Here is a 98,778-nt window from a genome sequence, read left to right as displayed (position 1 = left end):
ACCCCCCCAGACGACGAACCCCCACCCTTCTGATTGGTTCAGACGGATTTGGTGACGCCGACGTAGGACAGCACCACGTCGGATTCGTCGGTCACTTGGGTCAGCGTTGCGTAGGACCGGATGAACGACTGACCCACGCACCCATCGATTTTGACGTGGAATCCGGTGACGATGACCCGCGGATTCGGGCCCGTGAACTCTTTCTTGGCCACCGGTACTTCGACTACGACACCGGGCTTGAGGCCCACGGTGATCAAGCCGCCCATCGGGGTGGTGACCAACGGCACCGGTGTCGGCGTACCGGCAAACACGCCCGCCAAGCCCAAGCCCGGGGTGACGCCGGCGTTGCCCCCGAGGGTGACGCCGTTGGACGTGCTCATGTCGATTCCACAGCCGATCTCGTAACCCACCTCGAGGACGCCGCGAGGGTGTTCGAGCCCGTCCAGTGACGCGGCGAACGTTCCGCGGGCGAGGTATTCGCGAGACGAGATTGCGGTGGTCAACGGTGCTATGGGAACTTGCGACTCGTCCTTCGCCCCGAGAGTCAGGGTCCAGCCTTCGGGCGTCGTGTAGGTCACCGGTTCGGACGAGGGCACCCGCCCGTCGTCCGGCGTGACCGCGGCGGCGTTTTCAGCGTCGGGGTCGGCGGCCGTTGGAGGCGCCGTCACCGCTGACATGACGACGCACAACGCGACCATCGCAGCGCGACGAACGACCACGGCTATCGGCCACACATGCGACACCGTATGTACGGCCCGATTCCGCTCGCGAAATTTGCCGGTCGACTCGCCAAAGTCGTTGTGCGTTCGTAACCGTTATGGGATATGGCCGCGGAAGTTTGGGGTGGAATGCCGTTCTGGGACGACCGAGAGACGATTCGGACGGTGTTCTGCCGCCGTGGCCCGACGGGAAAAAGTTAACGACGCGCGTCGCCATCGCGCTGGACGCCCCGGACGGCGGCGGTGCCCGACCGGTGTCGAAGGTACCCCCGCGCAACCGCAACGGCTGGCCGCAGTCGGGTAAATCGCCTGGCCAGGACCACCGAGCCCGCGGGTGTGCCATGATGTCGGAGCTGTCAAGACATTAGGGAGCGGCCGTGGATCTCAACTTGTCGATTGTCACGCGACCGGTCGAGCGCCTGATAGCTACGGCGCAGAACGGGCTCGAGGTCTTGCGATTGGGGGGCTTGGAAACCGGCACCGTGCCGTCGCCGTCTCAGATCGTCGAGAGCGTGCCGATGTACAAGCTCCGACGTTATTTCCCGCCCGACAGCCGGCCAGACAAGCCGCGGGTCGGCCCTCCGGTGCTGATGGTGCACCCGATGATGATGTCGGCGGACATGTGGGACGTCACGCGCGAGGACGGCGCGGTCGGCATCCTGCACGCCAACGGGCTGGATCCCTGGGTCATCGACTTCGGCGAACCCGACAAGGTCGAAGGCGGCATGCGCCGCACCTTGGCCGACCACATCGTCGCGCTCAGCCAGGCGATCGACACCGTCAGGGACGTCACCGGCAGCGATATCCATCTGGTCGGGTATTCGCAGGGTGGCATGTGGTGCTACCAGGTCGCCGCGTACCGGCGTTCGAAAAGCCTGGCCAGCATCGTCACCTTCGGTTCGCCGGTGGACACCCTGGCCGCCCTGCCGATGGGCATCCCGGCGAACTTCGCCGCGCCCGCCGCCAACTTCATGGCCGACCACGTCTTCAGCCGGCTGGACATCCCCAGCTGGATGGCGCGCACCGGGTTTCAGATGCTCGACCCGCTCAAGACGGCCAAGGCACGGGTGGACTTCGTGCGCCAGTTGCACGACCGCGAGGCGCTACTGCCGCGCGAACAGCAGCGCCGGTTCCTCGAGCGCGAAGGCTGGATTGCCTGGTCCGGTCCGGCGATCTCCGAACTGCTCAAACAATTCATCGCCCACAACCGGATGATGACCGGCGGCTTCGCCGTCAACGGGCAGATGGTCACGCTCACCGACATCACCTGCCCGGTGCTGGCCTTCGTCGGCGAGGTCGACGACATCGGTCAGCCGGCGTCGGTGCGGGGCATCCGGCGGGCCGCCCCGGACGCCGAGGTCTACGAAAGCACCATCCGCACAGGGCATTTCGGCCTGGTCGTCGGGTCCAAGGCGGCGCAGCAGAGCTGGCCGACCGTCGCCGAATGGGTGCAATGGATCTCCACCGGCGGCGACAAGCCGGACGGCATCGACCTGATGGCCGACCAGCCCGAGGAGCACACGGACAGCGGCGTCGCCCTGAGCTCCCGGCTCGTGCACGGCATCGGGGAGGTCTCCGAGGCGGCGCTGGGCATGGTGCGCGGCGCCGCCAACACCGTGGTCGCGGCCAACAAGTCGATGCGCACCCTCGCCGTCGAAACGGCCCGCACGCTGCCGCGGCTGGTCCGGCTGGGACAGATCAACGACCACACCCGAATCTCTCTGGGCCGCATCATCGATGAGCAGGCGCACGACGCCCCGCAGGGTGAGTTCCTGCTGTTCGACGGGCGCGTGCATACCTACGAGGCCGTCAACCGGCGCATCACCAATGTCGTCCGCGGCCTGATCGAGGTCGGGGTGCGGCAGGGCGACCGGGTCGGCGTGCTGATGGAGACGCGACCCAGCGCGCTGGTCGCCATCGCCGCGCTGTCCCGGCTGGGCGCGGTCGCCGTCGTGATGCGACCGGATGCCGACCTGGCGGCGTCGGTCCGGCTCGGGGGAGTGACCGAGCTGCTGACCGACCCCACCAACCTGGAGGCGGTGCTGGCGTCGGATCGCCAAGGGCTGCGGCAGGTGCTGGTGCTCGGCGGCGGCGAGTCGCGGGACCTGCACCTGCCCGACGACAGCGACGTCATCGACATGGAACGGATCGACCCGGACGCCGTCGAGCTGCCCGGCTGGTACCGGCCCAACCCGGGGCTGGCGCGGGACCTGGCGTTCATCGCGTTCAGCACGGCCGGCGGCGAGCTGGTCGCCAAGCAGATCACCAACTACCGGTGGGCGGTGTCGGCTTTCGGGACCGCCTCGACGGCCGCGCTGGACCGCCGGGACACCGTGTACTGCCTGACCCCGCTGCACCACGAGTCGGCGCTGCTGGTCAGCCTGGGCGGCGCGGTGGTCGGCGGAACCCGCATCGCACTGTCCCGCGGCCTGGACCGCGACAGGTTCGTTCAAGAGGTGCGGCAGTACGGCGTCACGGTGGTGTCCTACACCTGGGCCATGCTCCGCGAGATCGTCGACGACCCCGCGTTCGTGCTGCACGGCAACCACCCGGTGCGGCTGTTCATCGGGTCCGGCATGCCGACGGGCCTGTGGGGCCGGGTCGTCGACGCGTTTGCGCCCGCCCATGTCGTCGAGTTCTTCGCGACCACCGACGGACAGGCGGTGCTGGCCAACGTGTCCGGCGCCAAGGTCGGCAGCAAGGGTCGCCCGCTGCCGGGCGCCGGGCGCATCGAGCTGGCAGCCTACGACGCCGAGCAGGACCTGATCCTGGAGAACGACCGTGGCTTCGTCCAGGTCGCCGAGCCGAAACAGGTCGGGGTGCTGCTCGCCGCCTCCAACGGCCCGATCGATCCCACGGCGTCGGTCAAACGGGGAGTCTTCGCCGCCGGGGACACCTGGATCTCGACCGAGTACCTGTTCTACCGCGACGACGATGGCGACTACTGGTTGGCGGGCAGGCGCGGCTCGGTGGTCCACACCGCGCGCGGCCTGGTGTATCCCGAGCGGGTCACCGACGCGCTGGGGTGCATCAACGGCGTCGACCTCGCGGTCACCTACAACGTGCCGGTGGGTGACCGGGAGGTGGCGGTCGCGGCGGTTACGCTGCTTCCGGGGGCCACGATCACCGCGGCCGACCTGACCGACGCCGTGGCCAAGATCCCCCTCGGCGTGGGTCCCGACATCGTCCAAGTGTGTCCGGAGATGATATTGAGCGCGACATATCGTCCGACGGTCAGCGCCCTGCGCGCGGCGGGAATTCCCAAGCCGGGGCGCCACGTGTGGTACTTCGACGCCGACGGCAACTTCTTCCGAAAGCTGACCCCGAGCGTGCGGGCCGAGCTGAGCGGGCGTTCCGATGGTTGACGATTCACTGCTGGAAATCCTGGTCTGCCCGGCTGACCGGGGACCGCTACTGCTCGTGGACGACGAGTTGCTGTACAACCCACGGTTGCGGCGCGCCTACCGCATCGAGGACGGCATCCCGGTGCTGCTCATCGACGAGGCCCGCGACGTCGACGACGACGAACACGCCCGACTCATGGCACAAGGCCGTCCGGCAGATCCCCGGTGAGGTAGCGCTGCAGGTTCGGCGCGATGGTGTGCGCGACCTGCTCGGCCGGTAACGACGCGAACGGCTCCAATCGCAGGATGTAGCGCGCCATCACGACGCCGACCAGTTGCGACGCGACGAATTGGACGCGGATCAATCCGCTGCCGGGCGGATTGTCAACGCGCGGACCCACTTCCACCCCGATCACGTCCTCGATGAACGTGCGGAACAGGTTGACCTCCGAGCCGGCCAGGATGGACCGCAGCGTGGCGATGAAGCCCGTGCCCAGGTCGGAATCCCACAGCGGCAACAACATCGACGGCAGCCGGTAGCCGACTTCCTCGATCGGCACGTCGCGCAGGGGGCCGATGATGTCCATCGGGTCGATCGGGATGTGGACGGCGGCGGCGAACAGCTTCTCCTTGGTGCCGAAGTAGTGATGCACCAGTGCCGAGTCCACACCCGCCGCGGCCGCCACCGCGCGGATCGACGTATTGCTAATGCCGTTGGTGGCGAACAACTCTCGAGCGCTGGCCAGGATGCGGTTGCGGGCGTCGGAGCCGCCGGCCGGCCGCCCGGGCCGCCGGCGCCCGGTGTTGGCGATCGCCACTAGGACCCCCCGTGGCGACCCGCTGCGGCCGGCTCAGCTGCGCCCGGCTTCGCCGCGCTTGCGATCGCCACTAGCGACCCTCCGTGGCGACCCGTTGCGCCCGGCTTCGCCGCGCTTGCGATCGCCACTAGCGACCCTCCGTGGCGACCCGCTGCGCCCGGCTTCGCCGCGCTTGCGATCGCCACTAGGCGGTCCGCCGACGCAGCGTCGCCGCGGCCAGGCACAGCGCGATGAGCGCGGAGCCGAACACGACGACGATGTCGCGCCCCGCGATGTATGTCAGCTGCGGGTGCGCACCCACCTGCTGCAGCGCCTCCAGGGCGTAGCTGGCCGGCATCACGTTGCTGACCCACTGCAGCCAGTGCGGCATGAGTGCACGCGGCACGATGATGCCGGCCAGTAACAGCTGCGGCACCATCACCAGCGGGATGAACTGCACGGCCTGAAACTCGGTGCGCGCGAACGCGCTACAAAGCAGACCCAACCCCACACCGAGCACAGCGTTGACGATCGCGATCACAAACACCCACGCCGGGCTGCCGGCGGTGTCGAAGCCGAGCAGCCAAAACGACACGATGCACGCCACTATGGCCTGTGCCGCAGCGGCCACCGAGAAGGCGCTGCCATAGGCGATCAGCAGGTCGAACCGGCGCAGGGGAGTGGTCAGGATGCGCTCCAGCGTCCCCGACGCCCGTTCCCGCTGCATCGTGATCGCCGTGATGATGAACATCACGAACAGCGGGAAAAGGCCGAGCAAAATCAGGCAGGCGTTGTTGAACGGCGCCGGCGTGCCCGGGCGATGCGGCGCGTTCTGAAACATGAAGTACATCAACGTGATAACCAAGACCGGCACGAACAGGATCATCGCGACGCTGCGGTGGTCGGCCGCCAGCTGGCGCAGAATCCTGGCCGTGGTGGCGGTGTATCCCTTGAGCCCTAACCGGCTTGGCGCATGGTGTTGCGCTTGATGATGGACAGAAATGCGTCCTCCAGTGACGTGCATCCGGTGTCCTCTCGTAGTCGGTCCGGGGTGGTATGCGCGAGCAGGTGACCGTCGCGCATCAGCATTAAGTCGCCGCAGTGGTCGGCTTCGTCCATGACGTGGCTGGATACCAGCAGCGTGGTGCCGGTGCGGGCGAGATCGGCGAACTGGTCCCAGAGATCCGCGCGCAGTACGGGATCCAGGCCCACCGTGGGCTCGTCGAGCACGAGCAGGTCAGGCTGGCAGACCAACGCGCACGCCAGCGATACTCGGGTGCGCTGACCGCCGGAAAGGTTGCCGCAGAAGGCGGTTCGGTGATCATCCAACCCGACCCGCTCGATCGCGGCATCGGCGGCCTGGCGGTCGAAACCGTACAGCGAGGCGAAGTAGCGAACGTTGTCGACGACCCGCAGGTCGTTGTAGATGGTCGGGTCCTGCGGCAGGTATCCGACCCGTCGGTGCAGCGAGGCCGACCCGGCCGGGTGGCCGAGCACGGTGACGGTTCCCGAGGTGACGATCTGGGTGCCGACGATGCACCGCATCAGCGTGGTCTTGCCGCAGCCGGACGGGCCGAGCAGGCCGGTGATGCTGCCGCGCCCGATCTGCACCGAGAGATCGTGCAGGGCGGGGCGCTTGCCACGTATCACCCGCAGGTGATCGATCCGGACGGCCTGTTCCGCGATTAATTCATCACGTGATGAAGTCATCATATGATGAATATCGTCCTCTACCGAGGCGCTGTCAAGGGTCTACGGGGAGCGTTCGGGCGAACCCGGGCGGCGCTGGGGCAGGTGCCCGTGCACGCCCTCGGCGTAGGCGGTCTCGGCATGCTGGGTGAGGTCCACGCCGGTGGTCTCGTCCTCCGCGCTGACCCGGAAACCCATCACCCGGTCGATCACCTTCGCGAGCACCAAGGACACCGCGAACGCGTACAGCGCGACGACGACGATCGCCAGCGCCTGCTTGCCCAGCTGGGTGAAGCCGCCCCCATAGAAGAGGCCGCGCGGGCCCGACGTCATGACCGCCGTGGCGAGGAGCCCGATCAACGACACCCCGACGACGCCGCCGACGAAGTGCACGCCGACCACGTCCAGCGAATCGTCGTAGTTGAGACGGAATTTCGCGCTGACCGCGAAGGAGCACACGATGCCCGCCGCGAGGCCCACGACCGCGGCGCCGAGCGTGTTGACGGTTCCGCACGACGGCGTGATGGCGACGAGCCCCGCGACCACCCCGGACGCCGCGCCGAACGTCGTGGGCCGGCCGTCGCGGACCTGTTCGACCGAAAGCCAGCCGAGCATGCCGAGGCAACCGGCGACGAGGGTGTTGAGGAAGATGGCCGCCGCGGTCCCGTTGGCGGCCAGCGCGGACCCGGCGTTGAACCCGAACCAGCCGAACCACAGCAGGCCGACACCGAGCAGCACGAGCGGCAGGTTGTGCGGCCGCATGGCTTCCTTCTTGAAGCCGATGCGGGGCCCCAGCACCAGCGCCAGGGCCAGCGCCGAGCAGCCGGACACGATCTCGACGACGAGTCCGCCCGCGTAGTCCAGCACGCCCAACTTGGCCAGCCAGCCGCCGGGCCCCCACACCCAATGCGCCACAACCGAATACACGACGACCGTCCAGACCGGCACGAACACCATCCACGCGGCGAACTTCGCGCGGTCGGCGATGGCGCCGCTGACCAGGGCGGCCGTGATGATCGCGAACGTGACCTGGAACGTGGCGTACAGGAGTTCTGGAACCGTGCCGTGCGCGGTGTCCGGGGCGATGCCCAGCATCCCGACATGCCTGAGATTGCCGAGGAACCCGCTCGCCCCGTCTTCGGAGAACGCGACGGTGTAGCCGAGCAACAGCCACGCCACCGTGACCAGCGGGATGGAGATGAAGCTCATCATGATCATGTTGAGCACGCCGGTGGTGCGGACCATGCCGCCGTAGAAGATCGCCAGGCCGGGCGTCATCAGGAGGACCAGCGCCGTGCTGGCCAGCAGCCACGCGGTGGCGGCGGGGTCGATCGGATGCATGATGCGTGCTCCTTCACAGGTCCCAAGACACCGGGATACTGCCATGGAAGCGCTGCCGGTAGGTTCGGTGGGTGGCCGCAAGCGAGCTGCTCGTCGACCCCGTCGCGGCCGCGCATCGGCTACTCGGCGCCACCCTCACCGGGCGGGGCGTCGGCGCCGTCATCGTGGAAGTCGAGGCGTACGGCGGCGTTCCCGACGGTCCATGGCCGGACGCCGCGGCCCACTCCTATCGCGGCATCAGCGGGCGCAACGCGGTGATGTTCGGACCCCCCGGCCGGCTCTACACCTACCGCAGTCACGGGATCCACGTCTGCGCCAACGTTGCCTGCGGGCCGGACGGGACCGCCGCGGCCGTCCTGTTGCGGGCCGCCGCCCTCGAGGACGGCACCGACACGGCGCGCGCCCGGCGCGGCGAGCTGGTTCACGCGGCCGCGCTGGCGCGCGGTCCCGGCAATCTGTGTTCGGCCCTGGGAATCACCATGGACGACAACGGGATCGACCTGTTCGACCCCGCCAACCCCGTGACCCTGAGACTCAACGAGCCGCTGACCCCCGTGTCGGGCCCGCGCGTCGGGGTCAGCCAGGCCGCCGACCGGCCGTGGCGATTCTGGCTCCCCGGCCGCCCGGAAGTGTCGGCATACCGGCGCAGTCCGCGGGCGCCCGCCCCCGGAACCAGCGACTAGACGGTTTGGGTGGCGGGGGCGACCGCGCGAAAGGCGGGGTCCACCCGCCGCGCCAGGAACACGAACGCCACGGCCAGCAGCGGCGCGACGGCACTGTAAATCGCGGCCGGCGTGGCCATCTCGACGCTGTTCAGTAGCTGCGGACTCAACGCGACGCCCATCGCCACCACGGCGTTGTGCATACCGACCTCCAGGCTCACCGCAACGGCCTGTCGGGGAGCCAGCCGCATCAGGCGCGGCGCCAGATAGCCGACCGTCAGGCTCACCGCGCAGAAGGCCACGACGGCCGCGCTCAGCAGGCCGAGGTTGTGCCACAGCGTCGTTCTTCCCCCGGCGATGGCCCCGAGCACGGCGAGGACGAGCAGCGTGAGCGCCACGATTCGCACCGGTTTCTGCAGTCGCCGGGCCAGGTCGGGGAAGCGGTGGCGGACTGCCACCCCGATCGCAATGGGAACGATCACCAGGCCGATCACCGCGAAGAACTTGCCCGGCTGGAGCGGGAGAAACCGCCCTTCGCCGAGGAACCACGTCATCGACACCGCCAGAATCGCGGGCAACGCAACGATGGACAGCACGGCGTTGATCGCGGTCAGCGTGAGGTTGAGCGCCAGGTCGCCGTTGAAGAGGTGGCTGAGGATGCTGGACATCGTCCCGCCGGGGGTCGCGGCCATCAGCATCAACCCGACGGCCAGGTGGGGCTCGAGGTGGAAGCCCTCGGCGATGGCCAGGCACAGCGTGGGGAGCAGCAGCGACTGGCAGACGAGCGCGACAACCAGTGGTTTGCGAAGCGTGGCGGCCCGCTTGAAGTCGTCGACCGTGAGCGTCAGCCCGAGCGCGAGCATGATGATCACGACCACCAACGGCCAATATCGGTTGTCCATGACGCTCCGCGTTGTTTGGTTCGCTGAGTGGAAGGCGATGGCGCGACGATGCGCCGCGCCGTTAGCTTGCCTTATCAAGCAACGCAGGAGCGAATCGCGGCCGCGGGACCGACTAAAGTCGGCGGCGATGTCTTCCGGGATCCTTGACGAGCTGGACTGGCGTGGGCTGATCGCGCAGTCCACCGACCTCGACGCGTTGGCCGCCGAGGCGCGGCGCGGGCCGTTGACGGTGTACGCCGGCTTCGACCCAACCGCGGCCAGCCTGCACGCGGGGCACCTGGTGCCGCTGCTGGCCCTGCGGCGTTTCCAGCGCGCCGGCCACCGGCCGATCGTGCTCGCCGGCGGCGCCACCGGCATGATCGGTGACCCGCGCGACGTCGGGGAGCGCACCCTGAACGAGGCGGACGTCGTCGCCGACTGGACCGAGCGCATTCGCGGGCAGCTGGAGCGCTTCGTCGACTTCGACGAATCCCCGACGGGCGCGGTCGTCGTGAACAACCTGGACTGGACGGCCCCGCTGTCGGCCATCGAGTTCCTGCGTGACCTCGGCAAGCACTTCTCGGTCAACGTCATGCTGGATCGCGACACCGTCCGGCGGCGGCTGGAGGGCGAGGGCATCTCCTACACGGAGTTCAGCTACATGCTGTTGCAGGCCAATGACTACGTCGAACTGCACCGCCGGTACGACTGCGCGCTGCAGATCGGCGGCTCCGACCAGTGGGGCAACATCATCGCCGGCGTGCGGCTGGTCCGCCAGAAGCTGGGCGCGACGGTGCACGCGCTCACCGTCCCGCTGGTGACCGCGGCCGACGGCACCAAGTTCGGCAAGTCCACCGGTGGCGGCAGCCTGTGGCTGGACCCGGCGATGACCACCCCCTACGCCTGGTACCAGTACTTCTTCAACACCGCCGACGCCGACGTCATCCGGTATCTGCGCTGGTTCACCTTCCTGTCGGCCGACGAGCTGGCCGAACTGGAACAGGCCACCCAAGAGCGTCCACAGCAGCGCGCGGCCCAGCGCCGGCTGGCCCGGGAACTGACCGTGCTGGTGCACGGCGAGGCCGCCACCGAGGCGGTCGAGCACGCCAGCCGGGCGCTGTTCGGGCAGGGCGAACTGGACCGGCTGGACGAGGCGACGCTGTCGGCGGCATTGCGTGAGGCCTCGGTCGCCGAGCTCAAGCCCGGTGGCCCCGACGGGATCGTCGACCTGCTGGTGGCCAGCGGCCTGTCCGAGAGCAGGAAGGCGGCGCGGCGCACCATCGGCGAGGGCGGGGTGTCGGTCAACAACATCCGGATCGACAGCGAGGAGTGGGCGCCGCAGCCCTCGGACTTCCTGCACGGCCGGTGGCTGGTGCTGCGCCGCGGCAAACGCACCGTCGCCGGGATCGAAAAGGTCTAGAAACCGCACCCGCAAAACGCGTTGCTGCGCAAACCTTTACCGCACCGTGTTGCGGTTGTGACCCGTACAGGCCAGGGTGGTCACGATGACGGCTTCCCGGCGTGTGGAACGGTCCCTGCTGCGCGTGCTGTTCCTGACCGCCTGCGTGGCGGCCCTGGCCGCCCCGCTGGCCGCGCCCGTCAGCGCCGACATGCGGGGCAACGCGTTCCTGATGGCCCTGACCAACGCCGGCATCACCTACCCGCACCCGGCCGGCGCCCTGGCGCTGGGCCAGTCGGTCTGCCCGATGATCGTCACGCCGGGCCAGTCCTTCGACTCGGTCGCTGCCGAAATGTCCGAGCGCAGCGGCCTGGGCTACGAGTCGGCCGGCCTGTTCACCATCGTCGCCGTCGCCAACTACTGCCCGGCGGTGATAGCGCCGCTGCTGCAGAACCGGCTCACGGCGTACTAGCGCGCGGGGCCCCCGTATCCTCGGCTGCGTGGTCGACGACAGGCAGCGGGGTGAACGGCGCCCGCGCACATCGGGCGGCTGGTCGGGGGCCGGCCGCGCGCGGCCGGCTCAGCCGCAGCAGCCCGACGGCCACCGCACGCCGGAACCCGGGCCGCCGATACCGCCTGGCGTGGAGGCCCGGCAGCTGGCGCCCGAAATCCGGGGCGAACTCAGCACCTTGGACCGGGCCACGGCCGACGCGGTGGCGCGCCACCTGGTCGCCGCGGGTGAGTTGCTCGACGAGGACCCGGAGGCCGCGCTCGGCCACGCCCGCGCGGCGCGCGCCCGGTCCAGCAGGATCGCCGCGATTCGTGAGGCGGTCGGCATCGCCGCCTATCACTGCGGCGACTGGGCCCAGGCGCTGGCCGAATTGCGCGCCGCCCGCAGGATGGGCAGCAAGTCCAACCTGCTCGCCCTGATCGCGGATTGCGAACGCGGGCTTGGCCGCCCGGAGCGGGCGATCGAACTCGCCCGCGGACCGGAGGCGGCCCAGCTCCAGGGCGACGAGGCCGACGAGCTGCGCATCGTCGCGGCCGGCGCGCGTGCGGACCTCGGCCAGCTGGAGCAGGCGCTGACCCTCTTGTCCACGCCGCAATTGGATCCCGGTCGCCGCGGCTCGACGGCGGCGCGGTTGTTCTACGCCTACGCGGACACGCTGCTGGCGCTCGGTCGCAATGATGAAGCGCTGCAATGGTTCCTGCGCTCAGCCGCCGCCGATGTCGAAGGCGTCACCGACGCCGAAGACCGGGTCAGCGAGCTGGGCTGAGATGACCAGCGTTGCGCGCCAATACGATTGCCTGCTGCTCGACCTGGATGGGACGTTGTTTCGCGGCCGCCGGCCCACCGAGGGTGCCGTGCAGGCGCTGGCCGAGGTGCGCAGCCGCGCGTTCTTCGTCACCAACAACGCGTCTCGCAGCGCCGCCGAGGTCGCGGCGCACCTGACCGAACTCGGCTTCACCGCCACCGCCGACGACGTCGCCACCAGCGCGCAGAGCGCGGCCCGGTTGCTGGCCGACCGGCTGCCTGCGGGGTCACCGGTGCTGATCGTGGGCACCGACGCACTGGCCGACGAGGTCAAGGCGGCCGGGCTGCTACCGGTGCGCCGGTATGACGACGACCCGGTCGCCGTCGTCCAGGGCCTGTCGATGACCATCGGCTGGCCGGACCTCGCCGAGGCCGCGCTCGCCATCCGGTCTGGCGCGCTATGGGTGGCGGCCAACGTCGATCCGACGCTGCCCACTGAGCGCGGCCTGCTGCCCGGGAACGGATCCATGGTCGCCGCGCTGCGCGCGGCCACCGGCGCCGAACCCCAGGTCGCCGGAAAGCCGGCGCCCGGGTTGCTCACCGACGCGGCGGCCCGGGGCGACTTCCGCGCGCCCCTGGTGGTCGGCGACCGGCTGGACACCGACATCGAGGGCGCCAATGCGGCCAAGCTGCCCAGCCTGATGGTGCTCACCGGCGTCAGTACGGCCCGGGACGCCGTGTACGCCGATCCCGTGCACCGGCCCACCTACATCGGCCACGACTTGCGCGCCCTGCACTCCGACGGCGAGCAGCTCGCGGTCGGGCCCCAGCCGGGCTGGCGCATCGACGTCGGCGAGCGGGCGGTCATCGTCAGCAGTGACGGGCCCGACGACGGCGACGGGCTCTCGATCGTGCGGGCGGTCGCCAGCGCGGTCTGGGGTGCGCAGTCGGACGGGCGGCCGATCAGCATCGAGGCCGCCGACGACCGGGCCCGCGCCGCGTTGCAACGCTGGTCTTTGGTGCGCAGCGACTGACGGATGACTAGCGTAAGAGCGCAATGACTACCGATCCTGAACAGATTCGCGCCGAAATCGACGCCCTGCTGGCCCGGCTGCCCGAGCCCGGGGGCCCGGAAAGCCCCGAGGACCCGTCGCTCCCGGAGCTCGAAGAAATAGCCCGCCGCCTCTCCGAGGCGCACGACGTGCTGCTTGCCGCGCTGGAGTCGGCGGAGAAGGGCTGAGTGCGCGCATGTCTCGCCGCGCCCGCGTCGACGCCGAGCTGGTTCGGCGCGGACTCGCGCGATCGCGCCAGCAGGCCGCCGAGTTGATCGGCGCCGGACGGGTCAGCATCGACGGCCTGCCGGCCCGCAAGCCGGGCACGGCCGTCGCCGTCACCGCGGCCCTGACCGTCGCAGACGATGGCGAACGGGGCTGGGTGTCCCGCGGTGCGCACAAGCTGATCGGCGCCCTGGACGCCTTCGGAATTGCGGTGGCGGGCCGCCGCTGCCTGGACGCGGGCGCGTCGACGGGTGGGTTCACCGAGGTCCTATTGGATCGTGGGGCCGCCGAGGTGGTCGCGGTGGACGTCGGATACGGGCAGCTGGCGTGGTCGCTGCGCTGCGACCCGCGGGTCGTCGTCGTCGAGCGAACGAACGCCCGTGACCTGTCCCTCGAGGCGATCGGCGGGCCCGTCGACCTGATCGTGGCCGACCTGTCGTTCATTTCGCTGGCCACCGTGTTGCCCGCGCTGGCTGGATGTGCTTCCCCCACTGCGGATATCGTTCCCATGGTGAAGCCGCAGTTTGAGGTGGGCCGTGGCCTGGTGGGCGCCGGCGGAGTGGTGCACGACCCCGCCCTGCGTGCCGATGCCGTGCTGGCGGTGGCACGGCGGGCCCCGCAACTGGGCTGGCACCCCGTCGGGGTCACCGCGAGCCCGCTGCCCGGCCCGTCGGGCAATGTCGAATACTTCCTGTGGCTGCGCGGCCAGACGGGATTGGCGGATGACGCGTTCGTGGCAGCGGTGCAGCGAGCAGTGAGTGAGGGGCCGCAATGAACGAGCATCGCACCGTGCTACTGGTGGTCCACACCGGCCGCGAAGAAGCCACCGACACGGCGGCCCGTGTGCAGAAAGTGTTGGGGGACAACGATATCGGTCTTCGCGTTCTGTCCGCCGAGGCGGTCGACCGCGGGTCGCTGCAGGTGGCTCCCGACGACATCCGCGCGATGGGCGTCGAAATTCAGGTGGTCGACGCGGACCCGCAGGCCGCCGAAGGCTGCGAACTGGTGCTGGTGCTCGGTGGGGACGGCACGTTCCTGCGGGCGGCCGAACTGGCCCGCAACGCCGGGATCCCCGTGCTGGGCGTCAACCTGGGCCGCATCGGCTTTCTGGCCGAGGCCGAGGCGGAGGCCATCGACCAGGTGCTGGATCACGTTGTCGCCAAGGACTACCGGGTCGAGAACCGCCTGACGCTGGACGTGATCGTGCGCGCTGGCGGCCGCGAGATCGAGCACGGATGGGCGCTCAACGAAGTCAGCCTGGAGAAGGGCCCGCGACTGGGCGTATTGGGGGTGGTCGTCGAGATCGACGGACGGCCGGTGTCGGCGTTCGGGTGCGACGGGGTGCTGGTGTCGACGCCCACCGGGTCAACCGCCTACGCGTTCTCCGCGGGCGGCCCGGTGTTATGGCCGGACCTCGAGGCAATCCTGGTGGTGCCCAACAACGCTCACGCGCTGTTCGGCCGGCCGATGGTCACCAGCCCCGACGCCACGATCGCGATCGAGATCGAGGCGGACGGTCACGACGCCCTGGTGTTCTGCGACGGCCGCCGCGAAATGCTGATCCCGGCCGGCAGCCGGATTGAGGTAAGGCGTTGCGACACACCGGTGAAATGGGCGCGACTGGACAGCGCGCCGTTCACCGACCGGTTGGTGCGCAAGTTCCGCTTGCCGGTCACCGGGTGGCGTGGAAAGTAGATGCTGACTGAAATCCGGATCGAGTCGCTGGGCGCCATCAGCGCGGCGGTCGGGGAGTTCGACCGGGGCCTGACGGTGCTGACCGGCGAGACCGGCACCGGCAAGACCATGGTGGTGACCGGTTTGCACCTGCTCGGGGGCGCCCGCGCCGACGCGACCCGAGTGCGGTCGGGAGCCGACCGCGCGGTCGTCGAAGGCCGTTTCATCACAACGGATCTCGAGGACGCCGCGGTCGCGCAGCTGGACGAGATGCTGGACGCGTCCGGAGCGGAGCGCGACGAGGACGGCAGCGTGATCGCGCTGCGCTCGGTCAGCCGCGACGGGCCTTCGCGGGCCTATCTCGGCGGTCGCAGCGTGCCCGCCAAGTCGCTGGGCGACTTCACCGCCGAGCTGCTCACCCTGCACGGGCAGAACGATCAGCTGCGGCTGATGCGGCCCGAGGAGCAGCGCGGCGCGCTGGACCGGTTCGCGAAGGCCGGCCCCGTGCTCGAGCGTTACCGCAAACTGCGCGACGCCTGGCTGACCGCGCGGCACGACCTCGTCGACCGCCGGAACCGCATGCGCGAACTCACCCTCGAGTCGGATCGACTCGCTTTCGCGCTCAACGAGATTGACACCGTCGACCCGCAGCCGGGCGAGGACGATGCGCTGGTTGCCGACATCGTGCGGCTCTCCGAACTGGACACGCTGCGCGAGGCCGCGATCACCGCGCACGCGGCGCTCTTCGGGGCGCCCGACGACGCGGAAGCCTCCGGCCACAGCGCCGCCGACAGCCTGGGGCGGGCCCGCACCGCCCTGGAATCGACCGATGACGCGAAGCTGCGTGCGCTGGCCGGGCAGGTCGGCGAGGCGCTCACGGTGGTCGCCGACGCGGCCGGGGAACTGAGCGGCTTCCTGGACGAGCTGCCGGTCGACGCCAGCGCGCTGGAAGCCAAGCTGGCCCGGCAGGCCGAACTGCGCACGCTGACGCGCAAGTACGCCGCGGACGTCGACGGGGTGCTCCGCTGGGCCGAGGAGTCACGCCAACGACTGGCCCAGCTCGACGTCTCCGAGGAAGGTCTGACGGCGCTGGCCGCTCGCGTCGACGAGCTCGCGCGTGAGTTAGCCCAAGCCGCAGTCGATCTCAGCGGCATCCGGCGCAAAGCCGCCAAGCGGCTCGCCAAGGAGATCACCGCCGAGCTGTCCGGGCTGGCGATGGCCGACGCGCAATTCACCATCGACGTGAGCAATGATGTGGCCACCGACAAGGACGACCCGGCCGCGCTCGTGCTGCCGTCGGGTGAGCTGGCCCGGGCCGGCGCCGACGGCGTCGATCAGGTCGAGTTCGGTTTCGCGGCGCACCGCGGGATGGACCAGCTGCCGCTGGCCAAGAGCGCTTCCGGCGGCGAGCTGTCCCGGGTGATGCTGGCGCTGGAAGTGGTGCTGGCCGCTTCGGCCGCGGGCACCACCATGGTGTTCGACGAGGTCGACGCCGGCGTCGGCGGCCGGGCCGCGGTGCAGATCGGGCGGCGGTTGGCGCGGCTGGCGCGCACCCATCAGGTCATCGTGGTGACGCATCTGCCGCAGGTCGCCGCGTACGCCGACGTGCACCTGGTCGTGCACAGCGCCGGGCCCAAGGGGACCAGCGTGGTGCGGCGGGTCGCCGGCGACGAGCGGGTCGGCGAACTGGCGCGGATGATGGCCGGGCTGGGCGAGTCCGACAGCGGCCGTGCCCACGCCCGCGAACTTCTCGATGCGGCACAGAAGGATGAGATCTAACCGTCGGGAACACTTAATACAGATGTGACTAATGGGACTCTAGATAACTTCTGAGGCTGGTGTTACGGCGCGCCTCCACGCGTCCTCCTTGCATCACCGACAGAATCGCCCCCATGAAGATGTCAGGCCTGCTAACCCGTAACACCGCCCGGCCGGGCCTTGTCGGCACCGCCCGGGTGGACCGGAATATCGACCGATTGCTGCGCAGGGTGTGCCCCGGCGACATCGTGGTGCTCGACGTCCTCGATTTGGACCGCATCACGGCGGACGCCCTGGTGGAGGCCGATATCGCCGCGGTCGTCAACGCTTCGCCGTCGGTCTCGGGCCGCTATCCCAACATGGGACCTGAGGTGCTGGTCAACAACGGGGTCACCCTGATCGACGAGACCGGGCCGGACATCTTCAAGAAGGTGAAGGACGGCGCCAAGATCCGGCTGCACGAAGGCGGGGTCTACTCCGGCGACCGCAGGCTGGTCCGCGGCACCGAGCGCACCGACCACGACATCGCCGACCTGATGCGGGAGGCCAAGAGCGGCCTGTCCGCCCACCTGGAGGCGTTCGCGGGCAACACAATCGAGTTCATCAAGAGCGAAAGCCCGCTGTTGATCGACGGCATCGGCATTCCCGACATCGACGTGGACCTGCGCCGCCGGCACGTGGTGATCGTCGCCGACGAGCCCAGCGCCGAGGAGGACCTGAAGTCCCTCAAGCCGTTCATCAAGGAGTACCAGCCGGTGCTCTTCGGGGTGGGCAGCGGCGCGGATGTGTTGCGCAAGGCGGGTTATCGCCCCCAGGTTATCGTCGGCGACCCCGACCAGATCAGTACCGACGCCCTCAAGTGCGGCGCCCAGGTCGTCCTGCCCGCCGACGCCGACGGCCACGCGCCCGGCCTGGAGCGCATCCAGGACCTCGGTGTCGGGGCGATGACCTTCCCGGCCGCGGGCTCGGCGATCGACCTGGCCCTGCTGCTGGCCGATCATCACGGCGCCGCGCTGCTCGTGACCGCCGGCCACACCGCCAACATCGAGACGTTCTTCGACCGGACCCGTGCGCACAGCAACCCCTCGACGTTCCTGACCAGGCTTCGGGTGGGGGAGAAGGTGGTGGACGCCAAGGCCGTGGCCACGCTGTACCGCAACCACATCTCGGCGGGCGCCATCGCACTGCTGGCGCTGACGATGCTGATCGCGGTCATCGTCGCGCTGTGGGTGTCCCGCACCGACGGCGTGGTGGTGCACTGGGTCACCGCCTACTGGAACCACTTCTCCCTCTGGGTTCAGCACTTGGTGAGCTAGGGGGAGAAGATGATCTCGCTACGTCAACACGCTTTATCGCTGGCCGCCGTGTTTCTGGCGTTGGCCGTGGGAGTCGTGCTCGGTTCCGGCTTCCTGTCCGACACCCTGCTGTCCAGCCTGCGTGACGAGAAGCGGGACCTGCACACCCAGATCAACGGGCTCAACGACCAGAAGAACGTGCTGAACGAAAAGCTCAGCGCGGCAAACAATTTCGACACCCAGCTGGTCGGCCGGATCGTGCACGACGCGCTCGGCGGCAAGTCGGTCGTGGTGTTCCGCACCCCGGACGCCAAAGACGACGACGTGGCCGCGGTGTCGAAGTTCATCGGCCAGGCCGGCGGCGCGGTGACCGGAACCGTGTCGTTGACGAGCGAGTTCGTCGAGGCCAATTCCGCGGAGAAGCTGCAGACCGTGGTGAACTCGTCGATCCTGCCCGCCGGTCAGCAGCTGAGCACCAAGCTCGTCGACCAGGGCTCGCAGGCCGGCGACCTGATGGGCATCGCGCTACTGATCAATGCCAACCCGGCGGTCCCGCCGGTCGACGAGCCCCAGCGCGACACCGTGCTGGCGGCGCTGCGCGACACGGGTTTCATCACCTATCAGCCGAGCGATCACCTGGGCGCCGCGAATGCCGCGCTGATCGTCACCGGCGGCGCGCTTCCCCAGGACGCCGGTAATCAGGGCGTCAGCGTCGCCCGGTTCGCCGCCGCGCTGGCGCCGCACGGCTCGGGCACGCTGCTGGCCGGGCGGGACGGCTCGGCGACCGGCGGCGCGGCCGTTGCCGTGACGCGCGCCGATGCGGGGATGAACTCGGCGGTCAGCACCGTCGACGACGTCGACGCAGCCCCCGGCCGCATCACCGCGGTGCTGGGCCTGCACGACCTGATGAACGGCGGCCACGCCGGTCAGTACGGCACCGGTCACGGCGCGACATCGATCACGGTGCCTCAGTAGCGGGCGTGTTCGCCGCGACACTTCGGTCGTGGATGTTAGGGTGGGTTTCCGTGGGTCGGCAGGCCCAACTAGTCATTCGCTAGAAAATTCGACGCCCTGCCCGTCTTCACGGAGGCCGCCTGTGCGAAAGCACCCGCAAACCGCCACAAAGCACCTCTTCGTCAGCGGGGGCGTCGCGTCCTCTCTGGGTAAAGGTCTTACCGCTAGCAGCCTCGGTCAGCTACTGACGGCCCGCGGGTTGTACGTGACGATGCAAAAGCTCGATCCGTACCTCAACGTGGACCCGGGCACCATGAACCCGTTTCAGCATGGCGAGGTGTTCGTCACCGAGGACGGCGCCGAGACCGACCTCGATGTCGGCCACTACGAGCGGTTTCTGGATCGCGACCTGTCCGGCTCGGCGAATGTCACGACGGGCCAAGTGTATTCGACGGTCATCGCCAAGGAGCGCCGCGGCGAATACCTCGGTGACACCGTGCAGGTGATCCCGCACATCACCGACGAGATCAAGAGCCGGATCATGGCGATGGCCCAGCCGGACGCCCAGGGCAACCGCCCGGACGTGGTCATCACCGAAATCGGCGGCACCGTCGGCGATATCGAATCGCAGCCGTTCCTGGAGGCGGCGCGCCAGGTCCGCCACGACCTGGGCCGGGAGAACGTGTTCTTCCTGCACGTCTCGCTGGTGCCGTACCTGGCTCCGTCGGGCGAACTCAAGACCAAGCCGACCCAGCACTCGGTGGCTGCGCTGCGCAGCATCGGTATCACCCCGGACGCGCTGATCCTGCGCTGCGACCGGGACGTGCCCGAAGCGCTGAAGAACAAGATCGCGCTGATGTGTGACGTCGACATCGACGGCGTCATCTCCACCCCGGACGCACCGTCGATCTATGACATCCCGAAGCGGCTGCATCGCGAGGAGCTCGACGCGTACGTGGTGCGCCGGCTCAACCTGCCGTTCCGCGACGTCGACTGGACCGAGTGGGACGACCTGCTGCGCAGGGTGCACGAGCCGCACGAGACCGTGCGAATCGCCTTGGTGGGCAAGTACGTTGAACTCTCCGACGCCTACCTGTCGGTCACCGAGGCGCTGCGCGCCGGCGGGTTCAAGCACCACGCCAAGGTGGAGATGCAATGGGTGGCCTCCGACAACTGCGATACCCCGGCGGGCGCCGCGGCGGCGCTGGGCGACGTGCACGGCGTGCTGATCCCGGGCGGCTTCGGCATCCGCGGGATCGAGGGCAAAATCGGCGCCATCCGCTACGCACGGTCGCGTGGACTCCCGGTGCTGGGCCTGTGCCTCGGCCTGCAATGCATCGTGATCGAGGCCGCGCGCACGGCGGGGCTAGACCAGGCCAACTCTGCCGAATTCGACCCCGAGACACCGGATCCCGTCATCTCCACGATGGCCGACCAGGTCGACGCCGTGGCCGGCCAGGCGGATCTGGGTGGCACGATGCGGCTGGGCGCCTATCCCGCCGTCCTGCAGCCGGATTCGATCGTCGCCCAGGCGTACGGCACCACGCAGGTGTCGGAGCGGCACCGGCACCGCTACGAGGTCAACAACTCCTACCGCGACAAGATCGCCGAGAGCGGCCTGCGGTTCTCGGGAACCTCGCCCGACGGGCATCTGGTGGAGTTCGTCGAATACCCGCCCGAGGTGCATCCGTTCATCGTCGGGACCCAGGCCCACCCGGAGCTCAAGAGCCGGCCCACCCGGCCGCACCCGTTGTTCGCCGCGTTCGTCGGGGCGGCCCTCGACTACCAGTCAGGCGAGCTGCTGCCGGTGGAGTTCCCCGAGCACGGCTCGAACGGCAACCAGCAGCGGGACGGCGTCAGCCAGTCGTTACCTGAGCCCGCGACCCGTGGCTGAACACGATTTCGAGACGGCGTCGTCGAAAACGCTGTACACGGGAAAGATTTTCGCGCTACGCAGTGACCAGGTCCGGATGCCGGGCGGTACCACCGCGATTCGTGAAGTCGTCGAGCACTACGGGGCCGTCGCCATCGTGGCGTTGAACGAGGACGACGACATCGCGATGGTCTACCAATACCGCCACGCGTTCGGCCGGCGATTGTGGGAGCTTCCGGCCGGGTTGCTGGATGTGGTGGGGGAGCCGCCGCAGCAGACGGCGGTCCGTGAACTCCAGGAGGAGGTCGGGCTGCGGGCCGGCACGTGGCAGGTGCTGGTCGACCTGAATTCCGCACCGGGCTTCAGCGACGAATCGGTGCGCGTGTATCTGGCCACCGAGCTGACCGAAGTGGCGCGGCCGGAAGCGCATCACGAGGAAGCCGACATGACGATGCGCTGGGTGCCCGTCGGCGAGGCGGTCCGCCAGGTGTTCAGCGGTGAGATCGTGAATTCCATTGCGATTGCCGGGATTTTGGCCGCCCACGTGGTAACCGAGGGTGTCGCCGAACCACGGCCGGTGGACAGCCCGTGGACCGACAAGCCCACGGCGTTCGTCGCGCGGAAGGCCACGCAATGACAACGGTGGCCCTGGACACCCAAGTCCAGGGTTACCTCGACCACCTCACGATCGAACGGGGCGTCGCGGCGAACACCCTCAGCTCCTACCGTCGCGACCTGCGCCGCTACACCAAGCATCTGTCGGATCGCGGAATTCACGACATCGCCAAGGTGGGCGAGGACGACGTGAGCGACTTCCTGGTGGCGTTGCGTCGCGGCGACCCCGACTCGGGCAGCCCGGCGCTGTCCGCGGTGTCGGCGGCGCGGGCCCTGATCGCGGTGCGCGGCCTACACCGGTTCGCCGCGGCGGAAGGCCTGGCCGAGCTGGACGTCGCGCGCGCGGTCCGCCCGCCCACCCCGGGCCGTCGGCTCCCCAAGAGCCTGACCATCGACCAGGTGCTGGCGCTGCTGGACGGTGCGGGCGGCGACAGCGCTTCCGACGGCCCGCTCACGCTGCGCAACCGGACGCTGCTGGAACTCCTGTATTCGACCGGCGCGCGCATCTCCGAGGCCGTCGGCCTCGACGTCGACGACATCGACACCCGGGCCAGGTCGGTGCTGCTGCGCGGCAAGGGCGGCAAGCAGCGGCTGGTGCCGATCGGGCGGCCCGCCGTGCACGCGCTGGACGCCTATCTGGTGCGCGGCCGGCCGGACCTGGCCCGTCGCGGCCGCGGCATACCGGCCATCTTCCTCAATGTGCGCGGCGGGCGGCTGTCGCGGCAAAGCGCCTGGCAGGTCCTGCAGGACGCCGCCGAGCGCGCCGGGATCAAGTCGGGCGTGTCCCCGCACATGCTGCGGCACTCGTTCGCGACCCACCTGCTCGAGGGCGGCGCCGACGTGCGCGTCGTGCAGGAGTTGCTGGGACACGCCTCGGTGACGACGACGCAGATCTACACGATGGTCACCGTGCACGCGCTGCGCGAGGTGTGGGCGGAAGCGCATCCGCGAGCGCGGTAATCGGGATGCCCGCCGATCGCATTCGTGTGCCCGTGAAGCCGGGCCGACCTAACCCAGGTACTCGGACTCCAGCACCAGGTCGGACACCAGCGACTGGTATTCCAGGTGCGCCTTGTGCTCGACGGTGTTCCATTGCTTGCCCTGCTGCTGGCGCATGTACTCGCGGTACTTCGGCGCGCCCGGCACCCGGACATTGTCGGCGACCACGATCGCACCCGGGCGCAGCCACCCCCGCGCCATGATGCTGTGCAGGTCGTCCAGGTAGGCGTCCTTGTCGTGGTCGAGGAAGGCGAAGTCGAGGGCGCTCGACGCGAACCCGTGCTCGCTGGCCAGCGCGTCCAGGGTGCGCCCGCCGTCACCGATGGTGCCGACGACACACGTCACCCGGTCGGCGACGCCGGCGTGGGCCCAGATGCGCCGGGCGTTGGCGGCGTTGGCCTCGGCGAGTTCGACGGAGTACACCGTCGCGTTCGGGGCGGCGCGGGCGATGCGCAGCGCGCCGTATCCGACGTAGGTGCCCAATTCCAGCGCCACCGCCGGGTCGGCGCGGCGCACCGCGGCGTCGAGGAGTTGGCCCTTCTCGTCGCCGACGTTGATCAGCATCGACTTCTCGTAGGCGAACTTGTCGATGGTGGCCAGCACGTCGTCGATGTCGCCGGCCTTGGCGTTGCGCAGGACGTAGTCCACCGCGGCGGCCTCGCGTCCGTCGCCGATCTGGCCCGTCGTGGTGATGTTGCGCGCGCCCGTCGCCATCCGCCAGACCGACCATCGCAGCAGAGGGATTCGTCGCTTGAGGTCCATGAAGCCACAGTAGTGCGGAAGGCCGCCGGGTAACGGGCGCCCAGATTGCCGTCAAGGTCGTCGCGGCACCGGAATCACAACCCGCACGATGATCTCGGCGCCACTCCCACCGCCGCGCGATATCGCCCGCGATATCAAGTTGGAAATCCGCCCACCACCGCCCCAGTGGTGCTGGTGTGACTGCTGTTAACGATTACCGTCGCCAGGCGCACTACCAGCGCAAATCCGGTGAGATTCGCTGGTGAAACGCCCTGCGGGTCGCCCGGCTGCGGCGCTCGAACCCGTTAGACTTTCGATCGATGTTCACCTCCCGAACACCCCCGCCATGACTGAGCAGCCGGACAGCGGCGTCGAGCTCGGTCTGACCGGGCGGCCGCCGCGGGCGATCCCGGAACCGCAGCCGCGCACCACGCACGGCCCGGCCAAAGTCGTCGCGATGTGCAACCAGAAGGGTGGCGTCGGGAAGACCACGTCGACGATCAATCTGGGCGCCGCGCTCGCCGAATACGGCCGGCGGGTGCTGCTGGTGGACATGGACCCGCAGGGTGCGCTGTCCGCCGGGCTCGGCGTGCCGCACTACGAGCTGGAGAAGACCATCCACAACGTCCTGGTCGAGCCGCGCGTGTCGCTCGACGACGTGCTGATGCAAACCCGGATCAGGTATTTGGACCTGGTGCCCAGCAACATCGACCTGTCCGCCGCCGAGATCCAGCTGGTCAACGAGGTGGGCCGCGAGCAGACGCTGGGCCGGGCGCTGCATCCGGTGCTGGACCGCTACGACTACGTCCTGATCGACTGCCAGCCGTCGCTGGGGTTGCTGACGGTGAACGGTCTGGCCTGCTCGGACGGCGTGGTGATCCCCACCGAATGCGAGTTCTTCTCACTGCGCGGCCTGGCGCTGCTGACGGACACCGTCGACAAGGTGCGCGACCGGCTCAACCCCAAGCTGGAAATCAGCGGGATCCTGCTGACCCGGTATGACCCGCGCACCGTCAACTCGCGTGAGGTGATGGCCCGGGTGGTGGAGCGGTTCGGCGACCTGGTGTTCGACACCGTCATCACCCGGACGGTCCGATTTCCGGAGACCAGCGTGGCTGGCGAGCCGATCACGACCTGGGCCCCGCGCTCGACGGGTGCCGTCGCCTACCGCGCCCTGGCCCGCGAGTTCATCGACCGATTCGGCGCGTGACGGCCAGCGCGAACGGTGAGGCGCCACCCAAGAACGGTTTTCAAGTCCGCCTGACCAACTTCGAGGGGCCGTTCGATCTGCTGCTGCAGCTGATCTTCGCCCACCGGCTCGACGTCACCGAGGTGGCGCTGCATCAGGTCACCGACGACTTCATCGCCTACACCCGCGCGATCGGCTCCCAGCTCGACCTGGAGGAGACGACCGCGTTCCTGGTGGTCGCCGCGACCCTGCTCGACCTCAAGGCCGCCCGGCTGCTGCCGGCCGGCCAGATCGACGACGAAGAGGACCTGGCGCTGCTGGAGGTGCGCGACCTGCTGTTCGCCCGGCTGCTGCAGTACCGCGCGTTCAAGCACGTCGCGGAGATGTTCGCCGAGCTGGAGGCCACGGCGCTGCGCAGCTACCCGCGCGCGGTGGCGCTGGAGGACCGGTTCACCGAGCTGCTGCCCGAGGTGATGCTGGGCGTCGACGCCGAACGGTTCGCCCAGATCGCCGCGATCGCGTTCAGCCCGCGCCCCGTTCCCACTGTGGCCGTCGGGCACCTGCACGAGGTGGCGGTCTCGGTGCCCGAGCAGGCCAAGAAGTTGCTGGCGATCCTGGAGTCTCGCGGCAGCGGCCACTGGGCGACGTTTTCCGAGCTGGTCGCCGACTGCGAGGCGCCGATGGAGGTCGTCGGGCGCTTCCTGGCGCTGCTCGAGTTGTATCGGAGCCGGACGGTAGCATTCGACCAGTCGGAGCCCCTTGGCGTGCTCCAGATTTCTTGGACCGGGGAACGTCCGGCCAGCGAAGCCTTGGTAGAAGTGCGGGACGAATAGATGACTGAGTACGAGCCCGACGTCGATCTCGACGCGGGTATCCCGGAGATCGCCGAGGCGGCGCCGATGGACGCCGAGGAACTCGGCTCCGTGCTGGAGGCGCTGCTCCTGGTGGTCGACACTCCGGTCAGCGCCGAGGCACTGGGTTCGGCCACGCAGCAACCCGTCTACCGGGTCGCCGCGCGGCTGCAACAGATGGCCGACGAACTCACCGAACGCGGCAGCGGCATCGATTTGCGCCAAACCGGCGAGGGCTGGCGGATGTACACCCGCTCCCGGTTCGCGCCATACGTGGAGAAGCTGCTGCTGGACGGCGCGCGGTCCAAGCTCACCCGGGCCGCGCTGGAAACCCTGGCCGTGGTGGCCTACCGCCAGCCGGTGACCCGGGCGCGCGTCAGCGCGGTCCGCGGAGTCAACGTGGACGCCGTCATGCGCACGCTGTTGGCGCGCGGCCTGATCACCGAGGCCGGGGTCGACGACGACACCGGCGCGGTGACGTTCGCGACCACCGACCTGTTCCTGGAGCGGTTGGGGTTGACGTCGCTCGCCGACCTTCCCGACATCGCCCCGCTGCTGCCCGACGTCGACACGATCGAAGACCTGAGCGAATCCCTGGACAGTGAGCCGCGTTTCATCAAGCTGTCGGGCGGTCAGGCGCCCGAGCAGGCGCTGACGTTCGACGTGGACCACGATTGATGGTCGAGACTGAGGGGATCCGCCTGCAAAAGGTGTTGTCCCAAGCCGGAATTGCGTCGCGCCGGGCCGCCGAGAAGTTGATCATCGACGGCCGTGTCGAGGTCGACGGGCAGGTGGTGACCGAATTGGGCACCCGGGTGGACCCCGACACCTCGGTGATCCGCGTTGACGGCGCGAGGGTGGTTCTCGACGAGTCGCTGGTGTACCTGGCGCTGAACAAGCCGCGGGGCATGCATTCCACCATGTCCGACGACCGCGGCCGGCCGTGCATCGGCGACCTGGTGGAGCGCAAGGTGCGCGGCAACAAGAACCTCTTTCACGTCGGGCGGTTGGACGCCGACACCGAGGGGCTGATCCTGCTGACCAACGACGGCGAGCTGGCGCACCGGCTGATGCATCCCTCCCACGAGGTGCCCAAGACGTACCTGGCCACGGTGACCGGGTCGGTGCCGCGGGGGCTGGGCAAAAGGCTGAAGGCGGGAATCGAACTGGACGACGGCCCCGTGCGCGTCGACGAATTCGCGGTGGTGGACGCCATTCCGGGCAAGACGCTGGTGCGCGTGGTGTTGCACGAGGGGCGGAATCGGATCGTGCGCCGGCTGCTGGCCGCGGTCGGCTTCCCGGTCGAAGCGCTGGTGCGCACCGACATCGGACCGGTGTCGCTGGGCAAGCAGCGGCCGGGCAGCTTCCGGGCGCTGAACCAGGGCGAGGTCGGCCAACTGTACAAGGCGGTCGGCCTGTGAATCCTGTGGTGGTGGCCATCGATGGGCCCGCCGGAACCGGAAAATCCTCGGTGTCAAGGGGATTGGCGCGCGCGCTGGGCGCCCGCTACCTGGACACCGGGGCGATGTACCGGATGGTGACCCTGGCGGTACTGCGCGCCGGCATCGACCCGGCGGATGCCGAAGCCGTCGGCCGCATCGGGTCGACGGCACAGCTGTCGGTGGACTACCACCCCGAGGGTGACCGATACTTCCTTGCGGGAGAGGATGTTTCGGTTGAGATCCGCGGCGACGAGGTTACCCGGGCGGTGTCGGCGGTGTCGTCCGTCCCCGCCGTGCGCGCCCGCCTCGTCGGGCTGCAGCGCGAAATGGCCGCGGGCTCGGGCAGCGTCGTCGTCGAGGGGCGAGACATCGGAACCGTCGTCCTGCCAGACGCCCCCGTGAAGATCTTTCTGACCGCGTCGGCCGAAACCCGCGCGCGGCGCCGCAACGATCAGAACGTCGCGGCCGGGCTGACCGGCGACTACGACGCGGTGCTGGCCGACGTCCGGCGGCGCGACCATCTGGATTCCACCCGGGCGGTGTCGCCGCTGCGCGCCGCGCCCGACGCGGTGGTGGTCGACACCAGCGAGATGACGGAAGCGCAGGTCATCGACCACCTGCTGGAGTTGGTCGAGCAGCGAAGCGGAGCGGTGCGGTGACTTCTGACGGTACCTGGGCCGACGAAAGCGATTGGGAATCAGTCGAATTCGGGCTCGAAGAGCTGGCCGAAGCCGGGCCCGCGCCCGTCGTGGCGGTGGTCGGACGGCCCAACGTCGGCAAGTCGACGTTGGTCAACCGGATCCTGGGCCGGCGCGAGGCGGTGGTGCAGGACATTCCCGGGGTGACCCGCGACCGGGTGTCCTACGACGCGCTCTGGACCGGCCGCCGTTTCGTCGTGCAGGACACCGGAGGGTGGGAGCCTGACGCCAAGGGCCTGCAGCAGTTGGTGGCCGAGCAGGCATCGGTGGCCATGCGCACCGCCGATGCGGTCATCCTGGTGGTCGACGCCACGGTCGGCGCGACCGCCGCCGACGAGGCCGCGGCCCGCATCCTGTTGCGCTCGGGCAAGCCAGTGTTCCTGGCCGCCAACAAGGTTGACAGTGAGAAGGGTGAAGCCGACGCGGCGGCGTTGTGGTCGCTGGGGCTCGGCGAGCCGCATGCCGTCAGCGCGATCCACGGTCGCGGCGTCGCCGACCTGCTCGACCAGGTGCTGGCGGCGCTGCCGGAGGTGTCCGAGGCGACGCCCGCACCGGGCGGGCCTCGACGCGTCGCGCTGGTCGGCAAGCCCAATGTGGGGAAGAGCTCGCTGCTGAACAAGCTGGCCGGGGACGAGCGTTCGGTGGTGCACGACGTCGCCGGGACGACCGTGGACCCGGTGGACTCGCTGATCGAATTGGGCGGCAAGGTATGGCGATTCGTCGACACCGCGGGTCTGCGACGCAAGGTCGGCCAGGCCAGCGGGCACGAGTTCTACGCCTCGGTGCGCACCCACTCGGCGATCGACTCCGCCGAGGTGGTGGTCGTGCTCATCGATGCCTCGCAGCCCCTCACCGAGCAGGATCAGCGCGTGCTGTCCATGGTCATCGAGGCCGGCCGGGCACTGGTGCTGGCCTTCAACAAGTGGGATCTGGTGGACGAGGACCGGCGCGAATTGCTGGAGCGCGAGATCGACCGCGAGCTGGTGCAGCTGCGCTGGGCGCAGCGCGTCAACATCTCCGCCAGGACGGGCCGCGCGGTGCAGAAGCTGGTGCCCGCGATGGAGACGGCGTTGGCGTCGTGGGATATGCGCATTCCGACGGGTCCGTTGAATGCGTGGCTCAAGGAGGTGGTGGCTGCGACGCCGCCTCCCGTGCGCGGAGGCAAGCAGCCGCGGATCCTGTTCGCCACCCAGGCCACCGCCCGCCCACCGACGTTCGTGCTGTTCGCCACGGGGTTCTTGGAGGCCGGTTACCGGCGCTTCCTGGAGCGGCGGCTGCGCGAGGCCTTCGGTTTCGAGGGCAGCCCGATCCGGATCAACGTCCGGGTACGCGAAAAGCGGGGCACCAAGCGGCGCTGACCTCTGGTTCTGGCGGTGGCTCTCCCGGACCAATCGGAGGTCCCGAACTCGATAGCATCGGCGATATCACATTCGCGAATCACCTCGTGGTCGCCGACCCGGATCGTGCGCGCGGCAGTGGTTCTAGGGCCGCGAGCCCGGACCTCATTGCTGGGGTAGCGGGTTCTCTACGGTAGGCTTTCGACCTGCTGCCAGTGATCGAGGCGGCACCGGGCTGTGGCGCAGTTTGGTAGCGCACTTGACTGGGGGTCAAGTGGTCGCAGGTTCAAATCCTGTCAGCCCGACACAGTTCAGAGGCGGTTTTGGTCCCGAGCCCCCCGGCGCAATTAAGCGCAGCCCCGTGGACTGACCGGGCTTACGACGGTGGGGGCGGCACTACCGGTTCGCAGGCATTGGGACCTGGGTTCCACCAGTTGCCTGGGCCGCAGTCCGGCGGTGGCGGGGGTGTGACGGGTTGGCAGGCGTTGGCTCCTGGGTTCCACCAGTTGCCTGGGCCGCAGTCCGGCGGTGGCGGGGGTGTGACGGGTTGGCAGGCGTTGGCTCCCGGGTTCCACCAGTTGCCAGGACCACAATCCGGGGGCTGAGCCGAGCTCATTCCCGGAGACACCGCTGCCATGTAGGTCATGGGCGCTAACGCCACCGCGACGGCGCCCGCCACGCGGCGAACACGAATTCTCATCGAAGGCCCTCCCATCAAAGAATGTGAGACCTCAAGCATTGACCTTGACCCGGAGTTTTAAACTGCCCGGGAAGCATCAGCGCCGCCCTCACCGAGAGCGGGCAAATCTCAGCAAACGACCGTCCGCCGGTGTTCGCTACCGCGGTGTGTCCATTCAGGGACTCTTCCTGAGCCGTGCTCGAACGGGCGATGCCGGCGTATTCCGGTCCCAATGTGACGAATCCCAACTGGTAAGAGTGACGTGCGTCATAGCTTGACCAGCGTTAATTAGTCCATCCTAACCATTCGTTCGGGTATCTAACGGCTGGGAGCGCGATGGCCAACTTTGACTTCGCTTATGACCTGACCCTCGATGAGGCGCGCCGACGCAGCGCAGTTCTCGAAGCGATTGGTGCGGACTGGGATCCTGTCGCCGTGCTTGCCGAGGAACAGCGGGCCTACGACATGCTGTACTCGGATCTGGACGGCGAGCAGCAGCGGGTCTACGACGAGTTGGTCCGCGCCGGCGTCCTGCCCTCACGGACGGCCGATCGTGTTACCGATTGATCCGACGGCCGACCGTAGCCGCCGCGCATGGCTGCCTTGCCCGCGCTGCGACCACCGCGCCAAGTGTGGTGATTGCCGGGGCCGGCGAAACTGCGATACGCACTGGCAGTACCTGCTGAGCAACAGGGGGACGCTGGTGCACCTGCAGTGCTCGGATTGCGGTCATCTCTGGTCGACCGACACGCATAACCGCGCGCGCGGGCGCACCGCCTGACCCCACGGCGATCACACCCCGAACCAAGCGATGCGCTCGGGCCGAGGGGATGATGAGCCCATGGACGCTGAACTGCAACGCTGGCTGGCGGCCGGGGAGCACTTCGACTACCTCGGCTTCGACATCTTCTACCGCGTCGAGGGCAGCGGGCCGCCGCTGCTGCTGATCCACGGTTATCCATTCAATTCCTTTGACTGGGCGCGGATTTGGCCGGAGCTGTCGCAACGGTTCACCGTCATCGCACCGGACATGATCGGCATGGGGTTCTCCGAAAAGCCGGTGGCCTACGAGTACTCCGTGGGGGACCACGCCGACATGCACGAAGCATTGCTGGCCCACCTGAACATCCGCAACGTGCACATCCTGGCCCACGACATCGGCGATTCGGTGGGCCAGGAGATGTTGGCTCGCCATGAGTTCGGTCAGCAAGCCTATGGCGCCCTGCGCATCGACTCCATCACCTGGCTCAACGGCGGAATGTTCATCGAGGCATACAAGCCCAGAACGGCGCAGAAGCTGATGTCTGGCACCCCGTTGGGTGACGTATTCAGTCACGTACAGGGCAGCCCGGTGTCCCGCCGGCTGCTGGAGCCCACGCTGCGCGAGATGTTCGGCCCGAACACCAAGCCGACCCGGCACATGATGGATGTGTTCAACCAGATCCTGGACTACAACGATGGCCGCCGGGTGCTGCACAAAGTCGGCCGTTTCATCAACGATCGCTACACCCACCGAAACCGGTGGGTGCGTGCCATGCGGCAGACCGCGGTTCCCATGCGATTGATCGATGGGCCGGTCGACCCCAACTCCGGTGCTCACATGGCGCGCCGCTACGCCGAGGTGATACCCGAACCGAATGTCGTGATGCTCGCCGACGACATCGGGCACTGGCCACAACTCGAGGCCCCCGATGCGGTGTTGACGCACTTCCTCGCCCACATCGACCGCATCGCCGCCGACTGAACGGCTCGTCGTCGGGAAAGCGGTGGGCTATCCGTGATGCGGCGGTCGCTCGTCGCGGAGCCGGCGCTCGTCCGACGCCGCGCGCATCTGCTCCTCGTCGCCGTACCTGTCCAAATCCTCCGGCGGGGTGCGAACCCGCGGGGGCTTCGGTTCGGCCGGTGGTCGCTTTGGGGGTTCGGTGGACACGAGGCGATTATCCGCGCACCGGTCTACGGCTGAAAGGCCGGAAGAATGGTGCCGGAATCGCGTATCTCCCAGATGCTGGCTTTGGTGATGCCGTCGAAGTTGATCTTGTTCAGCGTTGCTCGCGAATACGTGAGGTCGATGGCGACCTGAGTCGAGGTGTTGCCGTACGGGTCGGTCATCGGAAAGGTGCCTTGCACGTTCACCGCGGAAGCGTCGGGATACGTCGCTCTCGCGTATTTGAGGATGTCGATGGTGTCCGTCCGGGCACCGTCTTTGATCAGCTGCTCGGTGTAGTTGTCACGAATGGCGAATCGGGCGTTGACCACGTCGCCGTTCGGGCCTGGAGCAGTCGTGAAGGTGACCCCGTCCGGCTTCTTGGGTCCGGCCGGCGTCGACGGCGCCACCTCGGTCGGCGGTCCCGCGGTGGCCGAACTGCTCGGGGTCGATTGGGCGTCCTTCTTCGGGTCGAAAACCCAGGTTTTGCCGACGACGATGAGGAGGACGAGGAAGCCCAGAGCCGCCAGGGCCAAGGCCGCCTTCCCCGGAGTGTCTTTCTTCGGCGGTTCTGCGGCGAACGCCCACTCGCTGGTCCAGCTGGTGCCGTCGAAGTACCGTTGCAGCCCGTGGCCTACCCCTGCGGGATCGGGGTACCAGCCCGGCGCCGATTGGGGCGGGGGCGGCGCCTGTTCGAATGGCATCTATCCATTTTCGTCGTGAGTGAGGCTTCTCGGCTACCCGCCGCGTCGGCCGCTCGAAACGGATCCCGTTTGGTGAGCTCGCCCTTCAGTCCTCGCCGTCCGGCTCGGTGAGTTCCGGCGCGTTCTCACGCGTCGCCATTCCACCTTCGCCCCCGTGATCCTCGGGACCGGGGCGGCCACCCTTGGGCTCGTCGTCGTCCTTCTTCGAATGCTTGCCCATCGCAACCTCCTTCGTCGGCCTAAGGACTACCCGCCGCGGCACGATCTGAAGACCCGAGGCCGGATATGAACTCGAGATGGCCCAGGCGTGACGGTTCGGCATGACGTCCGACGTTCGACGCGCCGGTGTGGCCGGTCCAGGCTATGAATCTAGGAGTGAGCAACCAGGTGAACCTGACCCAGCAGGAAAGCTCGTTGATCGGCGAGAGTGATCCCGAGGCTCTCATTCGCATGGACGAGAAGTCGCTGAAGGATTTGCAGAGCCGGCTCAGGCAAGCGCGCGACAAGAACTTCAGCTTGTTGCGGCGGCGGGGTGCGGCTCGGGTTGAGGCTGAAGGCGCCCGCGGCTCCGCCCAGCCCGCCAACGAAAAGCGCGGCGAGAAGGTGGAGATATTCGACCAGGCGCTGGCTCGGGTGGGCGAGCGCCTTAGCGCCATCGGTGGGCCCGAGTAGCAGCTGAGTGTCCGCCCGGGTCCTACCGGGTAGGACTACGAATGTGATGAACACCCAGCAGTTGGCCGAGGAGCTCGCCCTCGCCGGGGCACAGAAGCTGCTCTCCGGCTCCATGGCCCGGCTTGCCTACAACGGGCACGATGGTTTCCCGCGAGTCGTCCCGGTCGGTTTTTACTGGACCGGCGAACGCATCGTCGTCTCCACCGCATCCACCGCCCCGAAAGCGCGAGCGCTATCGGCACGTCCGCAAGTGGCACTGACGATCGACACCGGCTCCGCACCGGAAGAGGCGCAGGCCCTCCTGGTACGCGGGCTAGCCACACTGCAAACCGTCGACGGCGTCACCGAGGAATATCTCGCGGCGGCGAAAAGCTCGATGGACGAACCGCAACTCGCCGACTTCGAACGCAACGTGCGGTCGACGTACAAGCAGATGGTGCGCATCTCGATCGAGCCGCTCTGGGCGCGGTTCTATGACTTTGGCGCCGGGCGGTTACCCGCGTTCCTCGCAGAGCTCGTCGAGGATGGCTAGCCGGCAATACAATTCGACGACGCTGGTCAGCGCACGAAAACTCGTGGTTTAGAAACCGCATGTGTTGGGCACACACGGCCATGACCGCACGTCACGTAGTCCACTTCCTTGCTCCCGCGGTCGTCGCGGCGGCGGGCGTCAGCGCTCCGATCCTCGCTTCTGCAATTCCGTTCGCTTCCGCCGAGCCATGCCCGGACGTGCAAGTGCTGTTCGCCCGCGGCACGGATGACCCGCCGGGTCTTGGCCCGACCGGACAGGCGTTCATCGACACCCTGCGCCCGCGCGTCGGCGCAGAATCGCTAGACGTCTATCCCATCAACTACCCCGCCACCCACGACTGGACGAACGCTGGCGAGGAAGGGATCAGAGACGCGGGGGCGCATGTCGTTTCGACGGCGCACGACTGCCCCAATACCAAGATGGTGCTCGGCGGCTATTCCCAAGGCGCTGCCGTGATGGGCTTCGTCACCTCGGCCGCCGTACCGGCTGGAATCGATCCGGCGGCCGTGCCCAAACCGCTGGACCCCGAAGTGGCCAACCACGTCTCGTCGGTCGTGCTCTTCGCACTGCCAAGCGAAAAGGCGATGAACTTTTTCGGCGAGCCGCCGGTCGTCATCGGTCCGCTCTATCAGGCCAAGACCATTCAGGTATGCGCCCAGGGCGACCCGATCTGCTCCGACGGGATGAACTTCGCCGCACACGACACGTACTCGACCAACGCGGCCATGATTGACCAGGGTGCGGCGTTTGCCGCCAGTCGTCTCGGGCCGGCGGGCGCCGCTCCTGGCGCACCGACGACCGCCGTCGGCTTCCCGGGCGTTCCCGGTTAATCGCGGCTCCGCCTCGTTTGAATACCAAGGCGCACAGGCTATTTCGCGTCTAGGGTGCACCGGACGGCGGCGTGGCGAGTTCACTTCGGCGCGAGCATAATCGGGTGGTGGACTCATACGGCGACCTCCGCGCCCGTTTTCGCCGGCTACATCAACAGGGGTGTTTTCTCATCCCGAATCCGTGGGACGCCGGTTCGGCAATCGCGCTCGCAAAGCTCGGCTTCCCGGCACTGGCCACTACGAGCGCCGGACTATGTTTCGCGCGGGGTCTGCCAGACACGGTGACCGCGCTCTCCGTCGACGAGGCACTGAACAACATCGCCGAAATAGTGGCCGCGGTCGGTGTGCCCGTCAACGCCGATTTCCAGGCCGGTTATGCCCAAGATGCGGGCGAGCTCGCGCACAATGTGGCGCGCTGCGTGGCCACTGGCGTAGCCGGCCTCTCCGTCGAAGACGGCACCGGCATCGCCGGCTCGCCGCTCTTCGAGCTGGCCGAGGCGGCCGATCGCGTTCGCGCTGCGCGTTCGGCGATCGACGACTCGGGAGTCGACGTCATGCTGACCGGCCGCGCGGAATGCTTCCTCTACGGCCACCCCGACCCCCTCGCCGAGGCCATCAGGCGGCTGCAGGCTTACGCCGAGGCGGGAGCCGAGGTGCTCTTCGCGCCGGGGATCCGGACCAAAGCGGACATCGCCAGTCTCGTCGACGCGGTGGCTCCGTATCCGGTCAACGTCCTGGTGTCTTCCGACGCGGGGCTGACGGTGACGGACCTCGCGGAGCTGGGGGTGCGACGGATCAGCGTCGGCTCCGCTTTCAGTCGGGTCGCGTGGGGTGCGTTCCTGGCCGCCGCGCGGAAGCTGATTGAGGGCGGGTCCTTCGAGGGACTAACCGGAGCCGCGAGCTTCGACGAGCTCAATACGCTATTCGCCGAATAGTCTCCGGGCGGCGAGCTACCGCACTTTCCGGAGATCGGCGAGCGAGTTCTTCAGCCCACCATCCAGTCGAATCTGCACGGCCGCCACGGCGACCATCACCCCCGCGGTCACCAAGTGCACCACCGCGTCGGTGGTGTTGTTGGGGAAGGTGAAGACATAAGCCACTTGATGCGAGAAGAAAGCCCAAATGCCCGGCAGCGCACCGGCTATCGCGGCGAGCAGCAGATACAGCACGGCCCAGGACTTGCGCAGCGCCAACACCAAACCGGGAGCGAACAACGCGAGACCGGCGACGGCATGCCAGCCGTTGTAGTCCATCCCGAGTAGCTGGACGGTCGGCGCGGCGGGGCCGGTCGCGAAGCTGGGATTGACGATGAGGCCGATCACCGCCTGAACGACATGAAAAACGCAAATGATCAGCAGCCCGATCTGGGCGAAACTCCACCTCACGCTGCACCCCCTTGTGCCGGCGGGATACCCGGATACTACGCACGGTAGTAGATCCTGGTCAATCCTGCTCAGCGGGGGCGGCGGGCGCGCCGTCGGCCCCGGCCGGAAAACGCCGCCACCGTCCGCACCGTCGCCCAGCACCGACCTTCGTCGTGGAGTGTGCGGAAGGTTAAGGGGCGGAACGAGATTGAAAACACGTCGGAAAGGCTTTGGGCGCTTCTTGCGCAGTGGCTACGCGGTGGTGTTCCGTTCGACCCACTGATTAAGCGCGTCCTCAACTGCGGTCACTACGTCCACACCCGCGCTGTTGGCGGTTTGCTCAAACCGCTCGACCAACTCGGTGCGGACTGAGACGTCCAACCTCGTGCGCGCTGGTTTTGGCTTCGGCGGCAGCTCTACCGGCACGTGTCGCGCCACGGATGTGTCGATGATTTCGCGAAGTGCCGGTATCTCGTCGAGCATTCTGGCGAGATCAGCGCGTTCGATACGCAAGACCTCGGCCGGCCCCATCGTCGTCACGGTCGCAGAACGCAGTTTCCCACGGTGGAGTGCGGATTCGCCGATCACCTCGCCCGGACCCAGGACGGCGACGCGGTCCCGCCCGATGTACACACCCACCTCCCCGCTGAGCAGGATGTAGCAGGAGTCCGAGGGCGTCTGTTCATGAATCAGGGGCAATGGGGCCGACGTCGCAGTGCGATGCGCTGCTCGGGCGAGGCTCAGCAGGTCAGCATCGGAGAAGTTGTCGAAGGTGGCGTACTGGCGTAACCGACGAGCGTCTTCCTCATATTGCTTCGCATCGGCCTTCATGGCGGGCTCCTGACGTGCGATGTGACGCTATATCGAGGAGCGTAACGCGGATTTGCCATACCGATGGCAGAAGACCGCGAAGTAATCCAAAACGGCCCGCCGACAGGACTGAATGCGGTAGTTGCGAACGTGAAAGCCGGAAGTCAGTTCCGCCCGGGAAGCCTCATCATCGCGCGCACGACGGGGACTAGCGACTTCTGCCACAGCGTTCCCGGAATGCCAAGCGGCGGATCGAGATTGAACACGCGCGCGGTCGCGATCGTCTGCGACTCGGTGTACTTCAGCAGGCCCTCGGCACCGTGTCGGCGGCCGACGCCGGACTGCCCCATCCCGCCCATCGGGGCACCCAAGCTGCCCCATGCGAACGCGTAACCCTCGTTCACATTCACCGTTCCCGACCGCAGCCGGGCGGCGATTTGCTCGCCCTCCGCGGAGGAGCCGGCCCACACGCTGGCGTTGAGCCCGTACTCGGTGGCGTTGGCCTTTTCGACGGCTTCATCCACGTCGGCGACGGGGTAGATCGACACGACCGGCCCGAACGTCTCGTTGGCCGCACACTCCATTTCCGGCGTGACGTCGGCGAGCACCGTGGGCTCGTAGAACAGCGGCCCGATGTCGGGCCGCGCGTTGCCGCCCGCAATCACTTTGGCGCCCTTGGCTTTCGCGTCGTCGACGTGGTCGGTCACGGTGTCAAGCTGACCCGCGGAGATCAGGCTCCCCATGTCGACCGAGAAGTCGTACGCGGTGCCCAATTTCATGTTGCGCACCGCGGCGCCGAACTTGCCGACGAAGTCGTCGGCGATGTCCTTCTCGACGTAAATCCGTTCGATGGAGATGCACAACTGGCCGGCGTTCGAGAAGCACGCGCGGGTGGCCGCCTTGGCGGCCTTGTCGAGGTTGGCGCCCCGGGTGACGATCATCGCGTTCTTGCCCCCGAGTTCGGCCGAGAAGCCGATCAGCCGACGGCCCGCGTGTTCGGCGAGCTGCCTGCCGGTGGCGGTCGAGCCGGTGAACATCAAGTAGTCACAGTTGTCGATGATGGCAGTGCCGACCACCGAGCCCGGCCCGGGCACGATCGCGTAGAGGGCTCGCGGCAGGCCGGCCTCGTACAAGAGCTCGGCACACGCCAGCGCGCAATATGGGGTCTGGCTGTCCGGCTTGAGCACCACCGCGTTGCCCGCCAGCAGCGCCGGCACCGAGTCGGACGCCGTCAGCGTCATGGGGTAGTTCCACGGCGAGATCACCCCGACCACGCCCTTGGGCTGGTAGACCACCGTGGTCTTGCCGATCGCCGGGAGCAGCGCCTGCACCTTGCGCGGTTTCAAAAGGTCGGCGGCGACGCGCACGTAGTAGTTCGCATTCGCCATCAGATCGACGATTTCCTCCTGTGCCGCCCAGCGGGCCTTTCCGGCCTCGGCTTGCAGGAGATCCATCAGGAACTCGCGGTTCTCGACGACCAGGTCGCGATACCGGCTGATGACATCGATGCGCTCGGAGACCGGGCGGTTCGCCCAGTCGGTCTGAGCCGCCCGCGCCTCAGCGAATGCCGCCTCGACGTCTTCGGCCGTGCCGATGGGGATCGTGGTCAGCGGCTTGCCGGTGAAGACCTCGTCGATGGTCCGCCTCTGGCGTGCGGCGGGGTCTTTGATCGCGGCGAGCTGACGCAGGCGGTCGAATACCTCGGCTGGCGGTGCGGGCATGTTGTTACCTCCCCTGTGAGCACAGCGTTCAGGCCACCAGCCTATCCGGATGAATTGCCGGGGCGTCGGCGTCGTCGAGGACGGCGGCAAGCTTGCGTTCGACCGTCGCCCGCTGCCGGAGGTCTACGCGCCATCGTGTTGCGGGAATCTTGTCGGTAGGTCTACGGTCAGCAGTCACGGCGTAGAGCCGAAAAGACAGGTGCTTAAGCAGATGGCTCAGCCTTCCGCCGGACCTCTGGGTTCCGGACAGGTCGCCGCACCGCCCAACTCCGGTGGTGAGGGCGGCGACGACGGTGGCTCGTTGCCGCCGTTCTGCTGTGCCAATTGAGAGCTCACCTTGCGGCAATCCCCGTGTTCCCCCAACAAGATCGGACGTGACCCAGAATGCTGCGGTTCGCAAACCTCTCCTGGCTGCGCGTCGTTGCGCGGCCGTCGCATGCCGCCGGGCGCGAATCGTGCCCCGCCTAGATGGCCATCACTGAAGTCTCCGAATACGCCCACCTGAGCGGCACGGACCTCGAGGAGCTCGCAGCCGCGCTGGAAGCGATACGCCGCGATATCGAGGCTTCGCGCGGCGCCAGGGATCGCGCATACATCAAGCGCGCCATTGCCTTTCACCGCGCCCTCGAGATCGCGGCGAGGCTGGCCATCGCCGGCAGTAAAGGCAAGTTTGGCTGGAGCGTCGGAACCGCCACCCTGGCCGCGGCCAAGTGCATCGAGAACATGGAACTCGGCCATAACATCAGCCACGGTCAATGGGATTGGATGAACGACCCCGAAATCCATTCCAGTACCTGGGAGTGGGACATGGCCGGTCTGATGTCGCAGTGGCAGTACTCCCACAACTACCGGCACCACGTTTTCGCGAACGTGGTGGGTGTCGACGACGACCTCGGATTCGGAGTCATGCGGGTCACTCGAGACGAGCCATGGCGGCCGCACGCGTTGGCGCAGCCGTTCCGCGCGGTGCTGTTGGCGCTCTTGTTCGAGTGGGGTGTCGCACTGCACGGCTTGTATTCAGTGCAGGATCGTGATGAGACGGACGCCCGAAGGTCGGCCCACAAGGCAGCACTCCTGCGCAAGGTTGCTCGCCAGGCCGGCAAGGATTACGTCCTCTTCCCCGCGTTGAGCCGCCGGCGGTGGGGGAGCACGCTCACCGCCAACGTGGTTGCCAACGGGCTGCGCAACGTGTGGGCATGCGTCGTCATCTTCTGCGGTCACTTCGCCGACGGTGCGGAGAAATTCACGCCGGCAGTTCTCGACGATGAGACCAAGCCCGAATGGTATCTGCGACAAATGTTGGGCACGGCCAACTTCCGGGCCGGGCGGGTGCTGGCGTTCATGACTGGAAATCTCTGCTATCAAATCGAACATCACCTCTATCCCGACCTGCCCAGCAACCGCTACCCGGAGATCGCCGAGCAGGTGCGCGCCCTGTGCGTCACCTACGACTTGCCGTACACGACCGGCTCGTTGCTGCGCCAGAACCTGCTCACCGCGCGCACCATCTGTAAGTTGGCGCTTCCGGACTGGTGCTTGTCCGCTACCGCCGATGACGCGCCGGAGACGGCGTCCGAGGACAGATTCCGGAAGGTCGCGAGACGAGCGCGCTTGTCGGGTACCGGGCACGATGTACGGCACCGGGGATTAGCGACGGCAATACTCGGTGCTAAGCGCGATCGAAGGAGATGGCGCTAGTAGGCGGTGAGCACCAAGGCGCCGCGCTCAGCGCTTCTTGTCGTGAAGTACCGAATCGGTGGACGCGGCACTGGCCGACTTCCCCCGCTTGTCGGCGCGCTTCTCCTTCAATGATTTTCCGGACTTCTTGGTCATGGATTGTCGAGGAGACTTGTCGGACATCACTGGCCCTTCGTATGGGGGCCTGATTGGGTCCCGGTTTGGCCGACTTTACCCCACGGCGGAGCTAGTCCGGGATGACTCAGCCGCTGGCCTCGCCGGTGCCATGGCGGCCGCGATGGCCTGGCCGGTGGTCGCGGGTGCGTATACGAGGCTGGCGCGTGGGAGCCTGGCGCAGCGCGGGGCGCGGGTATGGAACCGTCACATTCGCCCATAAGCAAGCGCCATGATCAGAAAAAGCGCTGCCAACAGAAGGAACATCATCACCAGCGGGTCGACTACCTCGAATAGCATGCCAGCACAACCGATTGCGATCCACAAGCACTAGGCATTGCGGGCTTCGTGGCCGGCATCAGTTCGTGCCGGCGAGGTGGATGCCGTATGGCACTGCGTCCAGCAGCGTGACGGTGAGTCCGTCACCGCTGGGCAGCACGTACCTGCGCTGCTCACCGGGACGCGCCCCCGTGATGGCCGCTCCCAGCGGGGAATTAACCGAATAGACCTCCACGTCGCCGTACTCGGCGCCGCGCGCGCCCAGCAGGAAGGTCTCGACGTCACCGGTGTCGTCGTAGCGGACGGTCAAGACCATGCCGGGTTCGGCGACCCCGTCGTCGGGCGGATCCTCGCCGACGACGGCGTTGACCAACAGGTCATGGATCCGTTGAATCCGCAGCCGCCATGCGCACTGGACAGCCGTCGCGCCCTCGTCAGCGTCTTCGCCAAACGCGTTGCTGCCACGCGACTCCCGCAGGGTGGCTAACTCCCGCTGGAGCCGCACGTAGGCCTGCGGCGTGAGCCACACGGGCTGCACGCTAGTCATGTTCGTTCCCCTTTCCCTCAATGGTGGTCAATGGCTGCCGGTCCGAGACTCCGTTCCCGAACGTATGACGACCGAAATCGTTGCGGGTTTGCGCATCTGGTGATGCAGCCCGATACGGAACGACCCTGAGCAGGGTCACGGGCCGCCCGGTGTCATGCGGAATCGCATAGATGCGCTGCTCGCCGGGGCGAGCGCCGGCGATACACCGGCCCAGCGGCGACGCCATCGAATACACCTTGATGTCGGCGCCTTCTGCGCCCCGCCGGCCGAGCAGCAGCGTTTCTGTTTCACCGTTGGCGTCGTATCGGATGGTCACCACCATGCCCGGGCCCGCGCTCCGCTCGCGTGCGGGATCGTCACGCACTACGGCCGTGGCGAGCAGGTCCTCGATCTCGCGGATGCGTTTTGCCCGTGCCGCGGGGCGCGCGCCGCGGTGCCCGCCGTAATCCATGGCGTCGTCCGGGACTTCGATGCTCCGCCGGGAGCGCAGCGCGGCGAGTTCGTCCTGCAGGCGGCGCCGGTGCTGCGGCGTTATAGAGACAGGTGCACATCTGGTCATCGCGTTGTTTCCTTTACTGAGTAGGGATGTCGTCAGGGACGGGCCGGCGTGTGGCAGCCGTCCCTGACGACGCGGAGCCCGTGAGGGGCAAGCGTGCGTCGGAATCACCATGCGGCGCCGCGACGTCCGGTTTGCCGCGCTATGGAGGAGATACGTTGTCCGCCAAAGCGATACGTCGCGTCCGTCGCTCACCGCACACCTCTGCTTCTGGATTCCGAACCGGTACCTCCATGGTGGCCTGCTTGGACTCCAAGGCGCTTGCATCAAATGAACAACCGCGGCATACGCCATTGTTCGGACCCGACAACGCGATTTGCCGGGAGAACCTGCGCCGAACAGCCCCAATCCCCGCAGGCGCTACTGCGGGGACTGGGTGTCCGATGGCTGGTCGCCTTCCTCAGCTCACCGTTGCCCGACCAATCGGTCGAAGTCGTGCTGCCAGCGGGTGTAACGGGCTTGGTCGAGGGCGTGCCGGGCGCCGGCGAACGAAGCGGCTACCGCGGCGCTTACGGCACCCCAGATCGCGACCGCGATCGTGACCGCCTCGGTGCGCGGCGACAGATTCGGCCGGGTCAGCGGCGAACCGTGAGCATCGACCCAGATCTCGACCTCGTCACCGACTTTGGCCGCGGGGGGTGCGGCAATGTCTCCAGTGCGCGCTGCCCCGGCGAAATCCCATTGGGCAGGCATCTGGACCGTCCGGCTGTCGAATTTCCTCGGGGCGTGGCTGTCCGCTACGACCGTCGCGGTCACCCGGCTGCGAGTTTGGACCTGCTCCGCGTAAATGCGGCTCCGCGAGTCATAGACCGCGGTGCCGACGGCGGCGGCGATCGGTACGGCGAACAGTGACACCGCGACGGCCAGCACCAGGAGCAGCGCCTCGACCCGGTCGCTTGCCCGTAGCAGCGGGTTGCGACCGAACAGCCGAGAGAACAGCCTTCGCGGCAACGGCACGGTGAACGTCTCCAGCACGGCGTGGTCGCCCGGCCCGCGCGGGCACGGCGGTCGATCGTCGTGACGCGGGGTAGTCATCGGATGTCCTATCGACGGATCGGGTAAAGGCCGTGGGTTGTTCACCTCGATGGTGGCGCGGGTGGACGCCGCACGGATTGCCGAGGTCCGACAATGGCGCCGCCGCTCATTGTCGGATTACGACAGGGTTCGCTCAATCGATATCGGTGGCCGCGAGTTCGATCATCATGGCCAGCCGCTTCCTGGCGTCATCCAATGGGAGATTGGTGATTTCGGCCATCTTGCGGAGCCGGTAACGCACCGTGTTTTCGTGTACTCCCAGTCGCTCACCGGCTTCGGCCGGGTCGCCGAGCGCCCCTAGCCACGCCCGCAGCGTGGCGAGGTAGTCGGTTCCGTGAGCGCGGTCGTGGCGGCCCAGCTCGGCCACGGGTCCACGAGTCGGAGACCGGCCGGCTCGCGCCGCGGTCCGCAACCGCTGCAGCAGGATGTCATCCCACGATTCGTCGTAGGCGGGGGGCGCGGATCCAGGCGATGCCTCGTGCAACGCCAGGCATTCGTCGGCCTCCTGACGCGCAGCGGCCAGATCGGTCACCGCGGCCGGCCCGCTGACGCCGGCCAACAAAGCCACCCCTTCGGGTAGGGCCGCTCCGAGACCGACGACCCAGTGGCGCGCCACCGAGGCCTGCTCTCCGGGCAGCACGGTGTAGATGGTGTTGCCTGCCAAGGCGCTGCGACCGGGACGCGACCAGCCGAAGCCGGCGGTGGCGCGCTCGAACGCCAACAGCAGGGCGGCGTCGCGTTTGGCCCCGACGGACGCCTGCAGGGCGATCACCCGCAAACCGCTCTGCGGCAGGCCGAGCTTGCTTGCCGCCGTGGCGGAGTCAGCGCTGCCTTCCAGTAACCGGATCACCAGTTCGGATTCGACCTGACGCTCGAGGTCGGCGCTGGCCTGGGACCGCAGTAGGTGCAGGGCCACCGTCTGCGCGCCCTCGGCCAAGGCGTCCCTCCGCGTTTCCTCCAGCGGATTGGAGCAGGCTACCCAGACCGACCCCATCAGTTCTCGGCCGGAGCGCACCGCCGCGACCATGCGCCCGGTCATGCCGGACTCCGCATCGCCCTCGACGAACAACGGCTCGTCCGAGTTCGTCAGATGGGCGAATACGCCACGGGCATCGAACAGGGCGCGCAGCCGGTCCGGAGTCTGTCGGCCCAGAATGATCTCGGCCTGAGCCGGGTCGGCGTGTTGCTGGAGCCGTGAATACGCGAGCACGCGCAACAGTGCATCGTGAATGACAACGGGGCTGCCGACGGCGTCCGCCAGGCTATCCGCCAGGGCGAACAGATCCGTCGGGCCTCGACCGGCGGCGGTTTCGCGGCCCTCCAACACCAGCCCGTAGATGACCGCGGCCACCTCGCTCCACGAGAGCGACTCGTCGACCAGCATCACCGCACCGACCCGGGTGTCCTCGTCCAACGTCATCGGCTCGGCATTGTCGCGCGTCAACACCACAACTGCATGTGCCGAGCTCGCCCAGCAGACCGCTTCATCGAGCGAGCCGGCGTCGATTGCCAGCAGTACGTCGCCCAGCACGGCCCGCTTGGTAGCCACCTCGTGGATGACCACGCTGCGCAGCTCGGTCGACCTGGGCACTGACGACCAACGCAGCCGGACCCCATAACCGCCCAGGACATTCACCAAGCGGTCCAAAGTGATCACAAGCGACTCCCCGGCTGCGAAGAAATCAGAGGATTTTCTTTGTATCTTCCCCTCACGGGCAACATGCGATTGTCGAATTCCCGGGGCCCCGAAACAGCCCGTTGATGCACGTCGATTGACGATGTTCTCTTCGCCGGTTATCCCGAACACGGCCTATTCGATGGTCATGTTCGACGTGCATTTCCGCTCAACGTTAACCCCATTGCGCGGGTGAGCGGGTTTCGTTACTCCCGAACCTGGCGATTGACGAGGCCCGTGACATACCGCGCATCGATCTCTTCGCCGCCGTCGCCGTAATAGACGCGATGGGGCCCGCTGGCGGTGTCATCGGCCGTGCGCGTCACCTTGATCCACCTGCCCGTCGTGGGATCTTGCAGCATGTCACCCTCGCGGATCTCCGACAGCGGCACTTTCTCTATCGCATGTTCAGAACTCATTGCTCTCCCGAATCGTCGTGGTTTTGACCTGTGGCCACCTCGTGGGATCGTCCCGGCGATCACGTTGACGATTCTCTTGCGGACGCCGATGGTCAATCGCGAATCTGATCGTGGCTCGTCAGGCGTCGCGATTAGTGGAAGGGTGGGCAAATGACATCCTCGCCGGGATCCGCGGGCGCTTCTGCGGCCGGCCGGCCTCCGTTCGGCTGAATGTGGCGATCCACGAGCAGCTCCTCGCCGCCGTCGATGGCCGGCGGGGGGTAGACGCGGCTGACCGCTTGTGCGATGCCTGCGTAAATCTGTTCGACGTTGCCGCAGCGGCGATTTCGCTCGTTTTCGACGGCGCGAGCAGCGGAACCCTGGGCGCCAGCGACAAGGCGGCACGCGAGTACGACGAACTCCAGTTCGTACTCGGGGAGGGACCGTGCCTGGACGCTGTCAACCGGAGAATTCCGATTCTGGTCGTCGATCTCGCCGATCCCGCAGAGACTCGCTGGTCCGCGTATGGGCCCGCCATGCTGGCCAACGAGATCAGGGGCGTCCACGCGATACCCGTCGTCGTGGCCGGCGAATTCGTCGGCGCGCTCGACCTGTTCCGGACGGAACCGGGCCCGCTGCCTGACGAGGCCTTAGTCGGTGCGGTTGCCGCCGCGGAGCTCGCCGCCATCCCGCTGTTGGATTTGTTGGAAGGCGACTTGCAGGCCGCCGTTAGCGATCCCGACAGCAATGCGTGGGCCGAACTCAACGTGTTGAGCCGCGCGGAGGTCAGCCAGGCCACCGGCGTGCTGGTCGCCCAGCTGGAGCTTGAGCCTGCCGAGGCATTGGTCCGGCTGAGGGCCCACGCCTACGCGACCGGTCGCAGCGCTACCGACGTCGCCCGCGACATTCTCGACGGCCGCGTGAGGCTCGAGCCGGACTAGTGCGCGTTTGGCGGACTCAAAATTTTTGAAAGGAGGCACGTCGTGACTGATACCCCCCGGGAAACCCGCGTGCTGAACGCCGTCGTTTCGCTGGTCGATAGCCTGCTCGACGACTTCGACGTGGTCGAATTGCTGACGGGGCTCACGGAGCGTTGCGCCGAGCTGCTCGACATCGAGGCCGCCGGGTTCCTGCTCGCCGATCCGCTCCGTCAGCTTCGCTTGTTGGCCGCCACCTCGCGACAGGCCCGCGAGATAGAACTCTTCGAGCTGCAAGCCGACCAAGGTCCGTGCGTGGACTGCTACGCCACCGGCGAACCGGTCTCCATCGCCGACATTCAACTGGCGACGGAGCGGTGGCCACGATTTGTTCCGGCCGCACTCGATGCGGGCTTCGCCTCGGTGCACGCGGTCCCGATGCGGGCAGCCGGACTCGTGTTGGGCGCGCTCGGTCTATTCGGCACCCGCAGCGGCGAGCTCAACGGCGCCGATCTGCTCGTTGGCCAAACGCTGACCCACATCGCGTGCGTCGCGATTCTGCAGGAGCATCCACCGACCCCGGCCACCGTGGTGCCGCGGCTGCGATCCGCGCTGACCAGCCGCGTCATCATCGAGCAAGCCAAGGGGTTCCTGCACGAAACGCTGGATGTGCCGGTCGAGGAGGCGTTCCACCTGTTGCGCACCTATGCGCGGGCCGAACGCCAACGCCTGACCGACGTTGCGAGCCGATTGATGACCGATCGGGATTCCCGCCCTATCCTGCTGGCCGCCCTGGCCGAACTAGCCGCCGGGCCAGCGCATTAAGCGGTTCAGTGGTGCCGCGACCGGGCTCGCCGCACGGCCTCGTCGACCAACCGCTCGGCGACTGCGTGCAGCTTGATGTTCTCAACCTGGCTGATGCGGGAGAGGCGTTGGAAGGCCTCCTCGGCGTTGGCGCCCGACCGGCTACGGATGATGCCGATCGCCTGATCGATCACTGCGCGGCTGTTCAGCGCGCGCTGCAGTCGCGTTGACCGTTCCTGTGCGCTGGCCAACAACTGCGCGTTGTAAACCGAGACCGCCGCGGGCTTGGCGAACTGGGCTCCCAACCGGACGGCGTGCTCGGCAAAGGCGTCCCGGCGGGTCGCATAGGCGTTGATCGAGCCGATCAGCTCATCGCCGACGACGAGCGGCAGCGCCAGCGCGGAGTGGATGCGCATCCGGGCCACGCGTCCACCGAAATGCGGCCAACGACTGTCGCTGCCCAGCGAGCCGCTGACCGTGGGTCGCCGGGACTGCATGCAGGTGATGCACGGCCCCTCGTTCAGCTCTTCGTACTGAATGGTGTCGATCTCCTGGACCAGTAACTGGGTCGCTGCCCAGGTCTGGGCGCTGGGAATGCCGAGACGTTGATCGATCAATGCGACGCCCGCACCGTCGACGCCGGGGATCGCTTGCGCGGCGAACTCCGCGACGTCTCGCAGCAGGTCCATCACCCCCTGCGCGCCGGCCACGAGTGCGGCCACTCGGTTGAGCCCGGCATGCAAATCGGCCTCGTCAGCCTCGCGTTCGGTGGGGGAGAGGTCGGGCTTTGGTGGCGTTTTGCGACCGGGTTGGGCATCGAACTCGGTCACGTGCCCTCCTCCCGTGCCGCGGATGAACGACAAATCTACTCTTCGCCGCGCCCGGAGGACTTCAGCCGACGAGCGCCAACGCGTGGGCGCGCCGGAGCTTGCCCGATGGCGTCTTGGGGATCGTTCCCGGTTCGAGCACGACCACGTTGCGGGGTCGGACATCGACCTCCGCGACCACTTCGTGTGCCACCTGCTGCTCGATGCGGCGCACCTCGGCCGGGGTCTGCCAATTCTCGCATTCCACGGCCACGGCGAACGTCTCGCGCGAATGACCTGCCTCCAGTCGTACCGCCACGGCGCCTCCTGGCCGGACCCCGCAAACTCGCGTGGCGGCGCGTTCGATGTCGGCCGGGTAAATGTTTCGCCCGGCCATGATGATGACGTCCTTGACACGGCCGCAGACTACAAGGCGGCCCGTCTCGGTGAAGTAGCCCAGATCGCCGGTGTCGTACCAGCCTTGTTCGTCTTGTGCCGCGACGAATCCGGCGATCGTTTCGTAACCGAGCGTCACCGGCTCACCACGCACCTCTATGACGCCGACAGCCCGGGCGGGCAGGATGGCGCCGTCTTCGTCGACGATGCGCGCCTCGAGCCCCTCGAGCAGACGTCCAAGCGTGGCCAGTCGCCGGGTTTTGCCCTTGGTGGCAGGGACCGCTCGGTGCAGCACGGCGAGCAGGTCGGCGTCGACCTCGTCGATCAATAGGCCTGCGCCGCAATCGGAGAACGACACGGCCACGGTGGTTTCGGCCATGCCGTATGCGGGCAGGATCGCGTCCGGACGTAAGCCGAACGGCTTGCCAGCTTCACAGAGCTCCTCGACGTCGGCGGGCTCGACCTGTTCGGCACCCGAGAGGGCCCATCTCAGGGTCGACAGATCGAACTGGCCGGGCCGGGCCAGCTTGCGAAGGCGTTTGGCGAACAGCGTGTAAGCGAAGTTCGGCGCCGCGGTCATCGTGCCCCTGTACTTGTCGATGAGCCTGGCCCACAACAACGTGTCGCGAAGGAAGTCCATCGGCGTGACCTTGACCAGTTCTGCGCCGAAATACATTGGCACGGTTAAGAACCCGGTCATGCCCATGTCGTGGAACAGAGGCAGCCAGCTCACGATCACGTCGGTATCGATGTCGACGTTTGCGCCGAGGAACATCGCCTCGGCGTTGGAAACGACATTGCGGTGTGAGATCCGTACCGCCTTGGGCGACCCGGTGGAGCCCGAGGTCAACTGCAGCAGCGCAACGTCGTCTTCGGCGGTCTCGACCGGACCGATTGGTCGGCTGTCGAGCAGCCCCTCGATCTGGAGTACTCGCATTCCCAGCTGGGACAGCAGTGGGGCCGCGGCCATGAATGGGTCGGAGATGACGACCGTTGTGGCACCGATCATTTTGATGACGGCGATGGTCTCATCGGCCCAACGGCGAAGGTCGGTCCGGGGAGTGGGTTGGTGAAGCATGGTGAGGCTGGCGCCGCGCATCCAGACGCCCTGCCCGGTGGGTGCGATCTCGGCAGGGGCACCGGCCAGGACCGGGACGGCATCACCGGGGCCGACGCCGGCGGCGGCCAAGCCACCCGCGATCCGGCGGGCACGCCCGTGCACCTCGCCCCAGGTATGCCGGACCGGGCAGTTCGGCTCGCCGGTGACCAGACCTTTCGAGCTGGATTGGGCGGTGTCATACATGGTCTCGGTGAATCTACTCAAGGCCATTCCTTTGGCTTCGGTGCCGCGTCGACCTTCCACTTCGAGGTGAAGCGTTCGGCAGCGCGCACGCGTGATGACTCCAGCGTCGAAGTATTGAGCCGGCCGCAATCACTTGAGCGCCGGCACACGGATGGATGCCGCGGAAGCCCGTCCCTTTCAAGGCTCCTCCCCAAGGGCCGTCGTTGCGGTCGAAGCGAGTCAAAGGATTCAGGCCAACTAAAGGTATAAGCATACGGGGAAATGGGTGAGGCATGCGGCATCACTACCAGGTGCGGCGTGTTGTCTGCGAGGCGCAGAGAAATGGGCCTCCGCCATTATCGATCCGGACGCACAAACTCCGTTTACCGTCGGATCAGCCGGGCAATGCAGACCCGTTGCAGCGGGGACCTCTAAGAGATCGCCGCCGGACGGTTCCGAGCGGCTGGGGAGTCAACCGTGATAACCACCATAGCGCAGGTTGCGCAGTGCGAGGGTCATTATGTGACCCACCATGCCGAACGGCCGTATTGTTTGTGCCTTCGCCGCCATTCCGCGGGTGGCTGGTGAAGCCGGGCGGCGACTTGTCATCGCGCCGGTTCCTCGAAAAAGTCGGTGCCGGAATAGCATTGGCGCGTAAGTTGCCGCATCCGTCCCGCATTCATCGGTTGTGCGCAAGAGGAGACCTCGCCGAGCACACGTTGCGCCTCCTCGGAATTCGAAGGCGCCAACACGAACAACACCGCGTCGCGCGAATGCGTACCCATGAGGTAGATGGTGTCGCTGAAAACCAGCCGATATGCATGCAACGAGACCATTTCGCTATGGCGAATAAGCCGCGCCGGCGCGGGCAACCATGCGCTCGAGTCGTAAATGACTCGGTGCACCGCGCCGATCCATAAACCGAAAACCGCAAGCAGGTCGGGTAGCTCTAGCCTCAGGTCGAGGCTCTTTGGCCACCACGCCCCGTCCACCGCAGCGGGGGTGGCGTCACGTTCGCAGAGAACCAATCGGGTGGCGCTGGAAGGGCTGGAAGTAACAAGCGCCACCGCGACGCTCCCGTCGTCTAGCGTGCTATCGCAGACGGCTACCGAAGAGGGCGGTACTCGACAAACCCACGATAGTGGAAGCATAACCCCACGGGCAGCGAGACGGCCGATGAATCGCGGTGCACGTTGCTCATCGTGGCTTTTCAATCGGCAAGTGACAGTTTGTGGTTGACCGCGGACCGCGCGGGCGGGCCGAGCGCAGCCGTCCAGCCGGCGACACCGGAGCAGATAGTGGCGTAACGTCGGTAACGAGCTGTTTCGTTGTCGGCGGTAGTCTCGGAAGTGATTACCTTTGGAAGTAATTACCCATCGAGATCACGGGCAATGCAATTCCTCCGTCGGCCCCGTTTCGCGGGTTGATCGTTTCAAGCTGCGAAGGATTGCCCGTGAAGCCCACAACGCCGTTTACCAATCATATTGGGGCCCAGCTGGATCGAACAATAGGCCGCAGCAGTGAGGCCGTGGAGAAATCGCGCGACGGGACGACGCTCTCGGTTGAAGACCCGACTCCCCGCACGATCAATTCGGGTGGGGAACGGCGGTCCGCGAGCCCGGTACGCCTCACCCTGGCCGGCCGACTCGGGAACAAGATCGATGGAGCATGGTGGCCCCGTACCGGCCTGATCTCGCGAGAGCTGACCGAATTGGTGTCTATCTTGGACGTGCCATTAGGGCAGGTCCTCGACATCAATGTCAATTGGTCATCTTTGCAACGCCAGCACGACCTGAATTGGGATTGGGGACTGGGCGCACGCCCGCACGTCATGACCGTCGATGGCCGTGATGCGCGGGCGAAGCTGCTGATCGTCCCCCACCGGACCGGTACCGCCCTCGCGGTAATGGTCTTGCGCCGCGCCGCCGGCCTGCCAGTGTATGCGGCACACCGCGATTCGCACGCTTTCCACACAGCCGACTGCATTGTCCGCACGGCCCGCGGCGAGCAGATGTTCGAAGTGCGCCGCTCGCGGCGCGCTGGCGTGGCGCCGTTACCTCAGGGCCCGCAGGATTGACACCGTCCGGGCCCGGCATGAAGCCGTCCTGCGGCCGGATTCACTGATTGCCAAGGATCTTTAAGTGACGACCCTATTCGCGGGTTTCCGTTTTCTCGCTGCCGATCATGAGGCCCTCGACGGTCGAAGCATCGCTTGGGTGGGCCGCGGTCATCATGATGGCATGCGCCCGGTCTGGGTCGGCATCCGGTGAAACGACCAACAAGACGGTTTTGGGACCGTTGAGGCCGAGGACTCCGACGGTATTGACCGGCTGACGGCGATATCCGTCGAGTCGCACCGTTCGCCCTCCGGTGAGGAATTTCGCGGGTGGCCTTGTCCATTCGTTCACGTTGTAGACCACGCGGCCAATCGGTCCGAGTCGAACGGACAGCACCGACAGCAGGTCTGGCAGCTCTGCGGCGAGGTCGTCACTGTGTGGCCACCACGCACCATCGACGTACCCGCTCGCCGGCGCCTTTGGCTTGAGCCGCAAGCGCGGGGTGTGCTCCGGTGGTACGTGTCGGCGCTGCGCATCGAGATGGTCGATTTTCGGCGTCATTGCGACGCTCCCGCCTTGACCGCGAAACGGCCAAATCATTCGAATCGGCGACGAGATGACTTTGACTAGTCAGGTACGAAGTATCGCCGACAATTCGTACCCTACTCGGGCGGTCGACAACGGGCCACACCAAGACGGTTGTGTGGTCCGCCGTTCGGGGCCGTTCTCAGCGGATCGAAACAAGTTGGTCGATGGAATCCACGGGCAACTCGCCATCGACGACCGCGGTCACCAGCATCTGGTTGAGCGTGATCGCGCCTTTGTGATTGTCGAGGAACGCGGTGTCGGCGGCGTCACGACCGGTAGCGATGCGAACCAGGGTTTGCCGCGGCGCAAGCAGCGTCGCGTCGACAACCCGCCACTGCCCCTCCACGAAGGCCTCCGCCACCGCATGAAAGTCCATTGGGTACACGCCCGGCGCATAGACGGACACCAAGCGGGCCGGTACGTAAACCGCCCGTAGCAGTGCCACCACCAGATGCGCGTAGTCGCGGCACACACCTTCACCGGCGAGCAGTGTGTCCACCGCCCCGTCGATCGGATCGCTGGAGCCGGGAACATAATTCAGTCTGGTGCCGACCCATGAGCTCACGTGCTCCAGCAGCGTGGCCGAATCGCGGTCGTTACCGAATTCCGTTGCGGCGAAACCATAGAATTTATCGGACTCGGCGTAGCGGCTGGGCCGCAGATACATCGACAGGTCATATTCGGTCACCGGAGCCGGGTCGGTTCGACCCACGACGGTGGCGGAGTAGTCGACTTTGAGGGTGCCGACCGGTGCGTCGAACTTGTGGATGCGGTTGCCATGCACTCCGCCGACTTCCAGAGGCTGGATGGGCTGTCCGTTCAAGACGAAACTCAGCGACTCGGAGACCTCCAGGCGCGGATGCTGAGCGACAGCAATCTGAAATTCGAGTGTCGTGGACGCGGTGATTTCAACGTCCATCTCGGCGCTCACCACTCGTCTCATGGCGCGATGATGCGCCAATATCTTCCGATTCGCCAGCGAGGTCGCGTGTGCTGGCGCGGCGGCCGAGGTCCAAGTCTTCTGTCTTTGCCGCAGATGGCATACCCTGAAAGTCAGTGGCGAATCGGGCAGGTTGCGTTCTGGGTTTGCTGCTAGACGGCCGTTGGTGCGCAACTGTGGTGTTAAGCAGTCAGCACCAGGCCGGCCGCCGTCGAAATTTCGCTGTGTGAACAAACGCAGCACCACTCTCCGAATTGTCGGTATTCAGCGGCTACCACCGGTCTTGGCGCCCCGGCAGCGGAAACTCAGCGTTCCCGGGATGTGGCTCGACCCGTGGTCCGGCCCGTGCTGTGCGTCGCCAGGCCTTGTGGTGGACTGACCGCGCCGGGCGGCGCCTTGGTTGCTGGCTCTCGTTGTTGTCGAGCAGTTCGGAGTAGGGTTGGAAGCGAATCATCGGTTTTCCGTTTGTGATCGTTCTGGTTCAGGTGGGCGTCGATTCGAATCATTGGCCGTCTCGCGGTCAAGACGGGAGCGTCCCGATGACACCAGGAGACGCCCGCATCAGCCCGACGTGGGACACGTGCGGTATTCGCACACCGCGATTTCGGTTGAAGACCACGGGACACGGCAGCGGGCATGTGGATGGTGCATGGTGGCCGCACAGCGACGACTTCACGGAGGAGTTGCCAGGTCTGATCGCGGCTCTGTCGATTCGCCTGGGCGCGGTCAGTTGTGTGCTGTTCAACCAGAATGACTGGAGAGTGGCGGGCGCCGAGCTCGGGTGCGGTGGTCGCGTGATCCACCTTGACGCGCACCGCGGTCAGCCACACAACACGGTCGAAGTCATTGGCGTGCAAGGAAATACGATTGTATTGCTGGTTGTTCCGTTCTGTGCTCAACCAGACCGCGCGCACGCAATTGTGGTGGCGGCCGCAGCGCCGGGCAACTCGTCAAACGTCGACACCCTGCTCATGGTCAGCGGCAAGGAACGGGAAAGCCGCATAACGAGGGACACCGCGCGGGAGCGCTGGGAGTCACAGTGCGGGTCCGAACTGACTGAAGCCGGGGCGGACCCCCAACCTCCAGCGTCGTCGTACACGCCGTTGAACTCGAGATCCAGCTCCGCGAACTGAAAGAGTAACTTGGCGAGCCTCGTAACACTCTGTCGTCCAAGGTGATTGGGCACTGCTCGAAAGGAATAGTGGCGAAGGGAATGGTGCACCGATGGTGACGCGATTGGCGGGGACCGACGCGCTGTCACTGCACACACAGAGTTCGAAGGCACCTGCGGACACGCTTACGCTGGTCATCGTCGATGATCCGTCCACCGTGCTCAGCCACGAGAAGCTACATCGGCTGGTGGCCGCGTCGCTGCCGCAATTGGCGCGCTTCCGCAGCCGCCTGGTGGCCAAGCCGTTGGGCATGGGGCAGCCAGTGTGGGCCGAGATCGACGACTATGACCCTTTCCCACAAATCCATTGCGCAACGGTTCGCCCTCCCGGTGGGCGGCGCGAACTTGCCGAGCTCGTAGCGGAATTGACCGCTCGGGGACCGGATAGCCGTCACCGGCTGTGGGAAGCGTGGAGCGTCGACGGCCTGCTCGACGGCCGTTGGGCGTTGGCGGTAAAGATGTCAGCCGCACTCAATGACGGGGTCGCGGGGGCGGCGTCGATGTGGCCCCGGCTGCTGACTCGTAAACCGCGCGCCCATCCTGACCGAAGCCTGCCGTCCGAGTCGACGTTAGGCGCGGCGCCTTCGGTCGGCGAGCTCGTTGTCGATTTGGTGGCCGAGATGGTCGAGAATCATGTCACCGGCGGGTGGCTGATCGCCGAGGCCGTGTCCAATGCGCTGCGGGCGGTGAGTGGCCGGTTGTTCGGCACGAGTGGACGGGATCCCATGGCCCACGGCGGGTCGTCGATGAGCGGTCCGGTACCGCACACGCTGCTCAACGCGCCGCTGACCAAGCGGCGCGCGGTGGCCTTCGCCTCGATCCCGCTGGCAGACCTGAAAACGGTCAATAGCGCCTTCGGGGGCAGCATCACCAACGTCGTTCTGGCGGCCTGCACACTGTCATTGCGCGCCTGGCTGCAGAGTCACGACAAGGTGCCCACGGATCCGCTGCTGATGCGGATGCCTTTCGAATTGCCGGCCAGCGATCCCCCCAAAAGGGGAAAGGCGCTGACTAGCGGACGGTTTCGCATCCCAGTGCACCTCGACGACCCCGTACAGGTCCTCGCCAACCTCCATACCGCCACCGAAAGACTGAACGCCCTTCGGGGTCATAGCCGCCAAAGGCGGCCTCCTGCAGACGATGTGGACGCCATAGCGTCGCTCATCCCGCCGGCTGTGGCCAATCTGGGTATGCAGCTCTACACGCGGTCCGGCTTGCGGCACCAGCTCAAACCGATCTATCACGGCAGCGTCTCTTATACCGCCTTCGAGCCGGTGCCGGCGTACTGTGCCGGGGCCAGGGTCGTTGGCGTGCATACCGTGGCGCCGCTGTCGGAGGAAAATGGGTTGAACATCGCGCTGACCACCCGTGGCGAGGAATTGGATGTGAGCGTGTGTGTGTGCCCCGACAATGTGCCCGCGGTCGACGACATCGCGACCGGGATCGCGCACGGTGTGGACATCCTCGTGGCGGCCGCGCGGGAATCTCCTCGCGGGCAAGGCCGTTCCGTCGTCACGGAGCTGTCGTCACACCCCGCCCACCGTTCGCGCGACAGCGCATACTGACGGGCTCCATCAAGTCCCGGTGCTGTCTGTATGAGCTCAGCTCTAAGAGGGGGGATGGTCTATCTCGACCAGCCTGCGGGCGATCTGCTCGACCCTGGCGTTGGTGTCTTGGGAGAGTTTGACCAGCAGGCCGAACGCGGCGGTCGCGTCGACGTCGAATCGCTCCATCAATACGCCCTTGGCTTGGCCGATCGTGTCGCGCGTTTCGATGGCGCGCCGCAGTTGCTCGTTCTCGGCGACCAGAGCCTGTAGGCGTGCATCGCTGCGGGCGCTTTCCACCGCGTTGATCGCTTCGAGCGTATGAAGCACTTCGGCGGGTGTCCAGCAGCCGCCTTCATCGGCCGTGCGAGCCATTTCAGCGAGCAGCTGCCTTGCTTCGGAGATCTCTTCGACGCAGTGCGCCACGCCCACCAACTCGCCATGGTCGACCAGGGGAGCGTTGGTCGGACTCCATACCTTCGGCACGAAATGGTCGGGTGCGTCGGGGTCGGGGACGTCGTAGCGCTGGACCCGCATGTCGTGGGCGTGCCGGGTCCGCATCACCGCCTCCAGGGACGCCGCGAGGTTCGCCGTCCCGTTCGCTTGCGGATCGTTGGGATTATCGGGAAACGCGTCGAAGAGGTACCGACCGGGCAACTCGCCATGTTCCCGGAGGGTGACCTGCTCGTATGCGACGCTTGCCGCTCGAATTCGCAGGTCGCGGTCGAGGAGCAAGAACGAGCCACCCGACGAGCTTCGGTCCATCTCGTGGGCTATCACCTCGAACCGGTGTTGGCTCTCCACAGTCCAACCATTACCCGTTCACCCAGGCCAGTAATCCGATAGCTCAGAGGAGGTGCACGCCCTGGGCCAGCTGCGTGACCCCGACCACCGTGAACACGGTTAGGAGGATCTGCCGGTGGTAGGCGCGCACCCAGTCGTGCAGCTGCCGCAGGACGGCCTGGGTTCGAGCCGGCGCGGCCACATAACCCACCAAGATCATTTCGACGACGGAATACATCAGGACGACGAACGCGATCGAGGCGCCGACCTGCGTGGCAACGGCCGCCCTCGACGCCACGATGATCGCAAGGATGAAGAGCACGCCGTCGACCGGCACCGAGGCCAGCCCGACCACCCAGGCGATCCACAGCGATCCTTTCTCCCAGGCTTGGTGGGCGCGGTGGAGCAGGCGGCGCATTCCGGCGCGCTCTTCGTCGGGAACGTCCCGTGCGCGGCTCAGAAATCGTGGGAGCGCGATCGGCGTATCCGAGGCCGGCGCATTGCTCGAGACGCGGCCCTCCGCCCGCTGCCGCGTCGAGAAGCGCACTGCCATCACCGCGGCGATCGACAACGCGAGGACACCGAGCGCGATTTGGATGTGCGGGAGGGCGGAGTTCGCGGCCGGGGCGGCCGAACCGTGCCGGAAGGAGCCGAACGTGGATGTGAAGTTGAGCAGCATCAGCGGGGCAAGCAGCTCGGGCACACATATGGTGAGGCCACCGACCCAGTAGGCAAGCAGATTCGGCGCGGGTCGCGGCCGGGAGATCATCAAGAGGGCGAGGCCCAGACGCACCGGATTGAGTGCCGCCAGAATGCCCAGCCCCAGCACTGACCCCCACATTGGCGCAGCTCTACCCGCGGCAGAGGGAGTCTAAACAACCGCACTAGGGAATTGTGGCCTGTGCATCAATTCACATTTCCGCAGACCGGCGAGTCCGTCTTGAGCCACGAATCGTCTTTACCTGCAACAACTTCGAACAACTCCGTCCGCGCCCACGGATATGAACGCCCCGCCAATGCGGTGTGACACGCGCGTGCACCGCTGCCTCAGTCTCGAGCTTGAATTTTCCTCCCTGTGCCAGCAACGTTCGATCCCAGCGGTGGTCACGGTTCGGGTCAAACGACAGCAAGCGCCAGTGTCCGTGGATTCTGCCGAACGGGTGCTTGCCGCAAAGCGCACGCTGTTGCTCCAGCAATGCGGTACCCCGACGTCGGCAAATGGTGACCGTTGCGATCGTCACGCGCCGGATGTGGCGACGCCTGTCCTCCGGGCGAACGGGTGCCGGGACAAACGTTCGGTTTGCGCAGTGACGAGAACGTAGCGGTTGCGAATCTCTTATGCAGGAACGAAATTCACAGGTTTGACCGCACCTGCAGCCGGGTACTTGCGGAGCCGTGGAGTGCGACATCCAAAGTCGTGGTGCCCGCCTGTTGGCGGTTCGTTGGTGCGCCGACGGAAGCCCCCGCGGAGCGGCGCATGCGGTTCCAGGGTTACCGTTGACGTTGCGGACGGTATTGCGATTCGGGTCGGGGACACAACTGGGGCCAGAACCGCAGCCATGACGGTCACGTCACGGCGGGGATCTCCGCGAACCTCATCGGCGCTCGCATCGTGCCGGTGGGCAGGTCGGCATGCTGGTCGAAACTAACGGCCAATCCTGAAGCGCTGCACCACTTCTAGTGCTGCGCGCGCAGCGCTTCTGCGTATTTCATCTCTGTTGTAGGAGGTCGTCAGTTGCAGCCCAATCCATTCGATGATGCCAGTGGCAAATTTTTCGTACTAGTTAATAACGAGGAACAACACAGCCTTTGGCCCACCTTCTCCGACGTCCCGGCCGGCTGGCGAGTGGTGTACGGAGAGGCCGACCGCGCGGCCTGTCTCGACTACATCGAACAGAACTGGCCCGACATTCGTCCGAAGGGCATGCGTGACAGGTTCTCCGCTGCTGGTTTGTGATGTCTAGACGGTCTAGGTATGAAGGAGTCGGGAAGGCTTTCGGGGGGATTTAGTGGAATTCGGTGGCCGTGCACTACCGCTGACGCGGGCGCAGCTGGATATCTGGCTCGCACAGCAAACGGGTCACTTCGATGTGGCGTGGCAGCTCGGCGTGCTCGTGCGGATCGAGGGCCCCGTCGACCGCGCTCTGCTCGAGCAGGCCATGCGTCACGTGGTAGGTGAGGCCGAAAGCATCCGGACGGGCTTCTTCGAGGTAGACGGCCAGGTTTTTCAGAAGTCGATCGACGACCCCGATGTCGAGCTGGCCTTCTACGACCTGAGCGACTCGCCCGATCCCGAGCACGAGGTCCGGGAGAGGACGTCGGCGATTCAACGGACTCCGATGCCGCTCACCGGTCCGATGATCAACTTCTACTTGTTCCAAACGGCGCCCGATGAGTACTACTGGTTCACCTGCTGTCACCACATAGCCATCGACGGGCTGGGCATAGCCCTGCTGGGCCGCCGAATCGCGGCCGTCTATTCCGCGCTTGCCTCCGGTGCGGCCATATCTCCCGCCTTCTTCGGCACGTTGCGCGACCTGGTCGCCAGCGAGTCGGAGTACGCGGCATCCGCCGATTACATCTCGGATCAGGCCTATTGGGCCGAGCACCTCCCGGCGGCGAGCGAATCCGAATATCGGTTGACCCAAGCCGCCAGCGCGCGGGATCCGTATGCGCCCTCTGCGCCGGTCCAATTGGATTCGTCGGTGGTCGGCTCGATCAAACAGCTGGCCAAGGCGTTGGGCGTCCGCCGATCATCGATCCTCACCGCCGCCTGCGCGCTCCTGGTCCGCGGATTTCGCACTGACAATTCGGACGAAGTGGTGCTCGATTTCCCGGTCAGCCGCCGACTGGATCCGGAGTCGAAGACGCATCCGGGAATGCTCGCCGGGGTTGTGCCGCTGGTGCTGAATGCGCCGCCGACGGCCACGGTCGCCGACTTTCTTCAGCAGGTCGATACACGCTCACGAGAAGCGCTGCGGCATCAGCGGTTCCCTGTGCACATGCTTGGCGGCGACGGCGGCTTCCGTGGTGCTCCGCAGGCGTCCAACCGGGTAGTCGTCAACTTCGTCCCGGCCAGATTGACCCTCAGCCTTGCGGGTGTACCGGCGACCGCGACTTACACCACGTTCGGTCCGGTCGGCCACTTCGGGCTGTTCTTCCTCGGGTTCGGCGACCAGCAATACCTGAGCACGGTAGGGGTCGGACAACCCTTCTCGAACTTCGACGTCTCGGATTTGGCCGGGCGGCTGCAGGAGCTGCTGGTGGCGATGGCGGCTGATCCCTCGCGGCCGTTGTCGTCGGTGGATGTGCTCGACAGCGACGAGTGTGCCCGGTTGGACGGATTTAGCAATCGGGCGGTTCTGACTGGGCCGGCGCCAAGGTCGGTTTCCGTGCCGTCGTTGTTCGCCGGGCAGGCGGCACGCCTGCCCGGGGCGGTCGCGGTGTCGTGTGGTGGATTGTCGGTGTCGTATCGGGAGTTGGATGCGGCGTCGAATCGGTTGGCGAATTTTTTGGTGGCCCAGGGTGTGGGGCCCGGGTGCACGGTGGCGCTGTTGTTGTCGCGGTCGGCCGGGGCGGTCGCGGCGATGCTGGCGGTGCTCAAGACCGGGGCGGCCTACCTGCCGATCGATCCTTCTTCGCCGGATAGCCGGATCGGGTTCCTGGTGGCCGATGCCGCGCCGGTGGCGGTGCTCACCACCGCCGAGCTGGCCGGGCGGTTGGCCGGTCGTGGGGTGGCGGTGATCGATGTTAATGATCGGCTCCTTGACACCTTGCCCGACACCGCCTTGCCCGAGCCGGATGCCGAGGGGCTGGCGTATGTGATTTACACCTCGGGCACTACGGGTGTGCCCAAAGGTGTTGGGGTGACGCATCATAACGTGACGCAGTTGATCGGCTCGCTGGATGCCGGGTTGCCGGCGCCGGGGGTGTGGTCGCATGCGCATTCGTTGGCGTTCGACGTGTCGGTGTGGGAGATTTTTGCGCCGCTTTTGCGTGGTGGACGGGTGGTGGTGGTCGACGACGACACCGCGCGTTCACCGGAGGATTTGCACGCGGTGTTGGTCGCCGAGGGTGTGACGGTCTTGACGCAGACGCCGTCGGCGGTGGCGATGCTGGATCCCGCTGGCCTGGATTCGGTGGCGTTGGTGATGGCCGGGGAGGCCTGCCCGCCCGAGGTGGTGCATCGCTGGGCGCCGGGGCGGGTGATGGTCAACGCCTATGGGCCGACCGAGACCACGATGTGTGTGGCGATCAGCGCCCCACTGCAGCCCGGGTCGGGGGTGCCCCCGATCGGCTCCCCGGTGCCCGGGGCGGGGTTGTTTGTGCTGGATGGATGGTTGCGGCCGGCGCCGGTCGGGGTGGTCGGGGAGTTGTATGTGGCCGGGGCTGGGGTGGGCGTCGGCTATCTGGGTCGTGCCGGGCTGACCGGGGCGCGGTTTGTGGCGTGTCCGTTCGGCGGGCCCGGGCAGCGGATGTATCGGACCGGGGACCTGGCGTGCTGGGGTGCTGACGGTCAGCTGCGCTATCTGGGTCGGGCCGATGAGCAGGTCAAGATCCGCGGTTATCGCATCGAGTTGGGTGAAATCCAGGCCGCACTGGGTGCTTTGGATGGGGTGGGGCAGGCGGTGGTGATCGCCCGTGAGGATCGCCCCGGGGATAAGCGGTTGGTCGGTTATGTCACCGGGACCGCCGATGCGGCGCAGCTGCGGGCGCGGCTTTCGGAGCGGTTGCCGGCGTTCATGGTGCCCGCGGCCATCGTGGTCCTTCCGGCGTTGCCGTTGACCGCCAACGGCAAGCTGGACACCCGCGCGCTACCGGCGCCGGAATACCAGGCCGGCGCTTACCGCGCCCCGAATAGCCCCACCGAAGAGATCCTGGCCGCCATCTACGCCGAGGTCCTCGGTGTCGACCGCGTCGGCATCGACGACTCCTTCTTCGAACTCGGCGGCGACAGTATCTCGGCCCTGCAGGTGGTGTCGCGAGCGCGGGCGGCCGGCTTGACGTGCCGTCCCCGGGATGTCTTCGTCGAACAGACGGTTGCCCGCCTGGCCCGCGTGGTCGGGGCGATCGACGGCGAGGCCGGCGTGATCGACGAGGGCCTCGGCCCCGTCGTCGCCACCCCGATCATGCGGTGGCTGCAAGGCGTTAGCGGCCCCACCGATCAGTTCAACCAGACGATGGTGCTGCAGGCGCCCGCCGGAGTGACCGAGGCCGACGTGGTGTCCGTGTTGCAGGCCCTGCTGGATCGGCACGCCATGCTGCGGCTGCGCGTCGAGGGCGACGAGCGATCGTTGCGGGTGCCCGAGCCCGGCTCGGTGGACGCGGCCGGCTGCCTGCGATCCGTGGACGCGTTGTCCGATGAGGCGCTGGTGGAGGCGCGGTCGCGGCTCAACCCCGCCACCGGGACCATGCTGAGCGCGCTCTGGGTCGGTCCCACCCGCCAGCTGGCGATGATCGTCCACCATCTGGCCATCGACGGGGTTTCCTGGCGAATCCTGTTGGAGGACTCGAACATCGCCTGGGCGCAGCACCGGGGCGGTCAGCCGGCGGCGCTGCCGACGGGTGGCACGTCGTTCGCCCGATGGGCCACGCTGCTCGGCGAGCATGCGCACCGCCCGGAGGTTATCGAACAGGCCGATGCCTGGACGCGAATCGCGGCGACCCCGTCTTCGCTACCGGCGATACGGCCCGACACCGACACCTACGCCACCGCCGGGCACCTGTCGGCGTCCCTGGACGTCGAGACCACCCGCACACTGCTCGGCGAGGCGCCAGCGGCGTTTCACGCTGGCGTGCAAGACATTCTGTTGATCGCGTTCGCGTTGGCATGGGCGGAGTTCTTCAGCGATGCCGCGGGGCCGATCGGCATCGACGTCGAAGGTCACGGCCGGCACGAGGAACTCGCGCCGGATGTGGACCTGTCGCGTACGGTCGGCTGGTTCACCACCAAATACCCGGTGTCACTGACGGCCGGTGGGCTGGACTGGGCGCAGGTGCTGGCCGGCGAGCCGGCGCTGGGGGCGGTGATCAAAGAGGCCAAGGAACAGCTCCGCGCCGTGCCGCACCCGCTGACGTACGGCGCGCTGCGCTACCTGAACGGTGACGTGGAGCTGGACGGCGGCGACCCGACGATCGGGTTCAACTATCTCGGTCGCCTGATCGCCGGCCACGAGCTGTCCGACGAGTTGTGGCGGCTGCACCCGGAGAGCCTGTCCGTGACCGCTGCCGCCGCGGCGATCCCGATGTCGTTGGCGCACACCGTCGAACTCAACGCCGGCACCGTCGACACCGACGCCGGCCCGCAGCTGCACGCCAACTGGACCTGGGCGCCGTCGGCCCTCGACGAAGCGCAGATCTCCCGGCTGAGCCAACTGTGGTTCGACGCGTTGTCCGGCATCTGCGCGCACGTGCGAGCCGGTGGCGGCGGGCTGACGCCGTCGGACATCGCGCCCGCCCGGCTGAGCCAACCGCAGATCGACGAGCTGCATCGGCGGTACGAACCCGCCGACATCCTGCCGCTGACCCCGCTGCAGCAGGGTCTGCTCTTCCATTCCAGCACCGCGCAAGGCAGCGACGACATGTACGCGGTGCAGCTGGATTTCACGCTCACCGGCCCCCTCGACCCCGACCGCCTGCACGACGCGGTGCGCACGGTGATCAACCGGCATCCCCACCTGGCGGCCCGGTTCTACGAGCGCTTCGAGGAGCCGGTGCAGATCATTCCGGCCACTCCGGTGGTGGCCTGGCGCTACGTCGAGCTCGATACCGAGGAGCAGATCGAGCGGCTGTGCGCCGACGAACGCGCCGCGGTCTGCGACCTGGCCGGCCAGCCGCCCTTCCGGGTGGCGTTGGTGCGCAACGGGATCGACCGGCACCGGCTGGTGCTGACCAACCACCACATCGTGCTCGACGGCTGGTCACTGCCGATCCTGCTGCGTGAAGTCTTCACGAGCTACTACGGTGAGCCGCTCGCCGCGGCCGCGCGCTACCGCACCTTCGTCACCTGGCTGGCCGATCGGGACCTCGAAGCCGCCCGCGCGGCCTGGGCCCGGGTGCTCGCCGACTTCGAAACGCCCACACTGGTCGGCCCGAAGGACCGATTGGGACGAGGGCGGCGCGGATCGGGATCGTTCCGCGTGGCCGAGGAAACCACCCGAGCCCTCACCGAACTCGCGCGCTCGTGCCAGACCACCGTCAGCACCGTCCTGCAGGGCGCCTGGGCGTTGCTGCTGACGTCGCTGACCGGCCAACCGGACGTCGTCTTCGGCACCCCCCGGTCGCGCGTGGGCCAACTCGAAGTGGCCGGCGCCGAATCGATGGTGGGGCTGCTGATCAACACCGTGCCCGTGCGCGCCGACATCACCGCGACGACCACCACCGCGGACCTGCTGCGGCAGTTGCAGGACACCAACAACGACACGCTTGAGCATCAACACCTGGCGCTCAGCGACATTCATCGCCTCACCGGCCACGAGCAGCTCTTCGACACCCTGTTCGTCTACGAGAACTACCCGATCGGCGACGGCATGGAATTGGGCCCCGACGGGCTGGCCATCGCCGGGTTCACCAATCGCGAGTACAACCACTACCCGCTGACGATGGAGGCCCTCCCGGGCCGCGAGCTCGGCCTGCACGTCGAGTTCGACGCCGACGTGTTCGACGCCGCAAGCGTCGAGGCGCTGGTCGAACGGTTCCGGCGCGTGTTGGTGGCAATGACTTCCGATCCCGCGCGCCGGCTGTCGTCCGTGGAGCTGCTGGATCGCGGCGAGCGCGAACTGGTGCTGTCGCAATTCTCCGGCGCGGGTGTCGCCGCGCCGGTGGGGGTGGCGCCGGAGTTGTTGGCGGCCGCGGTGGCGGCCGACCCGGGCGCGGTGGCGGTGGTCGACGGCGACCGGCATTTGTCGTACGGCGAACTCGACGAGTGGTCAACCCGCTTGGCGCGCAAACTGATCGGCGCGGGTGTGGGCCCGGAGCGCGCCGTGGGTGTGGCGATGGACCGCGGGGCCGACTTGGTGGTTGCCTTTTGGGCGACGGTCAAGGCCGGCGGCGTGCATGCACCGGTGGACCTGGACCATCCGGTGGAGCGGATCGCCGCTGTGCTGGACGCCGCGGGCGCGATGTGCGTGTTGACCTGCGACACAGACGAAGTGCCCGGGGCCGGCACGCGGCCGGTGCTACGGATCGACGGCCTTGACCTATCCGGGCAGTCCGACGTGCCGATCACCGACGCCGATCGATTGGCGCCGCTGACCGCGCACGACACCGCGTACGTGATTTTCACGTCCGGGTCGACCGGCGTCCCCAAAGGGGTGGTGTTGAGCCACGCGGGACTGCTGGGATGGGCTGCGGCGCAACGTGATTCGTCCGGATTGGATGCGGACACGCGGGTACTGATGGTGGCCTCGCCGACCTTCGACGCGTCGGTCGGCGAGATGCTGCTGGCGGCGGCGTCCGGGGCGGCGCTGGTGGTGGCTCCGCCGCAGGTGTACGCCGGGGAACCACTGACCGCCCTGCTGCAGAGCCGGCACGTCAACGCGGCGTTCCTGACCCCGACGGTGCTCTCGTCGCTGGATCCCGCCCGGCTGAACGAGTTTGACAAGCTGATGATCGGCGGCGAGGCGTTCCCGGCAGAGCTGGCGGCCGCCTGGGCGCCGGGCCGGCGCATGTTGAACGTTTACGGCCCGACCGAAACCACCATCTGGATCACCACTGCGCCGCTGTCGGCCGAGGGTCCGGTCCGCATCGGCACCCCCGTGCCGGGCGTGTGCGCCGTGGTGCTCGACGCCTGGCTGAACCCGGCACCGATCGGCGTCGTGGGCGAGCTGTATGTGAGCGGGCCGGCGCTGGCGCACGGCTACATGGGTCGGGCCGACCTGACCGCGGAACGATTCGTGGCCAACCCATTTGGCGGCGCCGGCGAGCGGATGTATCGCACCGGCGACCTGGTGCGCTGGACCCGCGACGGCGTGCTGGACTTTGTCGGTCGCGCCGACGCCCAGATCAAGTTGCGCGGCCAGCGTATCGAACTGGGCGAGATCGAAAACACCTTGCTGGCCTGCCCGCACGTGACCCAGGCCGCTGTCACGGTGCACGACACCGGCACCGGTTCCCATCTGGTCGCCTACGTCACCCTCGACCACAACACCAGCGCCGACCACGACGCGGAAAACGTCGAAGAGTGGCAACACCTGTACGACGAGTTGTACAGCCCCGATGCCGGGTCGGAGTTCGGCATGGACTTCCGCGGTTGGAACAGCAGCTACACCGGCGACCCGATCCCGCTCGAGGAGATGATCGAGTGGCGGGCCGCCACGGTGGATCGGATCATGGCGTTGCGGCCGCGGCGCGTGCTGGAGATCGGCGTCGGCTCGGGATTGCTGTTGTCACAGATCGCCCCGCAGTGCGATCAGTATGTGGCCACCGACTTTTCGCCGGTGGCGATCGAAAAGCTGGCCCGCTCGCTGGAGCAGTTGCAGTTCGGATGGCGCGATCGCGTGGAGCTGCTGACCCAGCCCGCCCACGTCAAAGACCAACTGCCACGGGGGCACTTCGACACCATCATTCTCAACTCGGTCGTCCAGTATTTCCCCAACGCGGGATATCTGGCCGAGGTCATCGACAACGCGATGGAGCTGCTGGCCCCCGGCGGGGCGATGTTCATCGGTGACGTGCGTAACCACACCCTACAGCCCGCGTTCCAAACCGGAATCGCGCTGGCGCGCAGCGGCGCCGACGCCACCGACGCGTCCGACATCCGGCAGCGTGTTCGCCATGCCATGCTCGGCGAGACCGAATTGCTCTTGGCCCCGGAGTTCTTCACCACCTGGGCGGTCAACAGCCCGTCGGCGGACGGGCTCGACATCCAAGTCAAACGCGGATTCGCCGACAACGAACTGAACCGGTACCGCTACGACGTCGCTATCCACAAAGCGCCCGCACGCGCGCGCTCGGTGGCCGCCGCGCCCACCTGGTCGTGGACCGAGTGCGGGGGCCCGGACGGGCTGCGCGGCGAACTGGCGGCGCTACGTCCCGCCGTCGTCCGTATCACTGAGATCCCCCAGGCCGGAGTGATCGCCGACGTCCGCGTCGAAACCGCGCTCGCAGCGGGGTTGCCCGTGGCCGATGCGCTCACCCAAGCGGGCTCCGACGCCGGCCCCGGCGCCGCCGTCGCCGAAGAACTGCATCGCATCGGTGATTCCACCGGTTATCGCGTCGCGGTCACCTGGGGGACCCAACCGGGCACGCTCAGCGCGGTTTTCGTCGACGCCGCCGACCAGCCCGCCGAGCCCCTGATCGACCTCTACCTGCTCCCGGCCGGGACGCGCCAGCGCACGAGCCACGCCAATGACCCCCGCACCAACACCAAGATCGGCGAGGTGCGCGAGCGGTTGAGCGCGTGGCTGCCCGAGTACATGGTGCCGACGCACATCGTGGCGCTCGAGGAGTTCCCGCTGACCGCCTCGGGCAAGCTCGACCGAAAGGCCCTGCCCCCACCGGATTACCAGGACGTGGACCGCTACCGCGCGCCGGCGACCGCCGTCGAAGAGATCCTCGTCGGCATCTACGGCCAGGTGCTCGGGCTGGAGCGAGTCGGCGTCGACGACTCGTTCTTCGACCTGGGTGGGGATTCGCTGTCGGCGATGCGCCTGATCGCGGCGGTCAACACCAGCCTGAACGCGGACCTCGGGGTGCGGGCCGTCTTCGACGCGCCCACAGTCGCCGAGCTGGTGCTCCTCATCGGTGACGAAGCCAACCGGCCGGAGCCGCTGGTGGCGGGGGAGCGCCCCGCGGTGATTCCGCTGTCGTTCGCCCAGAGCCGGCTGTGGTTCATCGACCAGTTCCAAGGCCCCTCACCGATTTACGACGTCACTGTCGCATTGAAGCTGCGCGGTCACCTGAACGCCGACGCGCTTGGTGCCGCCCTGGCCGACGTCGTGGGCCGCCACGAAAGCCTGCGCACGGTGTTTGCCGCAACCGACGGCGTCCCGCAGCAGGTCGTGGTTCCCGCCGAGCGGATCGGCTTTGCCTGCGACGTCGTCGATGCCCGCGGGTGGCCCGAAGACCGGCTCCGTGAGCGTATGGCGGCGGCGGCGCGGTACACCTTTGACCTGGCGAACGAAAGCCCCTTGCACACCGAGCTTTTCACCGTCAGCGACGACACCCACATGCTGGTGGTCGCGGTACACCACATCGCCGCCGACGGCTGGTCGATCACTCCATTCGCGCGTGACCTCGGGGTGGCATACGCCAGCCGTTGCGCGGGGCATGCCCCCGACTGGACGCCGCTGCCCGTGCAGTATGTCGACTACACGCTATGGCAGCGCGCGCATCTCGGCGACGTGGACGATAGCGACAGCCGCATCTCTGCCCAACTGAACTTCTGGGCGGACGCCCTGGCCGGGCTGCCCGAACGCCTGCAACTGCCCACCGATCGGCCCTACCCCCAGGTCGCCGACCACCGCGGCGCCCGCCTGGCGGTGGACTGGCCGGCGGAACTGCAGCACCAGATCCGCCGGCTAGCGCGCGAGCACAACGCGACCAGCTTCATGGTGATTCAGGCCGCGTTCGCCGCGCTGCTCGCCAAGCTCGGCGCCGGCGACGATGTGGCAGTGGGCTTCCCGATCGCCGGGCGATCCGAGCCCGCGCTCGACGAGCTGATCGGGTTCTTCGTCAATACCTTGGTGTTGCGGGTCGACGTGGCCGGGAACCCGACGTTCGCGGAGCTGCTGGCCCAGGTGCGACGGCGCAGCCTGGCCGCTTTCGAACACCAGGACGTGCCGTTCGAACTGCTGGTGGAGCGGCTCAATCCCACCAGGAGCCTGACCCATCACCCGTTGATTCAGGTGCTGCTGGGTTGGGAGAACTTCCCCGGGGAGGTGACCGCACCCGCGGGCGGTCTGGCCCTGGGGGATCTGCAGGTCACGCCAATGCCGGTGCACACCAACACCGCTCGCATGGATCTGACCTTCTCCCTGGCCGAACGCTGGACCGAGTCCGGGCAGCGCGCCGGCATCGCGGTGACGGTGGAGTATCGCACCGACATCTTCGAAGGCAAGACCGTCGAGGGATTGATCGAGCGGTTACAGCGGCTGTTGACGGCGGTCACCGCCGAGCCCGAGCGCCGGTTGTCGTCCGTGGACCTGCTCGACGCGGGCGAGCATGCCCGGCTTCAGGAGTGGGGCAATGCGGGTGTGCTGGCCCGGCCGGTGACGCCCGCGTCGATCGCGGCGTTGTTCGCCGCGCAGGCGGCCCGCACGCCCGGCGCGGTGGCACTGGTCTGCGAGGGCCGGTCCATGACGTACCGGGAGCTGGACCAGGCGGCCAACCGGTTGGCGCATCTACTGAGGCGCAACGGCGCCCGCCCGGGTGAGCGTGTCGCGCTGCTGTTTTCGCGTTCGGCCGAGGCGATCGTGGCGATACTGGCCGCGCTCAAGTCCGGGGCGGCCTATCTGCCGATCGACCCGGCGCTGCCGGCGACCCGGATGGAGTTCATGCTCACCGACGCCGCGCCGATCGCCGCGCTCACCACCGCGGCGCTGGCCGACCGGCTGGACGGGTTCGACCTCGCGGTCATCGACGTCCAGGACCCCGCCGTCGCCGACCAACCGACCACGGCCCCGCCGGCGCCCGCCCCCGACGACCTTGCCCACATCATCTACACGTCCGGCACCACCGGGGTGCCCAAAGGCGTTGCGGTAACGCAAAACAACGTCGCCCAACTCTTCGACTCGCTGCAGATCGGCGTCGAGTTGTCGCCGGAGCAAGTGTGGACGCAGTTCCACTCGTACGCCTTCGACTTCTCGGTCTGGGAGATCTGGGGCGCGCTGCTGCACGGCGGGCGGCTGGTCGTGGTGCCCGAATCGGTGGCGCGCTCACCGGAAGAATTCCACGCCCTACTGGTCGGTGAGCGCGTCACCGTGCTCACCCAGACCCCGTCCGCGGTCGGAATGCTTCCGACCCACGGTCTGGATGCGACCGCGCTCGTGATCGGCGCCGAGCCCTGCCCGCCCGAACTGGTGGATCGCTGGGCGCCGGGGCGGGTGATGGTAAACGTCTACGGCCCAACCGAAACCACGATGTGGGCGTGCAAGAGCACACCGCTGCAAGCCGGATCGGGCTTCCCGCCGATCGGCTCCCCGGTCACGCGGGCCGCCTTCTTCGTGCTGGACGAGTGGCTGCGGCCGGTGCCGGCCGGCGTGGTCGGCGAACTGTATCTGGCCGGCGACGGCGTCGGCGTCGGATACTGGCGCCGGTCCGCGTTGACCGCGGCGCGCTTCATGGCCTGCCCGTTCGGCCCGCCTGGAAGCCGCATGTACCGCACCGGCGACCTGGTGTGTTGGGGCCCCGACGGGCAACTGCGCTACCTGGGCCGCGCCGACGAGCAGGTCAAGGTCCGCGGCTACCGTATCGAGCTGGGCGAAATCCAAGCGGCGCTAAGCGCTTTGAGCGGCGTGGAGCAGGCGGTGGTCGTCGCCCGCGAGGACCGCCCCGGCGACAAACGCCTGGTGGGTTACGTCACCGGGACGGTGGACGTCGCCAAGGCCCGTTCCGCGCTCGCCGAGCGACTCCCCGCGTACATGGTCCCGGCGGCGGTCGTCCCGCTGCCGGCGCTGCCCATGACGGTTAACGGCAAGCTCGACACCCGCGCCCTGCCGGCACCGGATTACCGAGACATCGACAGCTACCGCGCGCCCACCACCGCGGTCGAAGAGATCCTGGCCGGCATCTACGCCGATGTGCTCGGCGTAGAGCGCGTCGGGGTCGACGACTCGTTCTTCGATCTCGGCGGCGATTCACTGTCCACGATGCGCCTGATCTCGGCGATCAACTCCTCGCTGGATACCGATCTGCCGGTGCGCGTCGTGTTCGAGGCGCCGACCGTCGCGCAGTTGGCGCCCCGCATCGACGAGGGCGCGGGCCGCCTGCGGCCGCTGGTAGCCGCCGAGCGCCCGGCGGTGGTCCCGTTGTCCTTCGCCCAGAGCCGGTTGTGGTTCATCCAGCAGCTGCAGGGGCCGTCGCCCATCTACAACATGGCCGCCGCGTTGCGGCTGGGCGGTCGACTCGACACCGACGCGCTGCGTGCGGCGGTGGCCGATGTGGTGCGCCGCCACGAGAGCCTGCGCACGCTGTTCCCCGCCAGCGAGGGAACGCCTCAGCAATTGGTTGTTCCCGCCGAGCAGGTCGATTTCGGCTGGGACATCGTCGGCGCCACCGGCTTCTCGGCCGGTGAGCTGGACGAGGCCATCGAAACGGCGACGCGCTACACATTCGACCTGGCGGCCGAAACCCCGCTGCGGGCCAAGCTTTTCACCCTCGACGAGCAGGAGCACCTGCTGGTCATCGTGGTGCACCACATCGCCGCGGACGGCTTGTCGCTCACCCCGTTGGCCACGGATCTCAGTGTGGCGTACACCAGCCGCGCCTCAGGGCGGGCGCCCGGTTGGGCCGACCTGCCGGTGCAGTACGTCGACTACACGCTCTGGCAACGCGCGCAACTCGGTGAACTCGACGACAGCGACAGCCCCATCGCGGCCCAGCTGTCCTACTGGCAGGACGCCCTGGCGGGCATGCCCGAGCGGTTGGAGCTGCCGACCGACCGGCCCTACCCACCCGTCGCCGATCAGCGCGGCTCGAGCGTGGTCGTGGACTGGCCGGCGGAGCTGCAACACCAGGTTCGCCGGGTGGCCCGCGAACACAACGCGACCACCTTCATGGTGGTGCAGGCCGCGCTGGCGGTGCTCTTGTCGAAAATCACTGCCAGCCGGGATGTTTCGGTCGGCTTCCCGATCGCCGGGCGTCGCGACCGCGCGCTCGACCAGCTCGTCGGCTTCTTCGTCAACACGTTGGTGCTGCGGGTCGATCTGGCCGGCGACCCCAGCTTCACCGAACTGTTGGCACGGGTTCAGGCGCGCAGCTTGGAGGCCTTCGAGCACCAGGACGTGCCGTTCGAGCTGCTGGTGGAGCGGCTCAACCCGACCCGGAGCCTGACCCATCACCCGCTGGTGCAGGTGATGCTGGCCTGGCAGAACTTCGCCGGCCACGACGATCCGGCCGCCGGTCTGGCGTTGGGGGACCTCGAGGTCACCTCGGTGCCCGTCGACACCGATTCGGCCCGAATGGATTTGGTGTTTTCACTGGCCGAACGCTGGAACGAGACCGGCGAGGCCGCCGGAATCGGTGGGCGCGTCGAATTCCGCACCGACGTGTTCGACGCCGAGACCATCGAGGCGCTGATCGCGCGGCTGCAGGCGGTGTTGGTGGCCATGACCGCTGACCCCGCCCAGGCGTTGTCGTCGGTGGATGTGCTCGATGACGCTGAGCGTGCCCGGTTGGAAGCGTTTGGAAATACGGCGGTTTTGACGGGACCGGTGGGTGTGCCGGCGTCGGTGCCGGAGATGTTCGCCGCGCAGGTGTCCACCGCACCGCACGCGGTGGCGCTGGTGTGCGAGGGCGTATCGACGACCTACGGCGAGTTGGACGAGGCGTCGAACCGGCTGGCGCACCTGTTGGTGGCGCACGGTGCGGGTCCGGGCCAGGTTGTGGCGCTCCTGTTTTCGCGGTCGGCCGAGGCGGTCGCGGCGATGCTGGCGGTGCTCAAGACCGGGGCGGCCTACCTGCCGATCGATCCTTCTTCGCCGGATAGCCGGATCGGGTTCCTGGTGGCCGATGCCGCGCCGGTGGCGGTGCTCACCACCGCCGAGCTGGCCGGGCGGTTGGCCGGTCGTGGGGTGGCGGTGATCGATGTTAATGATCGGCTCCTTGACACCTTGCCCGACACCGCCTTGCCCGAGCCGGATGCCGAGGGGCTGGCGTATGTGATTTACACCTCGGGCACTACGGGTGTGCCCAAAGGTGTTGGGGTGACGCATCATAACGTGACGCAGTTGATCGGCTCGCTGGATGCCGGGTTGCCGGCGCCGGGGGTGTGGTCGCATGCGCATTCGTTGGCGTTCGACGTGTCGGTGTGGGAGATTTTTGCGCCGCTTTTGCGTGGTGGACGGGTGGTGGTGGTCGACGACGACACCGCGCGTTCACCGGAGGATTTGCACGCGGTGTTGGTCGCCGAGGGTGTGACGGTCTTGACGCAGACGCCGTCGGCGGTGGCGATGCTGGATCCCGCTGGCCTGGATTCGGTGGCGTTGGTGATGGCCGGGGAGGCCTGTCCGCCCGAGGTGGTGCATCGCTGGGCGCCGGGGCGGGTGATGGTCAACGCCTATGGGCCGACCGAGACCACGATGTGTGTGGCGATCAGCGCCCCACTGCAGCCCGGGTCGGGGGTGCCCCCGATCGGCTCCCCGGTGCCCGGGGCGGGGTTGTTTGTGCTGGATGGATGGTTGCGGCCGGCGCCGGTCGGGGTGGTCGGGGAGTTGTATGTGGCCGGGGCTGGGGTGGGCGTCGGCTATCTGGGTCGTGCCGGGCTGACCGGGGCGCGGTTTGTGGCGTGTCCGTTCGGCGGGCCCGGGCAGCGGATGTATCGGACCGGGGACCTGGCGTGCTGGGGTGCTGACGGTCAGCTGCGCTATCTGGGTCGGGCCGATGAGCAGGTCAAGATCCGCGGTTATCGCATCGAGTTGGGTGAAATCCAGGCCGCACTGGGTGCTTTGGATGGGGTGGGGCAGGCGGTGGTGATCGCCCGTGAGGATCGCCCCGGGGATAAGCGGTTGGTCGGTTATGTCACCGGGACCGCCGATGCGGCGCAGCTGCGGGCGCGGCTTTCGGAGCGGTTGCCGGCGTTCATGGTGCCCGCGGCCATCGTGGTCCTTCCGGCGTTGCCGTTGACCGCCAACGGCAAGCTGGACACCCGCGCGCTACCGGCGCCGGAATACCAGGCCGGCGCTTACCGCGCCCCGAATAGCCCCACCGAAGAGATCCTGGCCGCCATCTACGCCGAGGTCCTCGGTGTCGACCGCGTCGGCATCGACGACTCCTTCTTCGAACTCGGCGGCGACAGCATCTCGGCGATGGGCCTGATCTCCGCGATCAACAGCAACCTGAACGTCGGCCTCCCGGTGCGGGTCGTGTTCGAGGCGCCCACCGTGGCCCAGCTGGCACTGCGGATCGGGGAGGGCACCAGCGGGCTCGAGCCGTTGGTGGCCGCCGAGCGGCCCGCCGTGGTGCCGCTGTCTTTCGCGCAGAACCGGTTGTGGTTCCTGGACCAATTGCAGGGCCCGTCACCGGTTTACAACATGGCGGCGGCGCTGCGGCTGAGCGGGCCGCTGGACGCCGGGGCGCTGGGTGCGGCGCTGGGCGACGTGGTGGCCCGCCACGAGAGCCTGCGCACCCTGATCGCCGCGCCCGAGGGAATGCCCCAGCAGCTGGTGACCCCCGTCAACCAGGCCGACTTCGGGTGGGAGATCGTCGACGCCAGCGGCTGGTCCGCCGGCCAACTCGACGAGGCCATCGGCGACACCGCTCGCTACACCTTCGACCTGGCGGCCGAAATCCCCCTGCGCGCAGAGCTTTTCCGCATCACCGAAGACGAGCACGTTTTGGTGGCCGTGGTCCACCACATCGCCGCCGACGGGATGTCGATCACCCCGCTGGTCCGCGATCTGGGCATGGCCTATGCGAGCCGGTGTGCCGGGCACGCCCCCGGCTGGGCGCCGCTGGCCGTGCAATACATCGATTACACACTCTGGCAGCGCGCCCAGTTCGGCGATCTCGACGACGACGAGAGTCCCATCGCCGACCAGCTGGCCTACTGGGAAGAGGCCCTGGCCGGGATGCCCGACCGGGTGCCGCTGCCCACCGATCGGCCCTACCCGCTGGTGGCCGATCAGCGCGGCGCCACCGTCGAAATCGATTGGCCCACCGAGCTTCAGCAGCGAGTCGGCGAGGTGGCCCGCAGGCACAACGCGACCAGCTTCATGGTGGTGCAGACCGCCTTGGCGGTGCTGCTCTCCAGAATCAGCGCCAGTCCCGATGTGGCAGTGGGCTTCCCGATCGCCGGCCGGCGCGATCCCGCGCTCGACGAATTGGTCGGCTTCTTCGTCAACACCCTGGTGTTGCGTGTCGACGTGGCCGGCGACCCCACCTTCGCCGACCTGCTGTCCCAGGTGCGGCAACGCAGCCTGGCCGCCTACGAACACCAAGACGTGCCCTTCGAGGTGCTGGTCGAACGGCTCAACCCGACCCGGAGCCTGACCCACCACCCCCTGGTGCAGGTCATGCTGGCCTGGCAGAACTTCGCCGGGCAAGGCGGTGGCCCCGTCGGCGGGCTGGCCCTGGGCGACGTCGAGATCACGCCGATGCCGGTGGACACCCAGACCGCCCGCATGGACCTGACCTTCTCGCTGGCCGAGCGCTGGAGCGAGGCCGGTGAGCCCGCCGGGATCGGCGGGACGGTGGAATTCCGCACCGACGTTTACGACGCGGGCAGCATCCTGGCGCTCGTCGGACGGTTGCAACGGGTGTTGACGGCCATGACCGTCGACCCCACCCGGGCGTTGTCATCGGTGGATCTGCTCGACGAGGCCGAGCATGCCCGCCTCGACGAGATTGGAAACCGGGCTGCGCTGGGGCGGCCGGTGGCCGCGCCGGTGTCCATTCCGGCGCTGTTCGCCGCGCAGGTGGCCCGCACCCCGGAGGCCGTGGCATTGGTGTGCGCCGGCCGGTCCATGACCTATCGCGAGCTGGACGAGGCCGCAAACCGGTTGGCGCACGTGTTGGCCGGCCGCGGCGCGGGGCCGGGACAGTCTGTCGCCCTGCTGTTTTCGCGTTCGGCGGAGGCGATCGTCGCGATCCTGGCGGCGCTCAAGTCCGGGGCGGCCTATCTGCCGATCGACCCGGCGCTGCCGGAGTCCCGCATCGGATTCGTGCTCTCCGACGCCGCGCCGATGGCCGTCATCACCACCGCCGACCTGGCCGACCGGCTCATCGGTCACGACGTCCCCGTCATCGACATCAACGACCCTGGCCTCGCCGCCCAGCCCGGCACGGCACCGACGGCGCCGGGCCCGGAGGACCTCGCCTACCTCATCTACACCTCCGGCACGACCGGTGTCCCCAAGGGCGTGGCGGTCACCCACCAGAACGCGACCCAACTGCTGGCGCGCATGGACACCGGCCTGCCGCGCGCCGGGGTGTGGTCGCAGTGGCATTCACTGGCCTTCGACGTCTCGGTTCACGAGATCTTCGGCGCGCTCCTGCACGGCGGGCGGCTGGTGGTGGTGCCCGAGTCGGTGGCGCGCTCGCCGGAAGACTTGCACGCACTGCTGGTGGACGAACGGGTCAGCGTGTTGAGCCAGACCCCGTCGGCCGCCGCGATGTTGTCGCCCGAGGGGCTGGAGTCGGCCACGCTGGTGGTGGCCGGCGAGGCGTGCCCGGCCGAGCTGGTCGACCGCTGGGGACCGGGTCGCGCGATGATCAACGCCTACGGCCCGACCGAGGCCACGGTGTACGCGGCGGTCAGCGAGCCCCTGACGGCGGCATCCGTCGAGTCAGGCGTGGTGCCGATCGGGTCGCCGGTGCCCGGCGGCGCGTTGTTCGTCCTCGACGGGCGGCTGCGCCCGGTGCCCGTTGGTGTGATCGGCGAGCTGTACGTGGCCGGTGCCGGTGTGGCCTGCGGATATTGGCAGCGGTCGGGTCTGACCGCGTCGCGGTTCGTGGCTTGCCCGTTCGGCGGAGCCGGCACCCGCATGTACCGCACCGGGGACCTGGTGCGCTGGCGCGCCGACGGGCAGCTCGACTACCTCGGCCGCGCCGACGAGCAGGTCAAGATCCGCGGTTATCGCATCGAGCTCGGCGAGGTGCGGGCGGCGCTGGCGTGGCTGGATGGGGTGGAGCAGGCGGTGGTCATCGCCCGCGAGGACCGCCCCGGTGATAAGCGCCTGGTCGCCTACGTCACCGGGACGGCCGATCCGGCCGGGGTTCGCGCCGCGCTGGCCGAGCGGGTGCCGGCGTACATGATCCCCGCCGCCGTGGTGGTGCTCGACGCGCTCCCGCTCACGCCCAACGGCAAGCTCGACACCCGCGCGCTGCCCGCACCGGAGTACTCCGACGGCGACCAATACCGCGCCCCGGACAACGCCGTCGAGGAGATACTCGCCGGCATCTACGCCCAGGTGCTGGGGCTCGACCGCGTCGGCGTCGACGACTCCTTCTTCGACCTCGGCGGCGACAGCATCTCGTCGATGCAGGTGGTGACGCGGGCGCGCGCCGCCGGGCTGATCTGCCGGACGCGCGACATCTTCGTCGAGCAGACCGTTGCCCGGCTGGCGCGGGTGGCCGAGGTCGCCGACGCCGGCACCGACGTGGCCGACGAGGGCGTGGGGCCGGTGACCGCCACGCCGATCATGCATTGGCTGCAAAGCGTAGAAAGGGCAGGCGGGCCGGTCGGCCAGTTCAACCAGACCATGTTGGTGCAGGCCCCCGCCGGGGTGGGCGAGACCGACGTGCTGGTGGTGCTGCAGGCATTGCTCGACCGGCACGGCATGCTGCGCCTGCGAGTCGGCGACGGATGGTCGCTGACGGTACCTGAGCCCGGTTCGGTGGACGCCCGCGACTGCCTGCATACCGTGGCCGAGTTGTCCGACGCCGCGCTGGTCGAGGCGCGGTCGCGGTTGAACCCGGCGGCCGGGGTGATGCTGAGCGCGCTGTGGGCCACCTCCACCGGCCAGCTGGTGGTGATCATCCACCACTTGGCCGTCGATGGAGTGTCCTGGCGAATCCTGTTGGAGGACTTGAATATTGCCTGGGCCCAGCACCGCCTGGGCCAGCCGGTGGCCTTACCGGTAACGGGCACGTCATTCGCCCGGTGGGCGTCGCAGCTGGCCGAGTGCGCGAGCCACCCGGACGTGGTGGACCAACTGGGCACCTGGCAGCACGTGGCGGCCACCCCCGCAGCGCTGCCCGCGGTGCGGCCCGAGGCGGACACCTTCGCCACCGCCGGGCATCTCTCGGTGGAACTGGATGCCGAGACCACCGGCATGCTGCTCGGTCAGGTGCCGGCGGCTTTCCACGCCGGCGTCCAGGACATCCTGCTGATCTCGTTCGTCCTGGCGGTGACGGAATTCCTGGGCACCGGCGGGGCGCCGATCGGCATCGACGTGGAGGGCCACGGCCGCAACGAGGACCTGGGCCGCGACCTCGACCTGTCCCACACCGTGGGGTGGTTCACCGCCAAGTACCCGGTGTCTCTGGCCACGGGTGAATTGCTCTGGGCGCAAGTCGTTTCCGGAGACCCGGCGTTGGGCGCGGTGCTCAAGGACGCCAAGGAGCAACTGCGCGCCCTTCCGGATTCGCTGACCTACGGGTTGCTGCGCTACCTCAACGCCGACGCCGACCTTGACAGTCCCGACCCGACGATCGGGTTCAATTATCTTGGGCGCCAAGGCGGATCGGTTGAGCTCTCCGAGGAGATGTGGCGACCCGTGCAGGGGTCGGTCACCGCGGCCGCCGCGGCGATACCCATGCCGCTGATGCACACGCTGGAGCTCAACGCGGCCACCGTCGACTCCGAGGCCGGCCCCCGGCTGCACGCCAATTGGACGTGGGCGCCGTCGACGCTGGACGAGGACCGAGTCACGCGGCTGAGCCGGCTGTGGTTCGAGGCCCTGGCCGGAATCTGCGCCCACGTGCGTTCCGGTGGCGGCGGTTTGACGCCGTCGGACGTCGCGCCCGCTCGCCTGAGCCAGAAGCAGATCGACCAGCTGCAGCGGCAATGCCACATCGCCGACGTGCTACCGCTGACCCCGGTGCAGCAGGGGCTGCTGTTCCACGCCAACACCGTGCAGGGGGCCGGACAGGATTCCGGCGACCTCTACGCGGGACAGCTCGACATCACGGTCAGCGGCCCGCTCGACCCTGACCGCCTGCGTGACGCCGTGCACGCGATGGTCAAGCGGCATCCGAACCTGGTGGCCCGATTCTTCGACCAGTTCGACGAGCCGGTGCAGGTCATCGCCACCGATCCGGCGGCGGCCTGGCAGTACCTGGAACTGGACGGCGACCCCGACATCGAGGAGCGGGTGGCGCGGCTCTGCGCCGCCGAGCGCGCCGCCGTGTGCGACCTTGCCAACCAGCCGCCCTTCCGGGTGGCCTTGATCCGCACGGCGCCGGACCGGCACCGGCTGGTGCTGACCAACCACCACATCGTCCTCGACGGCTGGTCGATGCCGATCCTGCTCCGCGAGATCTTCGCCGGCTACTACGGCCAGCGACTGCCCGCGGCCGCTCCCTACCGCGGCTTCGTCAGCTGGCTGGCCGCCCGCGACCGCGACGCCGCCCGCGCCGCCTGGGGCGAGGTGTTCGCCGGCTTCGACGCCCCGGCCTTGGTCGGTCGCCAGGACAGGCTCCAGCCGGGGGAGCAAGGCGTTCAGACGTTCGGGCTGCCGGCCGACCTCACCCGGGCCGTCGGCGAGCTGGCCCGCTCGTGCCACACCACCGTCAACACGGTGCTGCAGGCGTGCTACGCCCAACTGTTGTGCTGGCTGACCGGTCAGCACGACGTCGCGTTCGGCACCACGGTCTCGGGCAGGCCGGCCGAGGTCCCCGGTGCGGACTCGATGGTCGGCCTGTTGATCAACACGGTGCCGGTGCGGGCGAACATCACCCCGACGACCACCGCCGCCGACCTGCTCGAGCAGCTGCAGGCCGCCTACAACCACACCCTCGACCATCAGCACTTGGCGCTCAACGAGATTCACCGCATCGCCGGTCAGGACAAGCTGTTCGACACCCTGTTCGCCTTCGAGAACTATCCGATCGACGCCGCGGCGCTGGCGGGTGACCAGGAGCTGTCCATCACCGACATCGCCAGCCGGGAATCCACCCACTACCCGCTGACGATTCAGGCCCAGCCGGGACACGAACTGCGCCTGCGCGTCGAATACGACACCGACGTTTTCGACACGGACGCCATCGGGACGCTGATCGAGCGGCTGCGCCGGGTGCTGGTGGCCATGACCACCGACCCGGGGCGGCGGCTGTCGGCGACGGACGCGCTGGACGCCGACGAACACCGCAGGCTGGACGAATTCGGCAACCGCGCGGCGCTGTCCCAGCCGTGGGCCCCGGCGTCGATTCCGGGGTTGTTCGCGGCGCAGGTGGTGCGTGCGCCGGGGGCGGTGGCGGTGCGGTGTGCGGGTCGTTCGTTGTCGTATCGGGAGTTGGATGAGGCGTCGAATCGGTTGGCGCATGGGTTGATTGCCCGGGGTGCGGGTCCGGGGGAGTCGGTGGCGGTGTTGTTGGACCGCTCGGCCGAGGCGATCGTGGCGATCCTGGCGGTGCTCAAGAGCGGGGCGGCATATTTGCCGATCGATCCGGGGTTGCCCGAGGCGCGCATCGAGTTCATGTTGACCGACACCGCGCCGGTGGCCGCGGTGACCACGGTCGCGCTGGCCGACAAGCTGGCCGGGCATGTGTTGCCGGTCATCGACGTGCACAGCCCCGCACTGCAGTCGCAGCCCGCCACGGCGCCCCCGGGCCCGGATCCTGAGGATGTCGCGCACATCATCTACACCTCGGGGACCACCGGGGTGCCCAAGGGGGTGGCGGTCAGCCACGCCAATGTGACCCGGTTGTTCGACGCCCCGGCGGTGGGGGTGGCGTTGGCGCCCGGGCAGGTGTGGACCCAGTTCCATTCGTATGCGTTTGATTTCTCGGTGTGGGAGATCTGGGGGGCGCTGCTGCACGGCGGGCGACTGGTGGTGGTCCCGGAGGCCGTGGCGCGCTCGCCGAAGGATTTTCATGCGTTGGTGGTGGCCGAGAAGGTGACGGTGTTGAGTCAGACCCCGGCGGCCGTTCGCATGCTGTCACCGGAAGGCCTGGACTCCGCGGCGCTGGTGATCGGCGCGGAGCCCGTACCCCCGGAGCTGGTGGACCGCTGGGCACCAGGGCGGGCGATGATGAACGTCTACGGCCCGACCGAGAGCACGATCTTCGCGTCCATGAGCACCCCGCTGACCGCGAAATCCGGTGCGCCGCCGATTGGTTCGGCGGTGCCAGGGACAGGACTGTTCGTGCTGGACGGCTGGTTGCGGCCCGTGCCGGTCGGGGTGATCGGGGAGTTGTATGTCGCCGGGCGCGGGGTGGGCCTGGGATACGTGCGCCGGCCCGACTTGACCGCATCGCGGTTCGTGGCCTGCCCGTTCGGCGAGCCCGGACAACGGATGTATCGCAGCGGGGACCTGGTGCGCTGGGGCACCGACGGCCAACTGCAGTACGTCGGACGCACCGACGAGCAAGTCAAGATCCGCGGTTACCGCATCGAGATCGGCGAGATCCGCTCGGCCCTCGCCGCTTTGGACGGCGTCGACGAAGCGGTGGTCGTCGTCCGCGAGGACCGCCCCGGCGATAAGCGACTAGTCGGCTACATCACCGGAGCCGCCGAGCCGGCCACAATGCGCGCCGCGCTGGCCGAGCGGCTGCCGGGCTACATGGTCCCGGCCGGGATCGTGGTGCTCGAGGCGCTACCCGTGACGGTCAACGGCAAACTCGACACCCGCGCCCTCCCCACTCCCGAATACACCGCCTCGGGCTATCGCGCCCCCACCAATCCCACCGAGGAGATCCTGGCCGGGATCTACGCCCAGGTGCTCGGGGTCGATCGCGTCGGGATCGACCAGTCGTTCTTCGACCTGGGCGGCGACAGCATCCTGGCGATGCGTCTGATCGCCGCGGTCAACACCGACCTAGACGAGTACCTGTCGGTGCGCGCCGTGTTCGAGGCGCCCACCATCGCCCAGCTGGCACCCCGGATCGGGGAGGGCGCCGGCCGGCTCGAGCCGTTGGTGGCCGGCCCCCGGCCGGCGGTCGTCCCGCTGTCGTTCGCCCAGAGCCGGCTGTGGTTCCTGGACCAATTGCAAGGCCCGTCACCGGTTTACAACATGGCGGCGGCAATGCGCCTGCGTGGTCGGCTCGACGCCGACGCGCTCGGTGCGGCGCTGGCCGACGTGGTGGCCCGCCACGAGAGCCTGCGCACCGTGTTCGCCGCGCCCGAGGGAACGCCCCAGCAGGTGGTCATCCCCGCGGAGCGAGCCGATTTCGGCTGGCAGGTCGTCGACGCCAGCGGCTGGTCGGCGGGCCGGCTGGACGAGGCCGTCAAGGCCGCGGCACGCGGCACCTTCGACCTGGCGACCGATATTCCGTTGCGCGCCTGGGTCTTCCGCGTCGCGGACGACGAACACGTGCTGGTGGCCGTGGTGCACCACATCGCCGCCGACGGCTGGTCGCTGCGGCCGCTGGCCGCCGACCTCGGCGTCGCGTACGCCAGCCGATGCGCGGGGCAGGCCCCCGAGTGGGACGAATTGCCGGTCCAGTACGTGGATTACACGTTGTGGCAGCGCGCCCAGTTCGGCGACCTGAAGGACAGCGACAGCCGCATCGCCGCCCAGCTGGCCTATTGGGAAGAGGCCCTGGCCGGCATGCCGGAGCGGTTGCAGTTGCCCACCGACCGCCCCTACCCGCAGGTGGCCGACCAGCACGGGGCTACGGTGGCGATCGACTGGCCGGCCGACTTGCAGCAGCAGATTTCGGCGGTGGCCCGCGAACACAATGCGACCAGCTTCATGGTGGTGCAGGCCGCTCTGGCGGTGCTGCTGGCCAAGCTGAGCGCGAGTAGCGATGTGGCGGTGGGCTTTCCGATCGCCGGGCGGCGCGACCCCGCACTCGACGACTTGGTCGGATTCTTCGTCAACACCCTGGTGCTGCGCGTCGACATGTCCGGCAACCCCACCTTCACCGAGCTGTTGGACCGGGTGCGCGCGCGCAGCGTGGAGGCCTTCGAGCATCAGGACGTGCCCTTCGAGGTGCTGGTGGAGCGCGTCAACCCGACCCGAAGCCTCACCCATCACCCGCTGATTCAGGTGATGCTGGCTTGGCAGAACTTCGGCGGGCAGGACAACGACCCCGCGACCGGGCTGGCCCTGGGCGACGTTCGGGTCACCCCGATACCGCTGGACACCCAGGTCGCCCGCATGGACCTGACCTTCTCGATGACCGAGCGCTGGACCGAGACCGACGAGCCCGCCGGGATCGGCGGGCGGGTGGAATTCCGCACCGACGTGTTCGACGCGGACAGCATCGAGACACTGGTCGGGCGCCTGCAGCGGGTGCTGGCGACGATGACCACCGATCCCGCCCGCCCCGTGTCGTCGGTCGACCTGCTCGATGCGGATGAACGGGCCCGGCTGGACGAGATCGGCAACCGGGCGGCGCTGGCCGCGCCGGCAAACGCGCCGACGTCGATTCCGGAATCCTTTGCCGCCCAGGCGGCGCGCACGCCGGATGCGCCTGCGCTCAGCAGCGGTACCCGGTCGTGGACGTATCGCGAGCTCGACCAGGCGTCCAACAGGTTGGCCCACCTGCTGGCCGGCCGCGGCGCCGCCCCGGGACAGTGCGTGGCACTGCTGTTCGATCGCGCGGCCGAGGCGATCGTGGCGATCGTGGCGGTGCTCAAGACCGGGGCGGCCTATCTGCCAATCGATCCCGCGCATCCGGCCGCCCGGATCGGCTTCATGCTCGCCGACGCCACGCCCGTCGCGGTGGTCACCACCGCCGCCCTTGCCGACCGGCTCGACGGGTACGACGTGGCGGTCATCGACGTGGACGATCCCGCCGTCGACGCCCAGCCCGTCATCGCGTTGCCGGCGCCGAGCGCGGAGGACGTCGCCTACCTCATCTACACCTCGGGAACCACCGGGGTGCCCAAGGGTGTGGCGGTCAGCCACCGCAACGTGACGCAGCTGATGGCGACGGTGGACGCCAGCCTGCCGGACGCCGGCGTGTGGTCGCAGTGGCATTCCTACGGCTTCGACGTGTCGGTGTGGGAGATCTTCGGCGCGCTGTTGCGCGGCGGCCGCCTGGTGGTGATCCCCGACGCGGTGGTGCGATCCCCGGAGGACCTGCACGAGTTGCTGGTCGCCGAGCGGGTCAGCGTGCTGAGCCAAACCCCTTCCGCCGCAGCGATGCTCGACCCGCGGGGGCTGGAGTCGGCGGCCCTGGTGGTGGCCGGCGAGGCCTGCCCGACCGAGCTGGTCGACCGGTGGGCGCCCGGACGGGTGATGATCAACGCCTACGGACCCACCGAAACCACGGTGTACGCGGCGATCAGCGCGCCGCTTGCCCCCGGCTCGGCCGTCGTTCCGATCGGCTCCCCGGTCGCCGGGGCGGCGTTGTTCGTGCTCGACGAATCCCTGCGGCCGGTGCCACCCGGCGTGGTCGGCGAGCTGTACGTGGCCGGCGCCGGGCTGGCCCGCGGGTACTGGCGCCGGGCGGCGCTGACGGCGTCGCGGTTTGTCGCCTGTCCATTCGGCGGCCCAGGGGCACGCATGTATCGCACCGGCGACCTGGTCTGCTGGGGCTCCGATGGGCAGCTGCAGTACTTGGGCCGCGCCGACGAGCAGGTCAAGATCCGCGGCTACCGCATCGAGCTCGGCGAAATCCGCACGGCGCTAACCGGTTTGACCGGGGTCGCGCAGGCCGCCGTCATCGCCCGCGAGGACCGGCCCGGTAATAAGCGCCTGGTCGGCTACGTCACCGGTTCGGCGGACCCCGCCGAGCTACGCGCCCGGCTGGCCGACCGGCTCCCCGCGTACATGGTTCCGGTGGCCGTGGTGACGCTCGACGCGCTGCCGCTGACACCCAACGGCAAGCTCGACACTCGCGCCCTGCCGGCGCCCGAATACCGGGAGGTCGATCGCTACCGGGCCCCGAGCAGTCCCGTCGAGGAGACCTTGGCCGGCATCTACGCCCAGGTGCTCGGCGTCGAGCGGATCGGCGTCGACGACTCCTTCTTCGACCTGGGCGGCGACAGCATCTCGTCGATGCAAGTGGTGACGCGGGCGCGGGCCGCCGGTCTGACGTGCCGGACGCGCGACATCTTCGTCGAGCAGACCGTGGCCCGGCTGGCCCGCGTCGTCGGCGCCGCCGACGGCGACCCCGGCGCGACCGACGAGGGCATCGGGGAACTATCGGCAACGCCGATCATCCGGTGGCTGCAGGGCATAGAAAGGGCAGGCGGTCCGGTCGACCAGTTCAACCAGACGATGGTGGTCGAGGCTCCCGCCGGGGTCACCGAGACCGACGTGGTGGCGGTGCTGCAGGCCCTGCTGGACCGGCACGCCATGCTGCGGCTGCGCGTGCACGACGAGTGGTCGCTGACCGTGCCCGAGGCGGGATCGGTCGATGCCGCCGACCACTTGCACGCGGTGGACGTGTTATCGGACGCCGCCGTGACCGCGGCGCGCTCGCGGCTGAACCCGGCCGACGGGGTGGTGCTGAGCGCGCTGTGGGCGGTCTCCACCCGACAGCTGGTGCTGATCATCCACCACCTCGCCGTCGACGGGGTGTCCTGGCGAATCCTGTTGGAAGACTTGAACATTGCTTGGGCGCAGCATCGCGGCGGGCAGCCGGTGGCGTTGCCGCCGGGTGGGACGTCGTTCGCCCGCTGGGCGGCCCTACTGGGCGAGCACGCGCATGACCCGGCAGTGGTGGAGCAGGCCGGCGCCTGGCAGCGGATCGCGGCGACGCCGCCCGCGCTACCGGGGGTGCGCCCCGAGACGGACACCTACGAGACCGCCGAGCACCTGTCGGTGGCGCTGGACGTGGAGACCACCCGCACGCTGCTCGGAGAGGCGCCGGCGGCCTTCCACGCCGGCGTCAACGACATCCTGCTGATCGGTTACGCCCTGGCCTGGGCGGTGTTCCTTGGCGGCGACCTTCCCGGCGGCGGGCCGGTCGGCATCGACGTCGAGGGCCACGGCCGACACGAGGAACTCGCCGCCGGAGTGGACCTGTCACGCACGGTCGGGTGGTTCACCACCAAGTACCCGGTGTCCTTGGCGGTGGATCAATTGCCTTGGGAGCGCGTGGTTTCCGGTGACCCCGCGCTGGGCGCCGTGCTCAAGCAGGCCAAGGAACAGCTGCGCGCGCAGCCGGACCCCCTGACCTACGGGCTGCTGCGCTACCTGAACGACGATGTCGACCTGCACGGCTCCGACCCGGCGATCGGCTTCAACTACCTGGGCCGGCTGGGCGGCGCGGCCGCCGAGTTGTCGGACGAGTTGTGGCGAATCTCGCGAGACGGCTCGTCGGTGACCGGCACCAGCACGGCGGTGCCCATGCCGCTCATGCACACCGTGGACCTCAACGCGGGCACCGCCGAGACCGAGGCCGGCCCGCAGCTGCACGCCAACTGGACGTGGGCGCCCTCGGTACTGGACCGCGAGCAACTCGCCCGGCTGAGCGGGCTGTGGTTCGAGGCGCTGAGCGGTATCTGCGCCCACGTGCGATCGGGTGGCGGCGGACTGACCCCGTCGGACATCCTCCCGGCCCGTTTGCTCCAGCAGGAGATCGACGAGCTCGAGCGGCAACACCGGATTGCCGACGTGTTGCCGTTGACCCCCCTGCAGCAGGGTCTGCTCTTCCACGCGACCACCAGGCGGGGCAGCGGCCAGGATTCCAGTGACCTGTACGTCGTGCAGCTGGACATCAGCGTCACCGGCCCGCTGGACCGGGACAGCCTGCGCGACGCGGTGCAAACCGTCGTTGACCGGCATCCGCACCTGGTCGCCCGGTTCTGGGACCGGCCAGACGAGCCGGTGCAGATCATCCCCGCCAACCCGGCGATGGCATGGCGGTACGTCGAGCTCGACGGCCGCCAGGGCGCCGACGAGGGCATCGGGGAAATCTGCGCCGCCGAGCGCGCCGCGGTCTACGACCTGGCCGACCGGCCGGCCTTCCGGGTGGCCATGATCCGCACCGCGCCGAACCGGCACCGGCTGGTGCTGACCATTCACCACATCGTGCTCGACGGTTGGTCGGTTCCCATCCTGGTGAACGAGACATTCGCCAGCCTCACCGGGCAGCGGCTGGCTCCGCCGCCGCCGTATCGCCGGTTCGTCACCTGGCTGGCCGACCGCGACGCCGATGCCGCGCGGGCGGCGTGGGGCCGGGTGCTCGTCGGCTTCGACACCCCGACGCTAGTCGCGCCGCCACACAAGTTGGAGCTGGGTGCCCGCGGCCTCACGACGTTCACGGTGCCGGCCGAAACCACCCGGGCGCTCGGCGAGCTGGCCCGCTCCCACCAGACCACGGTCAGCACCGTGCTGCAGGCCGCGTGGGCGCAGCTGCTGACGTGGCTCACCGGCAACCACGACGTCGCGTTCGGCACCACGGTGTCGGGCCGGTCCGCCGAGGTCGCCGGCGCCGAGTCGATGGTTGGCCTGATGATCAACACGATCCCGGTGCGCGCCAACATCACCCCGGCGACCACCACCACGGAGCTACTGGACCAGCTGCAAACCGCCCACAACGACACCCTCGAGCACGAGCACCTGTCGCTCAGCGAAATCCACCGGATGACCGGTCACGAGAAGCTGTTCGACACGCTCTTCGCCTACGAGAACTATCCGCTGGAAACATCCGCGATGGCGGTCAACCACGAGCTGTCCATCACCGACTTCAACGTCTTCGAGCGCAACCACTACCCCCTGACGATGCAGGCCGCCCTATCCGGCGAACAACTCGGCCTCAGAGTGGAATACGACGCCGGCGTCTTCGACGCGCGCACCATCGAGGCGCTCACCGCGCGACTGCAGCGGGTGCTGGTGGCGATGACCACCGACCCGGCCCGGCGGCTCTCCTCGGTCGACCTGCTGGACGGGCCAGAGCATGCCCGCCTGGATGAAATCGGCAACCGGGCAGCGCTGACCCGGCCGACACCCCCGCCCGTCTCGATCGTGGAGCTGTTCGCCGCACAGGTCGCCCACCAGCCGGACGCCGTGGCGATCGGCTGGGGCCGGCTGTCCATGACGTACCGGGAGCTGGACGAGGCGGCGAACCGGTTGGCGCACCTGTTGATCGCCGAGGGCGCCGGCCCGGGACAGTCTGTGGCGCTGCTGTTTTCGCGTTCGGCGCAGGCGATCGTGGCCAGCCTGGCGGTGCTCAAGACGGGGGCGGCGTACCTGCCGGTCGACCCGGCCGCCCCGGCCGCGCGGATCAGATTCATGCTCCAGGATGCCGCGCCGATCGCCGCGGTCACCACCGCGGGACTGCTGTCGCGGCTGGACGGCAGCGGCGTGCGGGTCATCGACATCGAGGACCCGGAGATCGACGGCTATCCGCGCACGGCGCCGCCCGCACCCGCGGCGGACGGCATCGCCTACATCATCTACACCTCGGGGACCACCGGGGTTCCGAAAGGTGTTGCGGTCACGCACCGTAACGTGACGCAACTCATCGGCTCGCTCGACGCCGGCCTGCCGGCCCCGGGCGTGTGGACGCAGTGCCACTCGTACGCCTTCGACGTGTCGGTGTGGGAGATCTTCGCCCCGCTGCTGCGCGGCGGACGCGTGGTGGTGGTGCCCGAGTCGGTGGTGCGCTCACCGGAGGACTTCCGCGCCTTACTGGTCGACCAGAAGGTCAGCGTGCTGACCCAGACGCCGTCGGCGGTCGCGGCGCTGGACCCGGCCGGCCTGGATTCGGTGGCGCTGGTGATGGCCGGGGAGGCCTGCCCACCCGAGGTGGTCGATCGCTGGGCGCCGGGGCGGGTGATGGTCAACGCCTACGGCCCGACCGAGACGACGATGTGCGTGGCGATCAGCGCTCCGCTCGCGGCGGGCTCGGGAACGCCGCCGATCGGCTCGCCGGTGCCCGGCGCCGGGTTGTTCGTGCTGGACGGCTGGCTGCGGCCGGTGGCCCCCGGCGTAGTGGGCGAGTTGTACGTGGCCGGTACCGGGGTGGCCGCGGGATATCTCAAGCGCGCCGGATTGACCGGTTCGCGGTTTGTGGCCTGCCCGTTCGGCGAACCCGGGGCTCGCATGTACCGCACCGGTGACCTGGTGCTCTGGGGTGCCGACGGGCAGCTGGTGTATGTGGCTCGCGCCGACGAGCAGGTCAAGATCCGCGGCTACCGCATCGAACTGGGCGAGGTCCAGGCGGCGCTCGCCCGGTTGGACGGCGTGCAGCAGGCCGTGGTGATCGCCCGTGCGGACCGCCCCGGGGACAAACGCCTGGTCGGCTACGTCACCGGAACGGTCGATCCCGCCGAGGCGCGCACCGCGCTGGCCGGGCGACTGCCGGGCTACATGGTTCCCACGGCCGTGGTGGGACTCGACGCGTTACCGCTGACGCCCAACGGCAAGTTGGACACCCGCGCCCTGCCGGCGCCCGAGTACGCCGGCGGTGGATATCGGGCCCCGTCGAACGCAACCGAGGAGATCCTTGCCGGCATCTTCGCTCAGGTGCTCGGGGTCGAGCGGGTCGGTGTCGACGACTCCTTCTTCGACCTGGGCGGCGACAGCATTTCCGCGATGCGCTTGATCGCGACGATCAACACCAACCTGGTTGTCGACCTTGCCGTACGCACCCTGTTCGACGCGCCCACCGTCGCGACCCTGAGCCAGCGCCTGGGCACGGACACGACCGCCACCCAGGACGTCGTACCCATTCAGACCCTGAAGCAGGGCGCCGGCACTCCGTTGTTCTGCATTCACCCCGCGGGCGGCGTGAGCTGGCCGTATCAGGTGCTCGGCAGCTACCTGGACTGCCCGATCATCGGTGTCCAGCAGACCCGGCAGGGCGGGGAGACCGAACCGCGATCGATCCGCGAGATGGCGGAGAACTATGCCGACAGGCTGCAGGAGATCCATCCCTCCGGGCCCTACAACCTGCTGGGCTGGTCGTTCGGCGGGGTGATCGCGCACGAACTCGCGGTGGAGCTGCAGCGGCGCGGAGGCGTGATCGGCCGCCTGATCCTGCTCGACGCCCAACCCACCATGAACGGCGGTGGCGCCCCGCCCGAGGACGCGGTGGGCGAACTACAGCTGCCGGAAGCCTCGCGATCCAGGCGGCTTGTCGACCTGCTCTCCGAAAATCTTCGCCAGAACATCGACCGGTTCCGAACTCACCGGCCCGGCGTTTTCCAGGGCGACATCACCATCTTCTCCGCCGCGGGGGACGGGGCAGACCGCGATGGGTTCCTGTCCCAGTCGTGGCGGCCGCTTGTCTCCGGGGAGATTCTCACGTACTCCATCGACTGCGCGCACGACGACATGCTGACCCACGATTCGGTGGGGCTGTACGGACAGCGACTCAGGCATCTGCTGGTCCTCGCGGAGCGCCGGCTCGAACTGGCCCAGGGTGGTCAGCAAGCGGTGGCGTCGCGGGACGACAAGCTGCCCGGCGAGCGCGCCGGATAATGGTCAGGAGACCCTCAGGAGACCCTCAGGAGACCGGGGTGCCGATAGCGCCTCTGTGTTGGGGGCAATAGGACGCGACTGAGGCGCCGAGAAGATAGCCGGCCTCGTGCGCCGACAGGTCGGTGGCCCGTACCACGTTCAGCACCAACGAGGTTGGCGTCTTCCCCGAATCGAGTCCGGCGCACATGTTATGTCCCGCGGCGATTGCCGCTCCGCGGTCGGTAAAGACAATCCCGTTGCGCTGAATCTCCGAGATGAACGAATCGTCTTTTTGATCGGCCGACGCCGGCGTCGCGAAAAACACCGCGGCGCCGCCCGCGAGCGCGACTATTGCCGACCAGTTCCCAAGGCGCGCAATTGTTCGGGTCACGATGTTCCTCGATGTGGCATCTGGGCTCTACGCCTTAACGGTGGCTGAACATTAGCCAGAATCGACGCATTTTTCCCGGCGGCTTCAACCGCGCCACCTCACAGAGATCGGCCCCGTTTTCCCGGGCGATTGGCGGCTCGTGCCCCAGCACGCCGCGCGGCACAGCGCCACGCGGGTATCAAAATCCCTGTGCGGCGGGCATTTCCATTCGCCACCCCCGGCGCGCACGATCCGCGCGCCGGCGCAGCGGCGAGGCGCACCTCGCGCGGGGCGGCCACCGGCGAGAGCGGAGCGAAACCAAGATTTAACCGTCGCGGCGGCCGGCGCGGGCAAACTCCGGCCCTCCCACCGATAATCCGCGCCCGATTTGCCGCCGTCGGCCCCCGGAAGCCGGTGCGAGCTGCGCGCCGACCCATTTCACAGTGGCCGTACGGGTGCGCCGGAACCCCCTTCGGTATGGTTCAAGGAGTGTGCGGAGTCACCGGGGAGGTACGGCTCGACGGGCAGGTCCCCGATGTAGCAGCGGTGTCAGCAATGGCCGCCGTGATGGCGCGACGGGGTCCCGACGCTTCCGGCGCCTGGTCACAGGGCCGTGTCGCGCTCGGTCATCGTCGCCTCAAGATCATCGACCTGAGCGAGGCCGGCGCCCAGCCGATGGTGGACCCGGAACTGGGTCTGGCCATCGCCTTCAACGGCTGCATCTACAACTACAAAGAGCTGCGCCACGAACTCACCGGACACGGCTACCGGTTCTTCTCGCACAGTGACACCGAAGTCCTGATCAAGGGCTACCACCACTGGGGCGATGACTTCGTCAGCCACCTGCACGGCATGTTCGCCTTCGCGATCGTCGAACGCGACAGCGGCCGGGTGCTGCTCGGTCGCGACCGGCTGGGGATCAAACCGCTCTACCTGACCGAGGACAGCCACCGCGTCCGGTTCGCCTCGGCCCTGCCCGCGTTGCTGGCCGGCGGCGGGGTGGACACCCGCATCGACCCGATCGCGTTGCACCACTACATGACGTTTCACTCGGTGGTCCCCGCGCCCCTGACCATCCTGCGGGGCGTCCGCAAGGTGCCGCCCGCTTCGCTTGTCGCCATCGAGCCCGACGGCCGGCGCACCATCACCACGTACTGGACCCCCGACTTCACCCGGCACGACGACCGCGCCGGCTGGTCGGAAACCGACTGGGAAGACGCGGTGCTGGACGCGCTTCGCGTCGCGGTCAAACGCCGGCTGGTCGCCGACGTGGCGGTCGGCTGCCTGTTGTCCGGCGGTGTCGACTCGAGCCTGATCGTCGGCCTGCTCGCGGAGGCGGGCCAGCACGGCCTGATGACCTTCTCCATCGGCTTCGAGTCGGCCGGTGGCGTGGCGGGCGACGAGTTCCGGTGGTCAGACATCATCGCCCGCCGCTTCGAAACCGACCACCATCAGATCCGCATCGAAACCGACCGGATGCTGCCCGCGCTCGACGGGGCGATCGGCGCGATGAGCGAGCCGATGGTCAGCCACGACTGTGTAGCCTTCTACTTGCTCAGCCAGGAAGTGGCGCGCCACGTGAAGGTCGTGCAGTCGGGCCAGGGCGCCGACGAGGTGTTCGCCGGCTATCACTGGTACCCGCCGATGGGCTCGCCGGCCGCCGCCTCATTGGAGGGCGCGGTCGCCGAGTACCGCGGCGCCTTCTTCGACCGCGATTCGGCGGAACTGGCAGGCCTGCTCGGGCCGGGCATCATGGCCCCGGGTGACCCGAGTGAGCGCTTCGTCACCGAGCACTTCGCGCGCGCCGGCGCCGAGACAGGCGTCGATCGCGCGCTGCGGCTCGACACCACCGTGATGCTGGTGGACGACCCGGTGAAACGGGTCGACAACATGACCATGGCGTGGGGCCTGGAGGGCCGGGTGCCTTTCCTCGACCACGAGCTCGTCGAGCTGGCGGCGACCTGCCCCCCGGAACTGAAGATCGCCCACGAAGGCAAGGGCGTGCTCAAACAGGCTGCGCGACGGGTGATTCCGTCGGACGTCATCGACCGCCCCAAGGGATACTTCCCGGTCCCCGCGCTGACCCACCTCGAAGGGCCCTACCTCGACATGGTGCGCGATGCACTCTATGCGCCAGTTGCCAAGGAGCGCGGCCTGTTTCGCACGGAGGCGGTCGACGCCCTGCTGGCCGACCCCAACGGCAAGCTGACGCCGTTGCGCGGCAACGAACTCTGGCAGCTCGCCCTGCTCGAGCTCTGGCTGCAGCGGCACGGCATCACGGGCCCGGTGGCATGACCGTGACCGATCCCCCCGGCGACCACACCGAGGCGATCACGATGGGCCTCCACGACGCCTCGCCGCCGGAGCTGGTGGAGGCGATGGCCAAGGATGTCGAGCTCGAATTGGGCTGGGGCCGGCTGATATTCGGCCAGACCTTCGCCGACTCCCACCAGCTCGTCGAGGCGCTGCGCCGGGAGGGACCCGGCCGCCGCGACATCTGCATCTACGCACGCGAATCCCACGTGGTGGTCGCCGAAGCGCCGACCGAACTCTTCATCGATCCCAGCCACACCTATCGGCTGCGCTTCACCGATGCCAAGCCCGAAGACCTGTCGCCCGCGCCGCTGGGCGTCACCGTGCGCACGCTGAACGATCCGGTCGACGCCGACGCCATGAACCGCGTCTACGTGCGCTGCGGAATGGTCCCGGCCGGGGTCGACGTCATCTGGAGCAACCACCTGAATGTGCCCGCGGTGACCTACCTGCTGGCGGTGCGCGACGAAGACGGCGCGGTGGTGGGCACCGTGACCGGCGTCGATCACGAGCTGCTGTTCTCCGACCCCGAACAGGGGTCGAGCCTGTGGACGCTGGCCGTCGACCCGGCCGCCGGGCTCCCCGGGATCGGCGCCGCCCTCACGCGGGCGCTCGCGGAGCGCTTCCGCAACGCGGGCCGCGCCTACTTGGACCTGTCGGTCGCGCACGACAACGCCGCCGCCATCGGCCTGTACGAGAAGCTGGGCTTCCGCCGCGTGCCCGTGCTGGCGATCAAGCGCAAGAACGCCATCAACGAGCCACTTTTCAGCCCGCCGCCAGAGACGGTCGACGACCTCAACCCCTACGCCCGGATCATCGCCGACGAGGCGCTGCGCCGCGGCATCTGGGTGGAGGTGCTCGACGCCGAGACCGGCGAGATGCGCCTCACCCACGGCGGCCGCAGCGTGGTCACCCGGGAGTCGCTGTCCGAATACACCTCGGCGGTCGCCATGTGCCGCTGCGACGACAAACGGCTGACGCGCCGGCTCGTCTCCGAGGCGGGCATCACCGTGCCCCGCGCCCGGCTGGCCACCTTCGACGAAGGCGACTACAACTTCCTCACCGAGGTCGGGGAGGTCGTCGTCAAACCCACCCGCGGCGAACAGGGGAAGGGCATCACGGTCGGCGTGACCGCCGACAACGGCCCCGAGGAGCTGGCCGCCGCCCTGGCCCGCGCCTGTCAGCAATACCCCGACGTGCTGATCGAGCAGCGCGTGCAGGGCGATGACCTTCGGCTGGTGGTGATCGACGGCCGGGTGGTGGCCGCCGCGCTGCGGATGCCGCCCGAGATCATCGGCACCGGCGAGCACACCATTCGCGACCTGATCGCCGCCGAAAGCCGGCGGCGCTCCGCGGCCACCGGTGGCGAGTCCCGCATCCCGCTCGACGACCTCACCGAGGCGACGGTCGCCGAGGCGGGCTGGACGCTGGACGACGTGCTGCCCCAGGGCACCCGCCTTCGCGTCCGGCGCACCGCCAACCTGCACCAGGGCGGGACGATCCACGACGTCACCGCGGTGGTGAACGCGGAACTGTGCCGGGTCGCGGTGACGGCGGCCGAGGCGATCGGCATCCCGGTGACGGGCATCGACCTGCTGGTGCCCGACGTCACCGGCGCCGAGTACGCCTTCATCGAGGCCAACGAACGACCAGGGCTGGCCAACCACGAACCACAGCCCACGGCCGCGGCGTTCATCGACTTCCTGTTCCCCGGCCACCCGGGCCAGCCGCAAGCCTGGACTCCAGAGGAGTCGCGCGCCGAACGCGGCTGAGGCTTGCTGTGCGCCTCGCTTGGGTAATTCTCCAATCACCTCAGATAGGAGCCAGATGAGCGAAAGCGTGCAAACCGGAACCATCACGACCCGCGTGCCGGCGCGGCTGGACAGGCTGCCGTGGTCCCGATTCCACTGGCGCGTCGTCATCGGGCTCGGCGGGGTGTGGATCCTCGACGGGCTCGAGGTCACGATGGTGGGCAACGTGTCCGCTCGCCTCACCGAAAAGGGCAGCGGCATCGACCTGAACGCGGCGCAGATCGGCCTGGCCGCCGCGTTCTACATCGCCGGTGCCTGCCTGGGCGCGCTGTTCTTCGGTCACCTGACGGACCGCTTCGGGCGCCGCAATCTGTTCATGCTGACCCTGGCGGTCTATCTGGTGGCCACAGTCGCGACCGCATTCGCTTTCGCCCCTTGGTATTTCTTCGCCGCGCGCTTCTTCACCGGCGCCGGCATCGGCGGCGAGTACGCCGCGATCAATTCGGCCATCGACGAATTGATCCCCGCACGCCTGCGCGGGCGCGTCGACCTGATCATCAACGGCACGTACTGGCTCGGCTCGGCCGCGGGGGCCGCCGGTGCGCTCGTCCTGCTCGACACCTCGAACTTCGCGCCCAACATCGGCTGGCGGCTCGCCTTCGGCATTGGCGCCATCTTCGGCATCTTCGTCCTTCTCGTCCGGCGCAACGTCCCGGAGAGTCCGCGGTGGTTGTTCATTCATGGCCGCGACCAGGAGGCCGAGCGGATCGTCGGCGAGATCGAGGAAGCGGTGCGGCAGGAAACCGGCGAGCCGCTGCCCGAGCCGCACGGGCGTGAGCTCAAAATCCGCCAGCGCGAGACGATTTCGTTCCGCGAAATCGCCCGGGTGGCGTTCAAGCTCTATCCGCAACGCGCCATCCTGGGGCTGGCGCTGTTCACCGGGCAGGCGTTCCTGTACAACGGGGTGACGTTCAATCTGGGCACGCTCTTGAGCGGGTTCTATGGAGTGCCGTCCGGGAAGGTGCCGCTGTTCTTCATCCTCTGGGCGCTCAGCAATTTCGTCGGGCCGCTCGCGCTCGGCCACCTCTTCGACACCATCGGGCGCAAGCCGATGATCACGGCCACCTACATCGGGTCCGCGGTCGTCGCCGCCGCCCTGGCGGTCCTGTTCGTGACCCAGACCGGCGGGGTCTGGGCGTTCATCGGCGTCCTCGCGGTCGCGTTCTTCCTCGCCTCCGCGGGCGCGAGCGCCGCCTATCTGACGGTCAGCGAGATCTTCCCGATGGAGACCAGGGCGCTGGCGATTGCGTTCTTCTACGCGGTGGGGACCGCGATCGGCGGCATCACCGGCCCGTTGCTGTTCGGGCAGCTGATCAGTTCCGGGGAACGCGGTCAGGTGGTCTGGTCGTTCTTGACCGGCGCCGCCGTCATGGCGATCGCGGGGCTGGTCGAATTGCGGCTCGGGATCGCGGCAGAACGCCGCCCGCTCGAAGAGCTGGCCTTGCCCCTGACCGTCGCCGACGCCGACGCCGATCGGCGGGATCAACCGTAGGCGTCCCACCAGGTGTGCAGGTCTTCAACGGTGGCCGGGTCCCCGGACACGTCGCTGAGCATCAGTTTCGCGTCGTTGGTCCAGATCACGTTCGGGTGGTTGTTGTAGGTGCCGCACGCGATCAGCCCGGCCATGTCGTTCGGGGTCTGGTCGTAATGCCAGCTGACCGGTGAGCGTCCCTCGCCGGGACAGTTCACCAGGCTGACGTTGGCGATGTCGTTCTCGAAGGCCCGCTTCAACGGGTCGGGCGTCGCGAACAGCCCGTAGGTGGCGTGGCTGGGACCGCCGGGCTGGGTGTTCTGCCCGCAGGTGACCATCGCGACCGCGTGCACCCAGATGCTGCCCGACTCCGGGGTCGCCGGCGTGCACGTGCCGGCCAGGTAGCCGGGCGGGAGCAGGCTGATCAGCCGGGCCTGGTCGTCATTGGGGGCGGCGCTCGACGGCGGCGGGGTCTTCGCGACGGTCGCCTTGGCGTGCCGCTGGCCGGCGGGTTTCAGGATGAGCCAGAGCCCGACGGCGCAGACGGCGACGACGACCACCGCGGCGGCGGCCACGATCGGCCAGCGATTGCGCTTAGCCGATGTGCCTGGCCGCTCGGAATCCGATGCGGGGGAGAGGATTTCGCTCTGGCGCAGGATCGTGTCCGCGCGTTCGCGCTCGGGGCTGCTGAGCGCCAGCCGCGCGGCCTCGGCCAGGGCGCCGGCGGTGGGGTAGCGCTCGATCGGGTTCTTGGCCATGCCGCCCGCGATCACGGCGTCGAAGGCCGGGCTCACCCCGGCGCCCTGCTCGCTGGGTTTGGGGATGGGCTGCATCATGTGGGCGCTGATCAGCATCCCGGTGCTGTCGGCGCGATATGGCGGGGTCGCGGTCAGGCATTCGTAGAGCACGCAGGCCAGCGCGTAGACGTCGGCGCGCGGCGTCACGTCTTCACTCGAAAACCGTTCGGGCGCCATGTACTTCAACGTGCCGACCGCGGTGCCCAGTTGGGTGAGCTTTTCGTCGGTCTTGGCGCTGGCGATCCCGAAGTCGACGAGATAAGCGAAGTCGTCGCCGGTGATCAGGATGTTCTGCGGTTTGACGTCACGGTGGGTCACCCCGGCCGCATGGGCGGCGTCCAGGGCCGACGCGATCTGCCGGATGATGGCCACCGCCCGCGGTGCCGGCAGTGGCCCGGCCCGTTCGAGCATGCTGCCCAGGTCGACGCCCTCGATGAGCCGCATCTCGAGATACAGCTGCCCGTCGATTTCGCCGTAGTCGTGTATCGGGACCACGTGGGGTTCCAACAGCCGGCCGGTGATGAGGGCCTCGCGTTCCATTCGCTTGCGGAACACGGGATCCTGGCTGAAGGTGTGCGACATCAGTTTCAGCGCGACGGTCCACTGTTTGACGGTGTGTTCGGCTTCGTAGACCTCGCCCATTCCACCGCGACCGAGCAGCCGCGTGAGCCGGTAGGGCCCGAACATCGTCCCTACCCGCGGGTCCTGCGCGCCGGTCACTGCTGACTCCCATCGAAGGACCATGGCGGTGAGCGCCCATTGGCCGCACCGCAGGAAAAGTACAACATGCTCGCGCGGATGTGTCCGCGCGGGCGGGTGGTCAATCGAAAGCCGCAGCGGCGCCACTGCAGCCGCGATTGGCCAAAATCACGGTGGCGCAGCATGTTCGGATATTGATGTGCACAAGTCCCTTCGTTATTCGGCCGGGGTGCAGCGGGAGGTCCGCATCAAGGTCGACGGCCCGCATCCGACCGGTGGTCTTGTATACCGACCATCGGTCGGTTAACGTCTGTCTGATGGTCGAGGAGCCGAGTGTGCGGACTCGCCGGGGGCTGTGGGAGCCGGGCTCCCTCGACGGGGCTCCTGCCTTGGTGGCGGGATGGTCCGCATGCCACGGGTAGTGAAGCACCCCGACATTCGCCGGGCCGAGCTGTTGGAGCGAGCATCGGCGATGTTTGTCCAGCGCGGCTACGACAATGTCAGCCTGAATGACCTGATTGCCGACGCGGGGGTTTCCAAAGGTGCCTTCTACCATTGGTTTCCGTCAAAAGAGGCCCTGATAACCGCGCTGGCCGAGCGCAGCGCGCGCGATCAGTACGCATCGGTCGAAGACGCGGTCGGCCGATGCGGTGGTAACGCGTTGGATCGGTTGAACGCCCTATTGCAGTCGGGTTTTGACGTCAAGATGGAGTTGGAGCTTCCCGAACGGCTGGCCGCGATGGTTTCGTTGCTGCGGCCCGAGAATGCGCATCTGTACGGGCGAATCGTCGCTGCCGGAGAGGGTTTGGTCCGGCCACTACTGACGAAACTGATTTCCGACGGTGTGCAGGAGGGCGTCTTCGACACATTCGATCCCGAAGGCGTTGCCGATATGGTGCAGGGCCTCGCCGCCCGGCTCAACTCCAACGTCGTGCAGGTAGCCGATGCTTGCGATGAGTCGGCCAGAGATCGAGCGATCGAGGTTCTGACGATGAGGTCAAGGCTGCACGGCCTTGCGATCGACCGTGTCCTGCGACTACCCGACGGCAGCGTCGCCGTACTCACCCCTGAGCAGGTCAAGGCGATGGTAGCGGCACTGCCGCGCAATTACCGACGCGGTTGAATGGAAAGGACTGGTCTCGTTGAGCACGGCGAAACCGAAGTATTCAAAGGGCGCGGTGACGTCCAAAGACGGCACGACGATCGGCTTTCGCCGGCTTGGCGACGGCCCCGGGTTGGTGATCCTGCACGGCGGCGCACTGGCCTCCCAGCACTACTTGAAGCTGGGCGCCGCATTAGCCGACCGGTTCACCGTCTACCTGCCGGATCGACGCGGTCGGGGGATGAGTGGGCCCTATGGTCCCAACTACAGCATCGCCAGCGAGGACGAAGACCTCGACGCCATTGTCACCGGCACCGGCGCCCGGTATGTCTTCGGAGTCGCTGATGGCGGCTTGTTCGCCCTACATGCATCCATGGCGATACCGGCGATCCGCAAGGTCGCCGTCTTCGAGCCGGTCCTGTTCGTCGGCCAACCGGGTCTTGACGAGTTCAGAGGAATAATCACCCGTGGGCAACGCCTGGTGGCCAGCAACGACATCGGCGCAGCGATGGCAAGCCTGGCCAGAGACGCCCAAGGCTCAGACCCACGGGCACAGGCGGTTTCAGCGCCGTACCGTGTGCTGGGCCGGGTGATGACGCAGCCGAACATCTGTCGCGTGTTGTTATGGGCGGACGCGCGCCGGGTCAAGGATGACGATGCCGCCCTGCGTGACTTGATTGTCGCGTGGAAACGGGAATTGGAAATGGTCGAGGCCACCGAGGGCACCATCGACGACTACAAAAACGTGACCGCCGAGGTCTTGCTGCTGTGTGGCACCGGCGCCCCAACACTTTTCACCGGCACCCTGGACGCCTTGCAGACGGTGCTGCCGCGCGCGACCCGCGTCGAGTTACCCGGACTCAACCACGGCGCCCCCCAGGACCAAGGCGGCAGCCCCGCGGTCGTCGCCGAGTCACTGCGAACGTTCTTCGGCACCGGTACTTGACGGCGGGACCGGACCGGCGGGCTGTGGTCGCTCAGCGCGTTGGGGGAGAGATCTGGGTGACGGTGCCGTCCGCGGCCACCACGATGGTGCCGCTGAGGGCGCCGTCGCTGGCGTTGATCTGCAGGTGCAGGCCACCGTCCTTGCGCGATTCGATCCCCAGGAAGATCCGGTTGGCGTCGTAGATCTGTAGGGTCTGGGGCGCCTGCTGCACGACGTCGACGACCGCCTGCACGTCGAACTTGCTGAGGTCACCGACCACCAAGCGGGATGACACCGCGTTCTCGGGGCCGCCGCTGGCCCAGTTGCCGTCGCGATACAGCCAGCTCACCACCTTCCGGGGGTTCGCCGTGTCCGGACGCATGACGACCACCTGGGTTTGGTAGATGTTCAGCTGATAGCCCAGGGTGTCGCCGAACTGCGTCCGCATCTGCGCCAGCACTCCGCTCACGCCGCTCAGGGTCAGCAGCCGGGGGGGGGGGGGGGTCGGGGCGG

Annotated in this window: 68 protein-coding genes, 1 tRNA gene and 1 pseudogene; 42 read left to right on the top strand and 28 right to left on the bottom strand. The window is 68.0% G+C overall.

The genetic code is table 11. The annotated features are described in order from the left end of the window. Positions 1 to 38: 38 nt before the first annotated feature. Entirely contained in the window at positions 39 to 719 is a 681-nt protein-coding gene (locus tag A5773_RS23105) for an MspA family porin (RefSeq protein WP_197505462.1), read from the bottom strand. A 377-nt stretch (positions 720 to 1,096) separates the two neighbouring features. On the opposite strand from A5773_RS23105, the gene A5773_RS23100 reads away from it, so the two are divergent. Then, positions 1,097 to 4,084, top strand: coding sequence for an acyl-CoA synthetase (locus A5773_RS23100; RefSeq protein WP_067264759.1), 2,988 nt, complete (start codon positions 1,097 to 1,099; stop codon positions 4,082 to 4,084). Continuing rightward, positions 4,077 to 4,292 carry a Trm112 family protein gene (locus A5773_RS23095; protein WP_067792797.1) on the top strand — a complete coding sequence of 72 codons (216 nt, stop codon included), beginning with the start codon at positions 4,077 to 4,079 and terminating at the stop codon, positions 4,290 to 4,292. Before A5773_RS23100 ends, A5773_RS23095 begins: the two co-directional genes overlap by 8 nt. Here A5773_RS23095 and A5773_RS23090 read toward each other — a convergent pair. The 4 genes from A5773_RS23090 to A5773_RS23075 form a co-directional block, all read right to left on the bottom strand. After that, positions 4,258 to 4,881: a TetR/AcrR family transcriptional regulator gene (locus A5773_RS23090; RefSeq protein WP_067792794.1), complete on the bottom strand. Its 624-nt coding sequence runs from the start codon at positions 4,879 to 4,881 to the stop codon at positions 4,258 to 4,260. The two genes, A5773_RS23095 and A5773_RS23090, sit on opposite strands and share 35 nt — an antisense overlap. A gap of 184 nt (positions 4,882 to 5,065) precedes the next feature. Continuing rightward, positions 5,066 to 5,884 carry an ABC transporter permease gene (locus A5773_RS23085; protein WP_197505460.1) on the bottom strand — a complete coding sequence of 273 codons (819 nt, stop codon included), beginning with the start codon at positions 5,882 to 5,884 and terminating at the stop codon, positions 5,066 to 5,068. Further along, positions 5,818 to 6,573: an ABC transporter ATP-binding protein gene (locus A5773_RS23080; protein ID WP_067264773.1), complete on the bottom strand. Its 756-nt coding sequence runs from the start codon at positions 6,571 to 6,573 to the stop codon at positions 5,818 to 5,820. Before A5773_RS23080 ends, A5773_RS23085 begins: the two co-directional genes overlap by 67 nt. A 39-nt stretch (positions 6,574 to 6,612) precedes the next feature. Further along, complete coding sequence (locus tag A5773_RS23075) at positions 6,613 to 7,890, bottom strand: ammonium transporter (protein ID WP_067792791.1); 1,278 nt, start codon at positions 7,888 to 7,890, stop codon at positions 6,613 to 6,615. Between the two features lie 71 nt (positions 7,891 to 7,961). On the opposite strand from A5773_RS23075, the gene A5773_RS23070 reads away from it, so the two are divergent. Then, on the top strand, positions 7,962 to 8,573 hold the full coding sequence (locus tag A5773_RS23070) for a DNA-3-methyladenine glycosylase (protein ID WP_066946218.1): 612 nt from the start codon (positions 7,962 to 7,964) through the stop codon (positions 8,571 to 8,573). Here A5773_RS23070 and A5773_RS23065 read toward each other — a convergent pair. Continuing rightward, positions 8,570 to 9,637: a bile acid:sodium symporter family protein gene (locus A5773_RS23065; protein ID WP_369817394.1), complete on the bottom strand. Its 1,068-nt coding sequence runs from the start codon at positions 9,635 to 9,637 to the stop codon at positions 8,570 to 8,572. The two genes, A5773_RS23070 and A5773_RS23065, sit on opposite strands and share 4 nt — an antisense overlap. On the opposite strand from A5773_RS23065, the gene tyrS reads away from it, so the two are divergent. The 13 genes from tyrS to xerD all read left to right on the top strand — a co-directional run bounded on the left by tyrS (position 9,582) and on the right by xerD (position 22,493). Beyond that, on the top strand, positions 9,582 to 10,853 hold the full coding sequence (gene tyrS / locus A5773_RS23060) for a tyrosine--tRNA ligase (RefSeq protein WP_066946211.1): 1,272 nt from the start codon (positions 9,582 to 9,584) through the stop codon (positions 10,851 to 10,853). The genes A5773_RS23065 and tyrS overlap by 56 nt on opposite strands. A 76-nt stretch (positions 10,854 to 10,929) precedes the next feature. Further along, a complete protein-coding gene (locus tag A5773_RS23055) occupies positions 10,930 to 11,304 on the top strand; it encodes a DUF732 domain-containing protein (RefSeq protein WP_231989246.1) in 375 nt (124 codons plus the stop codon). 28 nt (positions 11,305 to 11,332) lie between these two features. Beyond that, positions 11,333 to 12,109, top strand: coding sequence for a tetratricopeptide repeat protein (locus A5773_RS23050; protein ID WP_156744938.1), 777 nt, complete (start codon positions 11,333 to 11,335; stop codon positions 12,107 to 12,109). 1 nt (position 12,110) lies between these two features. Then, complete coding sequence (locus tag A5773_RS23045; protein WP_066946205.1) at positions 12,111 to 13,121, top strand: HAD-IIA family hydrolase; 1,011 nt, start codon at positions 12,111 to 12,113, stop codon at positions 13,119 to 13,121. Positions 13,122 to 13,144: 23 nt separating this feature from the next. Continuing rightward, entirely contained in the window at positions 13,145 to 13,327 is a 183-nt protein-coding gene (locus tag A5773_RS23040; protein WP_066946202.1) for a hypothetical protein, read from the top strand. 8 nt (positions 13,328 to 13,335) lie between these two features. Continuing rightward, complete coding sequence (locus A5773_RS23035) at positions 13,336 to 14,139, top strand: TlyA family RNA methyltransferase (RefSeq protein ID WP_067264790.1); 804 nt, start codon at positions 13,336 to 13,338, stop codon at positions 14,137 to 14,139. Then, positions 14,136 to 15,059, top strand: a complete 924-nt coding sequence (locus A5773_RS23030) for an NAD kinase (protein WP_066946196.1) — start codon at positions 14,136 to 14,138, stop codon at positions 15,057 to 15,059. Before A5773_RS23035 ends, A5773_RS23030 begins: the two co-directional genes overlap by 4 nt. Next, a complete protein-coding gene (gene recN / locus A5773_RS23025) occupies positions 15,060 to 16,817 on the top strand; it encodes a DNA repair protein RecN (protein ID WP_067792787.1) in 1,758 nt (585 codons plus the stop codon). A 113-nt stretch (positions 16,818 to 16,930) separates the two neighbouring features. Beyond that, positions 16,931 to 18,112: a putative cytokinetic ring protein SteA gene (gene steA, locus A5773_RS23020; RefSeq protein WP_066946190.1), complete on the top strand. Its 1,182-nt coding sequence runs from the start codon at positions 16,931 to 16,933 to the stop codon at positions 18,110 to 18,112. A 9-nt stretch (positions 18,113 to 18,121) separates the two neighbouring features. Further along, positions 18,122 to 19,066, top strand: a complete 945-nt coding sequence (locus A5773_RS23015; protein ID WP_066946186.1) for a copper transporter — start codon at positions 18,122 to 18,124, stop codon at positions 19,064 to 19,066. A gap of 121 nt (positions 19,067 to 19,187) precedes the next feature. After that, a complete protein-coding gene (locus A5773_RS23010; RefSeq protein WP_066946183.1) occupies positions 19,188 to 20,939 on the top strand; it encodes a CTP synthase in 1,752 nt (583 codons plus the stop codon). Beyond that, positions 20,932 to 21,555 carry an NUDIX hydrolase gene (locus tag A5773_RS23005; RefSeq protein WP_066946180.1) on the top strand — a complete coding sequence of 208 codons (624 nt, stop codon included), beginning with the start codon at positions 20,932 to 20,934 and terminating at the stop codon, positions 21,553 to 21,555. The genes A5773_RS23010 and A5773_RS23005 overlap by 8 nt, the downstream gene beginning before the upstream one ends. Next, entirely contained in the window at positions 21,552 to 22,493 is a 942-nt protein-coding gene (gene xerD / locus A5773_RS23000; protein WP_066946177.1) for a site-specific tyrosine recombinase XerD, read from the top strand. The genes A5773_RS23005 and xerD overlap by 4 nt, the downstream gene beginning before the upstream one ends. A 48-nt stretch (positions 22,494 to 22,541) precedes the next feature. Here the strand turns inward: xerD and A5773_RS22995 are convergent, their stop codons facing one another. Further along, the gene (locus tag A5773_RS22995; protein WP_066946174.1) at positions 22,542 to 23,294 is read right to left on the bottom strand and encodes an O-methyltransferase; all 753 of its coding nucleotides are present in this window, start codon (positions 23,292 to 23,294) and stop codon (positions 22,542 to 22,544) included. 325 nt (positions 23,295 to 23,619) lie between these two features. Between A5773_RS22995 and A5773_RS22990 the strand changes: the two genes are divergently transcribed. From A5773_RS22990 to A5773_RS22950, 9 genes are all read left to right on the top strand, one after another. After that, a complete protein-coding gene (locus A5773_RS22990) occupies positions 23,620 to 24,483 on the top strand; it encodes a ParA family protein (protein ID WP_066946171.1) in 864 nt (287 codons plus the stop codon). Then, the gene (locus A5773_RS22985; RefSeq protein WP_066946168.1) at positions 24,480 to 25,295 is read left to right on the top strand and encodes a segregation/condensation protein A; all 816 of its coding nucleotides are present in this window, start codon (positions 24,480 to 24,482) and stop codon (positions 25,293 to 25,295) included. The genes A5773_RS22990 and A5773_RS22985 overlap by 4 nt, the downstream gene beginning before the upstream one ends. After that, positions 25,296 to 25,991 carry an SMC-Scp complex subunit ScpB gene (scpB, locus tag A5773_RS22980; protein WP_066946165.1) on the top strand — a complete coding sequence of 232 codons (696 nt, stop codon included), beginning with the start codon at positions 25,296 to 25,298 and terminating at the stop codon, positions 25,989 to 25,991. After that, complete coding sequence (locus A5773_RS22975) at positions 25,991 to 26,734, top strand: pseudouridine synthase (RefSeq protein WP_066946162.1); 744 nt, start codon at positions 25,991 to 25,993, stop codon at positions 26,732 to 26,734. The genes scpB and A5773_RS22975 overlap by 1 nt, the downstream gene beginning before the upstream one ends. Further along, a complete protein-coding gene (gene cmk, locus A5773_RS22970; RefSeq protein WP_231989247.1) occupies positions 26,731 to 27,414 on the top strand; it encodes a (d)CMP kinase in 684 nt (227 codons plus the stop codon). The genes A5773_RS22975 and cmk overlap by 4 nt, the downstream gene beginning before the upstream one ends. Beyond that, on the top strand, positions 27,411 to 28,811 hold the full coding sequence (gene der / locus A5773_RS22965; RefSeq protein WP_066946159.1) for a ribosome biogenesis GTPase Der: 1,401 nt from the start codon (positions 27,411 to 27,413) through the stop codon (positions 28,809 to 28,811). The genes cmk and der overlap by 4 nt, the downstream gene beginning before the upstream one ends. Positions 28,812 to 29,021: 210 nt before the next feature. After that, positions 29,022 to 29,095, top strand: a tRNA-Pro gene (locus tag A5773_RS22960). Positions 29,096 to 29,805: 710 nt separating this feature from the next. Beyond that, on the top strand, positions 29,806 to 30,036 hold the full coding sequence (locus A5773_RS22955) for a DUF6400 family protein (protein ID WP_067792783.1): 231 nt from the start codon (positions 29,806 to 29,808) through the stop codon (positions 30,034 to 30,036). Between the two features lie 274 nt (positions 30,037 to 30,310). Continuing rightward, positions 30,311 to 31,213, top strand: coding sequence for an alpha/beta fold hydrolase (locus A5773_RS22950; RefSeq protein ID WP_066946144.1), 903 nt, complete (start codon positions 30,311 to 30,313; stop codon positions 31,211 to 31,213). A 27-nt stretch (positions 31,214 to 31,240) separates the two neighbouring features. Here A5773_RS22950 and A5773_RS26365 read toward each other — a convergent pair whose 3' ends face one another. The 3 genes from A5773_RS26365 to A5773_RS26665 form a co-directional block, all read right to left on the bottom strand. Then, the gene (locus A5773_RS26365) at positions 31,241 to 31,399 is read right to left on the bottom strand and encodes a hypothetical protein (protein WP_197505723.1); all 159 of its coding nucleotides are present in this window, start codon (positions 31,397 to 31,399) and stop codon (positions 31,241 to 31,243) included. A 23-nt stretch (positions 31,400 to 31,422) separates the two neighbouring features. Beyond that, on the bottom strand, positions 31,423 to 32,097 hold the full coding sequence (locus A5773_RS22945) for a DUF2510 domain-containing protein (protein ID WP_066946140.1): 675 nt from the start codon (positions 32,095 to 32,097) through the stop codon (positions 31,423 to 31,425). Between the two features lie 85 nt (positions 32,098 to 32,182). Next, positions 32,183 to 32,317: a hypothetical protein gene (locus tag A5773_RS26665; protein ID WP_255377695.1), complete on the bottom strand. Its 135-nt coding sequence runs from the start codon at positions 32,315 to 32,317 to the stop codon at positions 32,183 to 32,185. A gap of 167 nt (positions 32,318 to 32,484) precedes the next feature. Between A5773_RS26665 and A5773_RS22940 the strand changes: the two genes are divergently transcribed. From A5773_RS22940 to A5773_RS22925, 4 genes are all read left to right on the top strand, one after another. Continuing rightward, the gene (locus A5773_RS22940; RefSeq protein ID WP_232001959.1) at positions 32,485 to 32,769 is read left to right on the top strand and encodes a hypothetical protein; all 285 of its coding nucleotides are present in this window, start codon (positions 32,485 to 32,487) and stop codon (positions 32,767 to 32,769) included. Positions 32,770 to 32,815: 46 nt separating this feature from the next. After that, the gene (locus tag A5773_RS22935; protein ID WP_067792780.1) at positions 32,816 to 33,301 is read left to right on the top strand and encodes a pyridoxamine 5'-phosphate oxidase family protein; all 486 of its coding nucleotides are present in this window, start codon (positions 32,816 to 32,818) and stop codon (positions 33,299 to 33,301) included. Positions 33,302 to 33,381: 80 nt separating this feature from the next. Then, entirely contained in the window at positions 33,382 to 34,131 is a 750-nt protein-coding gene (locus A5773_RS22930) for a cutinase family protein (protein WP_067792777.1), read from the top strand. A 107-nt stretch (positions 34,132 to 34,238) separates the two neighbouring features. Then, the gene (locus A5773_RS22925; protein ID WP_067792808.1) at positions 34,239 to 35,066 is read left to right on the top strand and encodes an isocitrate lyase/phosphoenolpyruvate mutase family protein; all 828 of its coding nucleotides are present in this window, start codon (positions 34,239 to 34,241) and stop codon (positions 35,064 to 35,066) included. A 15-nt stretch (positions 35,067 to 35,081) separates the two neighbouring features. Here A5773_RS22925 and A5773_RS22920 read toward each other — a convergent pair whose 3' ends face one another. From A5773_RS22920 to A5773_RS22910, 3 genes are all read right to left on the bottom strand, one after another. Beyond that, on the bottom strand, positions 35,082 to 35,516 hold the full coding sequence (locus A5773_RS22920; RefSeq protein WP_067792774.1) for a DUF4383 domain-containing protein: 435 nt from the start codon (positions 35,514 to 35,516) through the stop codon (positions 35,082 to 35,084). Between the two features lie 231 nt (positions 35,517 to 35,747). Next, positions 35,748 to 36,326 (bottom strand): cyclic nucleotide-binding domain-containing protein, encoded by a 579-nt coding sequence (locus A5773_RS22915; RefSeq protein ID WP_067792771.1) that lies wholly within the window; start codon positions 36,324 to 36,326, stop codon positions 35,748 to 35,750. 143 nt (positions 36,327 to 36,469) lie between these two features. Further along, positions 36,470 to 38,026, bottom strand: coding sequence for a succinic semialdehyde dehydrogenase (locus tag A5773_RS22910; RefSeq protein ID WP_066946125.1), 1,557 nt, complete (start codon positions 38,024 to 38,026; stop codon positions 36,470 to 36,472). 468 nt (positions 38,027 to 38,494) lie between these two features. On the opposite strand from A5773_RS22910, the gene A5773_RS22905 reads away from it, so the two are divergent. Further along, positions 38,495 to 39,724, top strand: coding sequence for an acyl-CoA desaturase (locus A5773_RS22905; protein WP_066946122.1), 1,230 nt, complete (start codon positions 38,495 to 38,497; stop codon positions 39,722 to 39,724). Between the two features lie 511 nt (positions 39,725 to 40,235). Here A5773_RS22905 and A5773_RS22900 read toward each other — a convergent pair. From A5773_RS22900 to A5773_RS22880, 5 genes are all read right to left on the bottom strand, one after another. Continuing rightward, positions 40,236 to 40,703 carry a GreA/GreB family elongation factor gene (locus tag A5773_RS22900; protein ID WP_066946119.1) on the bottom strand — a complete coding sequence of 156 codons (468 nt, stop codon included), beginning with the start codon at positions 40,701 to 40,703 and terminating at the stop codon, positions 40,236 to 40,238. Then, on the bottom strand, positions 40,696 to 41,262 hold the full coding sequence (locus A5773_RS22895) for a GreA/GreB family elongation factor (RefSeq protein WP_082948356.1): 567 nt from the start codon (positions 41,260 to 41,262) through the stop codon (positions 40,696 to 40,698). Before A5773_RS22895 ends, A5773_RS22900 begins: the two co-directional genes overlap by 8 nt. A 402-nt stretch (positions 41,263 to 41,664) precedes the next feature. Further along, positions 41,665 to 42,294, bottom strand: a complete 630-nt coding sequence (locus tag A5773_RS22890) for a hypothetical protein (RefSeq protein WP_066946116.1) — start codon at positions 42,292 to 42,294, stop codon at positions 41,665 to 41,667. 133 nt (positions 42,295 to 42,427) lie between these two features. Further along, positions 42,428 to 43,951 carry a CdaR family transcriptional regulator gene (locus A5773_RS22885; RefSeq protein ID WP_066946113.1) on the bottom strand — a complete coding sequence of 508 codons (1,524 nt, stop codon included), beginning with the start codon at positions 43,949 to 43,951 and terminating at the stop codon, positions 42,428 to 42,430. Between the two features lie 224 nt (positions 43,952 to 44,175). Continuing rightward, the gene (locus tag A5773_RS22880; RefSeq protein ID WP_156659147.1) at positions 44,176 to 44,388 is read right to left on the bottom strand and encodes a hypothetical protein; all 213 of its coding nucleotides are present in this window, start codon (positions 44,386 to 44,388) and stop codon (positions 44,176 to 44,178) included. Positions 44,389 to 44,600: 212 nt separating this feature from the next. Between A5773_RS22880 and A5773_RS22875 the strand changes: the two genes are divergently transcribed. Beyond that, complete coding sequence (locus tag A5773_RS22875; protein WP_067792805.1) at positions 44,601 to 45,308, top strand: GAF and ANTAR domain-containing protein; 708 nt, start codon at positions 44,601 to 44,603, stop codon at positions 45,306 to 45,308. A 42-nt stretch (positions 45,309 to 45,350) separates the two neighbouring features. Then, positions 45,351 to 46,109 (top strand): GAF and ANTAR domain-containing protein, encoded by a 759-nt coding sequence (locus A5773_RS22870; protein ID WP_066946108.1) that lies wholly within the window; start codon positions 45,351 to 45,353, stop codon positions 46,107 to 46,109. 5 nt (positions 46,110 to 46,114) lie between these two features. Here A5773_RS22870 and A5773_RS22865 read toward each other — a convergent pair whose 3' ends face one another. The 3 genes from A5773_RS22865 to A5773_RS22855 all read right to left on the bottom strand — a co-directional run bounded on the left by A5773_RS22865 (position 46,115) and on the right by A5773_RS22855 (position 49,639). After that, positions 46,115 to 46,918, bottom strand: coding sequence for a GAF and ANTAR domain-containing protein (locus tag A5773_RS22865; RefSeq protein WP_066946105.1), 804 nt, complete (start codon positions 46,916 to 46,918; stop codon positions 46,115 to 46,117). Positions 46,919 to 46,979: 61 nt separating this feature from the next. Then, on the bottom strand, positions 46,980 to 48,614 hold the full coding sequence (locus A5773_RS22860) for a fatty acyl-AMP ligase (RefSeq protein ID WP_066946253.1): 1,635 nt from the start codon (positions 48,612 to 48,614) through the stop codon (positions 46,980 to 46,982). Positions 48,615 to 49,177: 563 nt separating this feature from the next. Then, positions 49,178 to 49,639 (bottom strand): DUF5994 family protein, encoded by a 462-nt coding sequence (locus A5773_RS22855; protein WP_066946102.1) that lies wholly within the window; start codon positions 49,637 to 49,639, stop codon positions 49,178 to 49,180. A 386-nt stretch (positions 49,640 to 50,025) separates the two neighbouring features. On the opposite strand from A5773_RS22855, the gene A5773_RS22850 reads away from it, so the two are divergent. Next, entirely contained in the window at positions 50,026 to 50,649 is a 624-nt protein-coding gene (locus tag A5773_RS22850; RefSeq protein ID WP_231989249.1) for a DUF5994 family protein, read from the top strand. Positions 50,650 to 50,722: 73 nt separating this feature from the next. Here the strand turns inward: A5773_RS22850 and A5773_RS22845 are convergent, their stop codons facing one another. Both A5773_RS22845 and A5773_RS22840 read right to left on the bottom strand, forming a co-directional pair. Further along, positions 50,723 to 51,190 carry a DUF5994 family protein gene (locus tag A5773_RS22845; RefSeq protein WP_066946100.1) on the bottom strand — a complete coding sequence of 156 codons (468 nt, stop codon included), beginning with the start codon at positions 51,188 to 51,190 and terminating at the stop codon, positions 50,723 to 50,725. 166 nt (positions 51,191 to 51,356) lie between these two features. Next, a complete protein-coding gene (locus A5773_RS22840; RefSeq protein WP_066946097.1) occupies positions 51,357 to 52,160 on the bottom strand; it encodes a transglutaminase family protein in 804 nt (267 codons plus the stop codon). Positions 52,161 to 52,696: 536 nt separating this feature from the next. On the opposite strand from A5773_RS22840, the gene A5773_RS25765 reads away from it, so the two are divergent. Beyond that, positions 52,697 to 53,290, top strand: coding sequence for a DUF5994 family protein (locus tag A5773_RS25765; RefSeq protein ID WP_197507905.1), 594 nt, complete (start codon positions 52,697 to 52,699; stop codon positions 53,288 to 53,290). A 91-nt stretch (positions 53,291 to 53,381) separates the two neighbouring features. Beyond that, on the top strand, positions 53,382 to 54,893 hold the full coding sequence (locus A5773_RS22830) for a wax ester/triacylglycerol synthase domain-containing protein (RefSeq protein ID WP_066946091.1): 1,512 nt from the start codon (positions 53,382 to 53,384) through the stop codon (positions 54,891 to 54,893). Positions 54,894 to 54,935: 42 nt separating this feature from the next. Here the strand turns inward: A5773_RS22830 and A5773_RS22825 are convergent, their stop codons facing one another. Both A5773_RS22825 and A5773_RS22820 read right to left on the bottom strand, forming a co-directional pair. Beyond that, positions 54,936 to 55,676, bottom strand: coding sequence for an ANTAR domain-containing protein (locus tag A5773_RS22825; RefSeq protein WP_066946088.1), 741 nt, complete (start codon positions 55,674 to 55,676; stop codon positions 54,936 to 54,938). Between the two features lie 43 nt (positions 55,677 to 55,719). Beyond that, on the bottom strand, positions 55,720 to 56,484 hold the full coding sequence (locus tag A5773_RS22820; protein ID WP_231989250.1) for a GAP family protein: 765 nt from the start codon (positions 56,482 to 56,484) through the stop codon (positions 55,720 to 55,722). A 906-nt stretch (positions 56,485 to 57,390) separates the two neighbouring features. On the opposite strand from A5773_RS22820, the gene A5773_RS25760 reads away from it, so the two are divergent. Together A5773_RS25760 and A5773_RS22815 are read left to right on the top strand one after the other, a co-directional pair. Continuing rightward, the gene (locus tag A5773_RS25760; protein ID WP_082948354.1) at positions 57,391 to 57,612 is read left to right on the top strand and encodes an MbtH family protein; all 222 of its coding nucleotides are present in this window, start codon (positions 57,391 to 57,393) and stop codon (positions 57,610 to 57,612) included. Positions 57,613 to 57,664: 52 nt separating this feature from the next. Further along, complete coding sequence (locus A5773_RS22815) at positions 57,665 to 88,798, top strand: non-ribosomal peptide synthetase (RefSeq protein ID WP_082948353.1); 31,134 nt, start codon at positions 57,665 to 57,667, stop codon at positions 88,796 to 88,798. Positions 88,799 to 88,823: 25 nt separating this feature from the next. Here A5773_RS22815 and A5773_RS22810 read toward each other — a convergent pair whose 3' ends face one another. Continuing rightward, positions 88,824 to 89,168: a DUF732 domain-containing protein gene (locus A5773_RS22810; protein WP_082948352.1), complete on the bottom strand. Its 345-nt coding sequence runs from the start codon at positions 89,166 to 89,168 to the stop codon at positions 88,824 to 88,826. 468 nt (positions 89,169 to 89,636) lie between these two features. Here A5773_RS22810 and A5773_RS22805 point away from each other — a divergent pair, with 468 nt between their 5' ends. Genes A5773_RS22805 through A5773_RS22795 form a run of 3 tightly spaced genes read left to right on the top strand, consistent with a single transcriptional unit; the run spans position 89,637 to position 94,763 of the window. Then, positions 89,637 to 91,442 (top strand): N-acetylglutaminylglutamine amidotransferase, encoded by a 1,806-nt coding sequence (locus A5773_RS22805; RefSeq protein WP_067262151.1) that lies wholly within the window; start codon positions 89,637 to 89,639, stop codon positions 91,440 to 91,442. Continuing rightward, entirely contained in the window at positions 91,439 to 93,232 is a 1,794-nt protein-coding gene (ngg, locus tag A5773_RS22800) for an N-acetylglutaminylglutamine synthetase (RefSeq protein WP_067792765.1), read from the top strand. Before A5773_RS22805 ends, ngg begins: the two co-directional genes overlap by 4 nt. A 55-nt stretch (positions 93,233 to 93,287) precedes the next feature. Beyond that, positions 93,288 to 94,763, top strand: coding sequence for an MFS transporter (locus tag A5773_RS22795; protein ID WP_067792762.1), 1,476 nt, complete (start codon positions 93,288 to 93,290; stop codon positions 94,761 to 94,763). Here A5773_RS22795 and A5773_RS26615 read toward each other — a convergent pair. Beyond that, the gene (locus A5773_RS26615) at positions 94,754 to 96,226 is read right to left on the bottom strand and encodes a serine/threonine-protein kinase (RefSeq protein ID WP_304441460.1); all 1,473 of its coding nucleotides are present in this window, start codon (positions 96,224 to 96,226) and stop codon (positions 94,754 to 94,756) included. The genes A5773_RS22795 and A5773_RS26615 overlap by 10 nt on opposite strands. Before the next feature lie 421 nt (positions 96,227 to 96,647). Here A5773_RS26615 and A5773_RS22785 point away from each other — a divergent pair, with 421 nt between their 5' ends. Beyond that, entirely contained in the window at positions 96,648 to 97,361 is a 714-nt protein-coding gene (locus A5773_RS22785) for a TetR/AcrR family transcriptional regulator (RefSeq protein WP_066953929.1), read from the top strand. A 19-nt stretch (positions 97,362 to 97,380) separates the two neighbouring features. Then, entirely contained in the window at positions 97,381 to 98,286 is a 906-nt protein-coding gene (locus A5773_RS22780) for an alpha/beta fold hydrolase (protein ID WP_066953628.1), read from the top strand. 31 nt (positions 98,287 to 98,317) lie between these two features. On the opposite strand, the pseudogene A5773_RS22775 reads toward A5773_RS22780, so the two are convergent. Beyond that, positions 98,318 to 98,778: pseudogene (locus A5773_RS22775) on the bottom strand (hypothetical protein); the annotation flags it as partial.

This window comes from Mycobacterium sp. 852014-52450_SCH5900713, from assembly GCF_001667075.1.
In the GTDB taxonomy this organism is placed as follows: Bacteria; Actinomycetota; Actinomycetes; order Mycobacteriales; family Mycobacteriaceae; genus Mycobacterium.
The sequence above is the reverse complement of the archived record's forward strand: the minus strand, read 5'-3'. Positions and strand labels throughout refer to the sequence as shown.

Excerpts from the sequence above, each read along its gene's own strand:
- A5773_RS23095 (WP_067792797.1), top strand. The coding sequence starts at position 4,077 with ATGGTTGACGATTCACTGCTGGAAATCCTGGTCTGCCCGGCTGACCGG.
- A5773_RS23085 (WP_197505460.1), bottom strand. The coding sequence starts at position 5,884 with ATGCACGTCACTGGAGGACGCATTTCTGTCCATCATCAAGCGCAACAC.
- A5773_RS23080 (WP_067264773.1), bottom strand. The coding sequence starts at position 6,573 with ATGATGACTTCATCACGTGATGAATTAATCGCGGAACAGGCCGTCCGG.
- A5773_RS23075 (WP_067792791.1), bottom strand. The coding sequence starts at position 7,890 with ATGCATCCGATCGACCCCGCCGCCACCGCGTGGCTGCTGGCCAGCACG.
- tyrS (WP_066946211.1), top strand. The coding sequence starts at position 9,582 with ATGTCTTCCGGGATCCTTGACGAGCTGGACTGGCGTGGGCTGATCGCG.
- A5773_RS23045 (WP_066946205.1), top strand. The coding sequence starts at position 12,111 with ATGACCAGCGTTGCGCGCCAATACGATTGCCTGCTGCTCGACCTGGAT.
- A5773_RS23040 (WP_066946202.1), top strand. The coding sequence starts at position 13,145 with ATGACTACCGATCCTGAACAGATTCGCGCCGAAATCGACGCCCTGCTG.
- A5773_RS23035 (WP_067264790.1), top strand. The coding sequence starts at position 13,336 with ATGTCTCGCCGCGCCCGCGTCGACGCCGAGCTGGTTCGGCGCGGACTC.
- A5773_RS23030 (WP_066946196.1), top strand. The coding sequence starts at position 14,136 with ATGAACGAGCATCGCACCGTGCTACTGGTGGTCCACACCGGCCGCGAA.
- recN (WP_067792787.1), top strand. The coding sequence starts at position 15,060 with ATGCTGACTGAAATCCGGATCGAGTCGCTGGGCGCCATCAGCGCGGCG.
- steA (WP_066946190.1), top strand. The coding sequence starts at position 16,931 with ATGAAGATGTCAGGCCTGCTAACCCGTAACACCGCCCGGCCGGGCCTT.
- A5773_RS23015 (WP_066946186.1), top strand. The coding sequence starts at position 18,122 with ATGATCTCGCTACGTCAACACGCTTTATCGCTGGCCGCCGTGTTTCTG.
- xerD (WP_066946177.1), top strand. The coding sequence starts at position 21,552 with ATGACAACGGTGGCCCTGGACACCCAAGTCCAGGGTTACCTCGACCAC.
- A5773_RS22995 (WP_066946174.1), bottom strand. The coding sequence starts at position 23,294 with ATGGACCTCAAGCGACGAATCCCTCTGCTGCGATGGTCGGTCTGGCGG.
- A5773_RS22990 (WP_066946171.1), top strand. The coding sequence starts at position 23,620 with ATGACTGAGCAGCCGGACAGCGGCGTCGAGCTCGGTCTGACCGGGCGG.
- scpB (WP_066946165.1), top strand. The coding sequence starts at position 25,296 with ATGACTGAGTACGAGCCCGACGTCGATCTCGACGCGGGTATCCCGGAG.
- A5773_RS22975 (WP_066946162.1), top strand. The coding sequence starts at position 25,991 with ATGGTCGAGACTGAGGGGATCCGCCTGCAAAAGGTGTTGTCCCAAGCC.
- A5773_RS22955 (WP_067792783.1), top strand. The coding sequence starts at position 29,806 with ATGGCCAACTTTGACTTCGCTTATGACCTGACCCTCGATGAGGCGCGC.
- A5773_RS22950 (WP_066946144.1), top strand. The coding sequence starts at position 30,311 with ATGGACGCTGAACTGCAACGCTGGCTGGCGGCCGGGGAGCACTTCGAC.
- A5773_RS22945 (WP_066946140.1), bottom strand. The coding sequence starts at position 32,097 with ATGCCATTCGAACAGGCGCCGCCCCCGCCCCAATCGGCGCCGGGCTGG.
- A5773_RS26665 (WP_255377695.1), bottom strand. The coding sequence starts at position 32,317 with ATGGGCAAGCATTCGAAGAAGGACGACGACGAGCCCAAGGGTGGCCGC.
- A5773_RS22935 (WP_067792780.1), top strand. The coding sequence starts at position 32,816 with ATGAACACCCAGCAGTTGGCCGAGGAGCTCGCCCTCGCCGGGGCACAG.
- A5773_RS22930 (WP_067792777.1), top strand. The coding sequence starts at position 33,382 with ATGACCGCACGTCACGTAGTCCACTTCCTTGCTCCCGCGGTCGTCGCG.
- A5773_RS22915 (WP_067792771.1), bottom strand. The coding sequence starts at position 36,326 with ATGAAGGCCGATGCGAAGCAATATGAGGAAGACGCTCGTCGGTTACGC.
- A5773_RS22910 (WP_066946125.1), bottom strand. The coding sequence starts at position 38,026 with ATGCCCGCACCGCCAGCCGAGGTATTCGACCGCCTGCGTCAGCTCGCC.
- A5773_RS22905 (WP_066946122.1), top strand. The coding sequence starts at position 38,495 with ATGGCCATCACTGAAGTCTCCGAATACGCCCACCTGAGCGGCACGGAC.
- A5773_RS22900 (WP_066946119.1), bottom strand. The coding sequence starts at position 40,703 with ATGACTAGCGTGCAGCCCGTGTGGCTCACGCCGCAGGCCTACGTGCGG.
- A5773_RS22895 (WP_082948356.1), bottom strand. The coding sequence starts at position 41,262 with ATGACCAGATGTGCACCTGTCTCTATAACGCCGCAGCACCGGCGCCGC.
- A5773_RS22890 (WP_066946116.1), bottom strand. The coding sequence starts at position 42,294 with ATGACTACCCCGCGTCACGACGATCGACCGCCGTGCCCGCGCGGGCCG.
- A5773_RS22880 (WP_156659147.1), bottom strand. The coding sequence starts at position 44,388 with ATGAGTTCTGAACATGCGATAGAGAAAGTGCCGCTGTCGGAGATCCGC.
- A5773_RS22845 (WP_066946100.1), bottom strand. The coding sequence starts at position 51,190 with ATGACGCCGAAAATCGACCATCTCGATGCGCAGCGCCGACACGTACCA.
- A5773_RS22840 (WP_066946097.1), bottom strand. The coding sequence starts at position 52,160 with ATGAGACGAGTGGTGAGCGCCGAGATGGACGTTGAAATCACCGCGTCC.
- A5773_RS25765 (WP_197507905.1), top strand. The coding sequence starts at position 52,697 with ATGACACCAGGAGACGCCCGCATCAGCCCGACGTGGGACACGTGCGGT.
- A5773_RS22830 (WP_066946091.1), top strand. The coding sequence starts at position 53,382 with ATGGTGACGCGATTGGCGGGGACCGACGCGCTGTCACTGCACACACAG.
- ngg (WP_067792765.1), top strand. The coding sequence starts at position 91,439 with ATGACCGTGACCGATCCCCCCGGCGACCACACCGAGGCGATCACGATG.
- A5773_RS22795 (WP_067792762.1), top strand. The coding sequence starts at position 93,288 with ATGAGCGAAAGCGTGCAAACCGGAACCATCACGACCCGCGTGCCGGCG.
- A5773_RS26615 (WP_304441460.1), bottom strand. The coding sequence starts at position 96,226 with ATGTTCGGGCCCTACCGGCTCACGCGGCTGCTCGGTCGCGGTGGAATG.
- A5773_RS22785 (WP_066953929.1), top strand. The coding sequence starts at position 96,648 with ATGCCACGGGTAGTGAAGCACCCCGACATTCGCCGGGCCGAGCTGTTG.